Below are 115343 nucleotides of genomic sequence, written 5' to 3'. Positions count from 1 at the left end.
CACCCTGAAAGCTTTGAGCAAATTCAAGCTGACAAAAACGCAATGGGCGACGCGATACAGTGGTTAAAAGAGAACAGCAATGCTCTATGCACCATTACTTTGTTCAATGGCACACCTTTATCAGTAACGCCGCCTAACTTTGTTGAATTACAAATCACAGAAACCGATCCTGGTGTACGCGGTGACACCTCAGGTGGCGGCGGCAAGCCGGCTAAGCTAGAAACTGGTGCCGTGGTACGTGTACCGCTATTTGTACAGCAAGGTGAAATCGTCCGTGTTGATACGCGTACTGGTGACTATCAAACTCGCGTAAACTAATAGCGCGATAAGCGTGATTGATCGCTGAGATTGTTGTGTTGATCACTAATAAAAAAGCTTAACCGCTATATAAACGGTTAAGCTTTTTTGTGTTTACAGCGGCTGTATTTATTGTCGCATAGTCGCCTTTAACGTTTGGTAGCGCCTAGTATTTAGTTAGTCGCGCCTAATATTTAATAGTCATTGTCATGGCAATTATCATGATAACGACCTGTGACTTACTCTTCTTCTAATTGCTTTTGTATCAACCAATATTGTACTAAAGCATTTAGCTGCTCCTTTTTAAAAGGTTTGGTGCAATAATCTTGCATACCAACTTTTAAGTACTTTTCGCGCTCTCCATCCATGGCATTGGCAGTCAAAGCGATAATAGGTGGTAGGTCTTGAGGGTCATAAAGCTCATGCAGCTTAATAGTGGCCTGTACACCATCCAAAATCGGCATGTGATGATCCATCAAGATGACATCATAACGTTTGGGAAACAAAGCAAAAGCTTCAATCGCTTGTTGACCGTCAGTCACATGAGTGACGGTATGACCGCTATTGGTCAGTGCCTTTCTGGCAATAATGGCATTAACGGTATCATCTTCTACCAATAAGATATGACCTGCACGCTCGTGGCTAGGCTCTGCCATTGTGAGATCATGAGAGTCTTGCCATGCTTCGTATTTCTCTTCATCAATAGTCGGTAGCGGCAATAAAACCTGAAAAGTAGTCCCGACACCTACCGTACTATTGACGCGGATATGACCACCCATCAGTTCGACTAAAGACTTGCAGACAGACAGTCCAAGACCTGTGCCACCATACAGACGATGCGTGAACTTATTGGCTTGTCCATAAGCATCAAATATGGCTTCTAGTGACTCAGGTTTGATGCCAACGCCAGTATCTGTCACCTCAATACATAAGGTTATATTCTTATCCGCCTTACGTTCTAACGTCTCCTGCCTCATGCTATTTTTGTCAATATTTTCACGATAGCAATTATTCATATGCTTGACATCAATACTCACTCTCCCGCCTTCACGAGTAAACTTAATCGCGTTATTGACAAGATTTGCGATGATTTGTTTGAGACGTACCGGATCCCCTTTTACATAAGGTGATAACGACTCGGTATAATGGTAATCTAGCGTCAAACCTCGTTGACGTGCCTTAATAGAAAATAGGCTGACCACTTCATTACATAATGTAGATAAATTGAGTGGGATAGAATCAATATACATTTTTCCAGACTCAACTTTCGATAAGTCCAAAATCCCATTAATAATCACCATCAAATGCTCATTAGAGACTTTGATGTTATCTACATACTCTCGCTGTTCAGCGCTAAGCTCAGTGTCACCTAGCATCTCTACCATACCAATAATACCGTTCATTGGTGTTCGTATTTCGTGACTCATATTGGCCAAAAAGTTAGATTTCATCTCATTGGCATGTTTGGCATCACGTTCTTTATCCTGTAGCTTCAACGCATCTGCTGCCATCATCGCAAACTGCGCCAATATCTCTTTTTGTTGGTCACTAAAGCTATGGTTGGGCTTGGTATCCATCAGGCATAATGAACCTAACCGATAACTTTTATTGCCCTCATGCAAAATGATCGGTGCACCCGCATAAAACCGCAAATGAGATAAGCCAGTAACTAATGGGTTCTGACGAAAGCGATTGTCCTCCAATGCATCTGGCACCACAAAGACTTCGTTAGATAAAACCGTATAATTACAAAAGGCTACTTCACGTGTTGTGGTACGTACACTCTCAGTCTCACTGTTGAATTTGCAGGCTGCTTTTAAATATTGTGTTTCCTCATCCATAAAAGTGATCGTTACCACCGGCACATCAAAAAACAGCTTTACGAGTGCAACGAGTCGATCAAATGCAGGCTCCTCATCTTCATTGAGTACCTGATATTTTTTCAACTTGTTGATACGCTCTACTTCATCTACCGCTACTGGGTAGCTGCTTTTAGGTGAGTTAGATATAGACAAGATCGACTCCATTAAATAATATCAGACGCTCGATTGGTGACTCGTCTGCTTTATCAATAATTGTAACGCTTCATTGACCATAATCATTGCGACCACCGATGTGACGACCACTGCCGACCCATAACCACCACATTGTAATCCGCCTGCTTGGCAGCTCTTATCCACATGTGGTGGCTCGGTAGAATAAACACATTTGATACCGAACTTCTCTTTTAGCGCGCTATTGATGCCTTTTTCGTGGCGCAGCTTATTACGCAATTTGGCAAGCAATGGATCTTGATAGCTATCACGCAAGTCGCTCACTCTTATTTGACTTGGATCTATCTTACCACCTGCACCACCTGCACAGACCAGCTTTAATTTATTAAAACGGCAATGTAGGGCAATCGCCAGCTTGGCATTCATATCATCGACGCAATCTAAAATCACAGTAGGCCTACCTTGATCGGCTGCTGCTTTCGCTTCGTGGCGACCCGGCAGTAGCGCTGCAACGTTTTCGACGGTCAAGAAATCATCAACGAGATTTAAGGTGACTTGAGGGTTGATCTCCTTAATACGTGCCGCCATTGCCTCAATTTTGCTTTGACCAAACGTACTGTCTAGCGCCGGTAGCTGCCGATTGACATTAGAGGCCACCAAAACGTCCAAATCAATTAAAGTAATAGTTCCGACTGCCGTACGTGCCAACGCTTCTGCCGCCCAAGAACCAACACCGCCTACCCCAATGATATAGACATGCGATGATGCAAAAGTATCGACAGCGGACATGCCATAAAGCGTGCGCGTACCTTGGAAGCGGCGGTCATACTGCTCATTTTTTTCATCTACGCTAGCTTGTACATTATCATATTCGGTAGAGACTGGCTCTACGACTGGGTGCTCAATTTGTCTGGTTTCATTCATAGCTTTTTAAATACTCTTTTTAAATATTTTGACTGTGCTTACTTCATCTTTTAAGTATAAGTTTAATAATTATGTTGGGTAGGCCCAGTTTACTTTTAGGGCATCGCAGCTATTTTGCCATAACTGCTTAGCAAGTTTATCCTGTGAGACACCCAATAATTCACTTAAACTCGACAATACCCAAGGCAGATTAGCAGGAATATTCCTATCGTGTGCGTGGGCTGCCTCCCATTCATTGTCTGGGCTTTGTCCAACGGCTGAATGCTGACTATTTGAAGTTTGGCACATAATCGGAGTCATGTCCGGACAGTCTGTCTCAATCACCAAGCATTCGATACCATATGTATCCACAGCGGCCTGAATAGCACGGCGCAGTTTTTTGGCATTTGGGTTGGTCACCTGACCTGTAACACCCAGCTTAAACCCTAGTTTCACAAATGCCTTGGCTTCTTGCTCACCGCCACTAAAACTATGCGCAATACCGCCCAATGTATGAGCATCGTATTCATGCGCTTTTAATATAGCGAGCGCTTCGGCGTGCGCCTTACGAATATGAAGCATTACGGGCAACTGATGGGTCACAGCGATATCTAGCTGCGCCTCAAAGAACCGCTTTTGTTTATCAAAAACATCAGGCTCTTTCATTACATCGGTAAAGGTATCCAAACCAATTTCACCGATGGCTAATGGTCGACTATCCGCAACCATTTGTGCCAATTCTGTCAAATGAGCATCAGTATGCTGCTCGATATAAAAAGGATGTAAGCCTAACGCAATATGCGTACAGAAATCAGACTCGTTATGCTCGCCAGTATCTATGCCAAAACGCCTTGATAACTTATCGATCAACTGCTTAGTGTCATACATACGCTCAAAATGCTGATAAAGATAACCAACCAGCACAAGATGACGTATACCTTGATGGTAAGCGCTTTGAACCTGTTGCTCTCGATCATTATCAAATACTGGGGCATCAAAATGTGTATGGGTATCAATGAGCGAATAACAATTGCTCAAGGCTTGATTTATCCTATTTGATGACTCAGGACCAGACATAAATACACTCCAAAAACAACGTGTTTAGCAAAATACCTTATCAACCATCATATTATACACATGGTTGTAGTAACAGCTTATTCAAGCGATGCAGCGTTTACTATAAAGCGCTATGCGCCCCTACTGGGTATCCTTATTCCCGTGATGAGCATTCTTATTTTTTAAATTTGCGATATTAGTGTCAGTCACCTTATCGGATTTTCGACTACTACGCCGAGGAATAATCAATAAGGCGGTGGCCACAGCACCCAAGACCAGCCAACTTTTACCCCTTTTATGATTTGCCATGACTATCTCTACCTATTGATACAGCACCAATTTTATGGATATAAATGTGCATACCTATTTTTATCTCACTAAAGTTTAGTATACGTAAAATACGACGGTCGCTCTGTTTAGCTGTGTTACGAATACGCAAGCCAATGTACGATGTAACGTTTATTTATTACACCGTACATTGGCTTGTACTAATTGAGAGGAATGAGTGGATTAAAATAGCAATCTGTGACAGTTTTAGCGATTTAGAGGATATGTCGTTATACTATTGTTAGGACTGTCTACCTTGGTAAATCCTTGAGAGGTTGATCTGGATGTTTGATCGCGCTTAGGAATAAGGGGGTTGAGCGGCATCAATTTATAGTCTGCATCGACATTACCATCCCAGCCCTGTGTTCCGCTCAAAGGGAGCTGTTTGATCGTACCATTTTTATCGATGACTAATTGCAGTACACGCATCTGGTTAAATTTACGCTCGGTCACACTGGCAACCGCGCCACCATCACGTAAGATGGTTGGCTGCAAAAATATGATCAAGTTACTCTTTTGAGTACTGTCATTGTCAGAGCGGAACAACCTGCCAATCACTGGTACATTTCCTAAGCCCGGAACTTTTTGCTGGCGTGTGGTGCTATTGTCACGCATCAAACCACCTAGGGCGATGGTCTGCTGATCATCGGCTAAAATCGTTGTATTAATGAGACTTTTATTGGTAGTCAAACCACTAGCATTGCCAGTAGTACCTGGTACGACGGAAGATACTTCTTGTGAGACCTCCAAACGTACGGTGCCATTATCACCAATATGAGGGATAACGTTAAGATTGATACCAATATCTTGACGATCAATGGTCTGGAAAGGGTTGTTTGAGTTGTTACCACTAGTAGTATAAGAACCTGTGACAAAAGGTACGTTTTGACCAACCAAGATACTGGCCTTTTCATTATCCAATGTCAAAATAGACGGCATGGACAATAGATTGGCACTGGTAGAAGAGTCGAGTGCCTGCAAAATGGCACCATAAAATTCCGTATTACCCTGACTGTCTTTTCGGCTATCGCCAATCCCAACCAATGCACCAACGATAGAGCTGGCAGCGGAGCTAATACCTGCGGCGCCCGCAGCAGCACTACCACCCAATGCGGCAGCGGCCAAGGTGGTCGCACTAGCACCGACATTATTGAAGTTGACGACGCCATAGCCACTATTGGCATTACCAAGCGCCCACTGAACGCCTAGCTGGGTCGCATCATCGCCTGAAACTTCGACGATAGCAGCTTGAATCAAGACTTGTGCGCGGCGACTGTCCAATTGATTGACGGCATCTTCAATCTCAAACATCAGCTCAGGGGCAGCATTGACGATAACGGCATTTTGTGTCTCATCAGCGATGATACTAAAGGGTTTTCCACCAACGCCTGTGCCCGCACCACTAGTACTGCTGGTCGGTACAACGGCTGTGCTACTACTGCCTATACTCTCACTCGCCGCACTGTTAATGGTTGCCCCTGTACTGCTTGCATCATTTAAAGAAGCGGACTCTAACGTTGAGGTGGCTCCAGCGCTATTAATCGATTGATTGGCCAAAATGCCTCGTAGCATATCGGCAATATGGCTAGCACTGGCATACTTTAGGCGAAAGACACGTAAACCGCTCAGTCTTCTTGTCGGTGTGGTATCTAGTTGATTAACCATCTCCTGAACTTTGGCAATCATCTCAGGACTGCCTTTGACCAGCAATCGATCACTTGATGAATCAGCGATCACTTTGAGTTGATTATTACCACCTTGTGCTTGTCCGCTACCAGCGCTTGCCACCAAGGCACTGATTAGCTCCATCATACGTTCGGCATCGACGTGGCGTAGTGGTATCACTTGCAGACTGTCATTAATATTGCTATCCAAGTCTCGGATAAGTGCGGTGAGTTGATTCAGGCTATCCGCACGATCTGATAGCACCAGCGCGTTCACACCAGGCACAGCGGCGGCATGTGCAGACTGCGGCATCAAAGGTCTTATAACGCCCAATACTTCTGCTGCTTGAGTGTTTGTTAAATAAATCACTCGGGTTGCGAGCGACTCACCGACACTATTGCCGCGCAAATCAACGGCGACACCAGACTGCTTGGCGACATTGTCAGGTACCAGTTTGATTGTCGTACCTGACTCTATCGCTGCAATCCCATTGACTTGCATCACACTTAAAAATAGCTGATAAATCTCATCACGCGATAAGGCTTTGTTCGAGATGACCGTCACATTGCCGTTGATACGAGGATCAAGGACAAAGTTTTGGTCAGTGATGGTTGCCACTTCATTAATAAAGGCTTTAATATCGGCATCTTGTAGGTTGACCTTCCAGCTCTCAGCACTCGCTAGGCCCATACTAGCAGCCCATAAGGGTACCGCTAGGCACAGAGGACGACACAGGCGCATCAAACGCGGCAGGATACGGTGTAACGGTGTGGCTGAAAATTGATGAAAACTTACCATATTGATAATTACCTACAGTGATATTGCGTCATATGTACTGAGTTTTTAACGAGCAATCCTTGCTAAAAGTCCGTCTTATTAGAACTGCTGGCGGATAGTAATAACTTGCTCACCACGTTGAACCTCGATTTGTGCTTCGCCTGCTTGCTGTACTTGCTGTAATACGCTTGCATCCTGAGCAGGATTGTTGCCCACGTTTTGCCCGTTTACTGTCAACACTTTGTCGCCTGGCTCCAGTCCCAGTCGATTGCGTAATTTTGATGGCATCGCTGCGGTGACTTGATAGCTTTCACCTGAGGCCATCACCCCCATTCTACTCAAATAACTGGCAGGATTTTCTTGCAGCGCGGTGACGGCTTCTTCAATCGCCGTTTGCGGACTGCTTTCACTATTCGTCTCTGTCGGTTCAGGCGGCGTATATTGTAGGGTCTGGGGCGCTGTCGGCAACATACTATTGTCCGGCAGACGCTGATTACTGACGCCGCCTGCCAGCATGTCACCTTGATCTAGCGGCATAGCATCTGGCATGCTAATCACGGTTTCTTTATCATTGGCATCCGCGATAATAACCGAATTCCAATCAACAGCGACAAGGATATAGTCGCTGTCTTTTAGTCCATCACCAATTCGGTAATTTTTCACCTCACCATTTATGTTAAGCAACGCTGAAGACATGCTCTCCGGTATGGCGAGTAGTACGCCTTTAAGCTCAACATTGGGTGGTGGCTGGACTGCCGCTGCAATAGGGTCAGGATCAGCAAATATCGCAAACAAACCACTATAGTCATTGGCAGACTTTGTATTGTTTTGCAAAGGGGCTAGCGGCAATGCTGGTGCTAAGGGCGCTGCTAATAGTAACCACAAAAGACGCGCCGCTGTCCAACATAGCCAAGCAATTGCCAGTAGCAACAACCACCCTGAAAAACGATTGAGAGTATTCACGACAGGCTTTAATCTGGCAGCAATATTTGACATTTAGGGCGCCCCCAAACCAGCTAGCAGCGGCTGGCGCACACTAACGACTGGTGTGTCCTGCGGTGCTTGCCCTTTATATTCAGGCATGTTTTCTAATAGGCGCTGAGTCAGACTGACATCTAGCATATTGTCCCCGTCTATATACAGATCGCCTAAGCGCTTATCTTGATTATTCAATAGGTTGATGTGCAGCAGGTTTTTATTGTTTTTTCGCTCAGCACTCAGCTCAGCACGTAACGCAGGCATGGTGATATAAAAAACCTTACCCCCACTCGGATAGCCCACTTCACCGCCTACCCATGTCAGCTGTCCTGATGCCTCACGAAACCCTGCCGCATTGTTAGCAGATTCGCTCGTAGATGACGCTTTATCACCAGATTGACGTTCTAACGACACTCCATTGACCTGAATGGGCGTATTAGGCAGTTGCCAATCAACCACACTTGCCAAAGTCTCAGGAGCAATCTTTCCGCTCATATCATCAACTTGCCATGAGTTTAAACCCAGCTTTACCTGTCCGTTCAACCTCGTTTGCTCTGAGTTGATAGTCACATCGGCACCAAGCTTGCCTGTGAGCAGTTGCCATGGCTGCCATGACCATTTGGCCATCCCTGTGAGCGGTGTCGATGATAGAGGAATTTGCCAAATGGCAGAGCCCTGCCATACATTGCCAGACACATGCTGCACATAAGGCGTATTGGGTGCATACTTTTGGATTAGCCATGCCGCTGGCATTTGCAATACAGCAAATAAGGCAAACAATACAAATCCGATCAGCCACCAAAGCTTGCGGGGACGCTTATGAGACAACTCAGATACTTGGGCCACGGTTGCACAACTCTTATATAAGACAAAAACGTCATTATCATAACAAACAATGACCTATAGATGACAGAAAAAAAGCCAGTATCTTTTTACCAAAATATTGGCAATAGAGATACTGGCTTTTTTATTTTGCAAAGCCTCAGTGCTTATGACTAAATGATTGTAAATAAACCATTATCCATAAGACTGATAAGCTCCGTCTCGTACTGTGTTACGACTCGAAACTATCTAATTGGATAGCCTAATTAGATAGCAAAATCTTCAAGGTCACGACCTGCTGCTAGCGCTTCAACCAACCATGTTGGCTTACGTCCGCGACCAGTCCAAGTTTCTTCCTTGTTATCAGTATTGCGATACTTAATACTGCGTTTTTTCTCTAGTTTTTCACCAGCTTTTAAGATCTCTTCAATCGTAGCGTTGCTGTCTTCTGCAATTTGCTCAAACTGAATATAAGCATCATACAAACGCTGATGCTGTTTTTTGGCAATAAGCTGCTGTGCATTTTCGCTGATGGCACGTAGTTCATCTACGTTTAAGTTATCTAAATCAATTGCGTTATTTTTACTCATAGTAAGTCCAACTGTCGGATAAAAAATATCACCTCAATAGAGACATTGTACCTATTGAGATACCTGAATGATGACCCATTCATCATTAAAAAATTAATAGTTTTTAAGGGTTCATTTGATTTTTGATTAATCAAAGATTATTCATAATTATTTTAATAAACATGAATAATAAAAATATTGCTGGCAAACATAAGCATTCATTATACCTTATATAGCAAATGGCTATCGACAATAATTACTTATCGAAACTTAGCTCAACAAATTTCTATTTTCTATAGTGTTTCTTAAATGCGGTATTCCCTGAATATTAGTACTTTTTCATTTTTTAATAAAATAATATTCATTCATACACTATATTAATAAATCTGATTTATTAGCATCTAATAATTAGGCGCTGTAGCAAAAGCATATGAGCTTGCGAACGAATGCTTGTCTAAACCCTAACGACTTTTATTTAGCCTGTTTGTGCACTCAGCTCATTCATCAACCCATGAGCAGATTCAGCATTTAGCAGGTAAGGGTTAAAACCAATAGTCGTAGAGTACTTTAAATAGATTGCGGCGTTCTCTTCGGTCGGAGACGCATAGTTCATCGACCATTTCGCCCACTCCCTATGCTTTAGCTCACGTGTGTCAATAATCTGTAGGTCGTGATGACGCTCATCGGAAATGAGACTGTATAGCAATCGATTAATTTGCGCTCTTGGGCCTTCTATCGTCTGCAAAAAATAATCTTTATTGAACGTTAGCATCCCAGTGATACTATTAGCAGCGTTATTTATCTGTGCTTGCTGTAATATTTCATTGAAATCGGTCGCTGATACATTTGGGTTTGCACGGCTAGCATAGGTCATGCTCACTAAGATATGGGCATCTGCGTGTGTTGATGTCATGTTTGTTCTCTTATACAAATATTATGAAAGCGGATCGCATTTATAGGCATTACTCAATTAACCAAGGGCATACCACGGTTTTTTCTTTTGAGAGGCACACTGCTCTTCTTGCTCTTGAAGCTCAGATAATGTATCAATCAGCATCGTGATTTGGTTGGTACTCATTAAGTAAGGATTGAACTCACTTCCTGTCGATAATTTTAACGCCAGTCCTTTGTTCTCTTCACTTGGAATCAAATACTTCATTGACCATTTACTCCAATGGCGCTGCTCAACTTCACGGCACTCTATCACCTGCAAAGAATGATGACGCTCATCTTGCACAAGCTTTCTAAGCAAGCCATTGATAACCGGCCTAGCCCCTTCGATACTTTGCAAAAAGTAGTTATGGTTAAACACCAACGCACCAGTGATGCCATTGCGCTCATTGTTTTGCTGAGCCTGCTCAAGGATACGAGTGACCTCACCGTTAGCATTATCAGTGTTGTAACGGCTGATATAAGTCAGACGCAAAATGATATGCTCACCCTGCCGCATTTTTAGACTATTTGACTCTGAGAGATCGACTGATTCCATAATTTTTTCCAATTAATTTGCTAGATTTATAAAAAAGGCGGTGCAGGTATTGCTAATCACTCATCAATGGCCGTACTAACGTGACTGTTGAATTTTTTTGATAAATTTGCTCATACCACGTGCTAGATTCGCGTTACTGCTCTTTTGTACTTCTTGTGCCAACAGTAATAATTGCGCGCTGTCCTCACACTGCTCTAGACTCAGTAAATAGCCCCAAGCTTCTGCAGGTGGTGCATTTTTTTCAATGTAGGTCGCCAAGTCAGATTTAAGGGTTCCATAGTTGGCACCAGCAACTTTTGCCTTCAACATACTAGCGATAGACTTTTTGCCAGCCTCTGCAATTTTGCTTGGCGGTTTGCTATTAAAAGTACGATCGAACTCTATCTCAGTACTGACATCAAATGAGTTGCCTGTAGATTGAGGTTGCCCTACGACTGGCACTTGAGGAACAGTAGGTGCTTCGGTTACAGTAGATACCTGAGGCGCTGTTTGGATTTGCGAACTGGCGTTAGCAGCACCAATCAGTTCAATACACTCAAGCTCTAAAAGCAACTCAAATAAAGGCCCGACACCGCCAAAATCAGCAAAAATTTTGCTATTATCAAGCGTATCAAGATAGTTTTGATACGTGCGCTTGCCATCAATCATAATCAGCAATGTTCTCGCTTCTCGCGGCAATATACCGAGACTTTGAGACTTTATTTCTGCTCTACCTAAATCGCTTTTGCGAAACACGTCACCGTAGTTCATTCTTTATACTCAGTATTGACAGCAAGATAGGCATCTTACCGGTAAGACGCCGACCCAGATAATTTTTATTCTTTTCAGCCATGAATGGCCAAACTCTGATAGATTTGAATTTATTGTTAACTTATGCTTTACATGTAACCTTGGCGCTTAAAATAAGCTACACTATTTAATTAAATAGAGTATATCAATGTCATTAATAGACTGTTAGCACTAATTGAATTGGATAGCACAAACGGTTTATATAAGGTATGGAAGGTAGTTTTTATAAATTTCAATATAAAAATTGAAAATAAAAATAATGGCAACAACGCTTTTAAAAAATAACGGTTATATACAACAGTGAATAACCACACTTCCTTGATAAACCACTCAATAGTAATCGCATATATTTCCAGCCTTTAATAGCAGAATAAAAAAATAAACATAAGTTTATTTTTTTATTAGTAAAATAACAATAAGTAAGTCTATTATTTGAAACTTAATCTCTGATATCGCGTGAATATAAACATATAGGTGATTTTCTAATAATTTATTCATAAAAACTAAAAAACCCCGCTATTAACGGGATTTTCAATTCAAAGATACTTGTTCAAATCTTTATCTTTTAAACAAAAAAAGAGCCTATAAATATAGGCTCTAATGACTTTTCTCTACACTATTAGATTACGTATTCCTCAAAACGGGATATCATCGTCTACAGGGCCATCTGACATTGCCGTAGGCTTAGATTGCGCGGGTTGATTAAACTGATTTTGCGGCGCAGGTGCATTTTGGTTATTAAAGCTGTTCTGACCGCCACTCGCTTGGTTATTGTAGCCGCCTTGCTGTGCTGGCTGGCTACCTGCTTGCTGACCGAAATTATTTTGGTTGCTTTGACCGCCTTGGTTGCCATAGCTGTTTGAATTCTGGCCACCTTGATTGTTACTAAAGCCTCCATTATCGCTTTGGCCACCACTCATACCATCAAGCATCTGCATTTGCTCAGCTCGAATCTCAGTGATATAACGGTCTTGGCCGTTCTGGTCTTGGTACTTACGCGTACGCAAGCTGCCTTCGATATAGACCTTGCTGCCTTTACGCAGATACTGTGCAGCGATTTCACCCAAACGATTAAACAGTGAGATACGATGCCACTCTGTCGCTTCTCTTTTTTCACCGCTTTGTTTGTCTGTCCATTGCTCAGAAGTTGCCACCGAGATATTGGTCACGCTCCCGCCATTATTAAATTGACGCGCCTCAGGGTCTGCTCCAAGGTTACCGATAATGATAACTTTATTAACTCCGCGCATGATACCGTCCTTTTACTTATGAATAATTATTCGATAGAAAAAATGATTCCTATCAATGATATGATTTTACTTTAACCAATTTTTGTTTAAATATCTAGCAGGTTTTATTAGTATACGACAACAAATGTCGCCTAGACATATTAATTAAGATTTAAAATTTTAATAGATAAAGATGCTGTTATTTTGCCATTTTAAAACGCTGATGAACACTTTCAAACTATATCAATTCTGGTTAGCACCTTGATTGCTATCACGTAATTTAGAGGAAGAGTTCTTGCGATGCATACTTAATGTCACACTTCCTAACTCGACGCCAAACTTTGTCATCACTGAACGATTGAGCATGACATCGTCATTAATGAGATACATCCAATCGTCAAAATTCACTTTGTAGGTTTTGTCCTCGACTGGCAGATTTAATACATAATTCCAATGCAGGGTATTGCCTACCACATCGCCGGTTGCCGCGCCAACGACGTCGCCTGCTGTACCAATCCAGCGTCCATTACTTTTCTCAGTCAGTCGCCATATACGCTGCGATTTTGACCCATCTGCCCACGAAAATTTTTCGTCCAGAATGATGACATCATCGCCTTCGTGAGTCGCATCGATATCGACATAAAAGCGTTTTTTGACCTCGCCATTTCGCCCTTGGAACATGCCCCACCCCTCGATTTGACCTGAGAAAAACTTATGCATATCAAGCGTTGGTGTGGTGTTCTGATAGGCTTGAATATTTTGCGTGGCACAGCCAGATGTCAGTAGCGTGGCCGATAGACCAATACCTACTGTTAACTTGGCAATTGAGCAATGCGCCTTCTTTTTACCTTCTATGACACTACCAGACAACATCTTAAATTTACTCATATTAATTCCTTTTAAATAGAGATAAATATCTGACACTCACCGATTAATGATTATCTATACGCTACACGATCTATACGGCTGCTGGCCATTCAATTCTGCCTATTTGCCCTTATTTCTATAAATTTGGGTCACTGCCGCTATTTAAATATCTAACGGACTTTGCGCCAAACTCGATAACTGCTGACGTGAATCATCCGTCAGTTGGGTCTTGTCTAATTTTAAATAAGCGACCTGTTCTTTTGCCATGACCACCAGCTCATCCACGCCATCGACTGCTAGCATCTGCCGAGACCAATCTTGGATATTGATGTTTTTAGGAATGGTTACTGTCGTGCTCGACAGATAAGGTGGCTGCGAGATTGGCAGAATAATCAATAACGCGGCTCCCATAATAGCAGCTAGAATGGCCCAAGCGAGTAGGTCAGATTGGGTCAATAGCAAACCGCCCATCGCTCCGCCAACAAAAGCCCCAAAGAACTGGCTCGATGAATTAAGCCCCATCGCCGTGGCTTTATTGGCGACTGGGGCGCGCTTGGATATCCAAGATGGAATAGTGGCCTCAAGTAAGTTAAAACCCATAAAATAGAGCAATAAACCTACAATAATACCGACACCGACTTGGCTACCCAGCGCCAGTAATGCCAAGGCTGCAGTCATTAAGGCGATAGCAGCTAGAAAGACTTGGCGCATTTTACGCTTCTTTTCAGCGATAATAATAAAAGGAATGGCGACGGCAAAGCCGACAAACAATAGCGGCAAGTAGACCAAGCCTTGCTGACGTACCGATAGACCCATCACCTCTGTGAGCTGATGCGGCAAGATCACAAATATCGCTGTCATGGTCAAATGCAGCGCAAAAATTCCAAAGTGCAAACGGTTTAAGTCGCCGATTTTGAGCACGGTAGCGAGTTGCTCACCGATCGATTTGTTATCCAGATTGTGCTTGAGCACGCGCATTGGTGTGGGTACGACAAAAAGTAGCAGCATCGCTAAAATAGCAAATCCTGCCGTCAGCCAAAATAGACCAGAGATACCAAGCGAGCCTACTAATAACGGCCCAAAGGCAAAGGCGAGCATGATGGAGGTAGCAATAGTCAAGCCCATCGTCGCCATTGCTTTGGTACGCATCTCCTCACGCGTCACATCAGCCAATAGCGCCATGAGTACAGCAGAGACCGCGCCACTGCCTGCCAGCGCTCGACCAATGATCACTTCATAGATATCCGTCGCATTTGCTGCAATCATGCCGCCGACTGCAAACAGTATCAGACCAAGCATGATAATCGGTTTACGTGGGAATTTATCAGCGGCAAGGCTCATCGGTATCTGAAAGATCGCTTGTCCTAGTCCATAAATACCAACTGCCAAGCCAATCAAAAACGGCGTCGCGTGTGCATAATTGTCACCATAAACAGAAAACACCGGCACAATCATAAACAAGCCAATCATACGCAAGGCAAAGATGCCACCGACTCCGAGGATTGCCCGTTTCTCTACGCTATTCATACTTGCCTCACTGATTGATCATTGCTGTTTTTTCACTGCTGGTACTTGTACTGCACCATGATTTATCACTACTGGTTTATCAAGACACTGGCCTATAAATCAAGCCCCCTAGTATAAGACATTCGCCGTTTGGTTGCCGAGACTTTTGTCTTACTGACGCCCCCGCCTATAGCGCATCAGCCCAAGCCATTCATATTACGCAATTATTTTGTTACCAACTGCGTCAGATGCGCAATCACACCTTGAATAATGCGGTCGCCATAACAATAAAGTAAGGCGTTGTAAACATTATTATTCATTAGCTCGAACGACAGTTCAAACGACAAACTCCTCTGTAAAATGACATTTTTGGTCAAAACCATAACAAACGATGCCTGTTACTTAACAGGGGTTTGATTTAGATTTGCTTAGTCGAACAGAAATCAATCGCATCAAAGACTGCAAAATAAGCAAACAGTAAATTGGCATGTATAGCCCTTACTTCACGAACATATGAACACTTTATAAAAGCACTATTTATAACCATATTTTTTATAACAGAGCTATTTATAACGACATTATAAATTTAGAAATCATTCGCGTTTTTAACCAATAATTTTACTGATCTGTATTTACCTTTTCATTTGAGATATTTCCCAATACTCTTTTAGCAAATAGGAAACCCATAAACGATGGCACATGACCATATCGCAATACGCGGCGCACGTACTCATAATTTAAAAAACATTGATTTAGACATTCCACGAGATAAATTCGTGGTGATTACTGGTTTATCCGGTTCTGGTAAATCGTCCTTGGCTTTTGATACGCTATATGCCGAAGGACAACGCCGATACGTCGAGAGTCTGTCCGCTTATGCGCGCCAGTTCTTATCGCAGATGGAAAAGCCTGAAGTCGATAGCATCGAAGGCTTGTCACCGGCAATTGCTATTGAGCAAAAATCGACCAACCATAATCCACGCTCAACGGTCGGTACGATCACTGAGATTTATGATTACCTGCGTCTATTATACGCGCGTATCGGCACGCCTTATTGCCCAGAGCATGGCGAGCCAATGGTCGCGCAGTCGGTCACTGAGATGGTCGATCAAGTTATGGCATTGCCAGAAGACACCAAACTCATGATCTTGGCGCCGGTGATTCGTGAGCGTAAAGGCGAGCATACCGTGTTACTTGAGCAGCTGATTGGACAAGGCTTTGTCCGTGTGCGCGTCGATGGCGACGTGTACGATACCGACGAACTACCAACACTGGATAAGAAGAAAAAGCATACCATCGAAGTGGTGGTTGATCGCTTTAAGGTTCGTGATGATTTGGGTAACCGTGTCGCTGAGAGCTTGGAGACCGCGCTACGTTTGGGACAAGGTCTAGTGACGCTGCACTTTATGGATGGCAATCCTACTGAGGGCGGCTCTGATAATCAAGTGATGTCTGCCAAGCACAGCTGTCCGATTTGTGATCGCGCTGTACCTGAGCTTGAGCCGCGCATGTTTAGTTTTAACAACCCCTACGGTGCTTGCCCAACTTGTGATGGACTCGGTAAGCGTCAGTATTTCGCTGCTGAAAAACTTATTACTCACCATGAAAAATCGCTTAATCAAGGCGCAATCAATGGTTGGGACAAACGTCATGCCTATTATTTTGGTTTGCTAACCACCGTTTGTAACCATTTTAATATCGATATGGATACGGCGTGGACGGAGCTGCCCAAAAAGCAGCAAGAGCTGATCATGCACGGCTCTGGTAAAGAAAAACTCACCTTTAACTTTACCGATGAGCGCGGTCGTAAGACGAATAAGACCGTACCATTTGAAGGGGTGCTGCCTTACCTAGAGCGTCGTTATGCTAAAACGCAAAGTAACTTGGTGCGTGATGAGCTAGCCAAATATCTGGCTGACACTACGTGTAACGTCTGTGATGGCGCGCGTCTCAATGAAATATCTCGCAACGTCCGTGTTGATGACCAAACCATCGCTGACATCGTTAAGCTCTCTATTGGCGACTCTGCCGATTATTATAAAACGCTAAAGATTGGCGGTCACAAAGGCGAAGTCGCGGAAAAAATCTTTAAAGAGATTAATGAACGCTTAAACTTCCTCGTGAGCGTTGGTCTAGATTATTTGACTCTTGCGCGCTCTGCCGAAACTCTATCAGGCGGTGAAGCACAGCGTATTAGACTTGCGAGCCAAATCGGTGCAGGTCTCATGGGCGTCATGTATGTGCTTGATGAACCATCAATCGGTCTACATCAGCGTGATAATGATCGTCTGCTAAAGACGCTGACGCGCTTACGCGACTTGGGCAATACCGTACTGGTCGTCGAGCATGATGAAGATGCCATTCGCCAAGCGGATCACGTGATCGACATCGGTATCGGTGCGGGCGTACATGGTGGTCATGTGATCGCTCAGGGTACGGTCGATGACATCATGGCAAACAAAGAATCGCTCACTGGGCAATATATGTCTGGCAAAAAGCGCATCGAGATTCCAACCGTGCGTCATAAAGCCAAAACCATGGACGTCGAAGTCAAAGGTAAGGCCAAAGCAAAAAAAGTACCGATGACGATTGAGCTAAAAGGCGCATCAGGCAATAACTTGCATGATGTCGACCTGTCCATTCCTGTTGGGATCATGACGTGTGTGACGGGCGTATCTGGCTCAGGTAAATCGACTCTGATCAACCGTACGCTTATGCCATTGGCAGCAACGCAATTAAACAATGCGTCGACGCTCATCGCCGACAAACATGAGAGTATCAGTGGTCTTGAGCATTTGGATAAAATGGTCGATATCGATCAAAGCCCCATCGGTCGTACACCGCGCTCAAACCCAGCGACGTATACTGGCGTATTTACCCCTGTGCGCGAGATGTTTGCGCAAACGCAAGAAGCACGCGCTCGTGGCTATAAGCCGGGGCGCTTTAGCTTTAATGTCAAAGGCGGACGCTGTGAGATGTGCCAAGGTGATGGCCTGATCAAAGTCGAGATGCATTTCTTACCTGATATGTACGTGCCATGCGATACCTGTGAAGGCAAACGCTATAACCGCGAGACCTTAGAGATTCACTATAAAGGCAAAAGCATCGCCGAAGTGTTAGAGATGACTGTTGAAGATGCCGTTGAGTTCTTCTCAGCGATTCCAGCGATCTATCGCCGCTTGCAAGCGCTGATGGATGTTGGTCTTGGCTATATTCGCCTCGGTCAGTCAGCGCCAACGCTCTCTGGCGGTGAAGCGCAGCGTGTCAAACTGGCGCGTGAACTGGCCAAGCGTGATACGGGACAGACGCTCTATATCTTGGATGAACCAACCACGGGTCTGCACTTCCATGATATCTATAAGCTGCTCCATATCCTGCATACCCTACGCGATAAGGGCAATACTATCGTGGTTATCGAGCACAACCTCGATGTCATCAAAACAGCCGATTGGGTAATTGATCTTGGCCCTGAAGGCGGTAAAGGCGGCGGTATGATCATCGCGGAGGGTACGCCAGAAGAGGTCGCAGAGGTCGAAGGCTCATATACGGGTGAGTTTTTGAAGCCGATGCTTACGCAGGTGGTTTCTGAGGCGGGTTAGTTTAGTTAATTGTTTGGTTTTAATTTAAAGGCTGCTCTTTTGGGAGTGGCCTTTTTGTTGGTTGAAAGTTTACACTTAATCTATGCATTCTGACACATTATTAATAGTGAAAGTAATATGATCAACTCTAGTTTTTATATTTAAAAACTCAAATATTGCCTTAGCTTTTTCGGTAAAGGCTTTGTCTTCCGACGGAAAGCAATCGCAGTAGCAAGCATACGCTAAATGCTGTCCATCACTATTTGCACTAATAAGCCTTTTATATTTTTTTTGAAACCCTTTGTCCCTCTTATAACCCAGTATATTCAACATCATGTATACATTCATAACTTTCTCAAATTTATAAAGCCTTCTGCCATAAATTTTATCTGAAACTAAATAAAAGTCAGTAATATGCGCAGTATCACTGCTATTAGTATATTTCCCGTATATCTTTTCTAGAATCTTAGGGGATTTGATATTGTTTAAGATTTTGCCATCGACCTTTGTTATCTTCTCTAACCCCCTAATGCCATTGTGTCCATTATTGCTTTTTAAATCTATGCCAGTGTTACTCATGTTTTCCAACATAGAATTTTGAATAGTATCAAGCTGACTACTTTGTTCTTGAAAACTTATTTTAATAACTTTCTCTAAAAATCGATAGTTATCATCAGAAATCTCACCCTTTACAGATTTAAATGCCTCTAAGGCTTGTTCATGTATGTTATTGAAATGTTCACTAGTTTCATTAGCATAATCAATAATACTATTACTAGCTTCATTTGAGAAAAGACTAAATATAAACTGCATATTATTTGCTATTATTTTACTTGCTATCTTATCAATAGAATCTTTATAGAGAAATTTTTTATACACAGTAAATGGACTTACATATGGATTAATTATAACAGCACCAGTCATTCTAAAATTTTTATCAACCTCAAATGTCATTCTTCTAGCTTCAAGACTTTCTAGTACTTGTAAAAACTTGTCTGGTTCACCTGAACGTTCAATTTCATTAAGCGTTTCGTTAGAATATATGACCTGACAATTATATCCTGCAAATTGCCCCTCCTCTATCAACACAGGATATTCAACGATTTTATCTAATATATTTTGGTCTAGATAAAGCGTTGGTTTTCCGTGGTATATTTTACTGAAATTTAGCTCTCTAAAGTCACACGTTCTATGGTCTGCTATATCTTCAAAATACGGCATAATGACTCCTCCCAAATAAGCCCATAGGTTGGGTTGACGAAGAAAACCCAACGATTCATATTATACAAAATTATCCTGTTGGGCCTCGTTCCTCGACACCAACCTACCTTGCATTGTTCATAGTTAACATTAAATCCGTCGCAGGCTGAGTGAAGCTTGCGACACCCAACCTACAAGTTAGTTACTTTTCGGAGTTAATGTATAAAACACCTCAACCTAAACAAACTCCCTCTCAACATTCATCACTCTTGCATCCACCGTGCGTTCTATTTTTTCTTCGATCTGACTACATTGCGACTCGACCTCACGTTTGGACAGACCAACGATTACAAACGCCCACTCGCTGGCGTCATGGCGATCGCGCGCGCCGCTCTCACAGACGGCGACGCTTGGCGTACTACCAAAGCGCGCGTGCAAACCGCCCATTCGTTGGCGCTTTTCTTTTAATGAGCTACAGCCAGGTAAAGAAAAGGTCAAAGTTAGAATGACGATATGCATTTTATTCTCCTTGTGACAGTGGTTTACGCCTTATAATAGTAGCAAATAAGCAAGGCAAGTTATGCTATCTTTACCTCTATCCATATCGATATCGCAGCCAATATGCATATTCCTCCAATGACTTCTATCAGCTACGTACAGCAACAGCGCATTACTCGATTATGCGTGCGCTGCGGATTACTGCTTATGCAGTATGGCGCTGAGTCTGCCGTGGTGGTGGACTTATCGAAGCGTTTGGGGTTTGCATTGGGAATGAGTAGCGTCGAGTGTTCGCTAAATTTTAATGCGATCACTTTGACGACTATCTGTAATGAGCGTTGTATCACCACCACCCGAGATACGATCAATCAGAGCATCAATGTCAATTTATTGGTACAAATCCAGCAAATCGTCAATAAAACCGAAGCCACTGTCGATCGCAATGAGTTGATTGACCGCACAACGCTTGCCTTTGATGAGTTGGATAAAACGGTATATCCGACATGGCTAGTCAGTATATTTGTTGGTGCGTCATGTGCGGCGTTTGCTTATCTAAATGGTGGCAGCTGGTCGATTACGGCGGTGACATTTATCGCGGGTATGGTGGCGATGTTCACTCGTATCTATTTATCCAAGCATCACTTTAACCCTTTTATCACCGTCATCGTGACGGCCTTTATCGCCTCTTTGATTGGGGCGACGACTTATTATTTTGATATTGGCAATAATGCCGATATCGCCGTGGCTTCTAGCGTGCTGTTGCTAGTTCCAAGCTTTCCGCTGATTAACTCGTTGTCCGATATCTTAAAAGGCTATGTCAATATTGGCGTCGGGCGCGCGGTATTTACTTACATGCTCACTTTGTCCGCCTGTGTGGGCATCGTGATGGCGCTGGTGTTACTACGCATACAGCACTGGGGGTTTTAGATGTGGTTTATTGAGACCATTGTGCTGTCTTGCATCATTACCCTTGGCTGGACACTGATGTTTAGCGTACCCACACGCTATATTTTGCCGTGTCTGCTGATGACGGCGTTTGGCTTTGGGCTAAAGACGGCGCTTGTCTATCAGCATATACATCTGGTGATAGCGAGCTTTTTTGGGGCAATGCTCGCCAGCTTTTTGGGCGTGTATTTTTCTAAAAAATATACCCTACCGCCCAAAGCTTTAATTTCACCCAGTGTCATTTGTATGATGCCGGGTATCGCCGCTTATAAGGCGATGGTCAGTATGGTGCAGATTGGTTACTTTGGCTTTTCAGACGAGTTATTTAGCCAAATGATGGTGTATTTGTTTGAAGCGCTGTTTGTGACCTCAGGATTGGTACTGGGCTTGTCCATTCCTGGGCTGTTATTTTATAGACGTCGCGCCATTGTTTAGGTATCGTTTATAGTATGTTGGGTCCTTGCCCATTTTCTTTATAGCGGCTGTTTATGTTGTACCATACCCACAGTGGTCGGTTGCACGCTGCCGCGACAATACTTAAGACAGCACTTATCAATCATACATACAAGGATAAAACATGAGCAAACATTATGATTATATCGCCATTGGTGGCGGTAGCGGCGGTATTGCCTCAATCAACCGTGCAGCAAGCTACGGCAAAAAGTGCGCGATTATCGAAGCGGAGGAATTAGGCGGCACTTGCGTCAATTGGGGCTGCGTACCCAAAAAGGTGATGTGGTACGGCGCGCAAGTCGCCGAGGCGATTGAGAAGTACGCGCCAGACTACGGATTCGAGGTTGAGTTAAAGAATTTCGATTTTCAAAAACTCATTCAAAGCCGTCAGCAGTACATCGAGAATATCCATCGCGCTTATGACAATAACTTAGCCAAAAACGGCGTGGAAGTGATTAAAGGCTTTGCTAAATTCGTCGATACCAATACGGTTGAGGTCAATGGCGAGCAAATCACTGCTGACCATATTTTGATTGCGACGGGCGGTCATCCTATCTTCCCTGATATTCCAGGCGCAGAGCACGGTATCGATTCTGATGGTTTTTTTAAATTGACTCATTTGCCCAAACGCGTCGCTATCGCAGGCGCAGGTTATATCGCTGTCGAAATTGCAGGCGTGCTGAACAGCTTAGGCGCTGAGGTACATCTCTATGTCCGCCAGCATTCGCCGCTGCGCTCTTTTGATCACACTATCGTCGAGGCGCTGCTGATAGAGATGGAGCAAGACGGTATTCATTTGCATACCAACACCACCCTTACCGAAGTCAATAAAAACGAAGATGGCAGCTTAGAGCTATTTACCAAAGATGGTACGCTAGATACGGTTGATTGTCTGATTTGGGCGATTGGCCGCGCGCCGTCTACTGACAACATCAACCTACAAGTAACGGGCGTAGAAACCACTGAGTTTGGCAAAATCAAAGTCGATAAATTCCAAAATACCAATGTCGATGGTATTTACGCGGTCGGTGATATTATCGAAAACAGCATTGATCTGACACCAGTTGCCATCGCCGCTGGTAGGCGTCTGTCTGAGCGCTTGTTTAACAACAAGACCAATGAGCATTTGGTTTATGATTTGATACCGACGGTTATATTTACTCATCCCGCTATCGGTACTATTGGTTTATCTGAGATTGACGCGGTCAAGCTACATGGCAAAGACAACATCAAGTGCTACACCTCGACCTTTACCTCGATGTATAGCGCGGTGACTCAGCATCGCCAAAAGTGCGTAATGAAGCTGGTGTGCTTAGGTGAGGAAGAAAAAATCATTGGCCTACATGGCATCGGTTACGGTGTCGATGAGATGCTGCAAGGGTTTGCCGTAGCAGTGAAGATGGGCGCGACCAAAGCAGACTTTGATAATACCGTTGCTATTCATCCAACCGGTGCAGAAGAGTTTGTGACGATGCGTTAGACAGACTGAATGAGAGGAAAGGCTATTTTTAACAAATGGCCTTTTTTATTGTCTATTTTTGCTTTAGTGTAAAACCACATACAGACAGCACAATCCTGATACTGCTATGATGCGTTTAATAATGACCGTTGCGAGATGACTGTGTGGCCGGTGTATTTGTTTATATTACCGATTGGTCTTGGGATCATGACGTTGGCAGCGAGTTTATTGTTTTCGTTTGCTTATCTGATGTCTGATGATAATGCCACGCGCGTGCCCGCCTTTAATTGGTTTAAGCGCTTAATCATTGTGGCATTTATCTTACTCAGTATTGGTCTATTTATGACCTTTGGGCATTTTTGGGGGCCATCAAGATAGGGGCTATGCACTGACCCTTTTCTCTAACTCTAATAACTCTAAATCTTCACGTTTTGGCTCGCCATTATTACCATCGTTGGGAAACGGTATTTTATTACCATTTAACTGATAGCCACGGCGCTGATAGTAAGCCAAAAGCTCAGGCCGATGGCTCAAGATTGACATGGTTAAGCGTGCAGGCTGTTTATCAGTGCCATTTTCAGTTGATAAAAGATGTCGTGTGGCAAAAGTCTCGGCAGCCTGTAGTACCATATTGCCAACGCCCTGCCCTTGCAGTTCAGGATGTACCGCAAACATACCGATATAGGCTTTTTTGTTTGAGTTGGCATCAGTTTTTATATCGACAGCGATACAACCAAGTATCTCACCTGTCTCTTTTGCATCACGCTCACCTGTCGTGGTTTTTGGATAGACAAACAGATAGTGTGCGGGATTATTAATCGTACTCGCCAGCTCCTCTGCCGTGATACGGATACCGCCGACTAAGTCAGCCTCATTGGTCCAGCCCGCTGTCTCTCGATAGCAGCAGTTCAATAACCGCTCAAGTGCGCCAATATCACTCGCGTCAGCCTGACGTAAAAATACGGCATCTTTGCTCAAATTACTTTTATTCATATTATAGTGTTCCTTTTTTATTTATAAAAAAACTGGCCTAGTTTCCTAAGCCAGCTTAAATACTAATACTTATCTGTCTATAGTACTAGCGCGATAATGCATGCGCCTGATCAACCATATCAAACCCTGCGTTAAGCTGTGCGCGCGTTGGTGCATGACCTCGGCGTAATAGTTCAGAGAAAGCAACCAGCTCTTTATCACGTCCAAGCGTACTTGCCGCACTCGCACGTGTATCCGCGCCTTCGTCATCAAAATAATATTCGATATAGTCGAGCGTATCTGGTGTTCCAAATAGGATATTGTGATCAGGCGTTGGCGCATGACCGCTATAGCGTAGGCTTTTGCCATATTGCATGGTCCAAAAGAAGGGAATGCGCGCCTCTAGCGAATCGACATTGTCATCGTTTAGTATTGCGGCTGCCGTGACCATGCCATGCTGCAACGCCACGCGCCAATGTTCGATACGCATACGACCCATTTGGTTGGTAGGTTTAGCAATATCACCGAGCGCATAGATACCATCGCGCAGCTGTAGATGAGCGTCAACTTGCACACCATCTGGATCATTGACCTCATGCAATATCTCTGTGCGCGGGGACACACCTGTACCCAAGACCACAATATCAGCATCAATATGCTCGCCATTCGCCAACGTCACACCGCCTACATTTGAGAAAGCCTGATTATTGCTATCTCCATCCTTGTCCACTTGACGCTCAATCTTAGTGATTTCATTGACGGTTGCATCGAACACAAAGTTAATGCCCTTCTCTTCATGTAGCTTAATTAATGTGTTACTCACCGTGTCTGAGACGATATTGCTCATTACACGGCTGCCTTGTCCAATCACGGTAATAGAAGCAGTCGTGCCTGCTTGTGCCAATGCCGAAGCGGTCTCCATACCGATAAAACCTGTACCAATAATTACCACGCGCTGGTCATGACTAGCCGCTTTGATCAATTTGGCATCTGCCATGCTACGCAAGGTATAGACGCCGTCTATATCTGCTCCTTTGATGGGCGGAATGGTCGGCGACGCCCCTGTTGCCACCACTAAGAAGTCCGCTGTCTGCCGCGTGCTGTCGCCGTTTTCATTTTCTATGACGATGGTCGCCTCATTGGGCAATACTTCGCTGACCGTTTGATTCAGGTGCAGATCAATATCGTTGCTACTCGCCCAATCTGATCCGCCCAATAATAGCTTATCTTCATCCATGTTCCCTGCCAAAAATGCTTTCGATAATAGCGGACGATTATAGGGCGCGGTATCGTCTTTGCTAATCATGGTGATTTTGCCGCCATAGCCACCTTGGCGCAACTGGTTGGCGGTCATAAACCCAGCACCGCCGCCACCTACGATAATGGTGTGAGTGTCCGTCAATTTGTCGTTTTCTATCGGCTTGTTTATCGTGGCTGAGGTATCAACCGTCACATTGTCACCGTCATTGATAAGCTCATACTGCGTCAGACCCTCTGTCGCTATCGGTTCTAGAAGCGACCCATCGCGGCTATCAAAACTTGCATGATGCCAAGGACAAACCACTCGATGACCGCAGCGTAATCCATCACCCAAATCTGCACCAGCATGCGGGCATTTACCATCGAACGCATGGAACTCATCGTCATCACGAGTGATTAAAATGATACTATCGTCGTCTTGCTTGTACGATTTCATACCGCCATTTGGAATATCCGATTTTGTTATCGTGACTGTGTTGATCATCGCCTTGGTCATAATGCTTCCTTAACAGTTATAATGAGTTCCTGATGACAGCGTGTTGAAAATAGCCCTAACCATTCAGAGCGATTCAACCTACCTTATTATTTTTAGCGTTCTATAGATTGATAGTAGCAAGACCATTTGACACACGATGTTTTTTTGTATGCTTGCTGCGTTGCAAAACGTAATTGCGCCGTTTTTATCAGCGTCTTTGCTATCTCCATTTATTATAAATAAACACAATAAAAGACTATTTTATGACTCCTCAAGACACCTCTAACGATATTGAAAACAACTCTGCTCCTCATTCCGTCTTAGATAGCGACTCAGATAGCGATAGAAATAATTATGCTGCCGACAGTTTTGATCTCAGTGATATTGATATTGCCGCTGTCACTGACACCGCAAACTTGCCGCAGCCGAGTCGTCCACCGATAAAGCAAGCTACTTATAAAGCAGATGCCACAGACTTTGTGGTCAATGAAATATTACCGCTAGAGTTCACCGACGAAGGTGAGCATCTATGGCTGCATATTAAAAAACTAGGCATGAACACCGCGTATATGGCAAAACTGTTGTCAGAGTGGGCAGACATACCGCTACGTGATGTCGGTTACTCAGGACTGAAGGATCGTCATGCGGTGACGACCCAGTGGTTTAGCCTGCGTATACCCAAAAAGCAGTTGCCGCCTACGGAGTTTGCGCCGATAGATATTGGCGAGCATGAATCTGTCGTTATTCTGGCGCAGCACTGGCATAATAAAAAGCTCAATCGCGGTACCCACCGTGCCAATCAATTTATCATTACCTTGCGTGATATTGAGTTTACGAATGATGATGAAAACACTGAATCAACTGAGCAATCGTTATCTACTCAGCAGACGGCTAAGCAACGCGTCGAGGAGCATTTAGCACGCATCGATGAAACAGGTGTGCCTAACTACTTTGGCCCACAGCGTTTTGGTCGTCAGGGTAATAATGTCAGAGAAGCGTTGTCGCTATTTGCCCGTCCAGCGCGCGAGCCAAAGCCGCAGCCCAAAAAGAGCAAACGCAAACGTGCGCCGCGCGAACAAAATACGATGGAGCTGTCGGCAGCCCGTAGCTTGATATTCAATGAGATACTAGCCGCGCGAGTTCGTAATGGCAGCTGGGACGCTGGCCTAGCAGGGGAAGTATTTAATCTGGATGGTTCGGGGTCGATATTTACCAGTGAGGAGATAGACGATACGTTACGCGCTCGTATGAGTAGCGGCGATATTCATCCAACTGCCGTATTGTGGGGTACAGGTAACGATAAAGTCAGTGGCAGTGCAGCCGCGTTAGAAAACGAAGTTGTACAACACAGCCCATTACTCATGCAGCTAGCAACGGGATTGGAGCAGCGTGATATCAAAGCACAAAGACGCCCGTTAAGACTGCCTATTGAGCAATTAAGCTGGGAGTGGTCGGATGAGCAGACATTGGTATTGAGCTTTACGTTGACCACTGGTAGCTTTGCCACTAGCGTGCTAGCAAGTTTGGTTCAGCAGATGGATTCATGATTGAGTTATTGATAGCGCAGAGGGGCAGCTAGCGGTTTTTGTAGAGTGAATGGATACTACCATTTTTTTCAGCAAACATATGGTTGGCACTGACGACTTGATTGCGTCCACGGTGCTTGGCTTCATAAAGAGCCTTATCTGCTGTGCTAATCAAACGTTGGCAGATGTCGCTAGGCAGTTTTTGCATAAAGGCCACTTGGCTCTCAGCGCGCTGAGTGGCAATCGGCTTAATAAGAGGAGCATCATGTGGTTGAGATTGAGCTCTTTCTTCCAAAATAGATTTATAGTTTTTGGCAATGCAAGCTCTTTCTTGATGGGTCAAGGTATACAGCCCAAAACTCGCTGTCACGCTAAATTCAAACCTCCCCTCGACATCGATAACATGCTGAGCAATGCTGAGCCGTAATTGCTCCGCAATCACCATCGCACTTTCGTGCCCTGTATTTGGCAGCACCACCAAAAACTCCTCACCACCATAACGGCTGATGATGGTCTCATCCGATAGCGATTCCAATAGCGTCTGCGATATCTCGATCAATACTTGATCGCCCACATCATGACCATAATTATCGTTGATGTGCTTAAACCAATCCAAATCAAAGAGCATCACGCTCAAATCTTGATTGTCTTGTACCGTTGACAACGCATACTTCATTTTTTTTAGACCGTAGCGACGGTTTTTTAATTGAGTAAGCTCATCTTGATTGGCATGTCGTAAGGTTTCTTGCCGACTATCATCCAAAACCAATAGCAAAGCACGAAATATATAAACGATAAAAATCGCTTTTGGGAGCGCTAAATACAAGTGGGTTGAGCGCCAAAAAAAGGCTGAGGAACGCTGTATCTCAGTGATACTATCCCAACTTAATACATTGTTTTCGAATGCTGACGCGGCGATGGCGTTTTCAATCACCATAGTCTCGTTATAGTTGAGATAATTATGAGTGTCTAATAGTGGATGGATCACCGTCAACTGACGCAGATTGGGCAAGTTAATTCCAAAATATGGCAAGGTAATGGCCAATAACATGAGTATGATTTGTAGCCAAAACATGCGCCAAGCATAGCGGCGTTTGATGAGCATCATGCCAAGCATCGCACCGCCAACTAGCGATACTCCAGCAAACAAGCTGCTATAACCTATCACCACGATGATGGTAGCAATATAGAACGTATAGGTCAGCACTAATGCGATTTGCCATCTGTCTAAAATATCCCGCCTACTTCCAGAGTGCGGCAAATATTTGACCATACATAAGAAAAATAAACCCATTACGCTGATTCCCAGCCATAGTGGGTACAGATAGTGCATATTGACATAGGCATGGAGCGCATCTTGTCGCCACCAAACGAACAGACACCACAGCCAATGCAAGGATATTTCCATGATAATAAATAACGCCATCAATGACGTTCTGTCAGCCGCTTGCCACTCAAAAATCATTTGAGAAAGCTTTTTGTATCCAAGATGAGAGACCGACACAGCCATAGATGGGCTACCGCAGAAAATATAAATGCACTGACTTTACAGGCATTGTGATCGAGTTAATCGAGTTAAAGGCCGTTATACCTTTTATAAACTTTTCTAAATATCCCTTTAAGTGTTACAAGTTCTGTCTATATTATCAATCTGTTTTGTACATTTATTTATCAATCAGCAGTTGTTGAATATACAGTTTTGAGCGTCATGATATTCACATAAAAGACTCAGTCATCTTGGCGACGAAACAAAAAAGTGACTAACCGCTAAAATGTCCATAAAACATGATAAAACCATCAGACTAAGCAGGCGTGTTAAACAACTCCCAAACCCCTTGTTGGTCTTCATTTAAGATAGGCACATCGCCTAAGCGGCGCCACGGCATATTGCTACCATGAAAGTCACTGCCAATCGAGGTGACAAGATTGTGCTCGGCAATACTACGATCAACCATTCTGCGCGTGCTGATTGGTTCACTTGTGGCTGGTAGCTCACAAGCGTCACCGCCAAGCTGAGCAAACTCCCCAATCAGCTTGCGCACTCGTGTGGCCGATAGCTGATAACGCGTGGGATGCGCGAGCACCGCCTTACCACCACAAGCATGAATCAGCTCAATCCCATGCTGCATCGTCAACGCCTCGATCGCCACATAAGCAGGCTTATTATCTGCCAAATATTTATCAAAGGCTTTTTGAACGGTTTTGACCTCGCCCCGCTCAAATAATATCTGCCCAATATGTGCGCGTCCAACCGCTTGTGGGTTGCCACCTGCCTTATCGAGTACGGCTTGCCACAACTCATCGAAATCTATATCCAGCAGCTCACTGAGCTTTTCGGTGATGCGCTGACCACGTGTGGCCCGACTGTCTTGTAGTTGCTGCAGAGTGGCATGCATCTTTTCGCGATCAGCAAAATCTAGCCCAAGCACATGAATGATCTTATTGGTAGATTTGTTTTTGCCATAGCCACCGCTTAACGTATGCTCACAGCTGATTTCCACCCCATTGATCAGCTGTATATCATAAGCATTAGCGGCTTCTCTTGCCTCATCAATGCCCACTAGCGTGTCGTGATCAGTCAATGCCAGTACATTGATGCCCGCTGCGTGCGCGCGCTTTACTACTTCAGTTGGTGCGTAAGTACCATCCGAACAGGTACTGTGACAATGTAAGTCGTATTTCATAAGATGAACCTTAATATTTTAAAAAATAAGCGTATAAACAATTTAGTAGTAGATAGTCACTATTCATATTGGTTGCTATTATTAATGATAATGTCTGAGCCAACTCTCTGGATTTAGCGACTATTGCTGCTGTATTTGATGGTTATATTTGGTTAGCGCTATGGTCATTGCTCGCAATAAGAAAGGATTGTTCTATCGGGTGCTTATATCGCAGGATTATCGTGTTGATTGCTTTTTTTTGCGGCAGTAGACGTGTAAACTACCTCATACGTTTTTGTTGGACACAACCTTTGCTATGAAAGCATTATTAGACTTTATCCCTTTGATTGCCTTTTTTATCGCGGCGCGTTATAACGGTATTTTGGCAGCGGCAGGGGCTTTGCTCGTCGCTACTATCATTGTTTATGCCATTCACTTTATTCGCCAAAAAGGCAAGTTTGATAAGCAACAATGGGTCGTCTTACTATTAACCATTTTGTTTTGCGGTGGCACATTGCTGCTGCGTGATGATATCTATCTGCGTTGGAAATCGCCCATTATCAATGGTATTTTTGCGTTGACCTTGTTTGTCAGTGCCGCTATCAATAAGCCATTAATGCAGCTAGCAATGAAAGAAGTATTTACTTTAACACTTAGTGGTTGGAAAAAACTGACCGTTGCTTGGGGATTGTTTTTTGCCCTTATGGCCGTACTTCATTATATCACAGCATTCACCATGTCAGATGAAGCGTGGATTAACTTCAAGACTTATGGCTGGATTCCGATTATGCTGGTATTCGTCGTGGCTCAGTTTGCTGTACTCAAAAAGCATCTCAACCCTGCGCTGACGGACAAAACCAGCAAATAACGGTTATGCGCTGATTGCAGCTACTGTCTTATAATTGATAAAACTGCTTTTAGAGCTCAAAGTAATCAGCCGTTAGCGTTATACGATGTATTTCAAATCAATCATTACGTTTTATCATCAACTAAGGAAGTTCCATGTCTTTATTTGTCATTATCGGTCATGATGTGGCTAATAGCAGTGCACAACGTCTGATTACTCGCGCTGAACATATTGAGCGGTTGCAGGCGCTAAGTCGTGAAGATCGTCTGGTGATCGCAGGCCCTACTCCTATTGAGCATGGCAAGAGCGATATGTCAGGCAGTGTAATTATCGCTGAATTTGACTCTATCGAGGCGGCACAAGCGTGGGCGAACGATGAGCCTTATTTGCGTGATGGCGTTTATAGCCACGTAGATATCAAGCCATTTATTCAAGCATTACCAGCACCAACTGATACAGTAGCTGCATCGTGAGTCAGAAAGTCCTTTATTTGAATACTCGATTCTATAAAAGTAGCTTGGCTAGTATGCTACTGATGGCAGCAGTATCAGTGCAAGCCGCGCCAACGGCGCCCAACGCAGATGCAGCGAATCCTACAGTAGCCCCTATAAATCAACCTGCTGTAGGCGATGCAGCAACAAGTTCAGCACTAGATATCAATGATACTCTGGCAGCACAGTTGCAACCGTCTACTAAAGCACTGTCCGAGGCCAATCAAGAACTACTCAGCCGTAATGCACAATTGCAACGCCAAGTGAACGACTTGCAGACCCAAGCAAACGTTTTAGTCTATGAGAGCAAAGGTCAGCTGTTTTTGTATGGTGCATTTACCGTTTTGATCAGTTTACTGGTGGGTATTTTTATCTCGTGGCTGGTGTTCGTTCGCCGTGATCGCTGGTAAGCGATGCGCTCTTTATAGATTTAGCCTTTGACCTGCTCTATTCTGCGACGTCTCATTGTATTTTTATGAACTTGATTCTGTCATCAAGAACATTTTTATTATAGTAAATCATCCTACTAAGAAGTTTCCATGCCTATCGCTCATCACACAAATGCTGAACCATTAAACATTATCACACCTGCCAAGGTTGAGTGGCAAATGGATGATACTGGAAATATGGTGCCAGTGTCTGGTGAATTCGGGGATGTGTATTTTTCGCATGCGGATGGTCTGGCAGAGACACGTCATGTATTTTTAGAGCACAATCAGCTGCCTGATCGCTTGGCAGGCCTTGTACCACAGCAATGTTTTACGATTGCTGAATTGGGTTTTGGTACTGGGCTTAACTTCTTAGCCACTTGGCTGCTATGGCGACAGCTGCGCGATACCTACCCACAACTGGCAGATGCCCGCCTACATTTCATTACCACTGAAAAATTCCCGATACCGCTTGCAGATCTGACGCACATACTTGCCCTATGGGGTCAGCGTGCACCTGAGCTTGTAGCGTTGATTGAGCCACTTTTGGCTGCGTATCCGCCTCTTATCGCGGGTTGTCACCGTTTGGACTTTTCTTATGATAATCTGACGGTCGATATATGGCTTGGGGATGCAGCCCAGAGCCTTAGCAAACTGGCAATAGAGCGCTCTCAGCAGTCTGCGCCTCAGCCTCATATCGATGCGTGGTTTTTGGATGGCTTTGCCCCTTCTTGCAACAGTACCTTGTGGGCTGACAGTATTTTTGCACAGATGCAGCGTCTATCGCGTCCGCATACCACCGCCGCCACTTATAGCTGTGCAGGTATCGTCAAGCGTGGGCTCAAGGAACATGGCTTTGCCATCAAAAAGGTAAAAGGTTTTGGTCGAAAGCGAGAAATGCTCACCGCCATTATGACCGATACAGACCATATTGACGTTACTAGTGATAATAAAAGTTGTGATAACGAAAGCCACGATGCGGAGCAGATAACAACAGATAGCACCTTTAATCACACTGCCATCATCGGTGCAGGCGTTTCAGGGTTGCTAACGGCTTGGTCGCTTGCCAATCGCGGCATTGCGGTCACTTTATTAGACAAAACGGCGCCTCTGGCTGGCGCTTCAGGCAACCCTCGAGCATTGCTTGCCCCAAAAATGACGCCAATTCACCACGTTGATGAGCATTTGCATACCATCGGTTATCTTTATAGCAGCAGGCTATATCGAGACCTTAATCAGAAAGCCACACAGCTCAATACAGCGCCAGTACTGGAGCCGACTGGAGCGCTTGATTTACTGGTGAAAGCCAATATTGGCACCGAGCAAATCGAAGATTATCCTGATGAGATGGCAACCACCCTACCCCATGAGCAAGCACAGAATATTAGTGGAATAAAAGAGCAAGACTTATCAGAGAACTTATACTTACCACAGTCTGGTTTGGTCAATCCGCAAGCATTGAAAACTATTATATTGACACATCCGCTCATTCGCTTTCAGCAATTAGAAGTGAGTGAGATTAACGAAACTGAACAGCAAGTGTGTATTGAAGGCAGTGATCAAAATCAGGAGACTGTCTCTATTCTTGCTGATCATGTCGTTATTTGCGCCGCCTTTGAGAGTCATCAATTAGATAAGCGTATTTTTGATTGCCGTAAAATTCGTGGTCAACTGTCTTGGTTTCGTCCTAGCCTAGAGCAACTGATAAATTTGCCAAAAATCCCGCTTAAATACAGCGGTTACTGTGCGCCCTTTAACGCAAAAGCAGGGGATGATGAGCTAAATACTGTCACCGCTGGCAAGCCATATCTATTACTAGGGGCAAGTTTTATCCGCAATGATATAGGTACTGACATTCGAGATGAAGAACATCAGATTAGCCGGGACAAGCTCGTTGCTGCCATTCCTGAGATGGAATCTATCGTGCCAGCCGATACTAGCCTGTGGCAAGGGCGCGCTGGCATTCGCACTCAGACACCGGATTATCATCCAATCGTTGGGCAACTAACCAACAGTCAGCGAATTTGGACGATAAGTGCAATGGGTGCAAAAGGTTATGCGTTGGCACCCATCTGCGCTGAAGCGTTAGCGGGTATGATGCTAGGGTCATTTGCGCCACTATCTAATGCAATGCTCGCACGTCTATCGCCCAATCGTACCCGTTTGCAAACACCGCTCACTTAATATCATTTAGGATGATATTCATGTACATCAAAACAACGCTTTCGACGATTCATATTATCTTGTGATATCTTTATTTAATGTTCATTCCGACAATGAGATAAGCATCATGAGCTATCATCAAACCACCATTACCCTACCTACTTATGCCCGTGGTATTCATGTCATCACGCCTATCATCGAGGAAGCCATTGCTCAGCTCATACCGTCCAGCGCCAAAGCGGGGCTGGTTCATTTGTTTTTGCAACACACGTCAGCCAGTCTCGCCATTAATGAAAATGCTGACCCAGATGTAAGATTGGACACAGAGGATTGGCTCAATAAAATCGCCCCAGCCGATCAGCCAAAGTACCGCCATACTTTAGAAGGCTCCGATGATCTACCAGCGCATCTCAAAAGCATGATGATAGGTGTCAGTTTGACCATTCCTCTGATAGATGGTGTCTTGGGTCTAGGTATGTGGCAAGGGGTTTACTTATGTGAGCATAGAGACGTGACTGGATATAGCGGACAACGCAAGCTGGTTATTACGGTCAATACGTAATAATATAGTGTCAACCTGCCACATTGATATAGCGCGCTATTAACGGATAAACCTGATTATGAAAACCTCTTTACCAAAACGGCTCAGCTTTTTGAACGCTAACACTTACTGCCTCAGTGCACCTGCTATTTTTTTGAGTGTGTTTTTGCTGACTGCCTGTCAAGAAACGCCAGAACCCGAAGAATCTGCCGAAACATCATCTGAAACGTCAACACAGACAACGCCTGTCACCACAAATATCAATGTCAATGAAGCGGCGGATGACAGTATAGAGAATGTTCAGAACCCATCACAGACTGAAGCTAATTCAGAGCGCGATGTGAGCTTGACTGAACTGGAACAAGACCTTGGAGGCACTGTCGCTGCACCAAGTAATACTGCTACATCGCCCAATCCAGAACAGGCCATCAAAGGCGCACAAATCACTGATGTCCGTTACAAAAGTGAAGCAGGCGACACCTTATCGGTCGTTTTTGAAACGTCAGCTGCAGGGTTGCTCAATGCCATCGTCACTCGCCCCAACCAGCCAAAAATGACGCTCAGCGCACCAGAAGGACAAGGGAACAACCCCACTTATCGCTCAGCTGACGGTAACGTCCAACTGGTGAGTCATGCAGGTGGCGGCACCATTGATCTTATCCAAAACAATACCATCACTAGCTTTGATGCTCTTAGTGCTGACGCAGAAGTGATCACTGAATAGAAACGGAAAACGTCCTTTATCTGATACAGTATTTAAGACCAAAAAAAGCGGCAAACGTTACTATCGTTGCCGCTTTTTTATTGATGTTTGATGACCTTTAGTGGCTTACACTGACTTAAAATTTCAGTGCAAACAGTGTTTATCCAAATCCAGTTGACTGACCAAAAAGTCCGATTAACCAGCTGATAAATGTCCACAGCCCCCACGCGATCATCGCGATGACGATAAGGCCGATAATATCGGGAATGTGCAGATACACCCAAGCCACAATAGGATTACGCCAAAAGCGACTTTGCTGCTGCTTGTCTTCTAATGATTGATGCAAAAAAGGCCGATCCATATGCATGGTTTCAGTGATGCCATACTCCTGATGCAAATGCTCGTGTACGATACCCAATGTCTTGCGGCTAGGACGAATAAAAATATCTAGCAATGTCCCTATGCCCGGCACGATACCGACCACCATATCAATCAGCGCCAGTCTGACCGCAGGTGTCATTTTATGCGCCGGTACCCCTAGCTGGCGCCCCAATATAAAGGCATAACTCGTTAATGCCAGTCCTGCCAAATCTCCTGCGAGAGGGATGGTGGAGAGCGCTGCATCGGCGCCCATGCCTTGCTTGGTAAATGGCACCCGCACCAATGAGTCCATGGTGTTGGCAAATTTGGCCAGTTTACGCTCGGTGGCGATGACCTGCTCGCGCGTCAGTCCATGCTCAGCAAGTTTTGCCTGATAATCGACACCTGAGCCATCTGTATCAGAGGGTTTCTTTGATTTAAATCTCGGTAGCTTCTTAAATTTATCCATTGAAGGTCGTCCATATACAAGCAATTGCAATAAGCGCAAAAACATAGCGTCCGACCCAGATATTGGCCAAAAACGCCTGAAAGCAAGACATTGCACGACGAGTGGCACAGGCACTGTTTTGCTTAGCAAACATCATCGCCACCAGCGCTAGGCCAAATACTGGCGTGATGCCAAGCGACGTCGGTGCAAAATAATGCCACATAGCCGCACCCATAATGAGCAAAAATAGCATCTGTAGCAGCGAGATGATAACGACATCATAGCGGCCAAAGAGTATCGCTGTGGATTTAACCCCAATTTTTAAATCGTCCTCACGATCCGCCATGGCATACTGGGTATCGTATGCTACCGTCCAGCACATATAAGCGATAAACAACAGCCAACACCAGATGTCAGGCGCACCTTGTATCGCGACATACGCCATCGGTATCGCCCAGCCAAACGCCGCCGCCAAAAACACTTGCGGCAAATGGGTATAGCGCTTCATAAAAGGGTAAATAAAGGCCAATATGACCGCCCCCAGCGACCAATAAAAAACGGCAACGGGTAAGAAAAACAGCAAACTGGCACTGAGTAATACCAGTACCAAAAATGCAGCAATGGCTTCTTTGCCAGATAGACGTCCATCTGCTAATGGACGACCTTTGGTGCGAGTCACATAACCATCTACTTTACGATCCGCAAAATCATTAATAGCACAACCAGCGGCGCGCATAAATATCGCACCGAGGGCAAATATCGCAAATATCTTGAGCGTTGGCAGACCTGCTGTAACTCCTTGCTGCTGGGCTTGGCCCATGGCAGCTAACAGTACGCCCCATAATGTCGGCCATAGTAGCAGCTCAATACCCACTGGTTTATCAAAACGCGTGAGCTGGATATAGGCTTGTAGTTTGTCTTTGAATGTCATGGCTTCTTATTATCGTCAATAAAGAGTTTTATATGCTTTTTTGCTAGGGCGTATCCCTATTTTAAAAATGGTGATAAACATTTGAACTAGGGACACGCCCTAATCGTTAGATTTGTTTCCATAAGTTATTCGCCTCAATTAGAGACAATTCAGGATACTGTTTTCGTAACGCTTTAATCGCAGGGATTTTATCTTTATGTGCTGCTTGTTGCCGCAAAAATGCCAATTGCTCTTGTGGACTGCTCAATTCCTTTAAACGTGCTTCAAGCCGAAGAATCTGAGTGCGCAGCATGATATTGACCAACAATAAGCCTGCACCCATGACCCAAATGATTAGCGTTGACATTTCCTGCTCCTGAATACATGTATTCTAAATACTCAAGCTAATGAATGACTTATGTTTATGCTGATACACTTATTTATCACAAACAGTGGCTATGAAATAATCCTCGAAAAACCGATGTCAGGCAAAATACCCATCAAAGCGCACGGCTTCATTATGCCAGCTTTCACTAACCGGCTCATCGGCAAGTAATGGCGCAAATTGTGGCCGCTTGACGATCACGCGACCTTGTCCTTGCGCGCTTCGACTCACAATTGCCTTAGCACTATTTAGCAGTTGGCGCTCTTCCTCTAGCGTTGGTGGGCGAGCCAATTGATGCAAGGCCTGCATGTGCTTACCAACTTTTGCGCCTTTACCTGTCTTATTGTCTTGATAGCTATCCTCTGGAAACATGGGATCTAAATACACCACATCGACTGCATTGCCATCATTCGATATATCGTCAGCTTTTAGGCTCGCAAAATAACTCAGTGCATCAGTATTGATAATATGTAGGCGACTCATGAGCTTTTGCCAATTAGGCTGCGCGCTCATACGCTGCTGCTCTGCAAGTAACAGCAACGCCATTAGCGGCTGCTGCTCAAGCATAATGACTTGTGCGCCAGTACTGGCCAATATCAAACTATCATGGCCAAAGCCGGCCGTGGCATCGATAACACGGCTATCTGCGGTAATCTTTGCTGCTTGCAGTAATAGCTCCGACTTACGACCAGCACTCACCACGCGGCGTTGCAGCTTATCCCACTCTGGTGACACGCTCAGTCCATCACTAAGCCATGATAGCTTATCTTTTTCATCAAGCAGCAAAATAAGTTGAGAGGATGTTTGGCTCAGTTGCTGGCGACGTTTTTGTGTCAATTTCTCCGTGGAGAGCTCAGTCTTTAGGACGATTGGTAATTTGTGCTCAGCTATCAATGCCTGTAAGCGCTCAATCTGTGCTTGTTGACTGTCATTCACATAGAACAATTGGCACTGTACAAAAGCCTCAGAGTCGCTATACGCTTGACGCACATCTGTCATAATCACCATCCTTTTTGCCGCTTGATTGGAACCTCTAGTATCATAAATAACTTGACCAATTTACCCCGCCATTTGATATCCAAAACCCCAAGCCGCAACCAACACGATAACACCCGTGATAATGCGTAACCAAGCAAAAATAGTAAAGTCACGGCGACTCACCCATGCTACAAGCAAGCGAATACAGAGTAGCGCCACGACAAAAGACACGATGGTTCCAACACCTAATACCAACCAGTCTTCACGATTGCTCAGTACATCGCCGTGTTTGAGCAGATCTAATAATGCCGCGCCTACAATGACAGGAATACCCAAAAAGAATGAGAACTCAGCAGATGCCTTACGTGAGACTCCAAGCCATAGCGCACCAATGATCGTCGATCCTGAGCGTGACGTGCCTGGTATCAGAGCCAGACACTGAAATAGGCCAATCATTAGGGCCGTTTTTATACTGACATCTTCTGCTTCTTTTGCAATGATGGTTTTAGGGCGCTTTTCCACATAGAATATGAGCAGACCACCGATGATGAGCATAATGGCAACGACAATAGGATTAAACAAATAAGCTTTGATTTCATCAGCAAAGGTAAAGCCAACAATCATCACAGGAATGGTCGCGACAATGAGACTGAGTCCCAGCTGCCTAGGATTGGTCATGCCTTCTGCTTTACCTGTTATGAGACCCATCAATGCTTGCCACAGTCTGCCCCAATAGTCATATATCACTGCCAAGATAGCACCAAGCTGTACCACAACCACAAACAAATCGACTTTTTCTTTGGTCCAAAATCCCATCACATCGGCTGATAAAATCAAATACCCCGTGCTGGAGATGGGCAAAAACTCTGTGATACCTTCCACGATACCCATGATGACAGCTTGAACGAATAACAGTATATCCACAATGACTTTCCTAAAAACAGGCCGATTGGCTGTCCTATGTTGACGTTGGTTTTATATTGATTAATGCTTAAAAAATACTCAAAAGCTACGCCTTGCCTTGCTCTTTAAGTGTTTTCCAAGCTTGGTTACGTAGATATTTTGGTAGTGCTTGCGCTGCCTCCGTACCACCATCATTTGCAAATTGGGCAACACCAAGCTGCCCGATGATAACAGCGTCTGGCCAGACGTCTTCATGGCACACTTGCTGATCATGCAATGCTAGTAGTACTGATCCATTCCCCGCGATAGGGAGATTCAGTGCTGTTTGGCTATCATAATCTAATAGCTGCTCAGTGCTATCACTGCCATAAGCCCATACTGGCTGCATGATGCTATAACCTAACTCGTCGTCAACTACCAACTCATACTGTCCGAAATAGACTTGCTGCATACGAGCATCAAGGGCGCTGTATAGGTGTGTCAGCCCGTACTGCTGATACGCAGATTGTGCAATCGCTTGTAGGCTAGAGACACCAACACAAGGCAAGTCATGCGCGACAGACAACGCTTGCACCACTGCCGTGTTGATACGAATACCGCTAAATGCACCCGGTCCGCGATTAAATATTAAAGCCTGTATATCAGCAAGACGTAGCTGCGCCTCAGATAGTGCAGCATCAATCATCGGTAAGATCTGCTGAGTTTGCTGACGCTTGCCTGTTTCGGTATGGTTCGACAGTACCTGTCCGCTCGAATCTAAAATCGCGATCGAACACTGATCGAACACGGTATCCATTGCTAAAAACATCACAACCTCGGCTTTTATTTTTGGCGTTCTAAATGGGTTTGTCAGATTTTAATAATTTTTAATAGCCATTTATTATTTATGTACTATCAAAATTTAGACAGAATGAAACAGCGCCTATCATAGCATTTAGGCTAAATGAATTTTATCAATTTCTACGCTTTTCCACACTTTATTCATCTGTACTTATTCATAGCTAACCATAAAAAACCCTAAAGCTTAGGTAGCTTTAGGGCATATATAAAATACTTTCAGTATGCATCACGATGGCTTAGAAGCGTGTTTTAAATTTCTTTGGCGCTTGGTTTTGCATTTCTTGCATTTGCTTTTGCATCTCTTCGGTGCTCGGCATATTGTTCGGATCCAGTCCCATTTGCTTGGCCATTTGTTCTGGATTCACGTCTTTAGTGCCTGGTTGACCGCCGCCAAACAACGGGCCACCACCGCCTGCGCTGCCACCACCCATGAGGCCTTGCATAGACTTCATCATTTTACTGATGCCTTCAGGCTTTGAGATCATTTTCATCATTTTTGCCATTTGCTTGTGCTGCTTGAGCAAACGGTTAACATCTTGAATCTCACGGCCTGAGCCTGCAGCGATACGGCGCTTACGACTTGGATTAATCTTATCAGGGTTTTTGCGCTCAAACGGCGTCATTGAATTAATCAACGCCTCCATCTCACGTACTTTTTCTTCTGGCTTGGCATCTTCGACGGCTTTTTGCATGTCTGAGCCGCTCATACCTGGCATCTTATCTAAGAAGCCCGCCATACCACCCATGCTCTTCATCTGCTGGAACTGGGTTAATAGATCCTCAAGGTCGAAATCACCGCCTTTTTGCATCTTTTTCGCCATTTTTTCGGCTTTATCACGGTCGATTTTTTGCTCAACCTCTTCGACCAAACTCAGTACGTCGCCCATACCAAGGATACGCTGGGCAATACGCTCAGGGTGGAATAGCTCTAACTCGTCTAGTTTCTCACCGCGACCCAAGAACTTAATGGGCTTGCCGGTGATAGCACGTACAGACAGCGCCGCACCGCCTCGTGCATCGCCGTCAGTCTTAGTTAAGATAACACCCGTCAATGGCAATGCATCATTGAAGGCTTTTGCGGTATTGGCGGCATCTTGACCTGTCATCGCATCGACGACAAACAATGTCTCAGAAGGGTTCACCGCCGCCGTTAACGCTTTGATCTCATCCATCATGGTATCGTCGATATGTAGACGACCCGCGGTATCAATAATCAGAATATCTTGATACTGGATTTTGGCCTCTTCAATCGCACGCTTTGCGATATCGATTGGATTTTCATCCGTGCTTGAGTTGACAAACTTAGCATTGACCTGACCGGCGACTTGCTCAAGCTGTTTGATCGCCGCTGGACGGTAGACGTCGGCCGATACCAGCATGACTTTTTTCTTTTGACGCTCTTGTAGATATTTGGCCAATTTACCAGCTGTGGTCGTTTTACCCGCACCTTGCAAACCTGCTAGCAAATAGACCACGGGCGGTTTGCCTGTCATCTCTAACTGCTGATTGGCACTGCCCATCATTTCGGTCAGCTCGTCGTGTACGATTTTGACAAAGGCTTGACCTGGCGCTAGCTCTTTTAGCACTTCAGCACCAAGCGCTTGCTCTTTGACGCGTTTGACGAAATCACGAGTGACAGGCAGTGCCACGTCAGCTTCTAACAATGCCATACGTACTTCACGCAGGGTGTCTTTGATATTGTCTTCAGTCAGTTGTCCAGATCCTACGATATTACGTAGGCTGGACGATAAGCGTTCTGTTAAGGTATCAAACATAAATAACTCTCAATTAAAATGGTTTTCAATTAAATAATACGCAATTAAAATAACTTTCAATAAAATGGTGGCGAATCAAACGATTCATCAATACTATTAATATGGACTATCAAATACTGGGGTTTCTCTGGTAAGAAATGTATAAAAAATCATATTATCAATACTATAGCATCAACACGGCTCAAAACTTATACTGGTTTTGCAAAAGACTCAGTTCTTATCTTTATAAGTGATTTCTTATCAGTGATTTCTTGTCAGTGACTATTTATAAGCGACTGATTTTATATTTTGCTCATTGCCGCCTTGGCAAACATTTATAAGCAATAAGTAAGATGATGCTCAACTGGCACCCATTTTATGATAAATTGGACGATTATTCTAATCATTCTGATAATACCACTTTAGCGACACATTGAGCGGCAGTTTATGCTCAGTATAAGATGAGGCTTTTTATCTGTGCACCTTGCATTCTTACTTGCTAGCATGGCTTATGTCTTAGTCAGCCTCCATATTGGTTGGGCGCTGATTCAGGACAAACCTATTCATAAAGGCGTCAGTTTGGGGCTTTTATTGGTAGGGATGGCCACACATGCGACTTTACTTTATCCATATGTTGTGACGCTTTATGGTCTGAATTTCAATTTGTTCAATATCATTAGCCTGACCAGTTTATTCTTCTTATTCTTTTACCTGCTGTTTTGTCTGTACCGCCCTATTCTGAGCCTTGGTATTTTGGCTGCGCCTACTGCACTAATAGGTATGACCGTCGGCTATATTGGCCGCGCACCCTATCAACCGCTTACTGACGTCAGTGTCGGTCTTGAAGCTCATATCCTATTATCGTTAGCGGCCTATTGTGTGCTGTTGATGGCGGCAGTACAAGCGCTATTTTTGCGTCTACAAATTCGCGAGCTCAAGCATCATACCATTCACCGATTTTGGGTCAATAAATTACCCTCATTACAAAGTATGGAGAGTCTATTATTCGATATGCTCTTGGTAGGCTTTGTATTACTCAGTATCGCACTGGGGATTGGGTTTATCTATGTCGAAGATTTGATGGCACAGCATATCGTGCACAAAACAGTATTTAGTCTGCTCTCGTGGTTATTATTTGGTACGTTGCTGCTTGGCAATTGGCGCGCAGGATGGCGAGGCAAACGTGCGGCGAATATCACTATTTATGCCTTTATTCTGTTAGCGATTGGCTTTGTGGGTAGTAAGTTTGTTTTGGAAATGCTGATATAAAATATCACATCATAAAAAAGGCGGTCAGTAACTGTTGCTACTGACCGACTTTCTTACTCAATTTTCTACTGATTTTTTAGTTAAAAACTACGGTCTTGTTGCCTGCCACAATCACACGGTTTTGCACATGCCAATTGACAGCACGTGCCAATACATTACGCTCGATATCGCGCCCAATCGCCCGCAACTCTGTTACCCCTTGGCGATGGGTCACACGGTGTACGTCTTGCTCAATAATAGGCCCTTGATCCAGCTCAGCAGTCACATAGTGCGCTGTTGCGCCAATCAGCTTGACGCCTTTATCATAAGCCTGACGATAAGGATCTGCACCCACAAACGCAGGCAAGAACGAATGATGGATATTAATCACTTGCATCGGCCAACGCTTCACGAAATCAGACGATAGAATCTGCATATAACGCGCCAACACTAGTAAGTCATTACCCGCCATCAGCTTATGGATTTGCTCCTCCGCTTCTACCTTATTTTCTTTGGTCACGGGCACATGGTGAAAGGTAATGCCGAAGTTTTCGACCGCTTGTTGTAAATCAGGATGGTTGCTGACCACACACGTAATATCACAATCGAGCAAGCCACGCTGGTGACGCCATAATAAATCTAATAACGCATGATCAAACTTTGACACCAAAATACCGACCTTGGTCTTGATGGCATTGTTGTGTAGCCGCCACGTCATGTTGTGGCGCTTAGCAACCGTATGCGCAAAACTGGCCTCAAAGTTATCCATAATTTCGCTCAAACCTGCCAACGCAAATTCCAAACGCATAAAGTACTGCCCGCCCTCATGCGCGGTGGAGTACTGATCCAAGGTGATGATGTTCGCGCCATAACGATGAATAAATTCAGAGACTGCCTGTACGATACCCGCCTGATCTTTGCATTTGATGAGCAATGTCGCTGTATCAGTAAAGCTAGGAATCTGTTTACTCTGAGAAGCGATGTTTGTTGTACGTGATGATGAAGCCGTTTTGGTATTGTCTGACATAATACGCCCAATATAAAAAATGATGACTTATCGCTGAAAAATTGCTGGCAGCGGAGTAAACCGGTTATTTTAATCTTTTTTGCGATGCTTTGCTGAGTGAGTTGGTTGTTTTTGGTTATTTAGCGGTTTAAAAGGACAAAATAAAAAACCTCCAACATAGAGTTGGAGGTTTTGCGTTCTCAAATAAGAAAGTGTTTAGAAAATTTGAACTGTAGTATTTTTTGAAGTTGGTGCGGGAGTGGTAACTGATAGCTTAATGCTATCACCATTAGCGCAACCTTTAGTTGACACTGTATAACTGACATCGTCACTGCCTTCAAAAAAGTTCTGGTTCGTAGTACCATCTACGCGACTTAGTGCGACAAGTGCAGGTACAGTCATATTGCCATCTATAATTTCTGGCTCACAAGTGAGGTCATTATCAGTATCATCTTTTACTATAAGGCTTAGTGTAGTTCCAGATGGCATAGAAACTGTTTTCAAGCTATTACCATACATCTCGAAAGAGACGAACCCAGACACTTGACTATAGTCATAGAAAGTTGGCGTATCATTAGCAAAACCCATAATGATTTGTTTGCGTAATACTGTTGATAATGAATCATCACATGTGGTTTCAGTTTCGCTAGGTTCAACTACAAAATTTGGTAAATTGGGCTGAGACAAAGTACTTGTAGAACAAGACTCAGCTTTTGAACCTTCAGGTAACGCCCCTCTTCTGTATACAAACTCACCTGGATTATATTTTAGATCTTCATTGTCATCACGAAAAAAATGACCAATATTGTCTAGTAGGTCATCAATACCGATGGTATAAACATTATCGCCATTTAAATCTGAATAAGCCTTATCCCCTTCTACATAGGCAATGACGCTAACACGACCATTCGCAGGTCTAGGATTTTGTGATGTAAAAGTGACCGTGCAATTACCATTAACTGTTGCACAGTTTGGTGTGACAGTGCCGCCCTCAGCCACAAAACTTACCACCGTACCATCAGGAATAAGGTTGCCTTGGCGATCAGTTAAATATGGAGATATACTTGTAGTATCAATGGCGTTATCAGCCAAAACATTTTTACCTATTGCTAATGTCACACCATTTTGAGTAGGTCGTCCGGTTGCCACAGAGATATTTTTGGCTAATGCAAAGGTATTTGCATTTGAGGACAAAGAGGCTTTGATTTCTACTGGACCTGGAATATTTCCGGGATACAGATTGACTGTTACTCTTCCTAAAGAGTCACTTTTTAGCGTTTTTGTCGTTCGATTGCCTTGTGAAACAAAATTGAAATCACTTGGCGAGCGAATCAGATCTAAAATGACGTCTTGGTTGGCAGCAGGTACACCGTTAGCATAAACAGTGAACTCCACTTGGCTAGAGGCAGAAGAGCCACTATTTTTTGCACCCAATACAACTGCGTTGGTGGTGGTATATACGATAGAACTTGCTTCGATAGCTTTGATGTTTACATTAATACTTTGTGAAGACGATGTGTTATTTGCAGTGACTGCTGTAATCGTTTGTAAACCTTCACATAAATTACCATTATCATCGATAGAACTATAAGTTGCGCTAACATTTCCTTGATTGGAAGAGCTGATACTTGCTTCTTCAAATGAGCCACAAGTTGCTGATAAATTGACCGTTATATCGTTTTGAAATTGATTAGTACCAGTATCTTTGGTTTGCAAAGTGACGATTGTAGAGCCGCCAGACTCCAGCTCGTCTTCACCTGTAGAAAAATTTACTAACGTAATATCAACCGCTTGTAATGAATAATTATAGTTCGCAGTGGTCGCACTAGCATCATCGTATGTCGCTGTTGCAGACAAACTATAACTGCCCGTATCAGTAGAAGACAATGGTACAACAGAGGTTGTGGCTATGCCTTCAGCATTCGTTAGCACAGCGCCATTGGAAGTACCAAACTGCACTCCCTCACCATTGAACGTCACTAACGCGCCACTTACGCCGTTACCTTCAGAGTCAGTAACAATGACCTTAGCGGTAACACCTGACATAGAAATGACTCTAGTAAGGTTGGCGTTTGAATCTAATAGAGATACTGTACTAATATTTAACTCATCGCCGATATCGCCACTACCTACGCCTCCATCATCAGTACCTATCGTAACTCCCAAATCAGGCGCCGGTGCAACCGTATCCGTGCCCCCACCACCACAACCCGCCAAGGCCAATGATAAGGTTAGCGCTGTCAGTTGAAACAATTTAGAAGTAGGTAGCGAGGGATATGACATGTTTTTGACTCCGCATGAGCAGTAATTTATTCGAGCAAAAAGGCAGAAAACCATTACACAGAATTAAATAAAATTGGTAATGATACTTAGATTTACAGTGATACCGATGTATTAACAGATTGTATTAAATATATAACAGCAACTTTACTGACTTTTGTTATAACTTACAACTAAAAATTAATCTTTACTATTAAACAATCAACAACATAGCACGCTCATTTAAGGTATAATATCCCTCCTTTAAACCAACAACTATCATAAAAATATTTGAGTATTCGTCTGTTTTATGGTATAAATGTCGGCTTTAAAATTTTCTGAATTGGTCAGCCTGTTATTTGCCTTTAGATAACAGCAAAACCAGCTCAACCTTCATATAGTTTTGTTTGGTGCAAAGCTGCCGCTTGCTGTGTCCATGCCGCATAAACGTGCAACTTGCCCAGACTGGTATGAGAAAAACTCATACCTCATAGATTAGGAGTTCGCCATGTCTCGAGTTTGCCAAGTGACTGGAAAGCGCCCTATGGTGGGTAATAATGTTTCGCATGCAAACAACAAAACCCGTCGTCGCTTTCTGCCAAACCTTCACAACCATCGTTTTTGGGTAGAGTCTGAAAACCGCTTTGTACGTCTACGTGTGTCTACTAAAGGTATGCGCATCATTGACAAACTTGGTATCGATAAAGTGTTAGCGGATCTACGCGCACAAGGTCAAAAAGTTTAAGTTAAAAATAGCAGCTGAGTGATGACTCTCATTATTTAGCTGCCGTTTTGCTACATTAGCTGTGGCAACTTGCTCTTTGAGACACATACCTATCGTTTGAAGACCCCTCATTTACAGGAAAGCTATCATGAGAGATAAAATTAAATTAGTATCAACAGCTGGTACTGGGTATTACTACACCACTACTAAAAACAAGCGCACTATGCCTGGCAAAATGGAAATCAAAAAGTTTGATCCAAAAGTACGCCAGCACGTGATCTTTAAAGAAGCTAAAATCAAATAATCTTCATTTTATAAATGGTATTATTTGAACAAAAAAAGGGTTTATCCATTGATAAACCCTTTTTTTATGCTTGTATATTTAGCTATCTTCAGCTCACTAATAAACTAGATCAACTGTAGTGCGTTGGTTCTTTATCATATACATGCGCATGCCACTTACTCATTTGCTTTTGCATAATGACCTGAATCGCAGCATGAATCATGTGTTGACCAATCACTTGAGTGTCACTACCAAGTAGCTCTTTTAGCTTGTCAGAAAAGTCGATAGTCATCAGCGGCGCTTCATCTTGCTCGGCATCACGCAACAACAATCTACCATCATCTGCTTCCACTAACTCTAAGGTGGTTTCTTTGGCAAACCCTGCAAACTGATCGCTACTTTCGTTGTCTACTTCTATATCATTATCGATATCATATGGCATTAATATGTTCCTTATTATCCCGTTTAGTACTGGTAGAGAAACTAATCATTGCAAAGCCGTTATTTATTGAAAACAAACGCATTCGGCAAATCTATCATCTTACAGTAACGCGGGTAAATCTGTCTTACTCATACAATGGACGCTTTAACACTAGAATTCAAGGGCTATCACATAAGTCTTCACTATAAAAAACTTGGATGCCTTGCAATAAGGACACATTAGCGCCAATAGCGCAGTTTCGCTAACGTAAATAAGAAAGCAACGAACATCCCAAGGTAATAGACCAGCTTTAGCTCAAGGGTGGGATCGCGGTATTTAAAAGGCAGAGCAACAGTCGCCGTTGCAGTCGGAAGTATCAATAACATCAGCAGCCAGTTCTCAATCACATTGAGCCAACCCTGTAAATCCGTCCCGTTGCGCAGTGAAGCGAGCCCCATCAAAAGACAAGCTATGATTAAGCTGGTAAATAAGCCATTTGGTAAATCTTTTGGATAGATAATTTTGGCAATACTGGCCGGTACAATTCGCATATAAAATTCCAGCCATGCACATAGAACATGGCTTAATGATTAAAAAGTATAAAATAGCACGTCACAATGCAAGCATAAAAAAGCACTATACTTATGGCAAAACCCTTTAACTATAAGTGCCCATCAGCCATAGCATCGATATACAAGAGGTCAAATAGCCCAAACTAATGGCATTCCAGCTCTCGATATGCAGTCCTTTAACCTTGTTGAGTATACGAGAACCTACCCAAAAAAACAGCGGAATACCTAACATGAACGCAGGCACAATGACCGCAGCATGGCGCAACACTGTTCCGACATCATCACCCACCATCAAACGAAAGCCATAACCTGCCAAGCTCAGTACCAGCGCAAATATAGCCATGCCAACCGTAATGCCTTTTGGTACCAAGCTACGTTGTGTCTCACTTTTCGGTGTCTGATCAATATGTTTCATCGTCTCAGAAGGTTCCAATGAGTTGGTAGAATGTTTGTTGTCCATGATTCACCTTTACATGACTGGCCACTGCGCACAATTGCAAATGATATGGCCTACTTCAATACTGTTTTTTGGTCGCCAACACCGTTTATCGATCATGTCACAATATGTAGATTAGCTATTATTGGCTAAAGCCAACTCTGCGCGCATCTCATCAATAGCCGCTTTATAGTCTTTTTGGTTGAATATCGCAGAACCCGCGACAAACATGTCAGCCCCTGCTTCAGCAATCGCACGAATGTTGCTGGCTTTGACACCGCCATCTACTTCTAATCTGATATCTCGACCACTGGTGATGATACGCTGACGTACCTGACGTATTTTGTCTAATGTGTTATCGATAAACGACTGACCACCAAAACCAGGGTTAACACTCATCAATAAAATTTGATCCACTTTATCCATCACACAATCTAGATGGTGTAATGATGTGGCAGGATTGAGTACCAAACCGCACTCTGCCCCACCATCTTTGATAAGCTGAAGAGAGCGATCAACGTGATGACTGGCTTCTGGATGAAAGGTGATGATACTCGCCCCCGCTTCCAAAAATTGCTCAATCATACCATCAACAGGGGAAACCATCAGATGCACATCAATTGGCGCCTCCACCCCATAGTCACGCAATGCCTTACAAATCATGCTACCAAATGTCAAATTGGGTACGTAATGGTTGTCCATTACATCAAAATGAATCACATCAGCACCCGACTCTATTACCTTCTCGACTTCTTCGCCCAACCGCGCAAAGTCAGCTGAGAGTATCGATGGGGCGATCAGATAAGGTTTAGCAGGACTGTTCATAATTGGGCTACCTAATTCATGTTTATATAAGATATGGATAGATTAAAAGAAAATTCTAATTGGCTCACATATGCTGCGAGCCTTTGACATATTGATACTAAATACTTAGTTGTTTAGCGCTGCTTGTATTGGGTCTTACAATAAGCACGACCAACTTCGAAAGAGCGCTTTGCCTCATGCTTGGTAGCACGGTTACTCACGCGCTTGCGCCATAAACGAAAAGACGATGGCTTTAACGTTTGGCGCATAAGTTTGATAACTCCAGTCTCATCGAGACCATAGCTATGCTCTATCGCACCGAATGGCGTTCTGTCTTCCCATGCCATCTCTATCGCGCGAGATATTTGCGTCTCATCAAGTACTCTCTCACCTGCATCGTTAACGGTTTTTGCAATCAGCTCGTCTGACTTAGCTTGAGACACTTCATCACTATAATTATTGCTACGTTGTTTATTTTGTAGAGCAGCATCCATATCAGCTTGCATAGTCGCTTTTGTAGCGCTTGTATCTGCTGACTTATTCTTCGAATTAGAAGCTGTCAAGTCTTGATAACCTGCCATAAAAATCACCTTTTGAGCAGGAATGAGATAGCGAAAAACATATCACGGTCACCTGTATGGCAGCTTAGCTCATCTGAGCCATATGCCAATGATGCTCGATATGATCATTAATCACTGTCTGAATAAAATAATAGCTGTGGTCATGCCCCGCTTGATAGCGTAATGTTAAGGGCTGTTCGGCTTTTGCACAAGCGTCTTGTAGTTTAGAAGTCTGTAGCTGCCCTTCTGCTAAGAAATTATCAGCCGCGCCTTGATCAACCAAAATGCTCGAATACTGCTGACCAACTTTCTCTATCATCTGTGAGGCGTCCGCTTGTACCCATAGAGACTTATCATCACCGAAGTACTCTGTATAGGCGGCTTGCCCCCATGCAGACTCACTGGCAGCACATACTGGCGATAAAGCCGATACGCTGACAAACTTACTTGGGAACTTGAATCCTAGCAATAAGGCGCCATGGCCACCCATCGAGTGCCCTGTAATACCAATGCTATCGATAGGAAACTCTGAGCGTAATAAGTCATATAGCTCCTCAACGATATAGCTTTGCATGTTGAAATTGTCTGACCAAGGCGCTTGAGTCGCATCAACATAGTAGCTTGCGCCTTGACCAACAAAATAGCGCTCATCGTTTGGTACCTCAACATCGTCACTGCTGCGAGGCGAGGTATCAGGTGCAATCAGTATCATACCAAGCTCACTGCATTTCTGTTGAAAATGACCTTTATGCGTCACATTGTCCGCGTTACACGTCAGACCCGATAGATATAATATCGCAGGACAACGTCGTCCAGCTAAGGCCTCATCAGGTAGATAAATACTAAACGTCATAGAGGTTTTGGTAGACGTCGATTCGTGACTATAATAATGCTGCTCACCATTAAAACAGCGATTTACACTTTTTTGGGTAAGCTGTTTATGGTTAGACAAACTATGACTATAAGAATTCTGCATGAGTGATATCCTTTTTATTCAAAAAACCAACGATGGCGTTTAATAAGTGCTCGTTATTTGATACTAGCATTTGCCAGTTACTAGATCATTTCTCATATTTATTCGGCAGCTGCATCTACTTCGCCTACCGATAGATTAGCAGTAGTTTCAGGTAAAGCATTGACGGTCGTTGAAGCCGCATTATTTGTAATACTCGCTACCGATGGGCGCGACTTATCAAACAGCACTTGCTCAAATGCAGGTAAGGCGGTTTCCATCAAACTGCCGATTACCATCTGCGGCTCTGATGGCTCAAACCCCATTGCGCTCTCACGCTCATTGACACGTATACGAGCATCCTTAAAAGCCGACTCAAAACTGGTATTTCCTCTCAAGCTTTCAGCAAAAAATGCTTGACCAAAATACGTCATCTCAGCCGTATTGGTACAACCAAAAGATGCTTTGTCAGCGGCTGATGCCGTTATCACCACTGTGGTCGGAGACGCTAGTTCATCGATGAATGATCCCGAATAACAAGCAGATACCACAATCACACGCCAGCGAATACCCGAGGCATCCAGTGCTTCACGAAGCCATGCAGCATCTAGATTGTCCATCGCGATTGGCGGATTCGCTAACTGAACGATATCCTCGTTACCATGTGAAGATAGCGTCAAAAACAACACATCTTCGTCAGCATTCATCTGCTGACCGATTTTTTTCAAGCCGCGTAAAATGCTGGTTTTGGTCGCAATTGGCTCGTCCATCCAGCTATACGTATTATTAATCAAAGACAACGAGTGCCCGCTGGTCCCAAAACGCACATCAAACAGCTCACGTACTTTATTGATCTCAGAACGAAAGACGTTTTGACCAGAGAACCCTGCCACACCCATAAAGTACCAGTCGGTTTTGCCATCGATACTTGGGTCTATACTATTTAATGCTTGCTGTAATAAACGGGGCTGCTCATATAGTGCCGCCTCTTCCAACACAGGCTCTACTGGAATTTGCTTAAAGATAGGCTGATCAGCGACATTGCGCTGCCAGATCGTCAATAATGCCACAGCACCAACTAGGATAATAATTCGCTCCCACCATGGTAGGCGCAGGCGACGAGAAAAAATCCATAGCAAAGCAAGCGTCTGCCATAAAAACAATACCAAAAATAGTATGGGTAAAAACGAGTAACTCCACTCAGGTAACCAGCCATAGCTACCAAAAAACTGTACCAAGCTCTGCAATAATGCAGATAAGGTATCAGCAACCAACCAAAGAACGACGGGCACAAAAACCAGTGTCTGATTGCTTGCTCGCCGTGCCAAGATAATACCACTTAATAAAATAATCATCGGCCAGATCAAATAACTGACCAAGCCTTGCTCATTGAACGTACTGCTACTTTCAGCCGCCAACCACGAAAATAGGACGTTACTACCAAGTGCCAATAAGGCAAATACAGCAAACTGTATAAAGGTGGGCTTTACCCAAGAAAACGCCCGAGTTGAACCCACCAACATCCACAAAGTTGCGATAATATTGGCAGCGAAATTAAGCGAAAAACGCTGGAGCGATACGGTTTTTAACGACGTAAGTGACAAAGACTTAGACCTCTAGCCAGTCGAGAAAAATAAAATGACCCAATGATAACTATCATGATGTCGTCGCCGCTTGATGTAATCGACTTACGATTTTTTCACGGCTGTAGACATCTATTTATATTGAATTCACAATGGAATGTTTATCGAAGATGACTAGCATTAACCAATAGTTTAGCTCGCTAATCTATCGCGATTGTAACGGATTGTCGGTCAAGAGGATAAGGATGATTTGTAAAATTCATTCAAATATGACCATAAACCTCAATAAAAAAGGAGGCCTTGCAGACAAGACCTCCTTTTACATCAATTACCAGACATTATCTCATCAATAGCTCATTAACGCGCTTCAGATAAGCGGCTGGATCCTCTAACTGCCCGCCATCTGCCAACAACGCTTGATCAAAAATGACTTGCGCCAAATCATCAAACTGCTCGCTGCTCTCAAGCTTCTTAATGAGTGGATGATCAGGATTGACCTCTAGCGTTGGCTTACTTGCTGGCACATCTTGACCCATTTGCTGTAGCATCTGAATCATTTGCGGTGATAGCTCACCTTCACCAACGACTAAGCAAGCAGGGCTATCAACCAAACGCGTTGAGACTTTGACATCTTTAGCACGTTCGCCCAATGCAGTTTTGAGTTTATCAACAACAGGCTTTAAAGTTTCTTCAGCTTTTTCGGCTTCGGCTTTTTCAGCTTCATCCTGCAAGTCACCCAAATCTACCGCGCCTTTTGCGATGTTTTGCAGCGGTGTGTCATCGAATGAGGTTAAGAAGTTCATTGCCCATTCGTCAACACGGCTGGTCATCAAAATAACTTCGATGCCTTTTTTCTTAAACAGCTCAAGTTGCGGACTGTTTTTTGCTGCAGCTAGATTATCAGCCGTTAGATAATAGATGGCTTTTTGCCCATCTTTCATACGGCCTTTATAATCTTCAAAGCTGGTCTCAAGGCCATCTTGGGTGCTGGTGGCATAACGCAATAGCTTAGCAATACGTTCTTTATTACCGGCGTCTTCACCTAGACCCTCTTTAATGACATCGCCGAACTCTGCATAGAACTGGGCAAATTTTTCTTGCTTGTCACTGTCTTCGCTATTGGCAAGGCTTGCCAGCAAAGTCAAGATACGGCGGGCGTTACCATCACGAATAGATTTTACATCGCGTGACTCTTGTAATAGCTCACGGCTAACGTTCAATGGCAAGTCTGCTGAATCGATGACCCCTTTCACAAAACGCAAATACATCGGTAGCAGTTGCTCAGCTTCATCCATGATAAAGACGCGCTTCACATAAAGCTTTAGACCGTGCTGCTGCTCGCGAGTGTATAGATCGACTGGCGCTTTTTTAGGGATATATAAAAGCTGGGTATACTGTACGCGGCCCTCGACACGGTTGTGCGTCCACGTAAGCGGCGCGTCCATGTCATAAGTGATGTTTTTATAAAAATCGACATACTCATCATCTTCGATTTCAGAGCTTGAGCGTGTCCATAGCGCACTGGCTTTATTGATGGTTTCCCACTCATCAGTGAGCACCATCTCGCCGCCAGTAGGCGTGTCATCATTTTCGTCATCGACGACATCTTCTTGCCAGATCTCTTTACGCATCTGAATGGGCAGACTGATATGGTCAGAGTATTTATTGACCAAGCGCTTGATCTTGCTGCGGTCTAGGTAATTGTCTTCGCCCTCGCTATACTCTTCTTTTAGGTGCAAAGTGATCGCGGTACCGCGCGTGTCTTTGGTAATAGGCTCAACGGTAAAGCTACCAGTACCATCTGATACCCAGCGCACGCCTTTATCCGCAGGCTCACCCGCTTTACGTGATTCAACGCTGATGGTGTCAGCCACGATAAAACCTGAGTAAAAACCAACACCGAATTGACCAATTAATTGTCCGTCTTGTTTTTGTGATTCAGACAATTTATCCAAAAAGGCTTTGGTACCTGATTTGGCGATGGTACCTAAGTTTTCGATGGCATCGGTTTCATTCATCCCAATACCGTTATCAGTAAAGGTAATAGTTTTGGCGTCTTCATCGACGGCAATGCGGATCTTCAATTCGCCATCGTCTTCATAAAGGCTATCATCATTGGTAGCTTCAAAGCGCAGCTTATCGCAAGCATCCGACGCGTTAGAGACGAGCTCACGGACAAAAATATCAGCGTTAGAATATAGTGAATGGGTCACCAAATGCAGCAACTGCGCCACTTCCGCTTCAAACGTATGTTTTTTTAATTCTGGATTCAGACCTTCAGCTTGAGTTGCTTCACTCATAAAAACTCCTTTAAATTCTATGAAAGACCTATTATCAGATAACGATATACTCACTAAGGCCGCTCTCATAATGTTAGAGACCCTGCCGTATGTGATACCGTTAAACTGTCTATACTAATAGGGGCATTGAGAAAAAATTCAAGCTCAAAAGCCCTATTCAATAAAAAACACCGCGCTTGTTTACCAAGGCGGCGTTCTGGTATCAGTCATTTTTTAGCGCAAGAACAAAAGCTAACCACTATTCTGAATAAACCTCTATTAATAACTCCCAAATAGTCGTCAGTTTTTTGGAAAATTGAGTATATGCTTTCATAGTAACCTCTATGTCGATTGATATCGTCTGGTTGGTAATATCGTCTTATTAGCTACTATTAAAACCATTTCTCCAATATTTGTATAATTAATTGATTACAACATATCGTTTCGTTTTCCAAAATTACTAGACAGTTGATTCTTTCTCTTTTAACGTGGCATCGGGCGAATGGTGAGAATCTGTTCGCTACGACCGAACGGCCCGTATATATCGTGCAATACTGCACTGGTCAGCCCGATACCATCAGCGCCATACTGCTGTACCGCCTCGATACCGAGCCAGCGACCTTTAGGGGCGCGATGCATATGGATTTGCAGGTCTGTATTGGGAAACATCCAATCTAGTTTTGACAGACCTAAACCCAGTCTTGGTACCACGCCATTGGCCGTATCGACCATGCCCAGCAGATGCACCATATCATCAGTGGGTACGCCCTCTACCATCTCGACATCGTTGGTTATCCAAACCATGCCGCGACCTTCTCGGCGATCTGGAGCGGCCACCAAGCGTACGCTTTCAATAAAGCCGCCTGGCCACCCTTTCATGTCTTCCCAAACGGGCAACTCTTCAGGTTTGTATTTTGCTGGTTGATCTTCAAGTCCGGCAATCTCACTGGTATCTTGCGTAATGAGTCGCCATGCTCTTGCAATAATGGCATCACGGCCACGGCTACTCATAACCGCTTCAATCAATTCAATGGTTTTACCTGGTCGGATGCAGCGAGTAGTAATGGTAAAGTCATCGAGCGGTATCAGGCCTAAAATATCAAGGCTGATACGAGCGATACGCATATTGGCTTGCGGCGCAAAGTTATTAATCTCAGCTGTCAGAAGACCTGTCGCTGGTGCCATATGCTGCTCATGCTCATTCCAAGCGCCTTGTGCATGCTTGGTTGGCTGGTAATGCGCCAGACTAACTCCGTCTTCTGGCTGTTCGCGTTTAATAAATTTGTAATAAGCAGTCATAACTATTCTCTATTTCCTATATTTGGCACTTTCACCTGTATTTTTTATTTATGCTTGTATTTTCTATTTATGGGTAAGCTCTTGTTTTCTTAGTATGAGAATACCGCGAGCTTTTTGTATGAAGAACAGTAAGCAAATCATTATGACTGCGAGTACAGCGTAAAGAACGCTTTTTTCTGCCATAAACTTCATGATATTCATAAACAGTACAAAGACCACTGCCACCATGACAAGCATATTGAGTTTCAGTTGCTTATTCACTTCAGCGAGCGTGGCTTCTGCCAATACAAATCTGGCTTTTGGTTCTTTCATGCGAGCTTATCCATATAAATGATGATTCATACAAATACGAGGGCGTGTTCTAATTACTTACCAACTTGGGTCACAGGAATCCGCAAGGCTTTCGGCAGACTAAACGTTACGTTTTCTTCAATACCAGATAGCTCACTAGGCAGATCGCCCCCCCAGTCCTGCAACTGTTGTAACACTTCTTGGATCAGCACTTCAGGCGCGGATGCGCCAGCGGTCACGCCGATACTCTGCACACCATCCAACCAACGCTTATCCATCTCACTAGCGTTATCAATTAAATATGCACGGCAATTCATACGCTCTGCTAGCTCGCGCAGACGATTAGAGTTTGAAGAGTTTGGCGATCCAACGACTAAAACGACTTCGCAGCGACTGGCCAAATCTTTTACCGCATCTTGGCGGTTTTGGGTGGCATAACAGATGTCGTCTTTACGGGGACCTTGAATACTAGGGAACTTTTCACGCAGTGCATCGATAACACGAGCCGTATCATCCATCGATAGGGTTGTTTGAGTCACAAAAGCCAAGCGTTCGGCATTTTCCACAGTGAGAGCAGCAACATCAGCTTCGTCTTCCACTAAATGGATTTGCCCACCGTTTTTTGCATTGAATCGACCCATCGTGCCTTCTACTTCTGGATGTCCGGCATGCCCTATCAACACGGCATCCATACCGTCTTGTGCAAATTTTGCCACTTCAATGTGTACTTTAGTGACCAAAGGGCAAGTGGCATCAAATACGGTAATATCACGGCGACCAGCTTCATCTTCGACTGCTTTAGAGACGCCGTGAGCAGAGAAAATCACCACAGACCCATCCGGTACTTCGTGAAGCTCTTCGACGAATACCGCGCCCCGATTGGCCAAATCCGACACCACAAATTTATTATGTACAACTTCATGACGGACATAGATGGGTGGCTCAAAACGTATTAGTGCTTCATTAACAATCGCAATCGCACGGTCCACACCAGCACAAAATCCACGGGGATTGGCAAGATAAATTTGCATAAAAAGGCCTATCGTCGGATAATTTATATCTAAAGCTTATGTATAAAAGCTTTGATTCAAAAGTTGGGGCAAAATCAATGCTCTACTTTAGCATAATTTGATTTTATTGCCCTCAAAAATAGCAGCGCACTCATTGCAATATATCAGGTGCAAACATCAACATGCTAACTACATATTGCGAAACCCACTTTATCTCACATAAAAGCAGTTTATAATGACGCAGACGCAACTACGATGATTTCTATCGCCATACATGATGGCGTTTTTTCTTTTTTCCAGTCTCTACCACTGACTGAATCGTCTTTTAGTCTGTTACTAAGACGCATTTTACTAGCACATACTCCATTAGGATAAATTGTATGACAGGTTCATTATTTATTGTTACTGCCGCCTCAGGTACGGGCAAGACCTCACTGGTTAAGCAATTACTTGCTACGACCAACGACTTAACGGTCAGTATCTCACATACGACTCGCACCCCGCGCCCAGGCGAGATTGATGGTCAGCACTATCATTTCACAGATACTGATAGTTTTACCAATGGTATCAATGCGGGTCTATTTTTAGAGCATGCAGAAGTATTTGGTAACTACTATGGCACGTCAGAGAAAAGCGTACGAACCCAACTAGCGGCGGGGATTGACGTTATCTTGGAGATTGACTGGCAAGGGGCGACGCAAATCAGAGAAATCTTTGCCGATGCCATTATGATTTTCATTCTACCACCTAGTATTGCTACATTGCGCCAACGTCTCTCAACCCGTGCGCAGGATTCTGTAGAAGTGATAGAGCGCCGTCTAGCTGGTGCGGTCACCGAAATGGCACAATACGTAAATGCTGACTATGTCGTGATCAATGATAATTTTGATGTAGCCTTAGCTGAGCTAAAAGCGATTATCGTGGCGGATAGACAAACCCTTAGCCGTCAGCAGCAGCGTTATCATCGCACGATTAGCAACTTGCTAAATAAGCAAGTAGAAGAGTAAACTAGGCTACAATGCTCGTCAGTTGCTTATCTAACAAGTAGATATAAAAAGCAACTACGCGACTTGGCAAAAAATGCTATAATATTTAGCTATCCCCTTTTATGTATTTGATATTATTTTTATTGAGTGGCGGGCAAGGTCCGTGGCTAATAAAAACAACCGAGGTAGCTATTTATGGCACGAGTGACGATTGAAGATTGTTTGGATAATGTTGATAATCGCTTTGAGCTAATTTTGGTCGCAAGCAAACGCGCCCGTCAATTGGCCAAAGGTATTGCCGAGCCGTTGGTTGATGTCGATAATGACAAGCCTACAGTATTGGCGTTACGTGAAATTGCCGCTGGAAAAATCACCCGCGACATTCTAAATCAACCAGAGCATAACTTTGCAACGAGCTCATTAGATTTAGCATTGTCAGGCGATCATAGCTTCTAAAAAGCTATTTTTGATAAGGTTTGTTTTGCCAAGTCTTTGAAGCTGATAATGGCTTTATAAGATAAACATAACTTTATTGATAACAAAAACCACAGCATAGGCTGTGGTTTTTTGGTTGTAACTGTATTGTATTTGCTGTTTTGATAGCCATTTATCTATCAAAATAGCCCACTGAGTCAAATTTTTTCATCGCCTACTCGCTTATCAGTTGACATTGAATGCGATTTGCGATTAATTAGAGAATGGCCTATCCCTACTTAAGTTTCGTATGGTTGGTCAATATTCAGTCACCATTCACTGCTTACTTCAATCCATAATCAAGTCAGTCAGTCATGGAAAATAGGATCGTCATTTATGAGTCAAACCCTACCCAAACTCAGTCATCATCTCGTCGATGACGCTCAATATAACTTGCTGCGTTCAGTCGGTTATCTCACTGCTGCTGAGCGCCGTGACATTGTTGATGCCTGTGAGTTCGGTGATATTGCGCACATTAAAGACAAGCGCAAATCAGGGGAACCTTATATCACTCACCCTATCGCAGTGGCTGAGATACTGGCGGGCTTTCGCTTAGATCGAGATACAATTATTGCAGCGATTTTGCATGATACGGTCGAAGACACCGACGTGAGTGACGAGCAGCTCGAGCAGCGTTACGGCAAGATAGTGGCTAGGCTGGTCGATGGTGTGACAAAACTAAAATCCTCCTCTCACAATAAGCAGCAAAACAAAGCAGCGACCTTTCACAAAATTTTGACCGCCACACTCGCAGATCCACGGGTACTTATCATTAAGCTTGCGGACCGCCTGCATAATATGTCCACGCTTGATGCCGTGCGCCCTGAAAAACAACGTACGACAGCACAAGAAACGTTAGATTTTTATGTGCCATTTGCACGCTTGATGGGTCTTAATGATATCGCCGATTATATTGAGGTGCTGTGTTATCGTAACCTTGATTCTGATATGTACAACAAGATATCTGACAAGCTGCTACAGCATGGACTTGGGCGTAATTTCCAAAGAGAAGCCATTCATCGTTATCTGAGTATCGTGCTTAATAATTTGGGGCTCAACGGACTGGTCAAAGTATTAGACAACCGCGTGGTCATTTACCGTCAGTTTTTCCGCAATCGCGGAGAAATTAACACGCTGCTACGTCACTATGCATTTGAGATTGTCCTCGATAATATCGAAGCTTGTGACAAGTTGGCGTATTATCTTATTAAAAAGTATCAAATTGATGATACGCACATTGCTGATAATATTCGCAGGCCGTTACCAGGTGGCAATCAATCACTCACGCTCATTTATGAGCGCGACAACGATGTCGTAAAAGTGACGATTTTGACCAAGCAAATGCAAAGTGCTGCAAGGCTCGGCGTTATCGGTGCAGAGCATGCTTCTGACGTGAGTCAATCAGTTATCCAAGCGTCACTGCGTAACATGAAAGACTTGGTCGATGAAGACAACTTAAATGAGAATAGTCCTAACTTTTCGGCAGCGGTCTCGACTATTAATGAGCTGATGGATTATTTGCATTCGAGTAAGATTATTTGTTATAGCCCGCAAGGTCGTGCCTATGAGCTACCACAAGGGGCAACGGCATTAGACTTTGCTTACGCAGTCGGGCCTATGGTTGGTAACGTCGCTGTCGGTGCCAATATCGATGATAAAGCAGCAAAACTCGGTACCGTGGTAAAAAACGGACAGTCCGTTGAAATTGAGATAAACAGTCACTCAGAGCCAAAAGCAGAATGGTTAGGATTTGTGGTGACCAACAAAGCGCGTGAAGAGATATTACGTTGGTTCAAAGACTTATCTACCGCTGACAAGCAGCACCATGGTCGTCAAGCGTTAGATCGTGCCCTTAAAACCTATCAAAAAACGCTCGATGACCTAACTGAGGATGATTGGAAAGATCTGACTGAATGGCGCGGTGTGACTGAAAAAAACGCCCTATTCGAACAAATAAGCTCCGGTACACTACTGCCACAGCTTGTAGTCACTCGTTTGTTTAACGATGAAGTCAGTGACGTACAAGCCAAAGCGCACAACGAAGACATGACACAGCCACAGCAGCTGATCGCCAATGCCTCTGGGGTTGAGCTCGATTTTGCTAACTGCTGTCATCCAATCTATGGTGACCCTATCGTTGGGCACTTATCTCGGCACGGCTTGGTCGTTCATCGACACAAATGCTTTTCGCTTGACGACATTCGTAAAGACAATCCCTATCAGGTGATTCAACTGCGTTGGCGTAGTGATAACGCTGTAAAACAAGGTGAAACAGACGAGCATGATATAAAAAATAGCGGCAAAATACGTTTTCCTGCTTACTTAAAGCTGTCTATTGCGCTTAGCGATGAGCAAATCAGTAAAGTGATTTATCATCTGCGCCAGCTGCATATGGGGGTTGAGACCGTTGACGTGCGTAATAGTGATACTATCATCCATATCATCGTACGCAGTCGCAATCACTTGGCTCAAGGCATTCGTGAGCTGCGTTCATTACTCGGCTTCCCTAACATCATAAGGCTATATCAATTATAATAACCCTGCCTGACTAGCAAACTCTTTGTCTAGTCAGATTTGAACGCATCGCGCTGAGGTTTTGACAACCTCTAAAACAATACTAGGCACTGTTGCTTGTCAGTGAGCAACAGACCAACCAATAAAATACGAAAAGGACATAATATGACTCGTCAAACGATCCAAACAGATAAAGCTCCCGCAGCTGTAGGCACTTACTCACAAGCCGTAAAAGTTGGCAACACCGTTTATATTTCAGGTCAGCTTGGGTTTGACCCTGAAACCATGGAATTAAGAGAAGGTTTTAAAGCACAGGCTGAGCAAGTGTTCGAAAACATTAAAGCGATCTGTGAAGCGGCTGGTGGTAGTATCAACGACGTGGTTAAATTTAATGTATCTTTGACTGATTTAAGTGACTTTGCGGTTTTAAACGAAGTATTTGTGGCGAACCTAAGTGAGCCATATCCTGCTCGTGCTGCCGTACAAGTCGCAGCCCTACCTAAAGGTGGCGTGGTCGAAATCGAATCTATCTTATATATTGACTAAAACTGATAGTAATTTTTTTAGATACTCCTATAACAGTCAATCTATCATAAGCTTAGCATCATGCTAAGCTTATTGGTCTCTGCCTCTTTTTCTTCATTTCACATCAATATTAATCTGATAAGACTGCGAAGCCGTTTATGTTGGTACAAGTTGCGCTGCCCGTACCCCTTTATCGGGTGTTTGACTATAGCTTACCGGCGGATATGCTTGCTTCGCCAGACCGTCTGATGCCGTCAATTGGAAGTCGCGTTGAGGTTTCATTTGGTCGCCAAACCTTAATTGGTATCGTGATTGCTCATGTTTCTGAAGATGAAAGCAGTGTACCCGTCAATAAAATCAAACCGATTAATAAATGTTTGGACGCTGACCCTATTTTGGATCCCAGCATGCTCAAGCTGGCTTATTGGCTGGCGCGTTACTATCATTATCCACTCGGTGATGTCTTAGCCGTCATCCTGCCAAGCCTTGTCCGCCAAGGTAAGCCACTAGATCTACTAATTACTCATTGGCGAATATTGCCACATATCACTGATGATGTTTTTCGTGCCAATGCAAAAAAGCAAAAGCAGCAGTTTGACATGCTAAAGCTACATGGTGAGCGCGGTGCTAGTGAAGATGTTTTGCTATTAGAAGGTATGCAGCGAGCATTTTTAAAAACGCTCGAAGACAAAGGTCTAATCGAGCGCTATATCCAAACTAAGCAATCCCCTTCTCCCGTGAAATTGGCAAAAATGCCGCTTGATCTCAATGATGAGCAGAAACTTGCCGTTGATGCCATCGTTGCTGCGCATAAATCTGAAATCTATACTGGCTTTTTATTAAATGGTATTACTGGTAGCGGCAAAACTGAAGTCTACTTACAAGCGATGCAGGCGGTACTAGAAGCAGGCAAACAAGTGCTGATCTTGGTGCCAGAAATTGGTCTCACACCGCAGACACGTGCACGCTTTGCTAGTCGATTTGCCGCTCATATTGTTTTGCTGCATTCCGGCTTGACTGATACCCATCGTTTGCAAGGCTGGCAAGACTGCCGCACTGGTCATGCACAAATTATCATCGGTACGCGCTCAGCAGTGCTCTATCCATTTGCAGCATTGGGATTGATAGTCGTTGATGAGGCGCATGATGGCTCGTACAAACAGCAGGATACTCTACGTTATCATGCGGCTGATGTCGCACTCTATCGCGGCCTACAGCACAACATTCCAGTCATATTAGGTACGGCAACGCCTTCTCTTGAGCATCTGAAACTGGTCGAAGACGGCAAGCTGGTAGAGTGTCAACTGTTGACTCGTCCCGGCAATGCCAAGCCTGCAACCATGCAACTAATTGATGCGCGCCTGCAAAGCACTCACCAGCAAGCGCAACATGATGGCGATCGCTATGACACGGGGCTGACAGACTCAATGATTGGGGCAATTAAGCAAACTTTAGAAGCCGGCGATCAAGTCCTGGTATTTTTGAATCGTCGTGGCTATGCGCCTGTTTTATTGTGTGAGGCTTGCGGTTGGCAGGCAGATTGTCCCCGCTGTGATGCTCATTTGACCGTTCACTATAACAGTCTGGCGCAGCGCAGCGGCTATTCAGGTAGCTCTTATTTAAAATGCCACCATTGCGATTGGCAGGCTTATATTCCTACAGTATGCCCTGATTGTGGCAGTCAAAACCTAGATGCCAAAGGCATGGGTACTACCAGACTCAGCGAAAACCTGCATGCAATCTTTGCCAATCCCCAAACCAGCAAAGTGATTTATCCAATTATCCAAATCGATCGTGATACTACAAGACGAAAAGACAGCTGGGAAAATATCTATCAGCAAATCAATCAAGGCAATCCTGCCATATTAGTTGGCACACAAATGGTGGCTAAAGGTCATCACTTTCCTAATGTCACGCTGGTCTGCTTACCCAATGCCGATCGCGGATTTTTATCGGCAGACTTTCGCTCACCTGAGCATACAGCACAGCTTATGATTCAGGTAGCGGGCCGTGCTGGTCGAGGCGACAAAGGGGGTCGCGTGTTGATCCAAACACTACAGCCTGACAATGAGTTACTGTTAAAACTGGTCAAAGATGGTTATTTATCGTTTGCCCGCGAGCTATTGCAAGAGCGTAAAATGATGGGCTTACCGCCTCACAGTTATGCCGCACTGATACGCTGTGAGGGCAAGACGCTGGCAGCCACCACTCAAGCGCTCAAGGAGGCCATTGCTCATCTGCCAAGCAGGCACAACCTTGCCGTTCTTGGTCCTATTGATGCCCCAATGAGTAAAAAGAACAGCCGCTATCATGCGCAGCTACTACTCTTAGCCAAAGATCGTGCGCACTTACATCATGTATTGAACCAATGGTGGCAGCCCGTACTTGCCTTACCAAGTGCCAAATACCTCAAGCTTACCTTAGACATTGACCCCGTTGGTTGGTAAAACCGACACTTATCATTCGTCGATGTTCTATATAGTGTTGTAATTTTTGTGATTTGTGCCTCCTAATGATTTTTACTTCGTCGTTACAGCTTCTAATACTTGGCTATGTTAAATTTATAACCTTCATCAAATGGTATGTGATGAGAATCTCACATCTACTCGACTTGCAATCGATACTGTTTACTTAACCTAGATACTAGCTGACTTGAGTGTTGTTATGAATCAGAATAATCCAAGCCCTGAAGAGCACAATCATCGTCATCAAAATGATAGCCATGAGCACTCGAATAACGATTATGACCGTAACGACATTCATAATCATGAGGGCAGCCACAACCATGATAATCATTTAGAACAGCAGACAGCATCACGAGACACCAAGGGTTACCAGCGCACCTTGCTGTTTAGCTTTATTATTATCACCGGTTATATGTTTATAGAGGCTATTGGCGGCTGGCTTACTGGTAGCTTGGCGCTATTGTCCGACGCAGGTCACATGCTGAGCGATGCGGTTGCTTTGGGCGCGACCTTGATGGCATTCAAAATTGGTGAAAAAGCGGCCACGCACCAAAAGACATTTGGCTATAAGCGTTTTGAGATACTGGTCGCGACCCTGAATGGCGCTACGCTCGTTTTTATCGCCTTGATGATTTTTTATGAAGCGATCAAACGCTTTAATTCCCCGCCAGAAATCGCAACCCAAGGTATGCTGATTGTGGCGACGGTCGGTATGTTGATCAATATCTTAGTTGCATGGCTCATGCACCGAGGCAGTCAAGGTGGAGAGTCACACGGGCACAATCATGGTAGTAACGATGCCGCATTAACAAAAACACCCGATAATAAAGAACCTGTCAATCTCAATATGCAAAGCGCGTACTTGCATGTGCTTAGCGATTTGATGGGCTCTGTCGCCGCGATCATCGCCGCCCTATTGATGATGGGGTTTGGCTGGGTATGGGCAGATGCCGTGGCATCCGTGATTGTCGCCATTCTTATATTAGTCAGTGGATACCGTGTCGTACGTGATTCTGTGCATATATTAATGGAAGGCACCCCTGCCAACATATCGCTAGTCAACGTTGAGCAAAAATTACTCGCACACCCTCAAATACAAAAAGTCCATGACCTACACGTTTGGAGTATTACCAGTGGCCTACACGCCCTATCCTGCCATGTCGTAGTCGATGGAGACATGAGTATTCATGAGTCGAGTAGCCTCATTGCCAATCTTGAACAAAGCCTATCAGCGCTCGGCATTCATCATGCGACTATTCAAGTTGAAAGTTTGTCACATCCACAAAACAGCTCACATAGTGAGGCTCTTGTTTGCGATATTTCGGGACAAGCACCTGCTGGCAACAGTCATATTGGTCATAATCATTAAGAGCAAATACCAGTATAGAAACTTGGCCAATTATTGGTTATGTTTTATCAAATGATATAAATAAAGCAATATGTGCCAAATAATCCAAGCAGCCACCAACACCCAAAGGCTGCTACCAACCACGAGTAACATCATTCTGACCCATATATCGAGGCAGCCATTGCAGATATTTGGCAAATAGACTGAGCCCATGTTTGACATCATAAACAACCAAAACCCAAGTGCGAGTATGACACCGGTACAAATGACGATAAAGGCTATTTTGCCAATAATTTTCAATGAGGCTCGCCACTTAGGACAAGCTGTCAGTTCTGATGAGTAGTTACTCATAAAGGTCATTCTCAATAATCTGATTGGCTATAAATCATTGTTGTCTTACATAGTATTAAAAATGAAAACCTATGAGCCAATAAAAGAAGAAGGTTTCACTTAAGTTTGCCTAAAACTTGTTTCTACGATTGTAATAGCATGTTAAAACTGATGAAAAACCCTATCTCTCGACCATATTTTTGATATAAATTCTGTATACTTAAGACTGACTACCCCTTTTCACGATCTATTGATGATATAACATTATGTCTAGACGTTCAGCACCCTTTGTCGCCCCAGACTATATCGATGATCCTACGTCAAAAGACGGCAAAAAACACGCCAAAGTTTTGCTATCGACGCTGCAAGAGGACATTGCAAACTTTCGTCATGAGCAATTTCCGCCTGATATTTTGCGCCAGATTCGCGATATGCCTATCTATGAAGGCAACTTAGCAGAGGTACAGGCTTATCAGCAACGTTGGCAAAATCTACTTGAGCGCGCCAAGGATTTTTATCCAGCGGCCAATATGCCACCTGATTATCTGCCGCTTCCAGCCAGTCTTGAGATACCGCAGTTTATCTACCATGTTCAGCGCCTACATTTGACCAAAACGCGAGCCAAGGAATCTAAAAGCTTTGGCTCAGTTGGGGCACTGACTGATAAATGTGGTGACTATACTGATGATGAAGTCGCTCGCATGACAGCGGTACTGGATAATGATGACGACGCGCGTTTGGTCGCTCATCGTGAGTTTATTGATCTGCGCGCTTATGTTTTTTGCCGCGATAGCAAGGGTGAGATGCTAGAGCCTGAACGGGTACGTTTTTATCGTACTGGTCTTATTGTCCATGCTTTGCCTGATTTTAAGATTGTCGACAGCAGGCAAACACCGCGCAAGCGCCGCAACGACGCTTATAACAATCCGCTTGCAGATAATGGTGTTTGGAAGATTTATCGCAAAAAATAATGTATGTTGATGCTATATTTTTTCGCGAGTCTAATTTTAGTTATACCCGTTTTAAATTGCTTATTTTGTCCTAATTTCTGAGGATTCCAGATGTTCGCTGCCGCCGCCGGCTCACCAAATTTAATGTTACAAGCCACTATCTTTTTGGGAGCAGCGCTGCTCTTTGTTCCCCTTGGTAAACGCTTCGGTATTGCAACGGTCCTAGGCTACCTCATCACAGGGCTTATATTGGGTCCAAGCGGTTTGGATGTGGCGGGTGATGCTGAAAGTCTACTGCACTTTTCAGAGTTTGGCGTGGTCATGCTGCTATTTATCATCGGGCTTGAGCTGCAACCCTCGCGGCTTTGGGCGCTGCGCCGCTCTATATTCGTTCTTGGCGGTCTACAGGTTGGGCTGACTGGTACACTATTGATGGGGCTATTGCACCATTTTTTCGCCTTACAGCTAGATACTGCTTTTATCGTTGGCTTTGGTTTAGCACTCTCCTCGACCGCTTTTGTGCTACAGATATTGACCGAAAAACAGCAACTTTCGAGCACACATGGCCGCGAAGCTTTTACTATCTTACTATTCCAAGATATCGCGGTTATTCCTTTATTAGCAGTCATTCCGTTCCTATCGGGGGTTCGTGAGCAAAGCTACGATTTACTGTACTTTGGGAAAGTATTCGCAGTCTTTGCTGGTCTCATTTTTGCCAGTCGTTATGTGGTTCGACCATTCTTTAAGTTTGTGGCCTCAAGCGGTGCTTCAGAATTACTAACGGCGGTCGCGTTATTTATTGTTATGGGCGTGTCTATTTTGATGGGTCAAATTGGTCTATCAATGGCACTAGGTGCATTTTTGACAGGCGTGTTGTTAGCTGACTCTGAGTATCGACACGAGTTAGAGGCCAGTATCGAACCGTTTAAAGGATTGCTATTGGGTCTATTTTTCATGTCAGTCGGTATGCTCACTGACGTCAAACTCATTTTGGCCAAGCCGATATTTATCATTGGCTGTGCCCTCGCCTTAATGTTTATCAAATTTGCAGTGATTGCAGCCATTGCCAAAGTATCTGGCAACCGCTGGCCAACCAGTATCAGATTGGGTGTGACCTTGGCACAAGGCGGTGAATTTGCCTTTGTTCTGTTCAGTGTCGCCACCGCCCAAAGTGTCTTACGTCCTGATCTTGCCAATACGCTAAACCTTGTCGTTACGATCTCAATGGCACTGACACCATTAGCCTTTTTGTTGTTAGAAAAAATAGGCGAACCATTATTTGCCAAGCGCAAACCAAGTCGAGAATACGACACCATTCCCGATCATGAGCATCAGGTAATTATCGCAGGCTTTGGCCGAGTCGGTCAGATCATCGGTCGTGTGCTTCGTATGCATAATATTGAATTCACAGCCATTGAACGTTCTGCCAACCGAGTAGATTTCGTGCGTAAATTTGGTAACCAAGTCTATTACGGCGATCCAAAAAACCCTGAGATTCTACGAGCTGCAGGTATTCAAAAGGCGCGTGTCTTTATTTTGGCAATCGATGATTTAGAGCGCTCCATCACTACCGCTCAGTATTTACGCAAAAACTATCCTGAGTTGATTATATTAGCTAGGGCGCGGGATCGTCAGCATTACTACCGTTTGCGCGAAGTTGGTGTGCGTCACATTTGGCGTGAGACTTACTTGTCATCTTTAGACATGTCACGTGAATCGCTACAGCTACTCGGTATCTCTCCGGAAAAAGCTCGAGAGACAGTAAAAACATTCCGTGATTATGATGATGACTTAATTGAGCGTCAGCAAGCCATTTACGATGATGAAGCCAGCATGATTGAGTCCGCACAATCAGCGATGGCAGAGCTTGAAAGCCTATTTGATGAAGATATCGGCAAAGCGCGCAAGATGGATTTGACCGATTTCTACGAAGCCTTAAAGAGCCAAGCGACGCCAGTTGACGAACCACACGATACCGCAACAGACTCTAAACACTAGCAAAAACTAGATAGGTATAGCCCCTAGTCAGACAGGCAGTTTTTAGGGGCTTGTTTTTTATTTAGTGAGCTTGTGCAATCCCAGTTATCACTGTCTGGTATATGATAAAAAACCAATGTCTGCTCGTTCAGATAGCGGATTGGAAATGTCACGTTCTGGATCGTAGCAATCACCGCGCAATCCGTCTCTAGCACACCAGCCGCTTGACTATCGACATGCATACGTACCTGCTGCTGCTCGGTACTGAGCGGTAAATCTACAGGACACCGCCCAGTCTGCTGATAAATCAATGCCACTCGGTTTTGGGCATTTTTGGCAATATCATAAGCATCAAATAGCACCTCATTTTCTTTTGGTTTGGCGATAATAGGTAAAAACTGCACCTTAATGACCAATAATGCAAAGGCGAAAAAACCAAACCCCAATGCTAAGCCAAATAAACTGACGCCGCCTTCTTTTTTCAAATGCGCTTTTTGGGCAGCCTCATCACGTGGATAATCATTAATCACATCCGCGATCTCACGTCGCGCCATCCGGTAATAATATGCATCTGTCCAGCGTGCCACCATAGCAGACCAAAACAACCAAATAATCGCAGCAATACCGATCCGCGTCGCCATTTGATAAACGTCTGGCACATAAGACATCGCCACAAACTCAAAGGCAACAAGCACAATGGCGACATTAAGCTGAATAAATGACCATCCTGCCACGCTATACACAATGGCATCCATATAGCGTTTACGGTATAACAGCCAAGGAAACGTCATAAAAAATGCAGCCCAATGCCATTTTGGCGACAGATAGCCTTGCTGATCAAACTGCTCAAAGCGCTTGAGATAATAGCGCTGGGTACGATCACCGATAAACCATTGATCCAGTTGCTTGCGTTTAGCAGGTGTTAATGACTCTTGATAAAACGGTGGCGGTGAATCCGTCTCAATAAATAGCATGGCAATACGCTCTACTGACTTTAAAAAACATCCTTAACGATGACACTATGATAACGCTAAAACCCATATCTAGGATAGAGAAACGACAGAACTGAGCAGCAAACGCGCTAAAATAAGATTGTACGTTCACAGTTGTATGGATTTGACTTATAATGAGTCAACATCACCCACTTAATTAAGCCTTACAAATCCTATGAGTCAACATTCTGATATCAATGACACCATCAACAGCCTTGACACTACTGATGAGCAAACCTCTAATAATACTAGTGCGCCTATCGATACGGATACAAACGCTAGACATGAGATAGAACCTGGCTCTGACAAACATATCCGCATCGTTAATACTTTTATGAAGCGGCGTACGCACATGAACAAAAACGCCGAGCTAGCACTCACTGCACCAGAGTTTTCTGAGTATCTGGTCAATAACAGTTTCGGCGATGGCGACCTTTCAGGTATTGATGATTTGCGATCATTGTTCGCTGATAGTCCAAATGGTTCTGACGCACCGCTGACCTTGGAGATTGGTTTTGGTTTGGGTGATTCATTTATCGAGATGGCAGCCGCAGAGCCCGCGCGCAATTTTGTTGGTGTCGAAGTTCATGAGCCAGGTATTGGTAAATGCGCTTATATGGCAGGAACGCAGAACTTGAGCAATGTCAAAATTATCAATGGCGATGCTATTCAATTGCTGAAGCAACTACCAGAAAATCACATTGATCGTATTCAGCTATACTTCCCTGATCCATGGCAAAAGAAACGTCATTACAAACGCCGTTTTGTCAGTCCTGAGCGTATGGCTATCGTTACGCGCAGTCTAAAACAAGGCGGCTGGTTTCATACAGCCACTGACTGGGAGCACTATGCATTTTGGATGGTTGAGGTATTGGATGGGTTTGCTGGATTGACCAATAAAGCAGGCGCGGGCAACTTCACCGACCGTCCTGACTTTCGTCCAATGACCAAATTTGAGCGCCGCGGTCTTGAGCGTGGTCACGGGGTCTGGGACTTGATCTATATCAAAGACTAACAAATACAATCTTGCTATCGATAATTTTGACAAAGCGGCTATTCTATTTAGCCGCTTTTTTATGCCCGTTTATAAACTTGCTATCACAACAATAAATGTGCTTGGCGGGTCGTTGGTTGCTTTTATCTCGTCATACTCTTGACTTCAAAGCCCTATAGTATGGTAATACGTGGAAGAATCACAAATTGTAATTATGTGAAACATAGCGGCCAGAGCACAGTTTGTCGACGAGAAATCATCTTTAACGCTTAATACTGGAAGCTTGCAATATATGACCTATACACGCAAGCATAGATACCATAAGGGCTTCGAGAGTTCTCCCCATAAGCTGTGGATAACCCTGTGTATAAGTCACTACTTGACAACTATATACCTAGGAAACTTAAAGGATAAGGTAAAATCGTTCATTTTTTGTACAATTTAAAAATAATTTAAAAACAATAACTTATATTAAATATAAAGCCATAAAAAATTATTTTAAATATTTTTAAAAATAATTTAGCCGTTTATAATGTTTCACAACCAATAAAAATGAGTACATTATTTGCTGTGGACAACTCATAAGTCTATTGACAAACATAGCTGTTATCAGGTTCAAAAACACATTTAAACGAATGGCTATCTTCGTGAATCCTCACTCTTATATCGTACGACATTCAGTGTCGTTTAGCGTCGTCCAAGACTCAATATAGCGCTTGGATTTTGTTATAATTACTCTATCGAATCAATAGCACTACAGAGATTCAGATAGCTATTAGTCGTTAATATCCGACTCAAAAGCTATTGTAACTGTGATTTATTATGAACTTATTTTTACTTCTCTCGTTATTTAATTTTACTGTATAGTAGAGCGATATCTCGATATTACTACTGATAGCAATCATATGACAACCTGTGTATTTGAGCCAGTTGTCAGAGCGCTAATAGCTATATGATTTATCTTATTAGCGCTGCTCAGTATGCACCAGTTATCACTCTTAGACGTATAAATCTTTTATCTGTAGCGCCAAATCAATTATCAAAAAAGGAATCCAGTATGGACGACAATAAAGCCAAAGCCCTCAAAGCGGCATTAGGTCAAATTGAAAAGCAGTTTGGTAAAAATACCATCATGCATCTGGGTGATGACTCAGCCATTCTTGATGCCGATGTGGTCTCAACAGGCTCTCTTGGTCTAGATATCGCACTTGGTATTGGTGGATTGCCAAAAGGACGTATCATCGAGATCTACGGCCCTGAGAGCTCAGGTAAAACCACAATGACCTTGCAAGCAATCGCGGAGTGTCAAAAACAAGGGGGCACCTGTGCATTTATCGATGCTGAGCATGCGCTTGACCCTGTGTATGCACGCAAGCTAGGCGTCAATACCGACGATTTACTACTGTCGCAGCCTGATAACGGTGAGCAAGCACTTGAGATTACTGACATGCTCGTGCGTTCAGGCGCAATCGATATGATCGTTATTGACTCGGTTGCTGCCTTGACTCCGCGTGCAGAAATTGAAGGCGAGATGGGCGACTCACACATGGGTCTGCAAGCGCGTCTGATGAGCCAAGCGCTACGTAAGATTACTGGTAATGCTAAACGCTCTAATTGTATGGTTGTGTTTATTAACCAAATCCGTATGAAAATTGGTGTTATGTTTGGTAGCCCAGAGACTACAACTGGTGGTAATGCCCTCAAATTCTACGCCTCTGTACGTATGGACATTCGCCGCATTGGTGCGGTCAAAAATGGCGATGAAATCATCGGTAACCAAACCCGTGTCAAAGTCATCAAAAACAAAATGGCACCGCCGTTCCGCCAAGCTGAGTTTGAGATTACTTATGGCGAAGGTACCAACCATTTGGCCGAAGTGATTGACTTGGGCGTCGAGATTGGCGCGGTTGGTAAGGCAGGTTCATGGTACAGCTATGGCGATGAAAAAATCGGTCAAGGTAAAGCCAATTCTGTGCTTTTCTTAAAAGAAAACCCTGCTATTGCCAAAGAGATCGAAGATAAAATTCGTGATGAAAAGCTTGGTAAGAAAAAAGATAGCAAAGCGCCTGAAACTGACGATGTAGAACTGGCACCTGAATCTGTACAATAATGGTTCACTAGTAACCATTATCAGTGACCGCTATAAATAATCATGACTTATTATGAAAATTAAAACATTGGCTGAAATCTTAGCTGAGTCGGAAACCGGCTCAGCTAGTTCTGTTGATAGCAAACGAAAAAAACCTACTAAACACTCCTATCAAAACACATCTAACAAATCAGGTAAATCTAGCAAGCTTTCTAAAGTCCCAGATCAAGATCATTCAAGCACTAGTGAGCCTACTGTTGACACATCATATTTTGAAGAATCTTCTGCTAAGATAAAAAAAAACTCTAAATCCAAAAAATGTAAAAAACGCTTTCATCCAGCTGCTAACTTCACCGCTGAGCCAAGCGATACACCTGCTTATCAGCCACCTGAAGCACAAACCATCAAAGAGATGCTGGCCGAGGTCAAGAACAGCGTACGTAGTGGTGATGCAGAGAATGACATAGCTGAAAACGACAACTATGCCCCCTCGTTTGAGCAATCAGAATGCGGAAGTGAACGTCCATCATTTGATGATAGTGCAGTAGAAAACCAAAACGATAATATACCAGCCGCGCTTAAAGCTTATTTGCGCACCCCTGAACAAAAGCAAGCAGAAATCGATGCTATCAAAGCTGAGAGCCGGCTACGTTGGCTTGCCTTCTATTACTTGTCACGGCGCGAATACGGCAAGGCTGAGCTCAAGCAAAAGCTAATCGACAAAGAACAAGACCCAGAAAAAATCGATGCCCTACTTGATGAGTTTGAGGAAAAAGGCTATCAGAGCGATTACCGTACTACCCTAATGCTGATACGTGAGAATATCCGTAAAGGTCGGGGACGCGGGCGTATTAAGCAAGAGTTCTATCGCAAAAAAATCGCGATGCCAGGTAACATCGATGAATTGATTGATATGGCAAATAGTGAGTCTGAAGAGTTTCGCGAGTTCGTTGATCCTGATGACAGCTTAGTTGAGGGGGTTGATTGGCTCAAACTAGCGGTAGAGGCTCGCACTAAGAAGTATGGTGACACTATACCAGTGGAGCAAAAAGAAAAAGCTAAGCAGCTGCGATTTTTGCAGTACCGAGGGTTCAATACTGATATCTGTTTCGCTGCGCTCAACTACACCGTGGAAACGTTAGATGAGCGCTTTTGAAATCTTCATAGCACTGCCAAACGATCTCTGAACATCAATACCATTGTCATTGTAATGAACACAAAGAAGAGCACGTTATTAAACGCGCTCTCACGATATAAATCTAGGCGGTACTTAAACTATTTATTATTTTAATGTTCCAAGACGACTAGATAACTGATTGATAATTTGATCAATCTCTTCATTAGCTTCCGCTTCATTATCTAAATTACCATTGGGCGTTAGCTGGTTCATCACCTCGGGCAGTAATTCAGCCAAACCTTGACGTACTTCTGTTTCGTTTGCACCCGTACGCGCTGCTACTTGCTGAATCTCACGCTCATCAAACAGCTGATTTATCTCACTTGGGTCTAGATTGTCATTGATTTCATTGGTACTCATCCAAGAGCGTGCTTGGTCGCCATGGCCCATGCCAGTGATTTTTGATAGCGCACCACCGATACCGCCATTACGCTTGATCCAGCTCAGCACCATTGGCATAAGGACAGCGATAAGCATCCCCTTACCACCAAAACCACTATTGCTACGCTGACCCCCTAATACACTGCCTAAAATATCACCCAGTCCACCAGCACCTGAGCTGACGCTCCCACGCTGATTACCACCAGCCAGACCACCAATGATATCATCTAAACCAAAACCATTATCTGGCTTACGATCGTATTGCTGCGGATTGTAGCCACCTGCTTGACTACCGCTGCCCAATACGCTGCCTAGTATATCGCCCAAGCCACCTGTACGACGTGGATTGATACGCTGATTCACTGGATGGCGTTGAGCATCCTCTGGATTCATCGCACTACGGGCCACTTGGCTCACTAAATTCCCTAATAAACTCATGATATCTTCCTCTTATCGTCATATTATTTATGATACAAGCTGACTGCCTACCGTTGTCCATACTGGTTTTTCATGGCATAAACTGGAAGTACAATGCAGTTGGTTCATATACTTTATTCGTGAGTTTCAATATAACAAAACTCTTTGGAGACCAAGATAGGTATTTTGTTATGACATGTAGGCATTCGTAAGCCTATAACAGAAGAGTAAGACTAAATAGAAACGTGAAGATCAATCAGTATATTTTACCCTGTTTAATCCTTATTAATATTGGCTAAAACACTAAGCGTTCGCCATTCCTCTGGGCTTACTTGATCACGAAATATGGTGATAGATAGAGGGCGCTGATAAGGCTCTACTATGTTGAACTCAAAATTTATCGCCCATTGATAGTAATGTGTAGAAAGTAGCTGTGCTTGCCACAGCTCATCGCCTCGACTTGTCTGAATCAACAACTGCCACTGTTTATCCATACGTTGATCAAGGGGTGGCTGGCTAAGATGTCGTAGTGTCAAACGTGTCAGAAATAAATAGCCAACAATGGCTAGCGAGACAGTCAAAATCAGCAAATATTGCCACCATGCCAAAGCCGCAAGCCACGCTAAGACAATCATGATCGCAGTTAAACCCACATAGAGCAGCCGGCGTAGCCGACTGGTAGAATGAATAGCTGTATCAATGCGCAGCGCCGTTGCTAGGGTCATATGGGCGCGCCATGAGAAATCATCAGTATTGTGCCTATCAAGTACAAAGCCTCTACACCAAGTCTTTGGTGTGTCGCCATGTTTTTATTTTATTAACGAGTGCCCATATATCATCCTCTGCTGGACGATTTTGATTGGTAAAATAATCCAATAAATCAGGGTCTTCATGCGTGAGCATCTGAGCAAATGTCTCTTGCTCTGTTGGATCTGCTATCAGATATCGCTCTTTGACATAAGGATCGATATAAAAATCTAACTCTTTCAAGCCGCGACGAGCTTGATAAATAATACGGCGCTGCTCATTGGTCGGTTCTGGCTGAGTGATACTGGTCATAAAGATACTCTCTTTCATTTCAATAGTTTTTGATGTGGTATTCAATCATAGTGGAAAATTAGATTGTAGATATTGTATTTATCACGGTGTAGCTTTATCGAGTATTTGTATTAATAATACAATGCTTATGATGGTACGCTGATAATTGACTCCATAATGCCACTGCTTGCTGCATCATGCCTACATTATGCGTGCGAATGATGCTGGCACCTTGTTGTAGCGCAAATATCCCAGCAGCAGTCCCTACTGCGTCTCGTTCTATAGCTTGAGTGGTCTGTACTGTTTTGACACCACTATTGGTCAATACCTCTGCCAAAAAACGTTTACGTGAAATACCAAACATCATGGGTAGGCCCAATGCCTGTAGGCTGTCTAACTGACTTAATAAAGCACAATGATGCTCATAGTTTTTGGCAAAACCAAAACCTGAATCAATAATAATATTTTCCTGCTTAACCCCAAGGCGCGTTACCTCTTTGATACGCGTGGTCAGTTCTGTGCTCACTTCATCAATCACATTATCATACTGTGCCAGATTGTTCATCGTCGTTGGCTCACCGCGCATATGCATCAGCATGACAGGAATATCAAGGCTAGCGGCCAGTTCTGCAGCGCCAGTACGTTTTAACGCCCTGACATCGTTCCAAATATCAGCACCAGCATCAAACGCTGCCTGCATGACCTCTGGGTTGCTGGTATCAATAGATAACCAAATATCATCTACACAATGCTGGCGTATAGCTTGTACCACTGGCACAACCCGTTGTAGCTCTTCAGTAGTCGATACAGCATCTGCATTGGGGCGAGTAGATTCACCGCCAATATCAATAATAGTAGCACCGTTATCCATCATCTGCTGACAATGAGCAACGGCATTCTCTACCGCATTGAACCGCCCACCATCCGAGAATGAATCTGGCGTTACATTCAAGATACCCATGATATGCGGCTCAGACAAATTCAAGGTTTTATTACGGCTCGATATTTTGTAGTTGGGTAAAGGCTGAAATAATGACATGACCGATCCATCATAAATAAATTGTATAAAATAGCTCGAGAGTTCGTTATCTGTGCTTATGATACCAGTAAATCTTATGACGTCCTAAGCCCTTCATAAAATGAAAGCAATAAAAAAGCCCTTTATGATAAAGGGCCTTTTATTAAACTTCAATCAGAACTGCCTTACATCGCCGGTAATGGTGGCGGTGTAGAAGTAGTCGTCTTAATGTCATTTTTTGACAAGTTGACTTCGTTATGCTGATAGACTCTTGGTGGACGCGGTTCTTCACCTGCTAGAATATCTTGCAGTTGGTCACGGTCGATGGTTTCCCAATTCATGAGCGCTTCAACCATTGCATGCATTTTATCTTGATTGGCTTCAATCAATTCGCGAGCGATATCGTACTGCTCTTCTAGCATACGGCGCACTTCTTCATCAACCTTTTGCTGCGTGGCTTCTGAAATCGTACGGCCACCACCGCCAAAGTATCCTTGCGAGCTGTCATCATCTTCATACACCATGATACCTAGTGCATCAGACATACCGTACTTGGTTACCATGGCGCGTGCCATTTTGGTTGCACGTTCAAAATCATTTGAAGCACCTGTTGACATCTGATTAATAAAGACTTCTTCAGCAATACGACCACCGAACAAAATCGCAATGTCGCTTAACATCTTAGATTTATACATGCTGGTTTGATCGTGCTCAGGCAGCTGCCAAGTAACACCAAGCGCAAAACCACGAGGCATGATAGTGACCTTATGCACCGGATCTGTACCTGGCAGTAGTTCAGCTACTAGCGCATGACCCGCTTCGTGATACGCAGTTGCTCGGCGCTCTTCTTCGCGTATCACCATGGATTTGCGCTCAGGACCCATGTATAACTTATCTTTTGCATCTTCAAAATCATTCATGTCGACGCTGGTTTTGTTACGACGCGCGGCAAACAAGGCTGCTTCGTTTACAAGGTTAGCAAGCTGTGCACCACTGAACCCTGGCGTACCACGAGCAAGAGAACCTGCATCGACACTGATGGTGTTCGGCAACTTTCTTAAGTGTACTTTCAAGATTTGCTCACGACCTTTGATATCTGGCAAGCCCACTTGAACCTGACGGTCAAAACGACCTGGACGCAATAATGCTTTATCAAGCACGTCAGCACGGTTGGTTGCAGCAATAACAATAACACCTTCATTGCCTTCAAAACCATCCATCTCAACCAATAATTGGTTCAATGTCTGCTCACGCTCGTCGTTACCGCCGCCCATGCCAGAGCCACGATGACGACCGACTGCATCAATCTCATCAATAAAGATAATACAAGGGGCGCTCTTTTTCGCCTGCTCAAACATGTCGCGTACACGTGATGCACCAACACCAACAAACATCTCAACAAAATCAGAACCTGAAATTGAGAAGAACGGTACTTTAGCTTCACCAGCAATGGCTCTTGCTAGCAATGTCTTACCCGTACCCGGTGGACCTACCATTAAGATACCACGAGGAATCGTTGCACCAAGTTTGGTAAATTTATCCGGATCACGCAAAAAGTCAACCACTTCAACGACTTCTTCTTTGGCTTCTTCACAACCAGCCACATCTTCGAAGTTCACCTTGATTTGGTCTTCCGTCAGCATTTTGGCTTTTGACTTACCAAAGCTCATTGGGCCGCCGCCTTTACCGCCTGCACCGCCCTGCATATTACGCATAAAGAATAAAAACAGACCAATAATCAGTAAAATTGGGAAACTGGCTATCAGTAGTTGCATCAATACGCTTTGGCGCTTTGGTGCGGTCCCTTGGACTTCGACTTGGTTCTCACGTAGCATTGGCATCAACTGGTCATCTGACACAGCCGGTCTAATGGTCTCAAAAGATGAGCCATTTTTCTTTTCGCCGGTGATCTGTTCGCCGTCAATTTCGACACTGGCTACTTGGTTTTCTGACACAGCGGTCACAAACTCAGAGTAGTTAAGGTTATCTGGCTCAGATGATTGATCAAAGCCGCTAAACACCAGCACTAAAACGCCGATTACCACCAGCCACAATAAGGTATTTTTTACCATGTCGCTCACTAGTTATTCCCATCCCTTACTTATTGGTGTGTTTATTAAACACGTGACGTCTATAAACGTATTGCTCATTTTTAACGAGTATCCCGATAATAAAAAGCTGCTAAATTAAACTTATATGAGTTACAGGTAGCATAAAAATTGTTTTTATAAATAATCAGTATGAGATAAACATAGATATACGATCATTGAGCTTGTAAAACGCTTATTATCAGACGACTTTGCCTAAAACGTATGCTAAAAACAAAGGTAATATACCATGATATATGGCGCTAACCTGCATAATTCAAGCAGGTTTCACGATTATTCAGTTAATGAATGTAGCGCTTTTTATACGACCATAATGATAGTTTATGGTGACTGATTAACTCGCTTACAATAGCAGCAACTCATTGATGTTAAAACTATTTAATCGCCACCCAAAACATCTCTTTTGAGCGCGGACGTGACGCACCTGGTTTTATACTACGAATCTTACTAAAATCCTGCTGCATCTGCTTGCGTAATTCTTGTGTGCCTTCGCCCTGAAACACTTTCATAATAAGTGCGCCACCTTTTGGTAAGGTTGATAAAGCAAAGTCCACTGCCAGCTCGCATAAGTACATCATACGCGGCTGATCGATAGCGCTATTCCCCGCCGTATTGGGTGCCATATCAGACAATACCACGTCGACTTGCCTATCGCCTACTTCTGCCATAATGGCGTCAAACACCTCAGCTTCACGAAAATCACCTTGAATAAAGGTAACATTAGGCAAAGCATCCATCGCCAGAATATCAGAGGCAATCAAGATACCGTCGTCACCAACCAACTGTCCCGCTACTTGAGACCAACTGCCAGGCGCACTACCCAAATCTACCACCGTCATGCCTTTTTTAATCAGGTTGGTTTTTTCGTTAATCTCTAATAATTTATAAGCGGCACGGGCACGGTAGCCATCTTTTTGAGCCTTTTGTACATAATGATCGTCAATGTGCTCTTTCATCCAAGCACTGCTGCTCTTTGATAGTTTTTTGTTTTCGATACGCGTGGCCAAAATACCTGCTCCTATTACTTTACAAGACCTGAGTACCCTCTCTTTGATCTTTATATCACAAGCACACTCATTTGAATGTGATGTCAATTACGCAAGAGGTGTCATCAATCAGGCTATTAGTTCATTGGTGGTTGCAAACTGACTAAATTCTATTGGTTAAATGACTGTTTTATAAGGCAGTAGCGTTTATAATGTACCAAACATTCAGTTTAACATTTTCGTCACGTAAAATCGTGCAAAATCCTGCTGATCTCATGCAAGATGGTCACAGATTATCTATAATGATCCATAACTGTTTTTGACAGTACCATTTTTATTTTTACCAACACCTAGGAATTCTATGCAACTCGATAACGCTACCATCAAACGTCTAAAAGGCATCGGTCACGAGCTAAAGCCTATCGTTATGATCGGCAACAAGGGTATTACCCCAACCATTACCGAAGAGATTGATCGCGCGCTAACAGATCATGAGCTTATCAAAGTAAAACTTCCTGCTGGCACCAAAGAAGAGCGCGACATCGTTGGCGCTGAACTTGCTAAAGCAGCTAATGCGTCTTTGGTCCATTCTATTGGACGTATGGCATTATTGCTACGCCAAAACCCAAATGCCAACCCTAAACTGTCTAACCTAGCACGTCACGCGCAGTAATATGTCATGACAAGCTTTGCTTGAATAACAGTAGGCCGCATCAGCTTAAATAATGACGGTAACTATAAAAGCCGCGATGCATCTTGCTCGCGGCTTTTGTCTTGTCTGCTGGTTTTGGATCTGCTTAGTGTGTCGTATCAGCCTAGGGCATATCCCTATTTAAAAATGGTGATGAACGTTTGAATTCGGGGTGCACCCTAGTTATTCGGTTTAATCTTTTACCATTAATTTTTAAAAGTATTATAGAGTTTGATAAATAATGAACCAATGTTTTAATCTTGTTATAGCCGCCGAGACGATAGAAAACGACGCACAGCAACTGGACGTGACGGTAGAAGCGTTACAGCGTATTTGTGTCAAGGTGAACGCTAAGATCGTTCGACAACCAGTATTACAATTACAGTTAACCTATCAAATTACTTTACCCAGTCAAATATTAGCCAATCAATTGGTTTGGCCAACTTGGCAGCAAGCCCGAGTAGGATTTGCTGATTATCTGTGGGAAGAGACTTGCCTTGAATGCTTTATCACGGGTGACACTCTAAGTGATGAGGCTGCTACTGAGACTCAAGACGCTGAACCTTACATTGAGATTAATGCCAACCCTGATGGTCGCTATGCACTCTATAAGTTTAAAAGCTATCGTCAACCTGCCACATTGCCACCAGCACCTTTATACGAGACTGATGGACACACACGTGCCTCTATTGAGTGGACGGATAATATAAATACACAGGACATAATACAGAAATCGTTGTTTGACAAATCACCAGCAGCGTATTCCATTCATCGCTACGAGCGAGGCTTTAACGTTCCTCTGGTCGAACTTCCTAATCAAAAATACGCCATTGCAAATACGATTATTGAGCAGATACATCCTTGTGTTATTTTACAGCTCGGTAAGACCACTTTATATTTTGCCTCTCAGCACGCCTTCCCGCCTGATTTCCATAATCGCAACTATTGGCCAAAATTTGCACTTTGATTTACTTCTATGATCTGCACTCACTTAGATACAGTTATTATTAGATATCATTATTTAAAGCACAAAAAAAACCCAGCAATGTCATAAAGAGCATTACTGAGTTTGGAGAAAACTTTTAATTCGTTTAACTGATACTTATTTGTCAGCCATCGCAAGGTAGATACCACGGTCTGATGCATCATCAACATACTGCGAATCACGCCATGTGGTATAGCTGTAAGTACCGCTATATGGGCTGATGCTGTTTTGACGGAAATCAGATACCCAGTCATTGCCATCAAAAATCTGGATATGACCATGTGGACGGCTTGATGTGCGGTTATAGACAACGACGTCACCAACTTGAGGTTCCATATCGTTACTGATTTTGGTAAAGCCTGCTTGGGCTAGTGTGCCACGAGAGGCATATTGATAAGCTGAAGGATTAGGCGTAAATTCGTAACCTGCTGACTGTAGTGCTTTACGTACATAGCGAGCACAGTAGCCAGAACTTCTAGATAGTGCGACTCGTGATGCGTTTGCTGCAGCAATAGCAGGGGCAGAGTTGCGGTCAGGTACACGACTTGCTTGCTGTTGACGCTGCTCGTATGATAAACGGCTAGTGAGCGACGCAAGCTGATATTCTTTTTGCTTAGCATGAGCGCTTAGGTTGTCAATGGCTTGACTGATCTCATCGTTGCTATATACATGAGCACCACTGTTAGTGCTGTAGATGTTGCGACTAGAACCATAGTTCGCAGAAGTAGAAATATTTGTGATGGTATGACTCAAGGTATTATTTGGTTGAAAGGTTGTTTCAGCAGCACCGCTCGTCTGTGCGATACCCATTCCCAATACTGACAAAATTAATAAAGCTTGTTTCATAAATTTACTACCTATTGTTAATACAAGTCTGCTCGTCATCCGTGACGAAACATCAATTAATTTAGAGGATATAATCATTAAAAAACATGATAAAATCTTTATCACAACAGCTCGTTCTTTTATAGTGACTAACACCAGTATCATCGCTCGTTTAGTCAACTACCTCATACAATTTTGCTATATATCGCTTTTAGCATGTCTATTCTACATATCGAGTTTGTCACCTAATAGATGAGTCATCACGATGTCAAAAAAACAGCCTAATCGGCTTGCCCAGCTTATAGATCATCAAGCGTTTGCTGGTAGTGCGCTACCCCAAACTCTTGCTAATAACATGCGGCTATGTATAGAAGCGACCAATGAGGTAAAAGAGCTGCTGGTAGACTGTCTACCTGAGGAAATCCTCAATACCTGTTGGGTCGTAGGCTTAACCTCTGAGCAGTTAATACTCAGTGTAGGCTCAATGACAGCGGCTAATCATATTCGCTATTTACAAAACGCGTATTTGCAAGTATTAACAGAGCAGTCAATTACATTTAAACAACTCAAGCAAATTCGTGTTGTAGTAGCTAAAACATCTGCTAATAATTATTCATCTAAACAATCATCAGCGTTATCAGCAACCTTGTCCAAACCTTGTAAAGCCAATGAAAATCAGGCTCTTAGCCAAAACACAAAACGGACTATATCACAGGCTGCAGAGCATGTCACCACTGATGAAAATCTAAAAAAAGCCCTCCTACGCCTAGCAAATCACTAAAAATACAGATATTACAATGTAAATTTATGTAAATAAAACCATGAAATGAGATTAGTAACGCTGCCTTTTTGTAATATTCTAAACAAAAAAAATCATCTATTGGTGCCATTCAATTTATGAATAGAACCAATAGATGATTTGGAAATCACCTACAGCTTTTACGCACTCTGCCTTAGAATAAAATTCACAAAATGCTATAAACTTTATATTTAAAATATTGCATATTATATAAATGTAATTATAGCGTTGCTATGTAATATTGCGTAAATGTTTCGATACTTCGTGTATATTCCTGTATTTATCCTTCAACTGCTAAACCATTTAGCGGTAAATATTCGATTGGGCATGTTACATTGTCATCAAAAGTTACAATTTCAAAGTTATTTTCATCAGAGAGTATTTCACGTACCAGTAAGTTATTTAATGCATGACCAGATTTGTAGGCATTAAAACGACCAACGATAGGATAACCAATCAGATATAAATCTCCGAGCGCATCTAAAATTTTATGGCGAACAAATTCATCATTAAAGCGTAGGCCTTCTTCATTAAGAATATTGGCATCATCAATGACGATGGCATTTTCCATACTACCGCCCAAGGCCAAATTATTCTGACGCAATTGTTCTATGTCACGCAAAAAGCCAAAAGTACGTGCTTCGCTTAGCTGCTCAATAAAGTTTTGGGTAGAGAATTGCAACTGAGCATGTTGAAAATTTTTGTCGATGGCAGGGTGATCAAAGTCAATCTCAAAGTTCAATTCAAATCCATCGTAAGGGCGTAGCTCTGCCCATTTATCATCTACTTTGACTCGTACTGGTCGCACAATCTTAATGAATTTCTTTAAAGTATCTTGTTCACAGAATCCTGCATCAAGTAGCAAAGCAACAAAAGGAGCGGCACTACCATCCATAATCGGTATTTCTGAAGCAGAAACACGAATCAATAGGTTATCTACGCCAAGCCCAGCAATCGCACTTAGCAAATGCTCAACCGTACCTACGCGCGTAACACCAAATACTAAGTTTGATGACATCATCGTGTCTTGCACCAAAAAAGCACTTGCTGGAATAGGCTCGCTGCCTACAATATCAGAGCGCTCGAAAACAATACCAGTATCAACCGGCTGTGGATGAAACTCCAAGTCAACAGGTTGACCACTATGGAGACCAGTACCTGTAACGGCTATCGCTGTCTTTATGGTTCTTTGGTTCATGGCTGCCTTCTCACATATTTTGTTACAATTGACATAGTGTACCACTACCTTCCCCATATTCGCTACAAATAAAAAGCGTTAATTTCCTTATCTCTTTGATTGATAACACTTATCGTCATTATCTCATCATATATTTTCACAGTTTTATGCCCTATTGAACGCTTAGAAACACTAGATTCTGGACATACTTTTTCGATCAGAAACATTTTGCGATACTCCTGATTTTGTTACTCTCTTTTTATAGGCCAGTCTTTTCTATGTAGACACAAAAAAGCCAGCATTTGAGCGCTGGCTTTTTTTAACTTAATACTAAAAAACTATTTGTTTTGTTGACGCTTCAGATAGTCTTGAATGCTATTGGTTTTAGTTTTTGTCTGCTCTTGAGGCGCGCTTGGGCGTGCAGTATTAACGTTATCTTGATGCAGTTGAGCTTGTGATTTCTTCTGGCTATTTAATGCACTGGTATGTACATTAGGATCGACAGGTTGTGTACTATTCACAGAAGGAACAGGTTGCTCAACCACTTCTGGCTCTTGCCCTGCGTTTTCATCTAAGGTCAGACCCGTTGCAATAACCGTCACATGCAAGTCATCACCCATTTTTTCATCGATTACAGAACCGTAGAAAATATGAGCATCATCGATATCAGTAATTTCTTCAACAATAATGCTGATTTTGCTCATCTCATCAAGTGATAATGACTCAGAAGAAATCACGTTGACCAATAGACCTTTCGCATTTTCTAGACGTAAATCATCAAGTAGTGGCGATCTGATGGCTTTTTCGGTGGCTTGACGCGCACGATCATCACCGCTGGCACGGCCAATACCCATCATTGCATGACCTTTAGCTGTCATTGCCGTACGGATATCGTTAAAGTCAATATTGATCATACCTTCGCTAGCGATCGTCTCTGCAATACCTTGGACTGCATGTAGCAAAACATCGTCCGCTTTTTTGAAAGCGTCTTGCATAGAGATATTGCCGTATACGCTCATCAACTTATCATTTGGAATCGTGATAATTGAATCAACGAAATTGGTCAACTGCTCGATACCTGCTTTCGCAGCTTTGATACGTTTGCCACCTTCAAATTTAAATGGTGTGGTCACAACAGCAACCGTCAATACTTCCATTTCTTTGGCAATACGTGCAACCACTGGCGCTGCGCCTGTACCTGTACCGCCACCCATACCAGCAGTGATAAATACCATATCTGAGTGTTCAAGCAATGCACGGATAGCTTCTTCTTCGCTTTCTGCTGCTTCACGACCAACTTCTGGATTTGCACCTGCACCTAGACCACGGTTCGTTTTTGCACCAAGTTGTAGTTTGTGCGGTGCTGTCAGACGATCTAGCGCTTGCTTATCTGTATTAGCACAGACGAACGTTACACCTCTAATCCCTTGTTGTACCATATGTTCAACCGCATTACCGCCGCCGCCGCCAACACCGAATACAGTGAAGCTCGCTTGGCCGTTATTTTGAAGCTGGTTATCATCTGGCATGGTGTATTTTGACATAAAAAAGATTCTCCAGTTGCAGATAGCGTGTAGGTCGATACGTAGTAACGCACTCATATGGCGCGCTATCGACATACTATATATAAATGTATTTAAATAAAACAGGGCTATGGATCAAATAGTTCAGCGCGGACCATAATAGGTCATCATCGCTTAATGTATTACTGTTACCGCTTAGCACATTACTTTCAATATGACTTTAATTTTTGCTTACTTCATTCAAGAGCATCTTACAAAAGCGTTTATGCTCTACATGTTTGGTCAGTAGGTCTATAGTATTTTTTTCAACACATCAGCAAAACGTTTGCCTGCGCTTTGAAAGACCCCTGTGACTCGATTTTTTTGAATCGTATCAGGTTCACTTTTTTCACTACGGCGAAACTGCTCGCTTTGACTATATAAGAGTGTGCCAAAAGCTGTTTGGTAAGCCCGGTCATTGACCTGACTATTAAGCTGTTTAAATGACTCGTCATTATCAAAATGATTGTAAGCACTAATAGCAGGATGCGTATTGGTCAATACCACTGGCATTTTGAGCAGACGTTTAGCAAACGGTATCATACCTTTAATGGTACTACCGCCGCCTGTCAGCACGATACCTTTGTCAATATAGCCTATCAAACCTGCTTCATGCAGTTGCCGAGCGACTTCAGTGAATATCTGCACATAACGTGCTTCAATAATGCGTGCTAAATTATAGATACCGATGTTGATTTCATCGCTCGATCCTTGCGGTTTAAACAAAAAGAATGAGCTTGGATCAACACTATTGGCGTCAGCCGTACCATGAGACTTTTTCAATTTCTCAGCTTCGATCATTGATATACCGAAATCAGCTGAAATATCCATTGTCACTTCATGGCTACCAGTAGCTATGCAGTGCGTAAAAATCAATTTATTTTCTTTGTAAACACAAATACTGGTCGTACTGGCACCGATATCTACCAAGCAAACCCCTTGCTGACGCTCTTCGGTCATTAAACTATATTCAGCACTGGTCACTGCGTCAAATACGATATGGTCAATACCGACATCGCAGCTTTGTAGTAGTTTTTGAATATTTTGGCGGCTAGCGACAGGCATCATCATCATGTGATACATCACAGTGATATTATGTGCCATCATCTCAATCACATCGTCGACCATGAAGTCTTGATCATCAACATAGATACCTTGCTGGCAGCAATGCATGAGATAGTAATCGGATGGCAGATCGCGCGACTTGGCATTAGACAAGGCCTGTACCATATCTTTGGCACGTACAAACTCGTCCTCAACCCTTACCTCTCCAGCACTGTTTTTACTAGATAGCTCAGGTGTTGCGAGCGTCAACCACACGCTATGCACGCGGCAATTGGCAGTATCCTCTGCTTCTTGGATGGCTTGCTTGATAGCACCTTGTAGGCGTTCACGATGCTTAATTTGGCCTTGATAAAAATCGCTATTTTTAACTTGCCCTACGCCTAAGATACGAATGTCTTTTGCAGAGACAACATTGCCAATTACGACATACACTGCCGTGGCACTTAGATGGACAACAACCAAATTTTCGTTATATTTCATGGTAGCAGACAAATTATTACTAAATAGGAGCGCAAATAACGCCATCCTATTGAATCATTAAAAAAAGCGCTGTTAATACGCTATGATGTTGTACATATATTATTCATTTTGGGCAAACAGTTTCGACTCAAGTAACCACTCATCAGTATTCCTTCAATTATTTGGGCTCATCAACTGGCGGCGCTGACATATCCCAGGCAATCGTAAAACCATTCTTGTAGCGTAAGTCTACAGATTGCATCTCATCTCGGCGTCCGCTTAACTGATTACCAAGTAACTGGCTTAGATTCAGTAATTTTTGTGCGGTGTTCTCATTATCGACGATGACGCGCAAGCCATTATCAAAACGAATGAGCCAAGTCATTCTTGGTGACAAAATAATGTCTTCAACCTGCATATCAAGTGGCGCATACCAATCATTGACTTGCTGCATTTGCTGCATAATGACTGGCGCTTGAGCCATTTCACCTTGCAGAGTAGCAAAGCGCTCTTGCGTCAAGTCGCTACTATCAGCAGGAACGAACACAGATCCTTTTGCATCAACCAAGCGCTCTGTCCCAAAATTAGCGACTGCTTGCTTAGGTAGTGCAGTAACTACAATGCCGCGTTGCCAGTCTCGAGAGATACTCACTTGATCAACCCATGCAAGGCTTGTCGTAATATCTCTTAATGCTTGCAAATCAGAAGTAAAAAAACTGCTGACCTTTTGCTGATCCATCACTGTCTGCAATGAGTTGTATTGAGCGGTAGAGAGCCCTTGATTGCTGACATGAATCTCAGCAGGCGGTGCATCACGTAACGCTTTACCACCCATTATCAATATTAGTACCAATAATCCTAATACCAATATCATAAAAAGATATCGGGCCGAGGTTGGTAATTGGAGTTTGGATGCTGGGCGACCGGCTTTATCACTCATCAAGTCAGTTACCTCGTTGACAGTTTGAGCCATAATGACCTTTGTCCCTATATTTGCATAAAACTGATCATGCTAATTATTGATGTAAATCTGCAAGTTTTTGCAGAAGCTTATTAAAGCAATATATTATCAAAGACTGTCAATAAAAAGACTGATAGTCAGCGATTACTCTTATTTAAACGTAACATTTTTCTTAGGTTATGAATAACTTATAGGTTATCCCTACAAAAAACGTAAATATTACTAAAACAAAGCTATTCTTACAATATTAACGTATTTTATAGGCAAACAATAGCGTAACGCTCGCTAGTAGCCTTGAATTTACACAAGTTTACATGAAGCTATGTTATAGCAGCTCTAGTGATACATTGACGGCTTTTTTGACTAAAATCGCCATGCTACAAAAGTGATAAAGCTGAGAAATTATAAATCTCTATATAATTTATCATTGCCCATGCTTTAACATAGCTCATTTACTCAATATGGTTGTCATCAGACTCATTGCTAAAAAATCGTGATAAATATGATGAGCGCCACATCAAAAAATTAGACTGTCTGCGATAATATGTGCCAGCACAATGTGTCAAAATCCATGCCTCTAGCTTTGGCTGCCATTGGTACCAAACTATGACTGGTCATACCGGGCACGGTATTGATCTCAAGCAACCAAAAATTCCCTGCTTCATCCTGCATGGCGTCAATACGTCCCCAACCTTTTGCATCTACAGCACGGAATGCCGCCAAACTTAACTCTTGCAGATGCTTCTCATCAGCAGCGCTTAATCCGCAAGGAATATAGTAGCTGGTATCGTTACGATTATACTTGGCCTCAAAGTCATAGAAATTGGTGATATCAGCAGGCTCAAGTCGAATGACAGGATAAGCTTCGTCATCGATAATCACAATCGTAAACTCACGACCTGTGATCCAGCGCTCAGCCATCACGGCATCACCACACTGTACTGCTGTGGCATAGGCAGCAGGTAACTCATCGAGATGATTGACCTTGGTCATACCAATACTTGAGCCTTCATGAACGGGCTTGATGATAAGCGGCAGTCCTAGCATATTGACCACTTGCTGCCAGTCGGTATCAGCCGTCAATAATGAAAACGGTGCTGTGGATAAGCCACAACCTTGCCATAGTTGTTTGGTACGTACTTTGTCCATACCTAATGCTGATGCCAAAATGCCAGATCCCGTTTGCGGTATATCAAACCACTGTAATACACCTTGCAATAGACCGTCTTCGCCGCCACGACCGTGCAAGACATTGAACACACGGTCATATTCACGCAGCTCAGTAATATCTTGGTACTTGGGGTCAAAATGAGTGGCATCGACACCTTGATTTTGTAGCGCTTGCAAGACGGCCGCACCGCTATCCAAAGACACGCTGCGCTCATTGCTGCTACCACCATAGATCACAGCGACTTTACCAAACTGAGCGGCATCTTTTACATGACCAGTCATCGTACTGATAGATTTTTTATTCTCTTCCTCATTTGGCGAAATGCTCGCGTCGCTTTGTCCTGCTTGTGCAGCCGCCGCCAATGCTGGTTCTGGATTGGTGATGGCTGACCTATCTTCGGTATCATCGATAGCGAGGTTCTGAGTACTCATGTTTTCTTTATTATTAGTCGTCATGAAGATAGTTCCTAAATTTTAGCTTACTTGATGTAAAGATTATTGGCAGCCAAATCAATAGCGATATGCCCCACATTACCCGCGCCTTGCGTGATAAGCATGTCATTGGCTTTTAATAAACGCTGCATCACAGGGGCAAGATTGTCTTTGTCAATAATCGTCGGTTCAACTTCACCGCGCAGACGGATACTACGCGCTAATGACTTGGTATCAGCGCCTAAAATCGGGCTTTCACCTGCTGAATATACATCCAATAGTAGCAGCTCATCAACACTTGATAGCACTTCGACAAAATCGTCATAGCAATCACGGGTACGGCTATAACGATGCGGTTGAAATAACATCACTAAACGGCGATCAGGAAAGCTTTGGCGAGCGGCTTTGATGGTTGCGTCAACTTCTTTTGGATGATGACCGTAATCATCAATCAATAGGACATTGCCATCATCGATATCGACTGAGGCATGCTGCTCAAAACGGCGGCCTACCCCTTCAAATTTCTGCAAGGCACGCTCAATCGCGGCATCATCGACACCTTCATCCGTTGCCATGGCGATAGCAGCCAGTGCATTATAGACATTATGTGTACCAGGAATGTTTAATGTCAGACGCAATGGCTCACGGTCACGGCGCAATACAGTAAAGTGAGTCTTGGTACCTTCTGCCACCAGATCGACAGCTTGTACGTCATTAAATGGCTCAAGGCCAAAGGTCAATACTGGTCGACCAATATCATCAATCATTGCATACAGCTCAGGGTCATCACCGCATACCACGGCCAAGCCGTAAAACGGCATATTGTGTAGAAACTGAATGTATGCGGCTTTTAATTTATCAAAGCTGTTGCCATAGGTTTCCATGTGATCTTGATCGATATTGGTCACAATTGCTGCCATTGGGCGCAGTGATAAAAAAGACGCATCGGACTCATCCGCTTCTGCTACCAAGAAACGGCTGTTGCCTAGTGCTGCATTTTTACCTGAGGCATTTAGCTTACCACCAATCACATAGGTAGGATCTAGCTGTCCTTCTGCCATCATGGTGGTGAGCAAACTGGTCGTCGTCGTTTTACCATGCGCACCAGCAACGGCAATACCATGACGATAGCGCATCAACTCGCCAAGCATATCGGCGCGGCGTACGACTGGCAGGCGAGCTTCAAGCGCAGCTTTTACCTCAGGATTGCTACGATCAATCGCTGATGACACGACGATCACGTCAGCGTTGGCAATATTTTTGGAATCATGACCAATCGATATTTTGATACCAATCTGCTGTAGACGCTTCGTCACCAGGCTTTCTGCAATGTCAGAACCACTGACTTGATAACCTTGATTATTCATTACCTCAGCGATGCCGCACATGCCTGAGCCACCAATACCAATAAAATGCAAATGCTGAATACGGCGCATTTCTGGTATTTCAATCAAACGCTTAGGAAGGGCTTTGGCAGAGGTAGACATAAAATTTTCTCTTTATTAAGGGATAATAAAAATTGAAGGACAGTAAAATATGATCAGTAAAATATAACGAGTGGCAAAAGCCGAAACTATAAGGCTTGCCAAATAATATCAGCCACTTGTTTACTCGCACTGCGATTGGCAAGCGCATGACCTTTTTGGGCCATCTCAAGGCATTTCTCTCGATTGAGTACGCTAAGCTCATCGCTTAAACGTTTAGCCGTTAGCTCTGACTGTGGCAATAAAACCGCAGCAGCATGCGAGGTCAATGTGCGCGCATTGGCGGTTTGATGATCATCAACCGCATGTGGTAGCGGTACAAAAATAGCAGCAATACCGACATTTTGGATTTCAGTCACTGTCAATGCACCAGCGCGGCAAACGATAATATCTGCCCAGTTGTAGGCCGCCGCCATATCATCGATAAAGGGTTGCACTGTGAACTGATGCTTGCTTAAATCTTGCTCACTATAAGCCGCCTGAGTGGCTGCTTCGTTATTGCGTCCGCATTGATGAAGGACTTCAAACGGTTGGTCTAGCAAAGCCAGTGATTTTGGCACGGTCTCATTCAATACCTGAGCACCAAGCGAGCCACCCACGACCAGCAGTTTAAGCGGTGAGCTATCATTGATATCATAACGCACCTTTGGCTCTGCGACACCAGTGATGGCGTTACGCACAGGATTGCCAACTGTTTCAAGCTTGGCATCTTGTTCACTATTGGCAAAAGTGTTCTCGAATGCTTGTAATACTTTGGTAGACAGCTTAGACAGATAACGATTGCTCATGCCAGCGATGGCATTTTGTTCATGGATAATCAGCGGTGTATTGGTCAGACGTGCAGCAAGTCCACCAGGCGCACTCACATAGCCACCAAAACCAACGACCACGTCAATCTGATTGCTGCGAATCACTTTCACCGCAGCCATCGTCGCTGACAATAACGTTACTGGCAGCTTGACTAAACGACCCACGCCCTTACCGCGCAGTCCTTGCATATTGATGGCATGAAAAGGATAGCCCGTCGGTTCAACCAAACCGTTTTCCATGCCATTTGGTGTTCCAAGCCAATGAATCACTGCACCGCGTTTGGTCAGCTCGTCACTCACTGCAAGCGCGGGGAAAACATGTCCACCCGTCCCAGCTGCCATCATCAATATATGCGGTGTTTTCATGGAGATCTGCCTATCTTTACTTTACTTATATGAAGGATTTGTCCTACTACTATGATGCCATTTACTAAAAAAATGACACGGTAAAAGCCCGCATAGTATAGAGGAAATCATTGTCTTATATACAGTACTTTATGCAGTAGAAATAACAAAAAACCAAGCCATGAGCTGGCACGACTTGGCATTACTTACCACTCAAAAACCACTATAAAAAACAATACGACTCAACTGGCTATATGGTCAATTTATTCTCAATTGCCATGATAAAGTCGGTCGCAATATCGGTACCACACTGATCATCAATCTCACGTACGCACGTTGGACTAGTGACATTAATCTCAGTAATACGCCCACCGATCAAGTCCAAACCCACGAACATCAGACCTTTTTCTTTGACAATCGGCGCCACAACTTCTGCCACTTGACGCTCAATATCGGTTAATGGCATCGCCACACCGCGACCACCTGCGGCAAGATTGCCACGGGTCTCGCCTTTGCTTGGGATACGCGCCAAGCTATAGTCGACCACAACGCCATCTACAATAAGTATGCGTTTATCACCTGCTTTAATCTCTGGCAAATAACGCTGCGCCATGATTGGTAAAGTCTCAAGCTCAGTCAGCACCTCAATCGTCACGCCAATATTTGGACTATCAGCAGTCAGACGGAAGATACCCGTACCGCCCATACCATCTAGCGGTTTAACGATGACATCTTGATGCTCAGCGATAAACTTGCGAATGTGAGCCTGTTTGCTGGTCACAATCGTTGGGCTCATATACTCACTAAACCACGTCGCAAATAATTTCTCATTACAATCACGGATGGCTTGCGGATCGTTGACCACGAGCACGCCTGCTGCTTTGGCATGATCAAGCATATAAGTGGCATAAATAAAGCGCATATCAAACGGTGGGTCTTTGCGCATCAAAATCACGTCATAGTCAGCAACTGAGCCTGTCGTTTTATCACCCAGTGTATAAAAATCTGCAGGATCACGCTTCACCGTAAGCGGCTGAGTATCGACCATTAATTGTCCACGATCCAACCACAAGTCATGAATCTGACAGTAACCAAGCTGATGACCACGGTCTTGAGCGGCCCACATCATAGCGAGACTGGTGTCTTTTTTATAATTGACCCGCTCGATAGGATCCATAATGACGAGTATTTTTAGCAATTTTTCTTGGTTTTGTTGGCTCATTGTTTGACTCATGGTAGGGCTCACTTACGTTATATTATTAGTATAAAACAGGCTCAGTGCCTAACTATACACCGTACTGCTCACGGTAATGTTGCATTTTGGCTAACTGGGTCGCGTCTTTATGTTGGCCGTTTTGTGCACCATGGTCATCTGCCAGATAACTGATTAAATCGTCAATATCAACCAATGCACGCACTGGCACTGCTAATGTGGCAGCAAGCTCTTGAATAGCAGAGTGCTCAGCTTGGCCTTTTTCTTTGCGATCAAGCGCGACGATAATACCCGCAACGCTTGCTCCTGCTTGCTCTAAAATCTCGACCACTTCACGCATCGCTGTGCCGGCTGTGATGACATCGTCAAGCACCCAAACAGCCTTGCCACTTACGTCAGCACCGACCAAATTGCCCCCTTCACCGTGGGTTTTGGCTTCTTTACGATTGTAACCCCATTTTGCATTGATGCCATGATGTAGCCATAACGCTTGTGCGGTCGCTGCGACAAAAGGAATACCTTTATAAGCCGCACCAAAGATGACTAGCTCTTGCTCATTACCGTCATTATTTGCCGCAATTATCTGTTCAGCTAAGGCATCTGCATAACCACGTGCTAGCAGTGATAACATCTCACCCGTTGCAAGCAGACCTGCATTAAAAAAATATGGACTGATACGACCAGACTTGAGGACAAACTCGCCGAATTTAAGTACTTGGTTATCTAAAGCCAGTTGAATAAATTGATGAGATGAAAACGTTGGGTCTTGCGAGCGTGATACGTGAGACATGATGACATTCCTATCGACAAAAAGAGGGGCGAAAAAATTTGCATTATTGTACGCATTATTGATCAGCTTGACCAACCGTTGATTTCGTAATCCTGCATATTGGCATAGCGAGTCAACAAACCACTACGCGACGAGATATTAAAATAGCTTTGGCCATCTGCTCGCACTTGTATCTCCCAACCTAAATGACACGCAGCAACAATAATGTGACCAGCAAATATCCGGATCTGACGATATGCGTGACGCTGCGTAGGCTCACAGACAATCTGACTCAGCAAATAACTACGTACGTGCTGGCAAATTTGCGCGGCACTATAGCTATGATTGAGACTTTTGCGGGTGCTGCATTGCTTTAGCGCATGGACAGCAGCGCTACAGGCCATAATATCTGTCGCCAAACTGCCCTCGCCTGTCTCAAATTGCTGCGGTTGCAAAATCACTTGCCAATCATCGGCATACAGGCTACTCAGCAGTTCATCAGGATTATAGCGTTTGATCAATGCGCGCAGAGAGGCTGAAGACACATTAACTTTGTCATTGTTATTTGGCTCAGCCATCTCGTCGCTATCAGCAGAGCCAAACCCATATCGGTTGAGTTTTGGATAGGTACGAATCGCCTGCTGGATATCTGACATGTCTAATAATGTCATCTCTGATAATGGCGATAATAAGGGCTGATCACTGTGGTTCTGATAAAAGCTATCAGGCAACTCGACGAGCTGCGCCGCCTTGAATAATGATAAATGCTCTGCCAAGGCTTCTGAAGCAATCAGCGACCATTTTGACAAGCTATCTGCATTAGGCTGATAAAACCGCGTCGAATTACCATAAAGCCGACGCAACTGGCCGTTTAAGCGGCGGGCAGGCTCAGGAATATCACTCAGCGGTCTGGCAGGATCAAGGGGTAATCGTTTGGGATCAAAATTAGGGTGTACGATTGCAGGTTGCTGTGAATCAGCGAGCACAGAGGACTGCCCAGCATCGCCTTTCGTGAGCTTGCTACCTTCTGCTGCCAGACTAGCATGAGACAAACGGTCATCAGAAGTAGAAGGCTGGGTCATGAAATCTCCATACAAAATAAACTATAAAAACGATCAAACTAAAAGACGATCTTAAGCTTAAGAGCTTATACTTAAATACTTATACTTAAATACTTATACCGAAGAGCTTACTCTTGATGATCCAAAATATCACGGTATCCTGTTTGCCAATCAGCGTACTCAAGCCAAGCTAACGGAATATTGCTGTGCAAACGCTTTCCTGTCACTGACGTCTTTTTTTCATCGATAATAGGCGCGGCTTCACCGATTTGTTCACTCAACCAAACGCCAAGCTCAAAGGTAGTCACAGGTCTGTAGTCTGTCGCAAGGTAGAGTGCCTTTGGTGCGTCTATCGTCAACACATTGGCAATGATAGTGACTAAGTCGCGATCCATAATACGATTGCTCCAATGCTCGGCGGCTACTGGCTCTTTTTGTGGCTCACGAGCTTTTCGCAGGCGCATAAGACGATCACGTCCATAAATACCGCTAGGACGAATGATGATGGCTTTGTCACCAAAGCTTTGTTGCAGTGCTTGTTCGGCTTGCAATATAACCTTTGATGCATCACGCTCAGGCGTCATAGGTTCAGTATGCTCATCGATCCATTCGCCATTGTCTTGACCGTAAACACCAGTAGAAGAAATAAACACGACGCGCTGCAGGTTCACCAGATTCGGAGCAAGCGTTGCCAAATGCTGGCTGATCGCCAAGTAGCTGTCATGATAACCGCTGGTCGAATACTCATCAGGGGTGACGATAATCGCAATATGCGTAAATGTTTGCAGCTGCTCGGTTGTCAGAGTCAGCGCATCTGCCTGCAAAAATTTAGCATTGTCCACTAATGCATAATGATCACGTTCACTACGAGCCAGCCCTGTCACCGAAAAGCCATCTTGTGCCAGCTTATTGGTGACTGGCAAGCCGATATCACCTTGCCCGATGATGAGTATATTTGGTGTATTCATAAAACATCTTTCCTTTTATACAACTTATACAACGATGACAGCGCTAAGAGAGAACCCTACTTAAAAGTACCGTCTGTATGACAACTGTATATCCTCATTCGCATCGACGCGCTCTTGCCAGTCATAGCTGGCATTGATACGTAGTGCTTGTTTTTTATCAATGTCGTATTGTAGACCGAGGCTTGAGATCGGTTGCCAATAATGACCACGAACGTTGGACTCATCGCTGCTGCCATGATACCAATATGGCAATTGCAATTCAGCTTGCGCACGTAACTGATTGTTAATCTGATAACGACAACCAGCATTGACGCCTGCACCTACGCGAAAGCCTTTATTAATACCGCGCCCTGCTTGCGCGGTCCCGGCCAAAAACGTATAGCATAGTTGCGGCGACATCTCACCTGTACCACTGCTTGGCGTACCAAATGCCCACGACCAGCCCGTCTCATAACCCACACTACTCACCAGATGATCACGCCCGCCCTCTTGTGAGCCATCATTAACTCGCGTCGCCTCAATGCTTGCACCCCACGTTTTGCCTTTTTTGCCAGCATTGATAGGATTAAAAGAGCGTCCCTGAATCAAAGTCGCATTTTGTAAGACCATGCTGTCTGGTTGATTGGGCTTATCATCATCTGTGTCATATAGACGTAAGGTCGCAGCTACCCCTTCTAAATTAAAAAACTGTGAATACCCTGACGCGTGGTCAAGCGTATCATGAAACCCTGCTCTAAACCCAATATCGATATAGTCATTGTCACCGCGCTGACCGATAGCTATCACTCCCAACTGTAGTGGATGCCTATCTATTGGGTTATTATCCGATACCTCGATTTGACGTTTGCGTAACCGTTGTCCATCATCTGATAGGCTTGATACAGGATTAAGCTGTGCCGATTTTATCTCATTTAAGGTTTGTTTGGCGCTGTTATGATAGCCCAGCTGCGCGCGTTGTTGCTTAACGTCATTAAGCTGAGCTTGACGCAACGTATTGTCGGCTGGGGTATAAGTGGCATTTGCCAAAAGATTTTGACTGTTTAATAACTGAATGACATCAGAGGGCACGACCACATAAGCCAGTTGCTTCAATAAATTCTGCTGCGGACGAATAACGTCGATCAGGCGCAGAATCTCAGAAGCACAATTATCCGTGGTGAAGTAATATGGCATTTTTAGCGACTTGGTCTCCCAAACATGGCGCATAATCTGCTGTACTTCACTAGATGTCAGATTCAACTGATACGTCCACGTATCACGCTCGTCATCTTGTAGATACTTTGCGAGCTTTTGGGGATAAGGATCAATCTCGATGGCGCTGTCATAACTGCCAATCATGGATTTGGTCGCATAGATTGGAAAGCTATCGTTTGGATCACCGTCCACCGTATAATTGAGCGCATACGCCTGACTGATTTGATTGGGATCTGCTACGCTCGATTTTGAATCAATGCGCAATAACGTATGACCAAAGGCAGAGAGTGGGTTGTCCAAATACTCCTCAGCAAACACAATAGATAACTGCTCAGGCGCCAATGTCGACATCCAGTCATCCAGCTCTGGACACTCATTTGTCAGACTCGCATCATCGATAGCTAACTTTTCTTTTAGCCATGCTACTCGTGCTGGGAAACGGCACAGAACGGAATTATTATTTGCTTGAGTTTTTATATGAATGTTTGCTTGGTTATTACCAGTTGTCTGCGATGTGAATTCTTTTGCCAGTGCGACTAGTGTCGCGTCTAATTCTGCGGCTGAATCCTGCTGACCGTTATCACTCAAAAAAAAGCGTGGATCATCGACCAGACTCTCCGTTTGCTTTTGAGCAAATATGCTATTTTTATCATCGTAAAAATACAATAAGCGTCGCCATGTTGTATGCTGTGCTAGATTGTCAGTTTTTGCCTGTCGACGCCATGTTGCCAGTAACTGCTCTGTCGCCATATCTGACCCAGACGCAGTATTATTTTGACTATTGATTCGAGTATCACTGAGAGTAGATGTCTCAATGCGAACAGCATCTTCAGCGTCACTAGGTGACGTACTATCTGATAATTCAGATGAGAGCGCTCCTTCGGTGACCAATAAAGGCGTCGGTAAAAATGCCTGCGTGTTTGCAGAAAACAATAGCGCCGCTATCGCCAATGGCAGTCGCGCTCGCTGACCAATGGTTATTAGAGTATAAGTTCCAGACGTAGACATCGGTTTTATAGACATGAGGCAGGCTCTCACACGTTATTATTTATACGCTATTCGCGCTGTGAAGGTTTATTCTGCTAGAGACTTAAATGATATAAGCAAGCTGCGACCATCTAACTACTTTGATAGACTTTCTATCACAACATCACCAATACTGTTATAAAAAGAGAGCTTTATGCCCGATTCATCATTATCTACATTGCCAATGACAATCACAGATGGTTTGCTGTCAGCCGCTACTTGGCTGGCCTCACCAAACTACAATATCAGGCCAAAAGATCTAAGTATTGATGCCATCATTATTCATAATATTAGCCTACCACCCAATGAGTTTGGTGCGTGCGACCCTAGTGGCACACATTATGTAAAGGCATTATTCACTAATCAATTAGATTGGGATGCGCACCCTTACTTTCAGACAATCAAAGGCGCAGAAGTGTCAGCGCATTTGTTTATCGAGCGTGATGGCGCTATCACTCAGTTCGTCAATTTTAACGAACGCGCTTGGCACGCTGGACGCTCTAGCTACTTGGGCCGGCCTGAATGTAATGATTATAGCATTGGTATTGAGCTTGAAGGGTCAGATTTTGTGTCCTTCACTTCTGCTCAATATGAGAAGCTCGCAGCGGTAATTGCGGCTATTTATGAAGCGTACCCGAAAACACGCCGACATTTAACAGGGCACAGTGATATTGCACCAGGACGCAAGACCGATCCTGGTGATTATTTTGAATGGGCAAGGTTGCGGGAGCTAGTTGCAGGGTTATTACGAAATAACTCTTTATCACTGCAAAAATGATTTCCATATCCAATCCATTTATCTCAGTGGTGAAAGTGCTATAATTCGTCAGTTTTTTTGCAACAGCAAATCAGCATACTACCTCTTACACAACCCTGTACACAACTTAGCAAGATAGGTTCTCATGGCAAAAAGTCGGTTATTTCGTTCAACCATGGTGGTCAGCAGTATGACCATGTTATCGCGTATTTTAGGTTTGGTACGCGATGTCGTATTACTAGGGGTTTTTGGGGCTGGCGGTTTGATGGACGCCTTTTTGGTCGCCTTCAAAATCCCAAACTTTTTGCGACGACTGTTTGCTGAAGGGGCGTTTAGCCAAGCATTCGTTCCTGTGCTGTCCGAGTACAAGGAAAAGTACAGCTTACAGCAAGTACAGATTTTAGTCAGTCGCACCTCGGGCGCACTCTTGCTGGTGTTGTCGATGCTGACAGTTGTTGTTATCTTAATCGCGCCTTGGGTAGTGACGTTGTTTGCCCCCGGGTTTGCCGATCAACCTGACAAATTTGCCATTACCGCTGAATTACTCCGCCTTACCTTCCCTTATTTGCTGTTTATTTCTATGACGGCTTTTGCCAGTGGTATTTTGCAAAGTTATGGCCGTTTTGCTGCGCCCGCCTTTGCCCCAGTCCTATTGAATTTATGTATGATTGGTGGTGCGCTGATTTTTGCGCCGATGTTTGATACGCCTATTATGGCGCTTGGCTATTCTGTGGCGATCGCAGGACTATTGCAATTCTTAATACAACTGCCTCAGCTATGGCAACAAAAACTACTGGTCGCGCCCAAGATTGACTTTCAGCACGAGGGCGTTCGCCGCATTCTAAAATTAATGTTGCCGGCTATCTTTGGTGTGTCTGTCACTCAGATTAACTTATTGCTGAACACCGTTTTTGCCTCATTGATGATTGGTGGTTCGGTGTCTTGGCTCTACGCAGCTGAGCGTATGAGCGAGCTACCACTAGGGCTGATTGGTGTAGCGATTGGTACGGTCATATTACCAAGTCTGTCAAAAAGTGAAGCACAAAAAGACGATGTTAGTTTCAAAAAGACCATCGATTGGGCCGCGCGCCTTATCATTTTGGTCGGTGTGCCTGCCTCGGCTGCGCTCTTTGTACTCGCAGATGTGCTGATGCAAGCCCTGTTCTTACGTGGTGAGTTTACCTTACGCGATGCGCAGATGAGTGCACTGGCATTACGTAGTATGGCAGGTGGTATCTTAGGATTCATGCTGATCAAGATCTTTGCCCCTGCATTTTTTGCGCGTCAAGACACCAGAACACCTGTCAAAATCGGCATCATTTCTGTTATTGCCAATATGGTATTTAGTGTCATCTTTATTGGGATATTCTATTTCTTAGAAATGCCATTACATGGTGGCCTAGCCTTGGCAACGACGGGCGCAGCGTTCGTAAACGCAGGCTTGCTCTATTACTTCTTACACAAGCGCGATATTTTCCGTTTTGGCCCCCATTGGAACAAACTATTCACACAGTTTGCCATTTCGACTGGCTCCATGATTGGTGTGCTTTATCTCATGTTACCCTACTTCCCTACTGATGAAGCCCAGTGGCAACGCATCATCGCACTCGTGATTATGTGTGTCGCCGGAGCGCTCGTCTATGGCGTGGTATTGCTAGCGACAGGTTTCCGTCCTCGCCAGCTCAAACACGGATAAGCCAACGTAGATATAGGCATGAGCTTGGCTTACGAAACCAAAACAAGCCTATCATCAGAATTGACAATGCTTGCCACCAATCGTTGTCATAATGACCTATTAATGAATAACTGACATTTGAGGTTCGATATGACAACGAAACAGCCACTCTTCCAGCGCTTACCGCTTCTCCTTGCAACAGGTGTACTCGGTACTGGACTACTGCTGAGCGGTTGCAGCAACAATGAGTCTGCAGACACTGAAACTGCTACCAACAATGAAGAGGTTGCAGCTGTCGTTGATACTTCAGATACAGACACAGCTGAGCAAAAAGAGACAGCAGATAGCACAAGTGAAACGACTCAAGTCACAGATGATACTGAGAATACAACGACCATTGATAATGACAATATCAATCCAGTCACTGCTCCGATTAACCAAAAAAGCCTAGTGACCAATCCAACTCAAGCGGGTACACCAGAGGACACGGTCAAAAAAGCACTAAATAGCTTGTATTATGGTGATGTGAAGGATGCAGTAGGCTACTATCAAGTAGATATGGCAAACTTTGAGCAAGAGCTTGCCAACACTCAATCGGCGTTTCAACAAACGGTCGATGGCGTGACGATTACTGATACAACGTACAATGATGACAAAACGCGCGCTACTATTACGGGCGAGTTGATGCTCAAAGGACAAAGCGACCCTGCACCATTGACCTATCAATTACAGAAAATTAATGGTCAATGGAAAATTTTGGGTTAAGGCATTTTGCTCTAATTATCTGCAATGTTGTCCGATGCCACGGCTTTACCAAGCATTACGACATCAGCGATAAACCCGTCCATATCGCAAACTTCTGGCATATATCCCCACTGCTCAAAGCCAAGTTTACGGAACAGTCCCAAACTTGGCTGATTGTGGGCAAAGATAAGGGCAACGATATTTCTGATTCCTAAACTGGGCGCTTGCGTCAACATCCAGCGTGTCAACAGACTGCCCAACCCTTTACTCTGATAATCTTGGTTCAGATAGATGCTGATTTCAGTGCTGATATGATAAGCGGTACGCGCATATAAATCACTGAAACTGCCCCATGCAACAATTGGTAGTTTTGTACTCTGTCTATCGGCATCACCTTCTAGTAATGCTTTGACTACATAAATAGGCCTCGTTGGACTATCTAAATGCTCATCGAACCAAGCTGTACGTTCTTCGAGCGTTACTAATGCCAAACTTGCCGTTGCTTGTTTGCCAGGAATACTTTGGTTATAAATCGCCAACACTTCTGCCAAGTCTTCTTTACTGGCACGTTGTACCATAAACTGCTGGGTCAGCTGATGTGTTAACGGGGCAGTTGCTATGACATTTAAGGCAACATCGGACATAGAGTCTCCATATTAATTGGCATTATTATTGGTATTCATGATGATAGTAAAAAATCGTCATACTGATAATAGACGTATGTACAAACCATGAAATTCATAGAGCGTCATTCATACTTGCATTATCCGTAGACTATAGGATGTTAGTGTGGCTATTTTACTTTATAATGGCTAATTTTCGACACATCAATTTTGACCATAGATGTGTTTTTTCGTTTTTTATCTGGTCTCATCATAGCTGAAAACTTATGAAAACCTATTTTCTTGAGCAACTGATTGCATCATCAAATGCCGCGTCTACTACTAATGACCCAGTAGAGTTAGCGCCTTGTGTGCTCACTATTGGCAATTTTGATGGCGTACACCTTGGTCATCAGGCGATGCTGGCACAAGTTCGTGATATTGCGCATACCCAAAACTTGGACGCTGCGGTCATGATATTTGAGCCACAACCACGTGAGTTTTTTGAGCCAGCTAAAGCCCCTGCGCGTTTGACCAATCTAGCAGAAAAGCAGGCACTCCTAGCACAACATGGGGTTAAAACCTTAGTGGTGGCAGGTTTTGATGAGGACTTTCGCTCATTATCAGCACAAGCCTTTGCCGATATATTAGCCAAGCGCTTAAATGTAAAAGCGCTGGTACTAGGTGACGACTTCCGCTTCGGTCATGATCGTACTGGCGATAGTCAGTTTTTGCGCGATTATGGTTTGGATGTGACTAATCTACATACCATCACTGATAGCAATATTGACAACATCCACTTGAATGATGTCAATAATGAGGCTGCACGTATTAGCTCTACTCGCATCCGTGACTTGCTATTGGCAGGTGATATTCATGCTGCCAATATACTGCTGGACCGCGACTACGCCATTACGGGGTCGGTCGTCCGTGGCGATCAAATTGGTCGCACTATGGACTTTCCTACTGCCAATATTGATTTGCAGCGAATAAAACCCGCTTTGCACGGTATTTTTGCCGTTGATATCGTCAGCTTAGATGAGAATGGAGAGGTCATACCTGATGGTTTAATAAAGCTGGCTACTGATAACAATATAGGCGTCGCAGGTTTGCGTCCACATAGTTTGTTCGGTACCGCTAACATTGGCAAAAGACCCTCTGTTGATAAAGGTGATGACTGGCGATTGGAAGTACACTTTCCCAAACTAAAAGCAGATTTGTACGGATTGAATCTAGAAGTGCGCTTCTTGCACTTTTTGCATGGTGAGCGTCGCTACGATGGTTTGGACGCCTTGAAAGCGGGTATTCATCAAGATGTCACTGACCTACTAGAATGGCGTAATAATCAAGTTTAGCAGTCAGACGTATCTTACATTTTATCAAGTCCAAACTTCTTTGCTGTTGCGATTCCGGTATGTCCTTGACGATAGTATGCGATGACTTGAAGCTTAAAGTCTAGATCGTAACGCATAAAAATACCCCCGTAAGTTGTGTCCAACTTATGGGGGTCGGTTTACTATATTAGGTTTTTTATATCAGCTTTTAGGCATCAGGATGCATTCGTACATTTAACTCATCAATCGTCTCTACCCATGCTGCATCTTTTTGCCATTCTTCTTGCAAGAACATACGCTGGCTATCGGTCCAGAAATCAGCTTCTATCAATTTCTCTTCACTTGATAACTGGTTGTCTGCGATAAACTTATCAATCGCTTCATCAGAGCTATCTAGACCTAACTGAGCAAATAGCTCATTCATATTATATTCTGGCTCACCCAACATACTTTTCTCCTTAAATGGTGTAGTGATAATTGTGCTTATTATTCAAATTAACCCATTTATTGTAGCAAGCTTTGTGCTAATAGCTGTTAATCAACGTTTATCTAACGTTATCAATTGTATAGGCAGCAAACAGATATTGCCATTTCAAAAGATGCGATAGATTACTTTTTATTTCATCCTATTTTTTGAAAAAGAATCTTATAAACACAAAAAAGCCCTCCTATTTAAGAGGGCTTTTCTTTTTCACTCATTACTTAAGTTAAGACAGCTATATAACTGCTTAGCTTATGGTAGTAGGTGTGCTACTGCATCACGCTCTTCGCTCAGCTCTTGCTCAGTGGCGGCCATTTTCTCTTTTGAGAATTCTGATGACACATCAACGCCGTCTACGATAGACCAATCGCCGTTTTTGCATGTGCATGGGAATGAGTAGATAAGGCCTTCAGCGATACCATATTCCCCATTTGAGTAAACACCCATAGAGACCCAATCGTTCTCGTCAGTACCGAGTGCCCACGTGCGCATATGGGCGATAGCAGCGTTGGCAGCAGAAGCTGCAGATGAGGCGCCGCGAGCTTTAATGATGGCCGCGCCGCGCTGCTGTACTTCTGGGATGTACGTGTTTTCGTACCAATCACGATCAACCAACTCTAGCGCTGGTTTGCCATTGACAGTCGCAGCCGTTAGGTCTGGATACTGGGTCGATGAATGGTTGCCCCAGATGGTCATGTTTTTGATGTCATTGACAGTGCTGTCTGTCTTTTCAGCCAACTGTGCCATCGCACGGTTGTGATCTAGACGAGTCATGGCAGTAAAGTTACGTGGATCAAGATCTGGCGCATTGCGCTGAGCGATAAGGGCATTGGTGTTGGCAGGGTTACCGACGACCAATACTTTTACATCACGGCTAGCGACTTCGTTTAATGCTTTGCCTTGTGCTGAGAAAATCGCAGCGTTGGCTTCTAGTAAGTCCTTACGCTCCATACCTGGGCCACGTGGACGGGCACCGACGAGTAACGCGTAGTCAGCATCTTTGAATGCCACATTTGCATCATCAGTTTGGACAATACCAGCAAGCAATGGGAATGCGCAGTCTTCTAGTTCCATGACCACACCCTTTAGGGCGTCAAGCGCTGGTGTGATTTCAAGCAATTGCAAAATAACTGGCTGATCTTTACCTAGCATCTCGCCAGATGCAATACGAAATAGCATCGCGTAGCTGATATTACCAGCGGCACCAGTGACGGCAACACGTAAAGGCTGTTTCATTGACATTGAATACTCCCTAATTGATGATTGGATAATGCATAGTTTTAATTGATGATTATCATTATAGATATCGACTTGTCTGCCGCATTGCAGCATACATAAACCGAGAGCTAGTGTAGCACTTCATCACAGCGACCGTCTAGATACAGTCATAGACCCATCAGGGACTATATTGTTACATTTTATACGAAAAGAATATCTATAAGCTCAGAGCTTATAAATAAAGGGCTGTATAATTTTTAGATACGGTCCATAGCATGTTTTATCGCTATGAGACGAGTAAATAAGAGTATAAAAATGACAATGTAATACGGACAAGTTTACTCAGATTTTATTAAAAACAGTACCGAAAAGGATGTAGAAAAAGAACGGTAGACTATCTAAAAAATAGTTAAATAAAAGCTATCTACCACCTGAAATGATGAATTGGCTGCCGCAGTTATCTACAACATTGTGACAAGTGCCAAAACTGCTACCCTCATAGCACACATGGATATCCGTCAGTATCGATTGACGACGACTGCCTTCTTGGCAAATGAGATCGACACTATTTGATGACATACCACTATTTAGGCGCGTCATTTGACTAATAAATCGAGATTTAGAGACTGTATAACTGTTGCCCGTATTCAGCTCGTTAGGAAGCTTTAGTTCACCAGCGTAGTTAGTGATTTGTCGGAAGTAGCGACTGGCACTCAGAGGGCTACAAGCACCATAGCGCTGCCACGTTTGGCTACGTACTGTCGTATCAGGCATGATGCGATTGACAACCTTCAGTTGTAGTGGCGTCAAACGTGGCTCGCTACCACGACCACAGCGTTCGCCGTAGCCCATGTCTAAGCCTGAAACTGTTAACGAATAGCCTTCTAGACATTGACGCATGCGGGCTCTTGTCGGCTGCATGCTACATAACGCAGGGGTCATCTCGACCATCAATACGCGCTGGCCAGCTTTGACCGTGCTCGCCGCATATGCTGGCGTAAGCATAAGACCTTGTATGATTAACAAAGCACCAAAACTCGTCGTTTTATTAACTTTACCCATATGATGCCTATTTTTCAAACTTCCACTTATCAAACTTCCACGGAACTGCATCAAGAAACTGGATGTCTTAAATTTTGAGCTTGTTTCTGCTTTCGTATTAGATGACCGGGGCACCTGAATCAGTAACGGTTGCCGAGTTTTCGATAATACAGGCAGTTTGAAGTATTTTTTGATCATAGGGCTGGGAGCAATTAGCAATGATAAAACATGGGCTATCACTTAAATCATTGTGCTAACAGCATTAAACACATAGCGATCTAAGAACATAAACGTCAATTAAAGCAATGGTAACAAAATGTCTCTTTTAATCTATAGCAAAAACGTAAACGTTGTCGTGCTCGTCAACAATTGCAAAATTAAGTTCAGTATTTATTGTATAAAGTACTAAGACTTGCTGCCATTTAGCCCATAAAAAATAGACCGTTAACTATAAAAGCTAGTGGTCTATTAAATACGAATTCACTGATTAAAAAGCAGCAGGTACTGTACCCATACGTTGACTGATTGGCTGGCTACGACCCAGCAGACTGCTATATATAGTAGCGTTTTCCATCACGTGTTTGACATAGTTACGCGTTTCAGGAAAGGCAATCGATTCGACATATTGATCTGCGGCGATTGCGCCATAGGTTGGTTGCCAGCGTTTGGCATTATTAGGACCCGCATTGTACCCTGCGGTTGCCAGTACTGGCTGATAGTTCAGTTTACTTAAGATATCACCCATATACCATGTACCATAACGAATGTTGGTATCGCCACTATTAGCACGGCTCGCACTATAAGTCTCACCTAAGTTACGCGCGATATATTTTGCCGTATCAGGCATGATTTGCATCAACCCACTGGCGCCCACGTTTGAGCGCGCAGAAGACACAAAACGGCTCTCTTGACGCATGATGCCATAAGCCCACGCTGGATCAATGCCTGCTGATTGACTATAACGCACCACTGACTCTTGGTGCGGCATAGGGTGCGAAAGTGCCAAGCTATTGACTCTATCGGTATTATCGACGGCATAAATCGCCCGATCGAGCCAGCCCATGTCATAGGCTTGACGAGCCGCAGCAATGATCAGATTGTCATCACGGTTATCGCGTGCTTGCTTCACAGCCCAGTTCCACTCGCGGTTGGCATACGCGCGGCTAGCATCAGAGTTATATAAGGCAAATGCACGAGCAAAGTTGCCATCTTGCATCACGCGCGCGCGGTCAGCGGTACTGACATTAGGCAAATTGCTACCACCTAAGCGGCTGGCATCAAAGCGCTGACCGATCCTGTCTTTTGCCATCAAGCCATAGTAGTCATTATTTTTCGCTAGGTTTTGATACATCTTTTTAGCAGTATTGCGTTTGCTACTATTACTCGATTGCTCATAAGCACGAGCCAGCCAGTATTGCCACTGACCATCCTTCTGAATTTCACCATCCATTTTTGAAATAGCTTCAACCACATCATCCCAGCGGCCAAAGCGGATTGCCGCCATGGCATAGTCTTCCGCTTCTTCAAAGTTAAAGTCATCATCTAAGCTATTGTGGAACCAGTCTACTGCTTCAGCATTAAAACCGTCATCGGTATTATGATTCATACGCTTAACGCCAAGCGTACGGTAAGCGTAACGACGCGTTTCATCATTCAATAACTTTACAGCGCGCTGATTGTCTTGCTTGATATCAAAATCTAATTGCAGTGCCGCTTCTCGATAGGATTTATCTGCGACACGGCCAAGGGCATATAGGTATAGGTATTGATTGGTTTGACTGGCGGGCTCGCGGCCAAAGCGGCTAAAAAACGATGAGGGATTGAGCTGAATTTCACTAAGCGCCGAATAGGCAATCGGTGTCCCTAAGCGCGATGACAATGCCATGATGTCGCCTGTCTTACCGACACGCAGCATCCGCTTGAGACGAGCAGCGCGATCTTGATTGCTAATGAGCGCGTTGTTATTCATCTCCATCGCTAGCTGCTCACAAAGGGCTGGCTGCTTTTTGGTGGTTAGCCAAACATCAGATTTGGCAGCCATGGCACGCATGGTATCACCGCCATTATTGAACCCAAGGGCGATAGCGCAGCGCTCACTGGCATCAGGATTGGTAATCAGATTTGCCACTTGTCTAACCGAGGCGTAGTCATTCGACCCCGCTTTAGTCTCCGCAAAATCAGCCACCAACTTCTCAGCCATGACCGTATCTGGATACTGACGCACAAACTGTGATACGGCCGCTGAACTTTGTGAATTGAGGTCTAGATTCATCCGCCAGTAAGTTGGATACATGGCAAATAGACCGCCGCTCATGATTTGCTCATAATTATAGAGCGCCCCCACATCCCCGCGATCCGCTGCGATAGCCGCTGCCATAAATGAGTCAATACTACGGTCTTGCTGATAATTTTGCTGATAGTTACCCTCTTGTTGGTAGCTTTCCTCATCGCCCCACGTCAACTCCGCGCAAGCCACTTGTGACACACCAAGCGCGCTTATAGCGGTTGCCACGCTAAACGCACTCATCCGTAACGTACCGGATGCGATCCGCTTCGACGCGCGCTTTTGACTGGTAAATTCTTCATCCCTGATGCTATGCGCAACACGCAACTTTGTCATACTGACTCTCTTTATAATATCTCTACAAATATTTGAATAACGGTTTACTAGGTACCGCCAAGGGTATATCAATCATCATACTATACTCATTGTACTTTCAACTATCTCCTTTACCTTTTGTTAATAAATAGGAGAGCACGGTGTAACATAGAAATGATAACGAGCCTCAGTTTTTATAAATGGTAATATTAATCACAGTAAATAATTGATACTGCTATGAATTATTTATCATATTGACAACCCATCGCCTATGCTAATTTTTCACATTAGTACAGGGTTGTGATAAAATACGCCACCTGTTAATCGGCTACTCCGTTATATTTTTGGTCAATCATGGACTTCCCCTTATGAGTGTTACTGTATTCAATCCCCGCATCGATGATGATGCTGTTACTGAGACGACTGTCACCGCGCGTGCTGTCACTGCACTCAAGGAGCAAAGTTCAGCCCAAGCGCCCGTCGAAAAAGCCGCAACCAAGAAGGTATTCATCACCACCCAAGGCTGTCAGATGAATGTCTATGATTCAGACAAAATGCTCGATGTGCTCGGCGACTCGCACGGCATGCAAGTGACGCACAACATTGATGAAGCCGACGTGCTGTTGATGAATACCTGCTCTATCCGCGAAAAAGCGCAAGAAAAGGTGTTTTCAGAGCTTGGGCGCTGGCGCAAACTCAAAGAAAAACGTCCTGATCTCGTGATTGGTGTTGGCGGCTGCGTGGCCTCACAAGAAGGGGATAATATTCAAAAACGCGCGCCATATGTCGATATGGTCTTTGGCCCGCAAACCCTGCACCGTCTGCCTGAGCTGTATGATCAATCCAACGATCAGCGCCACGTGTCACCCAAAAACCGTATTGGCACGATTGACGTATCCTTCCCCAGTATTGAAAAGTTTGACTTTTTGCCTGAGCCAAGAGTCGAAGGATATAAAGCCTTTGTCTCAATCATGGAAGGCTGCTCAAAATATTGCTCATTCTGCGTCGTTCCTTATACACGCGGTGAAGAATTGTCGCGTCCACTTGACGATGTGCTGGCAGAGATTGATAGCCTTGCCGCGCAAGGTATCCGCGAAATCAATCTACTTGGTCAAAACGTCAACGGCTACCGCGGCGAAAAAGACGATGGCAGTATTTGCCGTTTCGCTGAGCTGCTGCATTATGTCTCGCACGTCGATGGTGTGGAACGTATTCGTTATACCACCAGCCATCCGCTTGAGTTTACCGATGACATCATTGACGCTTATGCACAATTGCCAGAGCTGGTATCGCATCTGCATCTACCTGTACAAAGTGGCTCAAATGCCATCTTGGCTGCGATGAAGCGTAACCATACCATCGATGTTTATATCGATCAGATCAATAAATTAAAAGCCATTCGCCCAGACATTCACTTATCAAGCGACTTTATCATTGGCTTTCCTGGCGAGACTGATGAGGATTTCCAAGACACGCTAAACTTAGCAAAAGAGCTGAACTTCGATCATTCATACAGCTTTATCTACTCCAAGCGTCCGGGCACGCCAGCGGCAGAGCTGCCAGATGATGTCAGCTTCACCACCAAAAAAGCGCGTTTGGCTGAGTTCCAAAAAGTGATCGTTGACTCGACATTGGCCAAAACGCATGAGATGGTCGGTACGACAACGCGTGTCTTGGTTGAACAAGTCGCCAATCGCCATCCAGATTGCCTAATCGGTACAGCAGACAACACCCGTACGGTGATGTTCCCTTACGATCCTGAGCGCAGTGATGAGCTGCTTGGTAAAATTGTCAGCGTACGTGTCACCGATTTTGTCAGCCCGCATATGGTAAAAGGCGAGCTGATCGAAGTATTGGCGTAACTGTTAAAGTAACGATGGTTAAATTATAAGTTTGAGTAAAAAATAAAAAAGCCGTTCACTATAATAGAGAACGGCTTTTTTGCGGGTGAATGTTAACCATCACTATTCTGATAACCAATCTGTCTTCCGTAGCTGCTGCTTGGTCTCACGGCGACGTTTCTTGCGGACGATATCGATATCTTCCTTTTCATGAAGACCACCCTTTCTTAACAGTGGATCAAGCGCTAGATAATTACGCGGTTTCATTGCGCCTAGCGAGTGCTGTGCACCTGCTTCAGTCTGATTGTCTAACTGTCTCTCAATTTGTTTGGCTTTCTTTAGGGTTTGTTTTAAGCTCATATAGTTACCTATTCTTTAATCCTTTTTAGATACCAACGCCGAAAATCATCTTAGCGAGGAAAACGAGCGCAAATTGTATATCCAGTACATTAAGCAAGTTTGACGACGCTAAGAGGATTTGCAGGCTTGGTATTAGCCCTTAATACACATGACTTGCTTCAACGTATGCACCACTTCAACCAAGTCTTTTTGATTGGCCATCACCTCATCAATGTCTTTATACGCGCCCGGTATCTCATCGATAACGCCTTTGTCTTTACGACATTCGACACCATCGGTTTGCGCTTTTAGCTCATCAATGGTGAACGCGCGTATCGCTTTACCACGGCTCATCTGTCGCCCCGCCCCATGTGAGCAGGAGCAAAACGACTCTGCCGCGCCAAGACCACGGACGATAAAGGATTTTGCGCCCATCGAACCGGGGATAATGCCAAGCTCACCGGCATAAGCACTGATTGCGCCTTTACGCGTCACGTAAACCTGCTCGCCAAAATGCACCTCTTCATTGACATAGTTATGATGGCAATTGATGGCTTCTTTGGTCAGGGCAAATCGTGGCAATCCTGCTTGCGGCGATTGCAGCGCCTTAATCACCAAACGCATCATCTCGCGGCGATTCTCTAGCGCGTAATCCTGCGCCCAACCAACTGCCTCAACATAATCGGCAAAGCTGTCAGACCCCTCAGCAAAATACGACAAATCACGATCAGGCACATGACCAAAGCGTGATTGACGCTCTTTTTTGGCCAGATTGATAAAGTAGCGACCGATACAGTTGCCAATACCGCGACTACCAGAATGCAGCATTACCCAGACATCTTTGTTTTCATCCAAGCACAGCTCGATGAAATGATTGCCACCGCCAAGTGTACCCAGCTGTTTGGCCCACGTACGCTCAAAACCTTTAAGCATTTTGAGTAAGCCCGGATGCTTATCAGTAATCGGTTTTAGGCGTTTGCCTAATGGGTCAAGCGTGGAGTTTTTTGCTTGGATTTGCTTGTGCATATTAAAACCCACCGGCACTTGCTGCTCGACCACCAAGCGCAGCGCTTTTAAGCTATCAGGCAGATCACTTGCCGTGAGTGATAAGCGCACAGCGTTCATACCGCAGCCGATATCTACGCCGACCGCCGCAGGAATAATGGCAGACTTGGTCGGAATCACGCTGCCAACGGTCGCGCCTTTGCCCACATGCACATCAGGCATGACCGCAATGTGCGAATGTACAAACTCTAGCTGAGCCAAGTTACGTAATTGCTGCATCGCGCCTTGCTCGACATCCGAAGTGTAGATTTTGACAGGCACGCCATGTTTACTATTTTTATTTAATACTAATTGAACACTCATGATTTAATTTTCCGTTTTTTTATTATTAAAGCCATGCATTTTTTTCAATTCGTCTATTTATATTTTTTAGACATTACTTATCTTTCTAAATTAAACATAATGGTTTAATAAGAAAAAGATTATTATCTAAGAAATTATAGGCAATAAAAATCCGTATTTTTATTAATTAAAAATCAATAAAAATTCATGGCTTCTTTATTATGGACGTTTTAAAGAAGAATCTTTCATACCAAAAATAAGGGCGTAAATATTATGCGCGCAGGTAGACAATCGCTAAGTGTTAGCGTGAATGATTTTTTGGTAGTAAAGATACAGCAGAATGTTGGATAAACAGATAACAGCAAGCACAAAACTACTTAGCACTATCGCATCGCTATTTTAACAAAGTAGATTTAGAGGAAGGATGGAGCGAGTACATATAGGAGGCTATTCATTGATATGAATAGATAGAATATCACTCAATAGCTATGTATAAATTTAGCCAAACCTTTTCGAAGTCTTCATTGTTGTCATGCTTTTCATACATTCAATCTTTAAAAACGTCTTAACAGTTATATAGGACACGATGATTCCTCCATAGGTTGTGGCTAATGTCAGGGCAACAGTAGCAGATTTATTAGAAATTTATAGCAAGACTATAAATCAGTGAGATAATAATAACGATTTAAAAAATATTGTCAACTATTAATTTTTGAATAACAAAAAAACGCAATACCATAGCGATTCATTTAACAAAGTGATTATTTCAAATAATAACTAATAACTTTTTATAGCATAAAACTATTAATTACTTCAGCAAACAAAGCCGCTGCAATTATAATAAAGATAATGCCGCAACCACGATTGAGCCACGCTAAACGATTACCGACATCAAGCCAGCTTGCCAGCTTTTTACCACCTAGGGTATATACGATCTGCCAAATGGTTTCGCTCATGAATAGCCCAATGGTCAATAAGATATATTGCGGCCATAGTGGCGCACTAAAATTAATAAACTTAGGAAAGAACGCTGCGAAAAATAATATCGCTTTTGGATTAGATAAAGATACCCAGACCCCTGTACGGAATAAAGTGAGATTGCTGGGACTTGTCTTGACCGCAGCACTCGACAGCGAGCGCGGCTGCGGTGTACCAGCTTGACCTTCAAAAGCCCCATAGTCGGCCTCAACCTCAGCACTTAACTCCTTGGCATCGCTCATCAAGCTACCATCACCCGCATCACGCCATGAGCTGATGCCCAAATATACCAAGTATGCCGCGCCCACGGCTTTGATAATTGTGAGCAGCCATGGCGACTGGCGACTGATCACATCCAGCCCAAGTAAAGTCGATAGCAGCAAGATAAATAGCCCAAAGCTCAAACCTGCCAGCGTCCATAGTGTGCGCTTCACACCATAGTTCATGCCATACTGGAATGCCAACAACATGTTGGGACCTGGTGTTGCGGAAATCAAAAACGTACTTGCGAAAAATACTGCAAACAGATGCCAAGACATCAGCTAACCCCTACTTTGTTATATATAAATGCTTCTTATACGAACAGCCACATCGCCAAAAAAAGAAATACCGCCATTCAGGCGGTATTATTGATACTTCTCACATTATATACATATGTTTGCCACTTTTATAGCGTATCGACACCTCTATAAGCTACTTGGCAGTACAACTGTCTAATAGTTTTTGCAAAAAGCCGTCACAACGTTCGATTTCGATCAGTTCTACATATTCATCCGCTTTGTGTGCCTGCTCAATACTACCAGGGCCACAGATGATCGTTGGGATGCCTGCATTAGTAAACTGCCCCC

Annotated in this window: 104 protein-coding genes (2 of these 104 running past the window's edge); 35 read left to right on the top strand and 69 right to left on the bottom strand. The window is 43.9% G+C overall.

Going from position 1 to position 115343, the window contains the following annotated elements; all coding sequences use genetic code 11:
• Window positions 1-318, top strand: the 3' portion of a protein-coding gene (gene efp / locus AC58CZ_RS01240) for an elongation factor P (protein WP_058025610.1). It extends 255 nt beyond the left edge of the window; 318 of the gene's 573 nt are visible here — the last part of the coding sequence; the start codon falls outside the window, past its left edge; it ends in the stop codon at window positions 316-318.
• A gap of 218 nt (window positions 319-536) precedes the next feature.
• On the opposite strand, the gene AC58CZ_RS01235 is transcribed toward efp, so the two are convergent.
• From AC58CZ_RS01235 to AC58CZ_RS01175, 13 genes are all read right to left on the bottom strand, one after another.
• Entirely contained in the window at window positions 537-2312 is a 1776-nt protein-coding gene (locus tag AC58CZ_RS01235; protein ID WP_494223581.1) for an ATP-binding protein, read from the bottom strand.
• A gap of 21 nt (window positions 2313-2333) precedes the next feature.
• Entirely contained in the window at window positions 2334-3080 is a 747-nt protein-coding gene (locus AC58CZ_RS01230; RefSeq protein WP_494223747.1) for a ThiF family adenylyltransferase, read from the bottom strand.
• Window positions 3081-3284: 204 nt separating this feature from the next.
• Window positions 3285-4271: a TatD family hydrolase gene (locus AC58CZ_RS01225; RefSeq protein ID WP_494223582.1), complete on the bottom strand. Its 987-nt coding sequence runs from the start codon at window positions 4269-4271 to the stop codon at window positions 3285-3287.
• A 513-nt stretch (window positions 4272-4784) separates the two neighbouring features.
• Window positions 4785-7040, bottom strand: a complete 2256-nt coding sequence (gene gspD / locus AC58CZ_RS01220) for a type II secretion system secretin GspD (RefSeq protein WP_494223583.1) — start codon at window positions 7038-7040, stop codon at window positions 4785-4787.
• 78 nt (window positions 7041-7118) lie between these two features.
• Window positions 7119-8015: a type II secretion system protein N gene (locus AC58CZ_RS01215; protein WP_494223584.1), complete on the bottom strand. Its 897-nt coding sequence runs from the start codon at window positions 8013-8015 to the stop codon at window positions 7119-7121.
• Window positions 8016-8843 (bottom strand): type II secretion system protein N, encoded by an 828-nt coding sequence (gene gspN, locus AC58CZ_RS01210; protein ID WP_494223585.1) that lies wholly within the window; start codon window positions 8841-8843, stop codon window positions 8016-8018.
• A 242-nt stretch (window positions 8844-9085) separates the two neighbouring features.
• Window positions 9086-9409: an H-NS histone family protein gene (locus AC58CZ_RS01205; RefSeq protein ID WP_186473828.1), complete on the bottom strand. Its 324-nt coding sequence runs from the start codon at window positions 9407-9409 to the stop codon at window positions 9086-9088.
• A gap of 454 nt (window positions 9410-9863) precedes the next feature.
• Entirely contained in the window at window positions 9864-10301 is a 438-nt protein-coding gene (locus AC58CZ_RS01200; protein ID WP_494223586.1) for a BLUF domain-containing protein, read from the bottom strand.
• Between the two features lie 57 nt (window positions 10302-10358).
• The gene (locus AC58CZ_RS01195; protein WP_494223587.1) at window positions 10359-10877 is read right to left on the bottom strand and encodes a BLUF domain-containing protein; all 519 of its coding nucleotides are present in this window, start codon (window positions 10875-10877) and stop codon (window positions 10359-10361) included.
• Window positions 10878-10952: 75 nt separating this feature from the next.
• A complete protein-coding gene (locus tag AC58CZ_RS01190; RefSeq protein WP_494223588.1) occupies window positions 10953-11627 on the bottom strand; it encodes a hypothetical protein in 675 nt (224 codons plus the stop codon).
• A 674-nt stretch (window positions 11628-12301) separates the two neighbouring features.
• Window positions 12302-12916, bottom strand: a complete 615-nt coding sequence (ssb, locus tag AC58CZ_RS01185; RefSeq protein WP_494223589.1) for a single-stranded DNA-binding protein — start codon at window positions 12914-12916, stop codon at window positions 12302-12304.
• A 222-nt stretch (window positions 12917-13138) separates the two neighbouring features.
• Complete coding sequence (locus AC58CZ_RS01180) at window positions 13139-13783, bottom strand: DUF3833 family protein (RefSeq protein WP_494223590.1); 645 nt, start codon at window positions 13781-13783, stop codon at window positions 13139-13141.
• A gap of 141 nt (window positions 13784-13924) precedes the next feature.
• Window positions 13925-15289, bottom strand: a complete 1365-nt coding sequence (locus AC58CZ_RS01175; RefSeq protein ID WP_494223591.1) for an MFS transporter — start codon at window positions 15287-15289, stop codon at window positions 13925-13927.
• Between the two features lie 671 nt (window positions 15290-15960).
• On the opposite strand from AC58CZ_RS01175, the gene uvrA reads away from it, so the two are divergent.
• Complete coding sequence (uvrA, locus tag AC58CZ_RS01170; protein WP_494223592.1) at window positions 15961-18867, top strand: excinuclease ABC subunit UvrA; 2907 nt, start codon at window positions 15961-15963, stop codon at window positions 18865-18867.
• Window positions 18868-18942: 75 nt separating this feature from the next.
• On the opposite strand, the gene AC58CZ_RS01165 is transcribed toward uvrA, so the two are convergent.
• Entirely contained in the window at window positions 18943-20067 is a 1125-nt protein-coding gene (locus tag AC58CZ_RS01165; RefSeq protein ID WP_494223593.1) for a hypothetical protein, read from the bottom strand.
• 216 nt (window positions 20068-20283) lie between these two features.
• Window positions 20284-20565 (bottom strand): DUF503 family protein, encoded by a 282-nt coding sequence (locus tag AC58CZ_RS01160; RefSeq protein ID WP_494223594.1) that lies wholly within the window; start codon window positions 20563-20565, stop codon window positions 20284-20286.
• 117 nt (window positions 20566-20682) lie between these two features.
• Between AC58CZ_RS01160 and AC58CZ_RS01155 the strand changes: the two genes are divergently transcribed.
• From AC58CZ_RS01155 to AC58CZ_RS01140, 4 genes are all read left to right on the top strand, one after another.
• Complete coding sequence (locus AC58CZ_RS01155) at window positions 20683-21471, top strand: threonine/serine exporter family protein (protein WP_494223748.1); 789 nt, start codon at window positions 20683-20685, stop codon at window positions 21469-21471.
• Window positions 21472-21924 carry a threonine/serine exporter family protein gene (locus AC58CZ_RS01150; protein WP_494223595.1) on the top strand — a complete coding sequence of 151 codons (453 nt, stop codon included), beginning with the start codon at window positions 21472-21474 and terminating at the stop codon, window positions 21922-21924.
• A gap of 142 nt (window positions 21925-22066) precedes the next feature.
• Window positions 22067-23422 (top strand): glutathione-disulfide reductase, encoded by a 1356-nt coding sequence (gorA, locus tag AC58CZ_RS01145; RefSeq protein WP_494223596.1) that lies wholly within the window; start codon window positions 22067-22069, stop codon window positions 23420-23422.
• Between the two features lie 135 nt (window positions 23423-23557).
• The gene (locus AC58CZ_RS01140) at window positions 23558-23779 is read left to right on the top strand and encodes a hypothetical protein (RefSeq protein WP_494223597.1); all 222 of its coding nucleotides are present in this window, start codon (window positions 23558-23560) and stop codon (window positions 23777-23779) included.
• A gap of 3 nt (window positions 23780-23782) precedes the next feature.
• Here AC58CZ_RS01140 and AC58CZ_RS01135 read toward each other — a convergent pair whose 3' ends face one another.
• Entirely contained in the window at window positions 23783-24394 is a 612-nt protein-coding gene (locus AC58CZ_RS01135) for a GNAT family N-acetyltransferase (protein WP_494223598.1), read from the bottom strand.
• Window positions 24395-24479: 85 nt separating this feature from the next.
• Complete coding sequence (locus AC58CZ_RS01130) at window positions 24480-26129, bottom strand: FAD-dependent oxidoreductase (protein ID WP_497413129.1); 1650 nt, start codon at window positions 26127-26129, stop codon at window positions 24480-24482.
• A gap of 242 nt (window positions 26130-26371) precedes the next feature.
• On the opposite strand from AC58CZ_RS01130, the gene truD reads away from it, so the two are divergent.
• Window positions 26372-27655, top strand: a complete 1284-nt coding sequence (gene truD / locus AC58CZ_RS01125; RefSeq protein ID WP_494223600.1) for a tRNA pseudouridine(13) synthase TruD — start codon at window positions 26372-26374, stop codon at window positions 27653-27655.
• Between the two features lie 28 nt (window positions 27656-27683).
• On the opposite strand, the gene AC58CZ_RS01120 is transcribed toward truD, so the two are convergent.
• Window positions 27684-29144: a diguanylate cyclase gene (locus AC58CZ_RS01120; protein ID WP_494223601.1), complete on the bottom strand. Its 1461-nt coding sequence runs from the start codon at window positions 29142-29144 to the stop codon at window positions 27684-27686.
• Between the two features lie 292 nt (window positions 29145-29436).
• The gene (locus tag AC58CZ_RS01115; protein ID WP_494223602.1) at window positions 29437-30318 is read right to left on the bottom strand and encodes a PHP domain-containing protein; all 882 of its coding nucleotides are present in this window, start codon (window positions 30316-30318) and stop codon (window positions 29437-29439) included.
• A gap of 295 nt (window positions 30319-30613) precedes the next feature.
• Here AC58CZ_RS01115 and ispZ point away from each other — a divergent pair, with 295 nt between their 5' ends.
• The 6 genes from ispZ (at window position 30614) to AC58CZ_RS01085 (ending at window position 35491) form a co-directional block, all read left to right on the top strand.
• Window positions 30614-31165 (top strand): septation protein IspZ, encoded by a 552-nt coding sequence (gene ispZ / locus AC58CZ_RS01110; RefSeq protein WP_494223603.1) that lies wholly within the window; start codon window positions 30614-30616, stop codon window positions 31163-31165.
• Window positions 31166-31299: 134 nt separating this feature from the next.
• Window positions 31300-31617 (top strand): YciI family protein, encoded by a 318-nt coding sequence (locus tag AC58CZ_RS01105; RefSeq protein WP_301450359.1) that lies wholly within the window; start codon window positions 31300-31302, stop codon window positions 31615-31617.
• A 62-nt stretch (window positions 31618-31679) separates the two neighbouring features.
• Window positions 31680-32045 (top strand): SH3 domain-containing protein, encoded by a 366-nt coding sequence (locus tag AC58CZ_RS01100; RefSeq protein WP_228724540.1) that lies wholly within the window; start codon window positions 31680-31682, stop codon window positions 32043-32045.
• Between the two features lie 129 nt (window positions 32046-32174).
• Window positions 32175-34247 (top strand): FAD-dependent 5-carboxymethylaminomethyl-2-thiouridine(34) oxidoreductase MnmC1, encoded by a 2073-nt coding sequence (gene mnmC1 / locus AC58CZ_RS01095; RefSeq protein WP_494223604.1) that lies wholly within the window; start codon window positions 32175-32177, stop codon window positions 34245-34247.
• A gap of 106 nt (window positions 34248-34353) precedes the next feature.
• Complete coding sequence (locus AC58CZ_RS01090; protein WP_494223605.1) at window positions 34354-34788, top strand: secondary thiamine-phosphate synthase enzyme YjbQ; 435 nt, start codon at window positions 34354-34356, stop codon at window positions 34786-34788.
• Between the two features lie 58 nt (window positions 34789-34846).
• Entirely contained in the window at window positions 34847-35491 is a 645-nt protein-coding gene (locus AC58CZ_RS01085) for a hypothetical protein (protein WP_494223606.1), read from the top strand.
• Window positions 35492-35630: 139 nt separating this feature from the next.
• On the opposite strand, the gene AC58CZ_RS01080 is transcribed toward AC58CZ_RS01085, so the two are convergent.
• The 7 genes from AC58CZ_RS01080 to ffh form a co-directional block, all read right to left on the bottom strand.
• Window positions 35631-36299: a DUF4112 domain-containing protein gene (locus tag AC58CZ_RS01080; RefSeq protein WP_494223607.1), complete on the bottom strand. Its 669-nt coding sequence runs from the start codon at window positions 36297-36299 to the stop codon at window positions 35631-35633.
• A complete protein-coding gene (ubiA, locus tag AC58CZ_RS01075) occupies window positions 36292-37209 on the bottom strand; it encodes a 4-hydroxybenzoate octaprenyltransferase (RefSeq protein WP_494223608.1) in 918 nt (305 codons plus the stop codon). The genes AC58CZ_RS01080 and ubiA overlap by 8 nt, the downstream gene beginning before the upstream one ends.
• 106 nt (window positions 37210-37315) lie before the next feature.
• A complete protein-coding gene (locus AC58CZ_RS01070) occupies window positions 37316-37555 on the bottom strand; it encodes a hypothetical protein (protein WP_058024616.1) in 240 nt (79 codons plus the stop codon).
• Between the two features lie 117 nt (window positions 37556-37672).
• The gene (locus AC58CZ_RS01065) at window positions 37673-38572 is read right to left on the bottom strand and encodes a class I SAM-dependent methyltransferase (protein ID WP_494223609.1); all 900 of its coding nucleotides are present in this window, start codon (window positions 38570-38572) and stop codon (window positions 37673-37675) included.
• A gap of 60 nt (window positions 38573-38632) precedes the next feature.
• A complete protein-coding gene (locus tag AC58CZ_RS01060; RefSeq protein WP_494223610.1) occupies window positions 38633-39475 on the bottom strand; it encodes an undecaprenyl-diphosphate phosphatase in 843 nt (280 codons plus the stop codon).
• Between the two features lie 85 nt (window positions 39476-39560).
• Window positions 39561-40262 (bottom strand): tRNA (adenosine(37)-N6)-threonylcarbamoyltransferase complex dimerization subunit type 1 TsaB, encoded by a 702-nt coding sequence (gene tsaB / locus AC58CZ_RS01055; protein WP_494223749.1) that lies wholly within the window; start codon window positions 40260-40262, stop codon window positions 39561-39563.
• Window positions 40263-40530: 268 nt separating this feature from the next.
• A complete protein-coding gene (gene ffh / locus AC58CZ_RS01050; protein ID WP_494223611.1) occupies window positions 40531-42069 on the bottom strand; it encodes a signal recognition particle protein in 1539 nt (512 codons plus the stop codon).
• A gap of 456 nt (window positions 42070-42525) precedes the next feature.
• Here ffh and AC58CZ_RS01045 point away from each other — a divergent pair, with 456 nt between their 5' ends.
• Window positions 42526-43317, top strand: a complete 792-nt coding sequence (locus tag AC58CZ_RS01045; RefSeq protein ID WP_494223612.1) for a cytochrome c biogenesis protein CcsA — start codon at window positions 42526-42528, stop codon at window positions 43315-43317.
• A gap of 76 nt (window positions 43318-43393) precedes the next feature.
• Here AC58CZ_RS01045 and purU read toward each other — a convergent pair whose 3' ends face one another.
• Window positions 43394-44323 (bottom strand): formyltetrahydrofolate deformylase, encoded by a 930-nt coding sequence (purU, locus tag AC58CZ_RS01040; RefSeq protein WP_494223613.1) that lies wholly within the window; start codon window positions 44321-44323, stop codon window positions 43394-43396.
• Between the two features lie 195 nt (window positions 44324-44518).
• Window positions 44519-46585 carry a hypothetical protein gene (locus tag AC58CZ_RS01035; RefSeq protein WP_494223614.1) on the bottom strand — a complete coding sequence of 689 codons (2067 nt, stop codon included), beginning with the start codon at window positions 46583-46585 and terminating at the stop codon, window positions 44519-44521.
• A 484-nt stretch (window positions 46586-47069) separates the two neighbouring features.
• Between AC58CZ_RS01035 and rpmB the strand changes: the two genes are divergently transcribed.
• Both rpmB and rpmG read left to right on the top strand, forming a co-directional pair.
• Window positions 47070-47306 (top strand): 50S ribosomal protein L28, encoded by a 237-nt coding sequence (gene rpmB, locus AC58CZ_RS01030; protein WP_057761372.1) that lies wholly within the window; start codon window positions 47070-47072, stop codon window positions 47304-47306.
• A gap of 127 nt (window positions 47307-47433) precedes the next feature.
• A complete protein-coding gene (gene rpmG, locus AC58CZ_RS01025) occupies window positions 47434-47589 on the top strand; it encodes a 50S ribosomal protein L33 (RefSeq protein WP_010201403.1) in 156 nt (51 codons plus the stop codon).
• Window positions 47590-47698: 109 nt separating this feature from the next.
• Here the strand turns inward: rpmG and AC58CZ_RS01020 are convergent, their stop codons facing one another.
• The 11 genes from AC58CZ_RS01020 to ispH all read right to left on the bottom strand — a co-directional run bounded on the left by AC58CZ_RS01020 (window position 47699) and on the right by ispH (window position 57796).
• A complete protein-coding gene (locus tag AC58CZ_RS01020; protein WP_071003085.1) occupies window positions 47699-48010 on the bottom strand; it encodes a hypothetical protein in 312 nt (103 codons plus the stop codon).
• A gap of 218 nt (window positions 48011-48228) precedes the next feature.
• Window positions 48229-48540 (bottom strand): hypothetical protein, encoded by a 312-nt coding sequence (locus AC58CZ_RS01015; protein WP_058024609.1) that lies wholly within the window; start codon window positions 48538-48540, stop codon window positions 48229-48231.
• Between the two features lie 106 nt (window positions 48541-48646).
• A complete protein-coding gene (locus AC58CZ_RS01010; protein WP_494223750.1) occupies window positions 48647-48976 on the bottom strand; it encodes a hypothetical protein in 330 nt (109 codons plus the stop codon).
• A gap of 156 nt (window positions 48977-49132) precedes the next feature.
• Window positions 49133-49822, bottom strand: coding sequence for a ribulose-phosphate 3-epimerase (gene rpe / locus AC58CZ_RS01005; protein ID WP_494223615.1), 690 nt, complete (start codon window positions 49820-49822; stop codon window positions 49133-49135).
• Between the two features lie 113 nt (window positions 49823-49935).
• Entirely contained in the window at window positions 49936-50217 is a 282-nt protein-coding gene (locus tag AC58CZ_RS01000) for a TIGR03643 family protein (RefSeq protein ID WP_494223751.1), read from the bottom strand.
• Between the two features lie 229 nt (window positions 50218-50446).
• Window positions 50447-51337, bottom strand: coding sequence for an S-formylglutathione hydrolase (fghA, locus tag AC58CZ_RS00995; protein WP_494223616.1), 891 nt, complete (start codon window positions 51335-51337; stop codon window positions 50447-50449).
• Between the two features lie 98 nt (window positions 51338-51435).
• Window positions 51436-52917 carry a C13 family peptidase gene (locus AC58CZ_RS00990; protein WP_494223617.1) on the bottom strand — a complete coding sequence of 494 codons (1482 nt, stop codon included), beginning with the start codon at window positions 52915-52917 and terminating at the stop codon, window positions 51436-51438.
• A gap of 317 nt (window positions 52918-53234) precedes the next feature.
• Window positions 53235-55196, bottom strand: a complete 1962-nt coding sequence (htpG, locus tag AC58CZ_RS00985) for a molecular chaperone HtpG (RefSeq protein ID WP_494223618.1) — start codon at window positions 55194-55196, stop codon at window positions 53235-53237.
• A gap of 462 nt (window positions 55197-55658) precedes the next feature.
• Window positions 55659-56474 (bottom strand): acyl-CoA thioesterase domain-containing protein, encoded by an 816-nt coding sequence (locus tag AC58CZ_RS00980; RefSeq protein ID WP_494223619.1) that lies wholly within the window; start codon window positions 56472-56474, stop codon window positions 55659-55661.
• Between the two features lie 63 nt (window positions 56475-56537).
• A complete protein-coding gene (locus AC58CZ_RS00975; RefSeq protein ID WP_058024603.1) occupies window positions 56538-56786 on the bottom strand; it encodes a hypothetical protein in 249 nt (82 codons plus the stop codon).
• 53 nt (window positions 56787-56839) lie between these two features.
• Complete coding sequence (gene ispH, locus AC58CZ_RS00970) at window positions 56840-57796, bottom strand: 4-hydroxy-3-methylbut-2-enyl diphosphate reductase (RefSeq protein ID WP_058024602.1); 957 nt, start codon at window positions 57794-57796, stop codon at window positions 56840-56842.
• Between the two features lie 359 nt (window positions 57797-58155).
• Here ispH and gmk point away from each other — a divergent pair, with 359 nt between their 5' ends.
• The 6 genes from gmk (at window position 58156) to AC58CZ_RS00940 (ending at window position 66108) form a co-directional block, all read left to right on the top strand.
• Window positions 58156-58782, top strand: a complete 627-nt coding sequence (gene gmk / locus AC58CZ_RS00965; RefSeq protein ID WP_071003072.1) for a guanylate kinase — start codon at window positions 58156-58158, stop codon at window positions 58780-58782.
• Between the two features lie 174 nt (window positions 58783-58956).
• A complete protein-coding gene (gene rpoZ, locus AC58CZ_RS00960) occupies window positions 58957-59217 on the top strand; it encodes a DNA-directed RNA polymerase subunit omega (protein ID WP_057761396.1) in 261 nt (86 codons plus the stop codon).
• A gap of 354 nt (window positions 59218-59571) precedes the next feature.
• Window positions 59572-61770, top strand: coding sequence for a RelA/SpoT family protein (locus tag AC58CZ_RS00955; protein WP_058024600.1), 2199 nt, complete (start codon window positions 59572-59574; stop codon window positions 61768-61770).
• 144 nt (window positions 61771-61914) lie between these two features.
• Complete coding sequence (locus tag AC58CZ_RS00950; protein ID WP_058024599.1) at window positions 61915-62295, top strand: RidA family protein; 381 nt, start codon at window positions 61915-61917, stop codon at window positions 62293-62295.
• Between the two features lie 137 nt (window positions 62296-62432).
• Window positions 62433-64721 (top strand): primosomal protein N', encoded by a 2289-nt coding sequence (locus AC58CZ_RS00945; protein WP_494223620.1) that lies wholly within the window; start codon window positions 62433-62435, stop codon window positions 64719-64721.
• Window positions 64722-64938: 217 nt separating this feature from the next.
• A complete protein-coding gene (locus AC58CZ_RS00940) occupies window positions 64939-66108 on the top strand; it encodes a cation diffusion facilitator family transporter (RefSeq protein ID WP_494223621.1) in 1170 nt (389 codons plus the stop codon).
• A gap of 30 nt (window positions 66109-66138) precedes the next feature.
• On the opposite strand, the gene AC58CZ_RS00935 is transcribed toward AC58CZ_RS00940, so the two are convergent.
• Entirely contained in the window at window positions 66139-66438 is a 300-nt protein-coding gene (locus AC58CZ_RS00935) for a hypothetical protein (protein ID WP_494223622.1), read from the bottom strand.
• A 245-nt stretch (window positions 66439-66683) separates the two neighbouring features.
• On the opposite strand from AC58CZ_RS00935, the gene AC58CZ_RS00930 reads away from it, so the two are divergent.
• The gene (locus AC58CZ_RS00930; RefSeq protein WP_058024595.1) at window positions 66684-67388 is read left to right on the top strand and encodes a hypothetical protein; all 705 of its coding nucleotides are present in this window, start codon (window positions 66684-66686) and stop codon (window positions 67386-67388) included.
• Between the two features lie 90 nt (window positions 67389-67478).
• A complete protein-coding gene (locus tag AC58CZ_RS00925; protein WP_494223623.1) occupies window positions 67479-69365 on the top strand; it encodes a monovalent cation:proton antiporter-2 (CPA2) family protein in 1887 nt (628 codons plus the stop codon).
• A 23-nt stretch (window positions 69366-69388) separates the two neighbouring features.
• Here AC58CZ_RS00925 and AC58CZ_RS00920 read toward each other — a convergent pair whose 3' ends face one another.
• Window positions 69389-70318, bottom strand: a complete 930-nt coding sequence (locus AC58CZ_RS00920; RefSeq protein ID WP_494223624.1) for a pilin — start codon at window positions 70316-70318, stop codon at window positions 69389-69391.
• A 193-nt stretch (window positions 70319-70511) separates the two neighbouring features.
• Here AC58CZ_RS00920 and trmB point away from each other — a divergent pair, with 193 nt between their 5' ends.
• The 3 genes from trmB (at window position 70512) to AC58CZ_RS00905 (ending at window position 74575) form a co-directional block, all read left to right on the top strand.
• Window positions 70512-71351, top strand: a complete 840-nt coding sequence (gene trmB / locus AC58CZ_RS00915; protein ID WP_494223625.1) for a tRNA (guanosine(46)-N7)-methyltransferase TrmB — start codon at window positions 70512-70514, stop codon at window positions 71349-71351.
• Between the two features lie 1036 nt (window positions 71352-72387).
• Window positions 72388-73440 (top strand): recombinase RecA, encoded by a 1053-nt coding sequence (gene recA / locus AC58CZ_RS00910; protein WP_494223626.1) that lies wholly within the window; start codon window positions 72388-72390, stop codon window positions 73438-73440.
• Window positions 73441-73492: 52 nt separating this feature from the next.
• Entirely contained in the window at window positions 73493-74575 is a 1083-nt protein-coding gene (locus AC58CZ_RS00905; protein ID WP_494223627.1) for a regulatory protein RecX, read from the top strand.
• A gap of 126 nt (window positions 74576-74701) precedes the next feature.
• On the opposite strand, the gene AC58CZ_RS00900 is transcribed toward AC58CZ_RS00905, so the two are convergent.
• The 6 genes from AC58CZ_RS00900 to AC58CZ_RS00875 form a co-directional block, all read right to left on the bottom strand.
• Window positions 74702-75415 carry a YidB family protein gene (locus AC58CZ_RS00900; RefSeq protein WP_494223628.1) on the bottom strand — a complete coding sequence of 238 codons (714 nt, stop codon included), beginning with the start codon at window positions 75413-75415 and terminating at the stop codon, window positions 74702-74704.
• Window positions 75416-75669: 254 nt separating this feature from the next.
• Window positions 75670-76119: a hypothetical protein gene (locus tag AC58CZ_RS00895; RefSeq protein WP_494223629.1), complete on the bottom strand. Its 450-nt coding sequence runs from the start codon at window positions 76117-76119 to the stop codon at window positions 75670-75672.
• A 52-nt stretch (window positions 76120-76171) separates the two neighbouring features.
• Window positions 76172-76453, bottom strand: a complete 282-nt coding sequence (locus tag AC58CZ_RS00890; protein WP_494223630.1) for a succinate dehydrogenase assembly factor 2 — start codon at window positions 76451-76453, stop codon at window positions 76172-76174.
• Between the two features lie 94 nt (window positions 76454-76547).
• The gene (gene folP, locus AC58CZ_RS00885) at window positions 76548-77471 is read right to left on the bottom strand and encodes a dihydropteroate synthase (protein WP_494223631.1); all 924 of its coding nucleotides are present in this window, start codon (window positions 77469-77471) and stop codon (window positions 76548-76550) included.
• A 164-nt stretch (window positions 77472-77635) separates the two neighbouring features.
• Window positions 77636-79531: an ATP-dependent zinc metalloprotease FtsH gene (gene ftsH, locus AC58CZ_RS00880; RefSeq protein WP_058024584.1), complete on the bottom strand. Its 1896-nt coding sequence runs from the start codon at window positions 79529-79531 to the stop codon at window positions 77636-77638.
• Window positions 79532-79932: 401 nt separating this feature from the next.
• Entirely contained in the window at window positions 79933-80565 is a 633-nt protein-coding gene (locus AC58CZ_RS00875; RefSeq protein ID WP_058024583.1) for an RlmE family RNA methyltransferase, read from the bottom strand.
• A gap of 340 nt (window positions 80566-80905) precedes the next feature.
• On the opposite strand from AC58CZ_RS00875, the gene AC58CZ_RS00870 reads away from it, so the two are divergent.
• Window positions 80906-81217, top strand: a complete 312-nt coding sequence (locus AC58CZ_RS00870) for a YhbY family RNA-binding protein (protein WP_058024582.1) — start codon at window positions 80906-80908, stop codon at window positions 81215-81217.
• 259 nt (window positions 81218-81476) lie between these two features.
• Window positions 81477-82202, top strand: coding sequence for a DOMON domain-containing protein (locus tag AC58CZ_RS00865; protein WP_494223632.1), 726 nt, complete (start codon window positions 81477-81479; stop codon window positions 82200-82202).
• Window positions 82203-82337: 135 nt separating this feature from the next.
• On the opposite strand, the gene AC58CZ_RS00860 is transcribed toward AC58CZ_RS00865, so the two are convergent.
• Window positions 82338-83066, bottom strand: a complete 729-nt coding sequence (locus AC58CZ_RS00860; RefSeq protein WP_494223633.1) for a CHAP domain-containing protein — start codon at window positions 83064-83066, stop codon at window positions 82338-82340.
• A gap of 244 nt (window positions 83067-83310) precedes the next feature.
• Here AC58CZ_RS00860 and AC58CZ_RS00855 point away from each other — a divergent pair, with 244 nt between their 5' ends.
• Entirely contained in the window at window positions 83311-83826 is a 516-nt protein-coding gene (locus AC58CZ_RS00855; protein ID WP_494223634.1) for a hypothetical protein, read from the top strand.
• Between the two features lie 298 nt (window positions 83827-84124).
• Here AC58CZ_RS00855 and lpxC read toward each other — a convergent pair whose 3' ends face one another.
• From lpxC to AC58CZ_RS00795, 12 genes are all read right to left on the bottom strand, one after another.
• On the bottom strand, window positions 84125-85042 hold the full coding sequence (gene lpxC, locus AC58CZ_RS00850; protein WP_494223635.1) for a UDP-3-O-acyl-N-acetylglucosamine deacetylase: 918 nt from the start codon (window positions 85040-85042) through the stop codon (window positions 84125-84127).
• 317 nt (window positions 85043-85359) lie between these two features.
• Entirely contained in the window at window positions 85360-86565 is a 1206-nt protein-coding gene (gene ftsZ / locus AC58CZ_RS00845; protein ID WP_058024577.1) for a cell division protein FtsZ, read from the bottom strand.
• A 270-nt stretch (window positions 86566-86835) separates the two neighbouring features.
• Window positions 86836-88173, bottom strand: coding sequence for a cell division protein FtsA (gene ftsA / locus AC58CZ_RS00840; protein ID WP_058024576.1), 1338 nt, complete (start codon window positions 88171-88173; stop codon window positions 86836-86838).
• A 112-nt stretch (window positions 88174-88285) separates the two neighbouring features.
• The gene (locus AC58CZ_RS00835) at window positions 88286-89080 is read right to left on the bottom strand and encodes a cell division protein FtsQ/DivIB (protein WP_423726124.1); all 795 of its coding nucleotides are present in this window, start codon (window positions 89078-89080) and stop codon (window positions 88286-88288) included.
• Window positions 89081-89593: 513 nt separating this feature from the next.
• A complete protein-coding gene (locus AC58CZ_RS00830) occupies window positions 89594-90694 on the bottom strand; it encodes a D-alanine--D-alanine ligase (protein WP_494223636.1) in 1101 nt (366 codons plus the stop codon).
• 23 nt (window positions 90695-90717) lie between these two features.
• A complete protein-coding gene (gene murC, locus AC58CZ_RS00825; RefSeq protein WP_494223637.1) occupies window positions 90718-92157 on the bottom strand; it encodes a UDP-N-acetylmuramate--L-alanine ligase in 1440 nt (479 codons plus the stop codon).
• Between the two features lie 86 nt (window positions 92158-92243).
• The gene (gene murG / locus AC58CZ_RS00820) at window positions 92244-93329 is read right to left on the bottom strand and encodes an undecaprenyldiphospho-muramoylpentapeptide beta-N-acetylglucosaminyltransferase (protein ID WP_494223638.1); all 1086 of its coding nucleotides are present in this window, start codon (window positions 93327-93329) and stop codon (window positions 92244-92246) included.
• A 229-nt stretch (window positions 93330-93558) separates the two neighbouring features.
• The gene (gene gshB, locus AC58CZ_RS00815; protein ID WP_494223752.1) at window positions 93559-94530 is read right to left on the bottom strand and encodes a glutathione synthase; all 972 of its coding nucleotides are present in this window, start codon (window positions 94528-94530) and stop codon (window positions 93559-93561) included.
• Between the two features lie 64 nt (window positions 94531-94594).
• A complete protein-coding gene (gene pyrE / locus AC58CZ_RS00810) occupies window positions 94595-95311 on the bottom strand; it encodes an orotate phosphoribosyltransferase (RefSeq protein WP_494223639.1) in 717 nt (238 codons plus the stop codon).
• A gap of 62 nt (window positions 95312-95373) precedes the next feature.
• On the bottom strand, window positions 95374-96372 hold the full coding sequence (locus AC58CZ_RS00805; protein ID WP_494223640.1) for a hypothetical protein: 999 nt from the start codon (window positions 96370-96372) through the stop codon (window positions 95374-95376).
• 107 nt (window positions 96373-96479) lie between these two features.
• Entirely contained in the window at window positions 96480-97319 is an 840-nt protein-coding gene (locus tag AC58CZ_RS00800; RefSeq protein WP_494223641.1) for an NAD-dependent epimerase/dehydratase family protein, read from the bottom strand.
• A gap of 60 nt (window positions 97320-97379) precedes the next feature.
• The gene (locus tag AC58CZ_RS00795; protein WP_494223642.1) at window positions 97380-99536 is read right to left on the bottom strand and encodes a DUF7840 domain-containing protein; all 2157 of its coding nucleotides are present in this window, start codon (window positions 99534-99536) and stop codon (window positions 97380-97382) included.
• A gap of 157 nt (window positions 99537-99693) precedes the next feature.
• Between AC58CZ_RS00795 and ampD the strand changes: the two genes are divergently transcribed.
• The 3 genes from ampD to AC58CZ_RS00780 all read left to right on the top strand — a co-directional run bounded on the left by ampD (window position 99694) and on the right by AC58CZ_RS00780 (window position 102736).
• Complete coding sequence (gene ampD / locus AC58CZ_RS00790; protein WP_494223643.1) at window positions 99694-100317, top strand: 1,6-anhydro-N-acetylmuramyl-L-alanine amidase AmpD; 624 nt, start codon at window positions 99694-99696, stop codon at window positions 100315-100317.
• Window positions 100318-100441: 124 nt separating this feature from the next.
• Window positions 100442-101992, top strand: coding sequence for a murein biosynthesis integral membrane protein MurJ (gene murJ, locus AC58CZ_RS00785; RefSeq protein ID WP_423726118.1), 1551 nt, complete (start codon window positions 100442-100444; stop codon window positions 101990-101992).
• A gap of 129 nt (window positions 101993-102121) precedes the next feature.
• Window positions 102122-102736: a nuclear transport factor 2 family protein gene (locus AC58CZ_RS00780; protein ID WP_494223644.1), complete on the top strand. Its 615-nt coding sequence runs from the start codon at window positions 102122-102124 to the stop codon at window positions 102734-102736.
• A gap of 11 nt (window positions 102737-102747) precedes the next feature.
• Here the strand turns inward: AC58CZ_RS00780 and AC58CZ_RS00775 are convergent, their stop codons facing one another.
• On the bottom strand, window positions 102748-103359 hold the full coding sequence (locus AC58CZ_RS00775) for a GNAT family N-acetyltransferase (protein ID WP_494223645.1): 612 nt from the start codon (window positions 103357-103359) through the stop codon (window positions 102748-102750).
• Window positions 103360-103604: 245 nt separating this feature from the next.
• Between AC58CZ_RS00775 and ribF the strand changes: the two genes are divergently transcribed.
• Window positions 103605-104672: a riboflavin biosynthesis protein RibF gene (ribF, locus tag AC58CZ_RS00770; RefSeq protein ID WP_494223646.1), complete on the top strand. Its 1068-nt coding sequence runs from the start codon at window positions 103605-103607 to the stop codon at window positions 104670-104672.
• Window positions 104673-104859: 187 nt separating this feature from the next.
• Here ribF and AC58CZ_RS00765 read toward each other — a convergent pair whose 3' ends face one another.
• The 4 genes from AC58CZ_RS00765 to AC58CZ_RS00750 all read right to left on the bottom strand — a co-directional run bounded on the left by AC58CZ_RS00765 (window position 104860) and on the right by AC58CZ_RS00750 (window position 110011).
• Window positions 104860-105099: a DUF2789 domain-containing protein gene (locus AC58CZ_RS00765; protein WP_058025028.1), complete on the bottom strand. Its 240-nt coding sequence runs from the start codon at window positions 105097-105099 to the stop codon at window positions 104860-104862.
• A gap of 285 nt (window positions 105100-105384) precedes the next feature.
• On the bottom strand, window positions 105385-106374 hold the full coding sequence (locus AC58CZ_RS00760; RefSeq protein WP_178379285.1) for a malate dehydrogenase: 990 nt from the start codon (window positions 106372-106374) through the stop codon (window positions 105385-105387).
• Window positions 106375-106770: 396 nt separating this feature from the next.
• A complete protein-coding gene (locus AC58CZ_RS00755; protein WP_058025029.1) occupies window positions 106771-107412 on the bottom strand; it encodes a T2 family ribonuclease in 642 nt (213 codons plus the stop codon).
• A gap of 466 nt (window positions 107413-107878) precedes the next feature.
• Window positions 107879-110011: a transglycosylase SLT domain-containing protein gene (locus AC58CZ_RS00750; RefSeq protein ID WP_494223647.1), complete on the bottom strand. Its 2133-nt coding sequence runs from the start codon at window positions 110009-110011 to the stop codon at window positions 107879-107881.
• Between the two features lie 347 nt (window positions 110012-110358).
• Between AC58CZ_RS00750 and miaB the strand changes: the two genes are divergently transcribed.
• The gene (gene miaB, locus AC58CZ_RS00745) at window positions 110359-111852 is read left to right on the top strand and encodes a tRNA (N6-isopentenyl adenosine(37)-C2)-methylthiotransferase MiaB (protein WP_485633296.1); all 1494 of its coding nucleotides are present in this window, start codon (window positions 110359-110361) and stop codon (window positions 111850-111852) included.
• Between the two features lie 102 nt (window positions 111853-111954).
• Here the strand turns inward: miaB and AC58CZ_RS00740 are convergent, their stop codons facing one another.
• From AC58CZ_RS00740 to argE, 4 genes are all read right to left on the bottom strand, one after another.
• Entirely contained in the window at window positions 111955-112191 is a 237-nt protein-coding gene (locus tag AC58CZ_RS00740) for a hypothetical protein (RefSeq protein ID WP_494223648.1), read from the bottom strand.
• 132 nt (window positions 112192-112323) lie between these two features.
• On the bottom strand, window positions 112324-113538 hold the full coding sequence (locus tag AC58CZ_RS00735) for an RtcB family protein (protein ID WP_494223649.1): 1215 nt from the start codon (window positions 113536-113538) through the stop codon (window positions 112324-112326).
• A 767-nt stretch (window positions 113539-114305) separates the two neighbouring features.
• A complete protein-coding gene (locus AC58CZ_RS00730; RefSeq protein WP_494223650.1) occupies window positions 114306-115034 on the bottom strand; it encodes a LysE family transporter in 729 nt (242 codons plus the stop codon).
• Between the two features lie 154 nt (window positions 115035-115188).
• Window positions 115189-115343 carry the end of an acetylornithine deacetylase gene (argE, locus tag AC58CZ_RS00725; protein ID WP_494223651.1) on the bottom strand. Its footprint extends 1084 nt past the window's final position, so the window shows 155 of its 1239 coding nt (coding positions 1085-1239); the start codon falls outside the window, past its right edge; the stop codon is at window positions 115189-115191.

This window comes from Psychrobacter sp. CR212 (assembly GCF_059693765.1).
Note: the sequence above shows the minus strand (reverse complement) of the source record. Positions and strands in the feature narration are given on the sequence as shown.

Excerpts from the sequence above, each read along its gene's own strand:
- AC58CZ_RS01230 (WP_494223747.1), bottom strand. The coding sequence starts at position 3,080 with ATGTCCGCTGTCGATACTTTTGCATCATCGCATGTCTATATCATTGGG.
- AC58CZ_RS01225 (WP_494223582.1), bottom strand. The coding sequence starts at position 4,271 with ATGTCTGGTCCTGAGTCATCAAATAGGATAAATCAAGCCTTGAGCAAT.
- gspD (WP_494223583.1), bottom strand. The coding sequence starts at position 7,040 with ATGGTAAGTTTTCATCAATTTTCAGCCACACCGTTACACCGTATCCTG.
- AC58CZ_RS01215 (WP_494223584.1), bottom strand. The coding sequence starts at position 8,015 with ATGTCAAATATTGCTGCCAGATTAAAGCCTGTCGTGAATACTCTCAAT.
- AC58CZ_RS01205 (WP_186473828.1), bottom strand. The coding sequence starts at position 9,409 with ATGAGTAAAAATAACGCAATTGATTTAGATAACTTAAACGTAGATGAA.
- AC58CZ_RS01200 (WP_494223586.1), bottom strand. The coding sequence starts at position 10,301 with ATGACATCAACACACGCAGATGCCCATATCTTAGTGAGCATGACCTAT.
- AC58CZ_RS01195 (WP_494223587.1), bottom strand. The coding sequence starts at position 10,877 with ATGGAATCAGTCGATCTCTCAGAGTCAAATAGTCTAAAAATGCGGCAG.
- AC58CZ_RS01190 (WP_494223588.1), bottom strand. The coding sequence starts at position 11,627 with ATGAACTACGGTGACGTGTTTCGCAAAAGCGATTTAGGTAGAGCAGAA.
- ssb (WP_494223589.1), bottom strand. The coding sequence starts at position 12,916 with ATGCGCGGAGTTAATAAAGTTATCATTATCGGTAACCTTGGAGCAGAC.
- AC58CZ_RS01180 (WP_494223590.1), bottom strand. The coding sequence starts at position 13,783 with ATGAGTAAATTTAAGATGTTGTCTGGTAGTGTCATAGAAGGTAAAAAG.
- AC58CZ_RS01175 (WP_494223591.1), bottom strand. The coding sequence starts at position 15,289 with ATGAATAGCGTAGAGAAACGGGCAATCCTCGGAGTCGGTGGCATCTTT.
- uvrA (WP_494223592.1), top strand. The coding sequence starts at position 15,961 with ATGGCACATGACCATATCGCAATACGCGGCGCACGTACTCATAATTTA.
- AC58CZ_RS01165 (WP_494223593.1), bottom strand. The coding sequence starts at position 20,067 with ATGCCGTATTTTGAAGATATAGCAGACCATAGAACGTGTGACTTTAGA.
- AC58CZ_RS01160 (WP_494223594.1), bottom strand. The coding sequence starts at position 20,565 with ATGCATATCGTCATTCTAACTTTGACCTTTTCTTTACCTGGCTGTAGC.
- AC58CZ_RS01155 (WP_494223748.1), top strand. The coding sequence starts at position 20,683 with ATGACTTCTATCAGCTACGTACAGCAACAGCGCATTACTCGATTATGC.
- AC58CZ_RS01150 (WP_494223595.1), top strand. The coding sequence starts at position 21,472 with ATGTGGTTTATTGAGACCATTGTGCTGTCTTGCATCATTACCCTTGGC.
- gorA (WP_494223596.1), top strand. The coding sequence starts at position 22,067 with ATGAGCAAACATTATGATTATATCGCCATTGGTGGCGGTAGCGGCGGT.
- AC58CZ_RS01140 (WP_494223597.1), top strand. The coding sequence starts at position 23,558 with ATGACTGTGTGGCCGGTGTATTTGTTTATATTACCGATTGGTCTTGGG.
- AC58CZ_RS01135 (WP_494223598.1), bottom strand. The coding sequence starts at position 24,394 with ATGAATAAAAGTAATTTGAGCAAAGATGCCGTATTTTTACGTCAGGCT.
- AC58CZ_RS01130 (WP_497413129.1), bottom strand. The coding sequence starts at position 26,129 with ATGACCAAGGCGATGATCAACACAGTCACGATAACAAAATCGGATATT.
- truD (WP_494223600.1), top strand. The coding sequence starts at position 26,372 with ATGACTCCTCAAGACACCTCTAACGATATTGAAAACAACTCTGCTCCT.
- AC58CZ_RS01120 (WP_494223601.1), bottom strand. The coding sequence starts at position 29,144 with ATGGCTGTGTCGGTCTCTCATCTTGGATACAAAAAGCTTTCTCAAATG.
- AC58CZ_RS01115 (WP_494223602.1), bottom strand. The coding sequence starts at position 30,318 with ATGAAATACGACTTACATTGTCACAGTACCTGTTCGGATGGTACTTAC.
- ispZ (WP_494223603.1), top strand. The coding sequence starts at position 30,614 with ATGAAAGCATTATTAGACTTTATCCCTTTGATTGCCTTTTTTATCGCG.
- AC58CZ_RS01105 (WP_301450359.1), top strand. The coding sequence starts at position 31,300 with ATGTCTTTATTTGTCATTATCGGTCATGATGTGGCTAATAGCAGTGCA.
- AC58CZ_RS01100 (WP_228724540.1), top strand. The coding sequence starts at position 31,680 with ATGGCAGCAGTATCAGTGCAAGCCGCGCCAACGGCGCCCAACGCAGAT.
- mnmC1 (WP_494223604.1), top strand. The coding sequence starts at position 32,175 with ATGCCTATCGCTCATCACACAAATGCTGAACCATTAAACATTATCACA.
- AC58CZ_RS01090 (WP_494223605.1), top strand. The coding sequence starts at position 34,354 with ATGAGCTATCATCAAACCACCATTACCCTACCTACTTATGCCCGTGGT.
- AC58CZ_RS01085 (WP_494223606.1), top strand. The coding sequence starts at position 34,847 with ATGAAAACCTCTTTACCAAAACGGCTCAGCTTTTTGAACGCTAACACT.
- AC58CZ_RS01080 (WP_494223607.1), bottom strand. The coding sequence starts at position 36,299 with ATGGATAAATTTAAGAAGCTACCGAGATTTAAATCAAAGAAACCCTCT.
- ubiA (WP_494223608.1), bottom strand. The coding sequence starts at position 37,209 with ATGACATTCAAAGACAAACTACAAGCCTATATCCAGCTCACGCGTTTT.
- AC58CZ_RS01070 (WP_058024616.1), bottom strand. The coding sequence starts at position 37,555 with ATGTCAACGCTAATCATTTGGGTCATGGGTGCAGGCTTATTGTTGGTC.
- AC58CZ_RS01065 (WP_494223609.1), bottom strand. The coding sequence starts at position 38,572 with ATGACAGATGTGCGTCAAGCGTATAGCGACTCTGAGGCTTTTGTACAG.
- tsaB (WP_494223749.1), bottom strand. The coding sequence starts at position 40,262 with ATGTTTTTAGCAATGGATACCGTGTTCGATCAGTGTTCGATCGCGATT.
- ffh (WP_494223611.1), bottom strand. The coding sequence starts at position 42,069 with ATGTTTGATACCTTAACAGAACGCTTATCGTCCAGCCTACGTAATATC.
- purU (WP_494223613.1), bottom strand. The coding sequence starts at position 44,323 with ATGTCAGACAATACCAAAACGGCTTCATCATCACGTACAACAAACATC.
- AC58CZ_RS01035 (WP_494223614.1), bottom strand. The coding sequence starts at position 46,585 with ATGTCATATCCCTCGCTACCTACTTCTAAATTGTTTCAACTGACAGCG.
- rpmB (WP_057761372.1), top strand. The coding sequence starts at position 47,070 with ATGTCTCGAGTTTGCCAAGTGACTGGAAAGCGCCCTATGGTGGGTAAT.
- rpmG (WP_010201403.1), top strand. The coding sequence starts at position 47,434 with ATGAGAGATAAAATTAAATTAGTATCAACAGCTGGTACTGGGTATTAC.
- AC58CZ_RS01020 (WP_071003085.1), bottom strand. The coding sequence starts at position 48,010 with ATGCCATATGATATCGATAATGATATAGAAGTAGACAACGAAAGTAGC.
- AC58CZ_RS01015 (WP_058024609.1), bottom strand. The coding sequence starts at position 48,540 with ATGCGAATTGTACCGGCCAGTATTGCCAAAATTATCTATCCAAAAGAT.
- AC58CZ_RS01010 (WP_494223750.1), bottom strand. The coding sequence starts at position 48,976 with ATGAAACATATTGATCAGACACCGAAAAGTGAGACACAACGTAGCTTG.
- rpe (WP_494223615.1), bottom strand. The coding sequence starts at position 49,822 with ATGAACAGTCCTGCTAAACCTTATCTGATCGCCCCATCGATACTCTCA.
- fghA (WP_494223616.1), bottom strand. The coding sequence starts at position 51,337 with ATGCAGAATTCTTATAGTCATAGTTTGTCTAACCATAAACAGCTTACC.
- htpG (WP_494223618.1), bottom strand. The coding sequence starts at position 55,196 with ATGAGTGAAGCAACTCAAGCTGAAGGTCTGAATCCAGAATTAAAAAAA.
- AC58CZ_RS00980 (WP_494223619.1), bottom strand. The coding sequence starts at position 56,474 with ATGACTGCTTATTACAAATTTATTAAACGCGAACAGCCAGAAGACGGA.
- AC58CZ_RS00975 (WP_058024603.1), bottom strand. The coding sequence starts at position 56,786 with ATGAAAGAACCAAAAGCCAGATTTGTATTGGCAGAAGCCACGCTCGCT.
- ispH (WP_058024602.1), bottom strand. The coding sequence starts at position 57,796 with ATGCAAATTTATCTTGCCAATCCCCGTGGATTTTGTGCTGGTGTGGAC.
- gmk (WP_071003072.1), top strand. The coding sequence starts at position 58,156 with ATGACAGGTTCATTATTTATTGTTACTGCCGCCTCAGGTACGGGCAAG.
- rpoZ (WP_057761396.1), top strand. The coding sequence starts at position 58,957 with ATGGCACGAGTGACGATTGAAGATTGTTTGGATAATGTTGATAATCGC.
- AC58CZ_RS00955 (WP_058024600.1), top strand. The coding sequence starts at position 59,572 with ATGAGTCAAACCCTACCCAAACTCAGTCATCATCTCGTCGATGACGCT.
- AC58CZ_RS00950 (WP_058024599.1), top strand. The coding sequence starts at position 61,915 with ATGACTCGTCAAACGATCCAAACAGATAAAGCTCCCGCAGCTGTAGGC.
- AC58CZ_RS00945 (WP_494223620.1), top strand. The coding sequence starts at position 62,433 with ATGTTGGTACAAGTTGCGCTGCCCGTACCCCTTTATCGGGTGTTTGAC.
- AC58CZ_RS00940 (WP_494223621.1), top strand. The coding sequence starts at position 64,939 with ATGAATCAGAATAATCCAAGCCCTGAAGAGCACAATCATCGTCATCAA.
- AC58CZ_RS00935 (WP_494223622.1), bottom strand. The coding sequence starts at position 66,438 with ATGAGTAACTACTCATCAGAACTGACAGCTTGTCCTAAGTGGCGAGCC.
- AC58CZ_RS00930 (WP_058024595.1), top strand. The coding sequence starts at position 66,684 with ATGTCTAGACGTTCAGCACCCTTTGTCGCCCCAGACTATATCGATGAT.
- AC58CZ_RS00925 (WP_494223623.1), top strand. The coding sequence starts at position 67,479 with ATGTTCGCTGCCGCCGCCGGCTCACCAAATTTAATGTTACAAGCCACT.
- AC58CZ_RS00920 (WP_494223624.1), bottom strand. The coding sequence starts at position 70,318 with ATGCTATTTATTGAGACGGATTCACCGCCACCGTTTTATCAAGAGTCA.
- trmB (WP_494223625.1), top strand. The coding sequence starts at position 70,512 with ATGAGTCAACATTCTGATATCAATGACACCATCAACAGCCTTGACACT.
- recA (WP_494223626.1), top strand. The coding sequence starts at position 72,388 with ATGGACGACAATAAAGCCAAAGCCCTCAAAGCGGCATTAGGTCAAATT.
- AC58CZ_RS00905 (WP_494223627.1), top strand. The coding sequence starts at position 73,493 with ATGAAAATTAAAACATTGGCTGAAATCTTAGCTGAGTCGGAAACCGGC.
- AC58CZ_RS00900 (WP_494223628.1), bottom strand. The coding sequence starts at position 75,415 with ATGAGTTTATTAGGGAATTTAGTGAGCCAAGTGGCCCGTAGTGCGATG.
- AC58CZ_RS00895 (WP_494223629.1), bottom strand. The coding sequence starts at position 76,119 with ATGACCCTAGCAACGGCGCTGCGCATTGATACAGCTATTCATTCTACC.
- AC58CZ_RS00890 (WP_494223630.1), bottom strand. The coding sequence starts at position 76,453 with ATGACCAGTATCACTCAGCCAGAACCGACCAATGAGCAGCGCCGTATT.
- folP (WP_494223631.1), bottom strand. The coding sequence starts at position 77,471 with ATGTCATTATTTCAGCCTTTACCCAACTACAAAATATCGAGCCGTAAT.
- AC58CZ_RS00870 (WP_058024582.1), top strand. The coding sequence starts at position 80,906 with ATGCAACTCGATAACGCTACCATCAAACGTCTAAAAGGCATCGGTCAC.
- AC58CZ_RS00865 (WP_494223632.1), top strand. The coding sequence starts at position 81,477 with ATGAACCAATGTTTTAATCTTGTTATAGCCGCCGAGACGATAGAAAAC.
- AC58CZ_RS00860 (WP_494223633.1), bottom strand. The coding sequence starts at position 83,066 with ATGAAACAAGCTTTATTAATTTTGTCAGTATTGGGAATGGGTATCGCA.
- AC58CZ_RS00855 (WP_494223634.1), top strand. The coding sequence starts at position 83,311 with ATGTCAAAAAAACAGCCTAATCGGCTTGCCCAGCTTATAGATCATCAA.
- lpxC (WP_494223635.1), bottom strand. The coding sequence starts at position 85,042 with ATGAACCAAAGAACCATAAAGACAGCGATAGCCGTTACAGGTACTGGT.
- ftsZ (WP_058024577.1), bottom strand. The coding sequence starts at position 86,565 with ATGTCAAAATACACCATGCCAGATGATAACCAGCTTCAAAATAACGGC.
- ftsA (WP_058024576.1), bottom strand. The coding sequence starts at position 88,173 with ATGGCGTTATTTGCGCTCCTATTTAGTAATAATTTGTCTGCTACCATG.
- AC58CZ_RS00835 (WP_423726124.1), bottom strand. The coding sequence starts at position 89,080 with ATGGCTCAAACTGTCAACGAGGTAACTGACTTGATGAGTGATAAAGCC.
- AC58CZ_RS00830 (WP_494223636.1), bottom strand. The coding sequence starts at position 90,694 with ATGACGACTAATAATAAAGAAAACATGAGTACTCAGAACCTCGCTATC.
- murC (WP_494223637.1), bottom strand. The coding sequence starts at position 92,157 with ATGTCTACCTCTGCCAAAGCCCTTCCTAAGCGTTTGATTGAAATACCA.
- murG (WP_494223638.1), bottom strand. The coding sequence starts at position 93,329 with ATGAAAACACCGCATATATTGATGATGGCAGCTGGGACGGGTGGACAT.
- gshB (WP_494223752.1), bottom strand. The coding sequence starts at position 94,530 with ATGAGCCAACAAAACCAAGAAAAATTGCTAAAAATACTCGTCATTATG.
- pyrE (WP_494223639.1), bottom strand. The coding sequence starts at position 95,311 with ATGTCTCACGTATCACGCTCGCAAGACCCAACGTTTTCATCTCATCAA.
- AC58CZ_RS00805 (WP_494223640.1), bottom strand. The coding sequence starts at position 96,372 with ATGACCCAGCCTTCTACTTCTGATGACCGTTTGTCTCATGCTAGTCTG.
- AC58CZ_RS00800 (WP_494223641.1), bottom strand. The coding sequence starts at position 97,319 with ATGAATACACCAAATATACTCATCATCGGGCAAGGTGATATCGGCTTG.
- AC58CZ_RS00795 (WP_494223642.1), bottom strand. The coding sequence starts at position 99,536 with ATGTCTATAAAACCGATGTCTACGTCTGGAACTTATACTCTAATAACC.
- ampD (WP_494223643.1), top strand. The coding sequence starts at position 99,694 with ATGCCCGATTCATCATTATCTACATTGCCAATGACAATCACAGATGGT.
- murJ (WP_423726118.1), top strand. The coding sequence starts at position 100,442 with ATGGCAAAAAGTCGGTTATTTCGTTCAACCATGGTGGTCAGCAGTATG.
- AC58CZ_RS00780 (WP_494223644.1), top strand. The coding sequence starts at position 102,122 with ATGACAACGAAACAGCCACTCTTCCAGCGCTTACCGCTTCTCCTTGCA.
- AC58CZ_RS00775 (WP_494223645.1), bottom strand. The coding sequence starts at position 103,359 with ATGTCCGATGTTGCCTTAAATGTCATAGCAACTGCCCCGTTAACACAT.
- ribF (WP_494223646.1), top strand. The coding sequence starts at position 103,605 with ATGAAAACCTATTTTCTTGAGCAACTGATTGCATCATCAAATGCCGCG.
- AC58CZ_RS00765 (WP_058025028.1), bottom strand. The coding sequence starts at position 105,099 with ATGTTGGGTGAGCCAGAATATAATATGAATGAGCTATTTGCTCAGTTA.
- AC58CZ_RS00760 (WP_178379285.1), bottom strand. The coding sequence starts at position 106,374 with ATGTCAATGAAACAGCCTTTACGTGTTGCCGTCACTGGTGCCGCTGGT.
- AC58CZ_RS00755 (WP_058025029.1), bottom strand. The coding sequence starts at position 107,412 with ATGGGTAAAGTTAATAAAACGACGAGTTTTGGTGCTTTGTTAATCATA.
- AC58CZ_RS00750 (WP_494223647.1), bottom strand. The coding sequence starts at position 110,011 with ATGACAAAGTTGCGTGTTGCGCATAGCATCAGGGATGAAGAATTTACC.
- miaB (WP_485633296.1), top strand. The coding sequence starts at position 110,359 with ATGAGTGTTACTGTATTCAATCCCCGCATCGATGATGATGCTGTTACT.
- AC58CZ_RS00740 (WP_494223648.1), bottom strand. The coding sequence starts at position 112,191 with ATGAGCTTAAAACAAACCCTAAAGAAAGCCAAACAAATTGAGAGACAG.
- AC58CZ_RS00735 (WP_494223649.1), bottom strand. The coding sequence starts at position 113,538 with ATGAGTGTTCAATTAGTATTAAATAAAAATAGTAAACATGGCGTGCCT.
- AC58CZ_RS00730 (WP_494223650.1), bottom strand. The coding sequence starts at position 115,034 with ATGTCTTGGCATCTGTTTGCAGTATTTTTCGCAAGTACGTTTTTGATT.